This is a genomic window from Citrobacter sp. S46_ASV_140, assembly GCF_018919545.1.
Lineage (GTDB): Bacteria > Pseudomonadota > Gammaproteobacteria > Enterobacterales > Enterobacteriaceae > Citrobacter > Citrobacter braakii.
This window is the reverse complement of the sequence record NZ_JAHLRC010000009.1, coordinates 1-83,493: the sequence shown is the minus strand read 5'-3', so window position 1 is coordinate 83,493 and position 83,493 is coordinate 1. Positions and strand designations below refer to the sequence as shown.

Here is an 83,493-nt window from a genome sequence, read left to right as displayed (position 1 = left end):
AGCGACACGCCGACGGGGCGACATGACGCCCCTTGTATTGCTGCAATGGCCAGCGGATAAGTGGGGTGATCTACCACTACGCGATCGCCGGGGCCGGTGAGTAAACGCAGGATCAACGCCAGACCGCTGACCGCGCCGTTCACGACCATTATTTCGTCGGGCTGCGTCGGGAGTCCGCGTTCGCAATAATGCCGGGCGATGGATTCACGCAAAACCGACAGTCCCTGCGGTAGATACCCGGAGCTCAGCAGATGCTGCGGCATTGCGAACAGTGCCTGCTGGTAAGCCTGATGAATTTCAGGACCGGCACTCAGCGCTGCCGTGGACAAATCAAGCGCTGTGCCAGTGCTGGTCCGCGTAGGCACATGGCGAATGTGTTCCGGCAGGATCACCCGTGAACCGCTACCATGTCGGCTTTCCAGATATCCCTCCTCACGCAGTTGCGCCATGGCGCTGGCGACGGTGGTTCGGCTGACTTGCAGAACGGCAGCGAGCTCTCGTTCACCGGGCAAGCGGCTATCCAGCGCCAGTCGTCCATCGAGGATCAGCAAACGTAACGCTTCTGCCAACTGTCGCCAGATGGGCGTTCGCGAGGGACTTTCCTGCCAGTGTCCGAGCAGGCGTTGCAAAGACTGGCTTCCGTAACGGCGAGATGACATAGCAGTCCACTTTTTGAAAACTGGACATTAATCATAGTGCCAATTGCGGTGAAGATGAAAGTTATCTGAGAGTAAGAGGGGAAGAACATGCTGCGTCGTTTACTTCAGCTGTTTATCGGGCTGACGCTGTACGGTGTGTCGACGGCGATGTTTGTCCGTGCCGATTTAGGGGCCGATCCGTGGAACGTGTTTCACCTGGGGGTGGCAAATTTACTGTCGATGAATATCGGCGTGGTGATTATTGCCGTGGGTGTGTTGGTGCTTCTGGCGTGGATACCGCTACGCCAGCGCCCAGGGTTTGGCACGTTGAGCAACGTGATTATGATTGGGCTGGCGGCAGATGTCGCGCTGCTGGTGATTCCGGGATTTGAATCCCTGCTGGCGCGCAGCGGGCTGCTGGTGTCAGCGGTGATACTGAATGCGTTAGCAACCGCTCTGTACATTGGTGCCGGTTTTGGCGCGGGCCCGCGTGACGGTCTGATGACAGGAATTCACGCGCGTACCGGCTGGCCAGTACGACGAATTCGAACCGCAATCGAAGTGTCCGTGTTGCTTATCGGTTGGCTGCTGGGGGGAACCGTTGGGTTTGGAACGGTGCTGTATGCACTGGCTATCGGGCCGCTGATTCAAATTTGCCTGCCATGGTTTTGCCATCAGCCGCAGGCGCGTATTCGTATCAGGAATGCGCCTGGGGCACGATCGCCTGCTGGCGACTAAACTTAACCTCGACTGACGCGGCCGGAATCGGCTTGCCGCGCAGTACACTTCGGAGGTTTTTCTCATGAAGTATGTTGATGGCTTTGTGGTTGCCGTACCCGCTGAAAACAAGGAGGCGTACATTGCGATGGCGGCAAAAGCAGCTCCGCTTTTCAAGGAGTTCGGTGCATTGCGCGTGGTGGAGTGCTGGGCAGATGATGTCCCCGACGGCAAACTGACCGATTTTCGCATGGCTGTGAAAGCGCAGGATCATGAGGAAGTTGTATTCAGCTGGATTGAATACCCTTCCAAAGAGGTCCGCGATGCGGCGAATCAGAAGATGATGTCCGATCCCCGTATGAAGGAATTCGGTGAATCTATGCCATTTGATGGCAAGCGAATGATCTACGGTGGATTTGCGCCCATTATGGAAGAGTGATGTGACTGGCTGTGCGGCGTGCCGCCAGCCATCTCACCATCAACAGCCATGCTAAAGCCGTTTTTCTGCCCACAGAATAAATTCTGCTTTCGGCAGCGCTTTACTGTAAAGCCAGCCCTGACCGTACTGCACGCCGTGCTGGCGTAGCCAGGCTTCCTGATTCTCGGTTTCAATACCTTCTGCCACCATCTCCAGCTTCAGCGTTTTCGCGATCTCGATGATATGCGGCGTGACGTTGTTGTACTCCAGCGCATCGACGAACGATTTGTCGATCTTCAGGATATCCACATCCAGATCCTGCAAATAGCTAAGACTTGAATAGCCGGTACCAAAGTCATCAATATAGATCGAATGGCCTGCCTGTCGGTATTTAGCAATAAACGGCGCGCTGTTTTTTGGGTCGGCAAATTCGCGTTCGGTCAGTTCCAGTGCGATTTGTGCAGGCTTAAGTTGCCAGTGGTTCACCTTCTGGCTTAACAGAGCAGGAAGTGTTTCGGAGGTCAGATCGGCTGACTCAAGGTTAATGGATATATGCTGGTGGGGATATTGACGCAACCATTTTCCTAAATCGTCAAATACGCTTTCAATAATCAAACGGGTGAGCGGCTCTGAAAGCCCGGTCTCTTGCGCCAGTGCGACGAAAATCTCAGGCGACAGATAGCTCCCGTCGGCCTGTGGCCAGCGAGCCAGCGCCTCTGCCCCGACCACTTTCCCCGTTTTGAGCGAGATAATCGGTTGGTAGTAGACCTTGATATCCCGATGCTGGATAGCGTCCTGCAACTGGTGATGAGGGGACTGTAAACGGCGCAAAATACGCAGAATAAAGGCTGCGGTGAGTAAGCCGAGAAGGATCCCTGCCGGCAGCCAGATTAGCGCTTGTCGGTGCCAGCTTTTTTGCAAAGGTACAGTGGATGCCCAGGTTACAACCGTAATGCCCAGTTCGGGGAAGGGGCGGGCGTTATAAATACTGCCGTCTTTCTGCAGATGGGTAATCGAATGCTCTAGTTGCACATGTTGTAAAACATCCGGTGGCAGATCGGTGCTACTGGCTACCACCGTGTTACGCGCGGTACCAAGGATAGCGACTTCAATCGGCCATGAGCCAAACGGGATGACATCAATAAAAGAACCGGGATCGATCATCACGACGTAATGCTTGCTACCTAATGCCGCCATAAAACGCTTGATGCCCAAATCGTTTTGCATGGTCAACCATGCGTGGTAGCCATCGGGCGTGATTTTCATTGCTGGAGGAAACGCGGCTGCCCGGCTTCTTTTTTCCAGGGATGAGCATTGTGGAACGTTATCTTTGAGGTACAGCACTTCCTGAATATAGCGATAGCTATATGACAAACGACGCATTTCAAGCAGATGCTCTTCACTACAAGGTTCACCCTGAAAAGCTTCAATATGGCGCAACGCTTTTTTGGCCTGTTCACCTACGCGTTCCGTACGTAATGCGACTCGGGTTGAGAACATATCGAGTTCATCGATAAATTTCGTTTCGACCTGACGATGCGCCAGCCACAGGCTTAAACCTACGGGCGCGAGGATGGAAAGAAACAGCACCCCAGTCACCAGGCTTATCAGATGTCGTGTTATCACAGTGATATCCTTATTAACACAGCGTAGGGAAAGTATATCCGAAAGCCGAAAAAGCTATTCGATTGGCATCATATATTTACGGCCACTTATCATCCCGTTTAACTCTTAATCGCGTAAACCAGGTTGTGATTTATACAAGAGTGGTGTATTTTGATTGTTATGTTATAACGTAGCAAATTGAGGTTGCCATGAAGCCGGATATTCATCCTTTTTACCGTACTGTGGTGTTTCACGATACCAGTGCCAATGAATTTTTTAAGGTCGGCTCGACCATTAAAACGGAACGTGAGATTGAGTTTGAGGGGAAAATGTATCCGTACGTGACCCTGGATATCTCTTCCAAATCGCATCCGTACTATACCGGGAAACAAAAAACCTTTGATAACGAAGGCAGTGCAGCACGTTTCCAGAAACGTTTTGGTCATTTTATTGGCACTAAGCGAGGTTAAGATGCAGGTACTCAATTCACTTCGTAGTGCAAAACAGCGTCATCCTGACTGCCAGATAGTGAAACGCAAAGGGCGTTTGTACGTCATCTGCAAAACGAATCCGCGCTTTAAAGCTGTTCAGGGGCGTAAAAAAAGACGTTAGTTTCTTTACCAACATTTCAGGGATTAAAGTGCGTTTCCTTCATCGGGACGCACTTTTTTTATCTGCGTTGAGATGTCGTTACTGACTGGTCTGGGGGCGGGTTAGCGTAAAGACATCGTAGAACGAGAGTTCTCCCTTACGCGATATCATCTTTTGCAGCTGCGCTTTATGTTCGCTATCGACGGAAGGTGAGTGCAGGATGGTATCGATGAGTGAAGGGGGGACAAAGCGCGTGTTATACCATTCCCCGTTATAGCAAACTCTGAAATCCAGTACGTCGATATCTTCAAAGCGGTATCGCGGCGCAACGTCGAAAAAGAAAAACGCGTTGAGTATGACGAACAGAACCACCAGCAGCCATACTGAATCGACTAACGTTTCTGACTGCAGCATCACCGCCAGCGTGGCAAACCACGCAACATACATGCCGATGAACAAGCCGGGATGTTTGCGAATAAAGCTGATGCTAAAGCGCGGTTTGTTGTCGCGCTTTTCGCGAATATTTAAGTCGTCGATGGTTTCGGTAAGCAGGCGCTGTATTTCTGTCATCTCTTGCCTTTGTGGTGTCTGCGATATTCAGATGCGATCGCCCTATTTTAAAAGGGGATACCTTGTGAAGAAAGTAACAGATTAACCACAATTTATCATAACAGTTACATTTAAGATCACAGCGTTTTAATAATCCTGGCGGGATTGCCCCCAACCACGCAGTTTGCCGGAACGCTTTTCGTGACCACCGCGCCTGAGGCCACAACCACGTTATCACCCAACGTTACGCCAGGGTTTATCACTGCGCGTCCACCTATCCAGACGTTGTTGCCAATAGTCACGGGTTTGCCGAGCTCCATGCCACTGTTTCGCTCGGTGGCATCCAGCGGGTGGGTGGCGGTATAAATATGGACTCCTGGGGCTAACATGCAGTTGTCGCCAATATGGATCGGGCAGACGTCGAGCATAACGCAGTCGAAGTTGGCGTAAAATTCTTTACCGAGATAAATGTTATAGCCGTAATCACAACGAAAAGAGGGTTCAATGTAAGCCCCTTCGCTCTGGCCCAACAGCTCATGCAGGATAGCTTGTCGCGCATTTTTTTCATCGGGAGCGGTGAGATTGTAGCGATGGGTCAGCTGACGAGCGCGTAGTCGGTCGTGGCGCAATGTTTCATCCGCCGGGCGATAAAGTTCACCGGCGATCATTTTTTGCTTTTCATTACTCATTACGAATTTCCTGTGTACTGGAGGTCATTTCAACACAGTAAAACGCAATGCAAACAAGGGGAACGTTCCCGCTTCTTCGCTGTGATCGTAGTCACGTGATTTGATTTAAATAACCATTGTAAATACGAAAATGGTCAGCCAGACAAATGTACCGCTATACCTGACTTAACCCGTGAGCAATTAGCGAATGAATTTCCAAACAGAAGTTGGAATCTTGTCGTAGAGCTTATTCATAGTCAATTCAGCAAGGCGGTGATCTGCTGCTGAGTAAAATACAGCCAGTTCGTTGTCGGACAATTCATATTTATTTTTTTCAATAACGCGCTCAAGTGTGTCAATTGTCTGACAACGTCGCAGGCGCATCAAATAATCAGTTTTAGTTAATGGTTTATCGGACATAAATCTTACCTATGATTGTAATAATTTTTAACAAGACAAACTAACAGGATTAGCCCTGGTGGCATTGACAAAACAGCGAAACAGTCGATTACCTGACTTCCGCCATTTCTGCAGATCCTGCGTATTAATACCATAACTGCTGAACAACATAAAAGTGTCATCCAGGTATTCATCTATCTGCGCGACCAGCTTATTGTCCTCATTGTACTTAATTTTATAATTAAGTGCGAAGGTTGCAATATGCTCTATCAGTTCATTGAGCTGCAAGCTGGTGGCAGAGGTAGGGTCATTAACCCAGCCATGGTTACTTTGTTCAAGGTTTGCAAGACAGTCATGATACAGGGTTTCGCAGAGAAATTTAAGCTGCGCGATATCATGTCTTTTGGGTGAGTATTCATCCATAACGCATCCCCTTCTTCGTGGCTTAAACTAACCGAACACCTTCGGGATGGATACAACAGACTACCTGGAACTTGCCCGCGACTCCTGATGATTTAACTATAATCTAGTCTAAAAAAGATTTCATCGTCATATCACGAAAAATTACAATTATGCAAACTTATGATGTCAGGTCATTTTTACATTTTAACAGATAAATGCGGTTATTCGGAATCGGACAATTTCTTTATTCTTCGGGCAATCATCGAGTTATCTTGATTAGGTTTAGCAACGAAAGGTAACAATCGACAATGTGAACCGCTTACCAGGAATAATCTTAATATTTATTAAAGTAAATAAGAACTCTCAATGTTTTTTTAAGAATAGCCTTTAAGGCTACAGGGATTATATCGCTTATTTACCCTGGAGAAAATAAACGAAATAGCAATAAGTGATTTTTATGATTTTTCCAGAAAAAAGGCCGCTTGCGCGGCCTTATCTTTAGAGATCTATCAATGATGGTCTACTGAGTGGCTATGCTCAAGATCTTCACTTTTGCGGCTAAAGCGGCGGCGTACCACCACAAAGAACACCGGAACAAAGAAGATAGCCAACACGGTTGCCGTCACCATCCCGCCCATTACGCCAGTACCAACGGCGTTCTGCGCGCCGGAGCCTGCGCCGGAGCTGATAACCAGCGGCATTACGCCCAGAATAAAGGCCAGCGATGTCATCAGGATCGGACGTAAACGCATGCGGACCGCATCCAGCGTCGCCTCTATCAGACCTTTACCCTCTTTATCCATCAAGTCTTTGGCGAATTCGACGATAAGTATCGCGTTCTTCGCCGACAACCCAATGGTTGTGAGCAGGCCTACCTGGAAGTAAACGTCGTTGGTCAGGCCGCGGAACGTTGCCGCCAGCAATGCACCGATAACACCTAACGGTACCACCAGCATGACGGAGAACGGAATTGACCAGCTCTCGTACAATGCCGCCAGACACAGGAATACGACAATCAGTGAAATTGCATACAGAGCAGGGGCCTGGTTGCCGGACAGTCGTTCCTGGTAGGACATACCGGTCCAGTCATAGCCGATACCGGATGGCAGTTTGCTGGCCAGTTCCTCCATCATTGCCATGGCTTCACCGGTACTTTTACCCGGTGCGGCCTGGCCTAAGATTTCCATGGAAGGCAGACCGTTATAGCGTTCCAGACGCGGTGAACCATATTCCCAACGTGAGGTAGAGAAGGCGGAGAACGGTACCATCTGTCCATCGCTGCCGCGGACATACCAGTTTCCAATATCTTCCGGCAACATACGGTATTTCGCTTCAGACATGATGTAAACTTTCTTCACACGACCACGGTCGATGAAGTCATTTACGTAGCTTCCGCCCCATGCTGCACCCAGCGTTGTATTAATATCACTAATGGATACACCCAGAGCCTGCGCTTTTTCCTGATCGATATCGATCTTGAACTGCGGCGTATCTTCCAGACCGTTAGGACGTACGCCGACTAACAGATCAGGATGTTTCGCAACTTCACCAAACAGCTGGTTACGCGCCTGAGTCAGCTTCTCATGACCTAAACCTGCCTGGTCAATCAGCTGGAAGTCGAAACCGGTCGCGGTCCCTAACTCCACAATCGCTGGCAGGTTAAAAGCAAAGACCATCGCGTCTTTAATCTGCGAGAATGCGCCCATCGCACGTTGAGTAATTGCCTCAACCTTGTTCTCTTCGCCTGGACGTTCACTCCAGTCTTTCAGAGACACGAATGCGATACCGGTGTTCTGACCACGTCCTGCAAAACCGAAGCCGTTAACGGCAAACACCGATTCAACGTTCGCTTTTTCTTTGGTCAGATAGTAATCCGTCATTTCGTCCAGCACCTTCTGGGTACGCTCTTGCGTTGCACCCGCTGGCAGCTGAGCCATTGACAGGAATACCCCCTGGTCTTCATCCGGCAGGAACGAGCTTGGCAGACGAACAAACAGATAGGCCATACCCACGACGATGATCAGATACAGCGCCAGATAACGACCGGTGCTGCGCAGAATTCCGCCCACGCTGTCGGTGTAATGGTGCGTGCTCTTATCGAACATGCGGTTAAACCAGCCAAAGAAACCTTTTTTGCCTTCTCCGTGATCGCCTTTAGCAACCGGTTTGAGCATGGTCGCACACAGGGCAGGGGTCAGAATCAATGCCACCAGGACTGATAACGCCATCGCCGAAACAATGGTGATGGAGAACTGACGGTAAATTGCACCGGTAGATCCCCCGAAGAAGGCCATCGGAATAAATACCGCTGACAGCACCATAGCGATACCAACCAGTGCGCCCTGAATCTGGCCCATCGATTTACGTGTTGCTTCCTTCGGTGGTAGCCCTTCCTCAGCCATTACACGTTCAACGTTCTCGACCACAACGATGGCGTCATCCACCAACAGGCCGATGGCGAGCACCATCCCGAACATCGTCAGCGTGTTTATCGAGAAGCCGAAAATCGCAAGGACGGCAAACGTACCCAATAGCACCACCGGCACGGCGATAGTCGGAATCAGCGTCGCGCGGAAGTTCTGCAGGAACAGATACATTACCAGGAACACGAGGATGATGGCTTCCGCCAGCGTTTTCACTACTTCGTGAATAGAGATTTTCACGAACGGCGTGGTGTCATACGGGTAAACGATCTTCAGACCTGACGGGAAGAACGGTTCCATCTTCTTCAGTTCATCGCGGATAGCGTTTGCGGTGTCCAGGGCGTTAGCGCCTGTCGCCAGCTTGATACCCAGACCGGATGCCGGTTTACCGTTGAACTTCGCAATGATGTCGTAGTTCTCGCCACCCAGTTCGACTTTCGCTACGTCACGCAGGCGCACCTGGGAACCGTCCTGATTCACTTTCAGCAGAATTTTGCTGAACTCATCGGCGGAGGTTAGACGGGTTTGCGCGATGATCGAAGCGTTAAGCTGCTGGCCTTTCACCGGCGGCGTACCGCCTAACTGACCGGCTGCAACCTGGGCGTTCTGCGCTTTGATGGCGCTGATCACATCAACCGGCGTCAGCTGGAAGTTATTCAGTTTGTTCGGATCCATCCAGATGCGCATCGCGTACTGGGAACCGAACAGCTGAACATCACCCACACCTGAAGTACGGCTGATGGCGTCCTTCATGTTGGCGCCCACGTAGTCGGAAATATCCTCCTGCGTCATGGTGCCGTTGGTGTTGATTACGCCGACAACCATCAGGAAGCTACTGGATGATTTCTCAACGCTCACACCCTGTTGTTGTACTTCCTGCGGTAGAAGCGGCATTGCCAGCTGCAGTTTGTTCTGCACCTGTACCTGCGCGATATCCGCATCAGTACCAGACTGAAAGGTAAGCGTGATCTGCACGGTACCCGTGGAGTCACTGTTTGAGGACATGTACATCAGGTTATCGATACCGTTCATATTCTGTTCGATAACCTGCGTAACAGTATCCTGTACTGTTTTGGCATCAGCGCCAGGGTAGGTCGCGGAGATCGTCACTGCTGGCGGTGCAATAGTCGGATATTGCGCTACCGGCAATTTGAGGATCGCGAGCCCCCCTGCCAACATGATGATAATGGCGATCACCCACGCAAATATTGGGCGATCGATAAAGAAATTAGGCATGTCTTAACGGCTCCTGTTTAAGTTAAGACTTGGACTGTTCAGGCTGGCTACCGCTTGCAGCTTGCTGGTTGTTATCAGCGGTGATTTCCTGCGCTTTTACCTGCGCGCCAGGACGTACTTTTTGCAGCCCAGTGACAATCACGCGGTCGCCCGGTTTAAGTCCATCAGTGACTAACCATTTGTCGCCAATCGCTTGTGCGGCAACAATTTGACGGGTTTCAACTTTGTTGTCTGCACCGATAACCAATGCACTGGCATCGCCACGCGGTGTGCGGGTAACGCCTTGCTGTGGAACCAGTAATGCAGTTGGGTTAGTCCCTTCTTCCAGACGAGCACGGACGAACATACCCGGCAGTAAGGTGTGATCCGGGTTAGGGAAGATTGCGCGTAACGTAATCGACCCGGTGGTTTGATCTACCGTGACATCAGAAAATTCCAGCGTACCGGACTGCGGGAATTTAATGCCGTCATTGGTCACCAGTTCGACTTTCGCTTTACCGTTTTCCTGCTTCAGCGTGCCGTTGGCCAACTCTTGTTTCAGGCGCAGGAAATCGTTGCTTGACTGCGTCACGTCGACATAGATGGGATCCAACTGCTGAACGGTTGCCAGTGCGGTTGCCTGACCGTTTTGCACCAGAGCGCCTTCAGTAACGGATGATTTACCAATGCGGCCGCTGATCGGCGACGTTACTTTGGTATAAGCCAGATTGATGCGTGCAGTTTCTACCGCGGCTTTCGCGGCGACAACGGAGGCGTTCGCCTGCTGTGCGTCTGCCAGTGCACTATCGTAATCCTGTTGACTGATGTACTTAGTACCCAACAGTTTCTGATAACGTTTAACCGTCAGTTGAGCGATATTTGCTGCGGCTTGTGCTTTTGCCAGATCGCCTTTTGCGCTTTCATAAGCGGCCTGGTAAGTAGCAGGATCAATCTGATAGAGAGATACACCCGCTTCGATGTCACCACCTTCCGTGAAATTACGCTTCAGGATAATACCGCTAACCTGAGGACGAACTTCTGCAATGCGATACGCACTGGTGCGACCCGGGAGTTCGGTTGTTATCTGTAGAGGTTCAGTTTTGAGCGTAACAACTCCAACCTCTGGCATCTGCTGGCCCCCTTGTTGGGCCTGTTTGTCGTCACATCCTGTTAGCGCTAAGCTGCCTGAGAGCATCAGAACGACTGCCAGAGGCGTTAACCCTCTGTTTTTGTTCATATGTAAACCTCGAGTGTCCGATTTCAAATTGATCAATGGCTGAAAGCCCATAAACCCATTGCTGCGTTTATATTATCGTCGTGCTATGGTACATACATTCACAAATGTATGTAAATCTAACGCCTGTAAATTCACTGACCTATGGCACGAAAAACCAAACAACAAGCACAGGAAACTCGACAGCACATTCTCGATGTCGCTCTGCGTTTGTTTTCGCAACAAGGGGTATCATCCACCTCGCTTGCGGAGATCGCAGCAGCCGCTGGTGTCACGCGCGGCGCGATCTATTGGCATTTCAAAAACAAATCGGATTTATTCAGTGAAATCTGGGAGCTAGCAAAACCTAACATTGATGAGTTAGAGACTGAGTATCAGGCAAAATTCCCCGACGATCCACTATCAGTATTAAGAGAAATTTTAATTTACGTTCTTGAAGCTACCGTGACAGAAGAACGCCGACGTTTATTGTTGGAAATTATATTCCACAAATGCGAATTTGTCGGGGAAATGGCCTCAGTTCAGCTAGCTCAACGTAGTCTGTGTATTGAAAATTACGACCGTATCGAACAAACATTGCGGCACTGCATGAACGCCAACATGCTGCCGGAAAATCTGAACACGCGTCGCGTGGCGGTGCTGCTGCGTAGTTATGTTACCGGAATTATCGAGAACTGGTTATTTGCCCCTGAATCTTTTGATCTGAAAAAAGAGGCACGGGAATACGTCGCCGTGCTGCTTGAGATGTGTCTTCTCTGCCCAACCTTGCGGGTTAACGTAGCGGAAACCTGTTAACTCTCTGGGTCTGTACCAGGAATTCTCCTGGTCATTTTGCCTCCTGCTATTCTGCCGGTCACAGCCGTGATATTCTTGCCGCTTGACTATTTTCGGTCACTTTTCCGGTTCAGAAACCTTCATTCTCATGACTATGTTGCAGCTCTATAAACGTTCACAGCATCTTATTGCTATTACCATTCTTTTCTTCATTCTTTTGCTATCCTGCCAGTCATCTGCATTTGCGCGGGCGCAACAGAGTGGTGAACTGCCGACGAAAGCGGATATTCAGAGCCAGTTAGACACGCTGAATAAACAAAAAGATCTCTCCGCACAGGATAAGCTGGTTCAACAGGATCTCATCGATACCATTGCCACGCTGGATAAAATCGATCGTGTGAAGGATGAAACCGTACAGCTTCGGCAAAAAGTTGCCCAGGCACCGGAGAAAATGCGTCAGGCGACGGATGCGCTAAATTCGCTTAGTGATGTCGATAATGACGATGAAACGCGAAAAACGCTGAGTACGCTCTCCTTACGACAGCTTGAGTCGCGCGTGTCGCAGGTCTTGGATGACCTGCAAAGCTCGCAAAACGATCTGGCCGCTTACAACAGCCAACTGGTATCGCTGCAGACACAGCCAGAACGCGTACAAAATGCGATGTACACCGCATCGCAACAGATGCAGCAAATCCGCAATCGACTCGATGGCACCACTGTGGGAGAGGCGGCTTTACGCCCCAGCCAGCAGGTGCTGCTGCAGGCGCAGCAAGCGTTGCTGAACGCGCAGATCGACCAGCAGCGTAAGAGCCTCGAAGGGAATACCGTTTTGCAGGATACCCTGCAAAAACAACGCGATTATGTGACGGCGCACAGTAACCGCCTTGAACACCAGCTCCAGCTCCTGCAAGAGGCGGTGAACAGCAAACGACTGACGTTAACCGAAAAGACGGCACAGGAAGCGGTAACACCGGACGAAGCCGAGCGTATTCAGTCCAATCCGTTAGTGAAGCAGGAGCTTGATGTTAACCATCAGCTCAGCCAGCGCCTGATTGCCGCGACTGAAAACGGCAACAGCCTGATGCAGCAAAATATCAAGGTCAAAAACTGGCTTGATCGCGCGATGCAATCCGAACGCAACATTAAAGAGCAGATCGCCGTTCTGAAAGGCAGTCTGCTGCTGTCGCGCATTTTATATCAGCAACAACAAACGCTGCCGTCGGCGGATGAGCTTGCCGATATGACCAACCGGATCGCCGATTTGCGTCTGGAGCAGTTCGAAGTCAACCAGCAGCGCGATACGTTGTTCCAGAATGATGCGTTTGTCGCCAAACTGGAAGAAGGACACAGCAACGACGTTAACCCTGAAGTCCATGATGCCCTGCTGCAGGTCGTGGATATGCGTCGTGAACTGTTGGATCAGCTAAATAAGCAGCTGGGCAACCAGTTGATGATGGCGATTAATCTGCAAATCAACCAGCAGCAGTTAATGAGCGTGTCGAAAAACCTGAAAGAGATCCTCACGCAGCAAATCTTCTGGGTTAACAGTAACCGTCCGATGGACTGGGACTGGATCAAAGCCTTCCCGCAAACCCTAAAAGACCAGTTTAAGTCGATGAAAATCACGGTGAACTGGGAAAAAGCCTGGCCCGCCGTGTTTATTGCGTTCCTGGCAGGGCTGCCGCTGCTGCTTATCGCTGGGTTAATCCGTTGGCGTTTGAAGTGGCTGAAGGATTATCAGGCAACATTAGCCGCCGCGGTGGGGAACCTGCGCAATGACAGTCAGCTTAATACGCCAAAAGCGATTCTGATCGATCTCATCAGAGCCTTGCCGGCGTGTCTGATTATCCTCGCGGTGGGTCTGATTCTGCTGACTATGCAGCTGAATATTAGCGACCTGCTGTGGGCGTTCAGTAAGAAGATGACCATCTTCTGGTTGGTGTTTGGTCTGTGCTGGAAGGTGCTGGAAAAAGATGGTGTGGCGATACGTCATTTTGGCATGCCAGCGAAGCAGACCAGCCACTGGCGTCGCCAGATTGTGCGTATTAGCCTTGCGCTGTTGCCGCTTAACTTCTGGTCGGTCATTGCTGAGCTGTCGCCGCTTAATTTGATGGACGATGTGCTTGGCCAGGTGGTCATTTTCCTCAACCTGCTGCTGATCGCCTTCCTGGTATGGCCAATGTGCCGCGAAAGCTGGCGTGACAAAGAGTCGCATGGTCTGCGTCTGGTCACTATTACCGTGCTGTCTATTATTCCGATTGCATTAATGGTGCTGACGGCGACAGGGTATTTCTACACCACGCTGCGCCTGGCGGGCCGCTGGATTGAAACGGTCTATCTGGTTATCCTCTGGAATCTGCTGTACCAGACGGTGCTGCGAGGGTTGAGCGTAGCGGCTCGCCGTATCGCCTGGCGTCGTGCGTTAGCGCGTCGTCAGAACCTGGTGAAAGAAGGGGCCGAAGGCGCAGAGCCGCAGGAAGAACCGACTATTGCGCTGGAACAGGTTAATCAGCAAACGCTGCGTATAACCATGCTGGTGATGGTTGCCCTGTTTGGTGTTCTGTTCTGGGCCATTTGGTCTGATTTGATCACCGTGTTCAGCTATCTCGACAGCATAACGCTCTGGCATTACAACGGCACCGAAGCGGGTGCGGCAGTGGTGAAAGACGTCACCATGGGCAGCCTGTTGTTTGCGATTATTGCGTCAATGGTCGCGTGGGCGCTGATCCGCAACTTACCCGGCCTGCTGGAAGTGCTGGTGCTCTCGCGACTGAAGATGCGCCAGGGGGCTTCTTATGCGATCACCACGATCCTGAATTACGCCATCATCGCCATTGGTGCGATGACGGTCTTCGGATCGCTCGGCGTTTCGTGGGATAAGCTACAGTGGCTGGCCGCTGCTCTCTCGGTTGGTCTTGGTTTCGGCTTGCAGGAAATTTTCGGTAACTTTGTTTCCGGTCTGATTATTCTGTTTGAACGCCCGGTACGCATCGGCGATACCGTGACCATCGGTACGTTCTCCGGAACGGTCAGCAAGATCCGTATCCGTGCCACCACCATTACTGACTTCGATCGCAAAGAGGTGATCATCCCGAACAAAGCATTCGTGACGGAGCGTTTGATCAACTGGTCGCTCTCCGATACCACCACGCGTCTGGTGATCCGCATTGGCGTGGCCTATGGTTCGGATCTGGACAAAGTGAAGAAGGTGCTGTTGCAGGCGGCGACAGAACACCCGAAAGTGATGCACGATCCGGAGCCTGCAGTGTTCTTTACCGCCTTCGGTGCCAGCACGCTGGATCATGAGCTGCGTTTATACGTGCGTGAATTGCGCGATCGTAGCCACACGGTTGATGAACTTAACCGGGCGGTCGATCGTTTGTGCCGTGAAAATGACATTGATATCGCCTTTAACCAGCTCGAAGTTCACCTGCATAACGCGAAAGGTGACACCGTGACCGAGGTTAAGCGTGACATCATTAAAGGTGACGATCCGACGCCTTCGGTAGGTTAACAGAAATAATCATCAGGCCTGCGAGCTTCGATTCATTCGTAGGCCTGATAAGTGCAACGCCATCAGGTTTTCAGTTACCGCTCTTTTTTAGATAAAGAGAGCAGTTTCTTCTCGTAATCCTGCTTCACAATCTCCAGTGCTTTCAGAACTGTTTCAGGCTCCATCTGATTCTCTTCAAGCAGGACAATCAAATCGACGGCCAGTTTGACTTCATCTGGGGCGTTCTCTAATGACATAAATTCTCCGGGGATTAGCGGGTTAAACGCGCCAGCACGTTATCTATTCTTGCCAGTGCATGACGACAGCGTGCCAGTCGTGCTTCGAATGCCTCTACTTCGCGATGCAGTTTTTGCTGTTCTTCAAAGCCCGTAACCTGTGCCAGGCGTTCTTTACGTTCACGCGTCATTTCAACCAGGCGGCGCTCAAACTCCTGATGTTGAACTCGCTTACGCTGCCAGCGCGCCAGGCCAGGAGAGGCGCTGTCCCACTCCCGGAGCGACCAACTGGCGGTTTCACGTGAAATCGCCTCTAACTGTGAGGCAAGGTGTTCCGTAAGCCAGGTAATTTGTGGTAGTTGTTGCTGTTCAACTGCGCGACGTAGAGCAGTGAGATTATCATCAGCTTCATCCAGACAGGCCTGTAGCAACGTGCTGCGGGTGTGAAACAGATGCCTGTCAAAGCGGGCGCTAAGCGTGGCATGGTGTGCCAGTGGGGCACAACGCTGCCGCAAGCGGTTAAGCTGGTTTTCGAGCGTCTGAAGCAGCATGACGGTTTTCACGACAACACTCCGATGAAAATGAGAACTGTTATGATAAAGTAGCGATTCTCTGTGTTAAGTATTCATATTATGCAACGCATTATTCTAATCATCATAGGCTGGATAGCGGTAGTGTTAGGAACGCTGGGCGTTGTATTGCCTCTGTTGCCGACAACGCCGTTTATCTTGCTGGCCGCCTGGTGTTTTGCTCGCTCGTCGCCGCGTTTTCACGACTGGTTGCTGTACCGTTCGTGGTTCGGCGGGTATCTGCGCCACTGGCAAAAACACCGCGCGATGCCTCCGGGAGCAAAGCCGCGCGCTATTTTGTTGATCCTGGTAACGTTTAGTATTTCACTGTGGCTGGTCAATATGATGTGGGTACGCGGCCTGCTGCTGGTTATTCTCGCCTGTTTACTGATTTTTATGTGGCGGATCCCGGTGATTGATGAAAAACAACAAAAGCAGTAAAGCGCAATAAACGCTGTTGCAATTGTCTCTCACAGCCAGTAAATTCGACCGTTTTCGAGCACAGGCGCAGGTGGTCAAAGGTTAAGCAAATATAACCTTGGCTCTTATACAGACACAAAATCATTCAAGATACGTCGAGGATGAAGTGTATAGTGCGCCGTGAAGTAATACTGTATTAATCAGGCACAAACTTATGACCGCGACTGCACAGCAGCTTGAGTTTCTCAAAAATAGCATCAAAAGCATCCACGATTACCCAAAACCGGGCATTCTTTTTCGTGATGTCACCAGTTTACTGGAAGACCCGAAAGCCTACGCCCTCAGTATTGAATTGCTGGTTGAACGCTACAAAAATGCGGGTATCACTAAAGTGGTTGGTACCGAAGCGCGTGGCTTCCTGTTTGGCGCGCCGGTAGCGTTGGGTCTGGGCGTTGGTTTTGTTCCGGTACGTAAACCCCGTAAGCTTCCGCGTGAAGTTATTGCTGAGAGCTATGAGCTGGAATACGGCACCGATCAACTGGAAATCCACGTTGATGCCATCAAACCTGGCGATAAAGTCCTGGTTGTGGACGACCTGCTGGCAACCGGCGGCACGATTGAAGCGACCGTGAAACTGATCCGCCGTCTGGGTGGTGAAGTGACCGATGCTGCATTTATCATTAACCTGTTTGATCTGGGCGGCGAGCAGCGTCTGGAAAAGCAGGGGCTGACCTGTTATAGCCTGGTTCCATTCCCGGGCCACTAATTTCGGGCTATCTTATCTCGGCAGATTAATACCGAGACACACAACCTCGCCGTCGCTGCGAGGTTGTGTTAGCATTATCTCCCTGTGAATCCACCCTCCAGCCTTTCAGAGCCTGCCAATGAGTTATCAGGTCTTAGCCCGAAAATGGCGCCCACAAACCTTTGCTGACGTCGTCGGCCAGGAACATGTGCTGACGGCACTGGCGAACGGCTTGTCGTTAGGGCGTATTCATCATGCTTATTTGTTTTCCGGCACCCGTGGCGTCGGGAAAACGTCAATCGCCCGTTTGCTGGCGAAGGGATTAAACTGTGAAACCGGCATCACCGCTACGCCGTGCGGCGTGTGTGATAACTGCCGTGAAATCGAGCAGGGGCGCTTTGTCGATCTGATTGAAATCGACGCCGCCTCACGCACCAAAGTCGAAGACACCCGTGACCTGCTGGATAACGTCCAGTACGCGCCAGCGCGCGGTCGCTTTAAGGTCTATTTGATCGACGAAGTGCACATGCTGTCGCGCCACAGTTTTAACGCCTTGCTGAAAACGCTCGAAGAGCCGCCCGCGCACGTTAAGTTCCTGCTGGCGACTACCGATCCGCAGAAGCTGCCGGTGACTATCCTGTCGCGCTGTCTGCAATTCCATCTTAAAGCGTTGGATGTCGAACAGATTCGCCATCAACTTGAGCATATCCTCAAAGAAGAGCATATCGCCCATGAGCCACGTGCGTTGCAACTGCTGGCTCGCGCCGCGGACGGCAGCCTGCGCGATGCGCTGAGCCTGACCGATCAAGCGATCGCCAGCGGCGATGGTCAGGTCTCGACCGACGCGGTCAGCACCATGCTTGGTACGCTGGACGACGACCAGGCGCTTTCGCTGGTTGAAGCGGTTGTGGCTGCGGACGGCGAACGCGTTATGACGCTGGTGAACGATGCCGCCGCGCGCGGTATTGAATGGGAAGCGCTACTGGTTGAGATGTCGGCTCTGCTGCATCGTATTGCCATGGTTCAGCTTTCACCTGCCGCGCTCGGCAGCGATATGGCCGCTATTGAACAGCGTATGCGCGAACTGGCGCGAATCGTCCCGCCAACCGATGTGCAGCTTTACTACCAGACCCTGTTAATCGGGCGCAAAGAACTGCCGTATGCGCCGGACAGGCGAATGGGCGTTGAAATGACGCTGCTACGTGCGCTGGCTTTTCATCCGCGCATGCCGCTCCCGGAACCTGAAGCCCCGCGACACTCGTTTGCCCCGGTCGCACCCACTGCGGTGATGAACCCGACGCAGGTGCCGCAGCAGCCTGCGGCAGCGCAACAGCAACAGAATGTGCCGCTCTCCGATGCTACCAGCCAGGTGCTGGCGGCACGCAGCCAGCTGCAACGCGCTCAGGGAGCAACCAAACCAAAAAAGAGTGAACCGGCAGCCGCTTCCCGCGCGCGGCCGGTGAATAATGCTGCGCTGGAAAGACTGGCTTCGGTGTCGGAACGTGTTCAGGCGCGTCCAGCGGTCTCTGCGCTGGAAAAAGCGCCAGCGAAGAAAGAAGCGTATCGCTGGAAAGCGACCAATCCTGTTGCAGAAGTCAAAGAAGTCGTCGCTACGCCGAAAGCGCTGAAAAAAGCACTTGAGCATGAAAAAACGCCAGAACTGGCGGCAAAGCTGGCGGCTGAGGCCATCGAACGCGACCCGTGGGCCGCACAGGTAAGCCAGCTCTCGCTGCCTAAACTGGTGGAGCAGGTGGCGCTTAATGCCTGGAAAGAAGAGAATGGCAACGTGGTTTGCCTGCACCTGCGTTCCACGCAGCGACACCTTAACTCCAGCGGCGCGCAGCAAAAACTGGCCGAAGCATTGAGTTCCTTAACAGGGTCAACGGTTGAATTGACCATCGTTGAAGATGATAATCCAGCGGTGCGCACGCCGCTGGAGTGGCGTCAGGCCATTTATGAAGAGAAACTCGCGCAGGCGCGTGAGTCGATTATTGCGGATAATAACATTCAGACGCTGCGTCGTTTTTTCGATGCGGACCTGGACGAAGAGAGTATTCGCCCCATTTGATCGTCAGCCCTTACGGTTTGACGGTCGTCATCCCTTAACGTGATTGAGAGAGAAGCCTATGTTTGGTAAAGGCGGTCTGGGTAACCTGATGAAACAGGCCCAGCAGATGCAAGAAAAAATGCAGCAGATGCAGGAAGAAGTCGCCAAGCTGGAAGTGACCGGCGAATCTGGCGCGGGTCTGGTAAAAGTAACCATCAACGGCGCGCATAACTGCCGTCGTGTGGAGATCGATCCAAGCCTGCTGGAAGACGACAAAGAGATGCTGGAAGACTTGGTTGCTGCGGCATTCAACGACGCCGCGCGCCGTATTGAAGAGACGCAGAAAGAGAAGATGGCCTCTGTTTCCTCCGGAATGCAGCTGCCGCCTGGCTTTAAGATGCCGTTCTGATGCAAACCAGCCCGCTGTTAACTCAGCTTATGGAAGCTCTGCGCTGTCTGCCGGGCGTTGGCCCGAAGTCTGCGCAGCGCATGGCGTTCACGCTGCTTCAGCGCGATCGCAGCGGCGGGATGCGTCTGGCGCAGGCGTTAACGAAGGCGATGTCGGAAATCGGCCACTGTGCCGATTGCCGCACATTCACAGAACAGGACGTCTGCAACATCTGCTCGAACCCGCGTCGCCAGGAAAACGGTCAGATTTGCGTGGTGGAGAGTCCGGCGGACATCTACGCCATTGAGCAAACCGGGCAATTTTCTGGACGTTACTTCGTGCTGATGGGACACCTGTCGCCGCTGGACGGTATTGGCCCTGATGATATCGGGCTGGATCGTCTTGAGCAGCGGCTGGCATCTGAGCAAATCAGCGAACTGATCCTGGCGACCAATCCCACGGTCGAAGGAGAGGCGACCGCCAACTATATTGCTGAGCTTTGCATGCAATATGACGTTGAAGCCAGCCGTATCGCCCATGGCGTTCCGGTTGGTGGCGAGCTGGAAATGGTCGATGGCACCACGCTGTCGCACTCTCTGGCAGGACGACACAAGATTAAATTCTGAACAAACGGAGGCCGCGACGGCGGCTTCCGCTTGAAATCCTTCCCGCTTGTCCCCATTTCACCCTCAACCTGTTTTTACCATTGAAGATGGCATTGTTGAGGTAGACCTACATGAAAGGACAAGAAACTCGTGGTTTTCAGTCAGAAGTAAAACAGCTTCTGCACCTGATGATCCATTCTCTGTATTCCAATAAAGAAATCTTCCTGCGTGAGCTTATCTCTAACGCCTCGGATGCGGCAGACAAGCTGCGTTTTCGCGCACTGTCTAACCCGGACCTGTATGAAGGTGACGGTGAGCTGCGTGTGCGTGTTTCCTTCGATAAAGATAAGCGTACGTTGACCATTGCCGATAACGGCGTGGGGATGAACCGCGATGACGTTATCGATCATCTGGGGACCATTGCGAAATCCGGTACTAAATCTTTCCTTGAATCCATGGGATCCGATCAGGCGAAAGACAGCCAGTTGATCGGCCAGTTCGGGGTTGGCTTCTACTCTGCGTTCATCGTGGCGGATAAAGTCACCGTGCGTACCCGCGCAGCGGGCGATAAACCGGAAAATGGTGTGTTCTGGGAATCTGCGGGTGAAGGTGAGTACACCGTTGCCGACATCACCAAAGACGATCGCGGCACCGAAATCACGCTGCATCTGCGCGAAGGCGAAGACGAGTTCCTTGATGACTGGCGCGTACGTTCCATCATCAGCAAATATTCCGACCATATCGCGCTGCCGGTAGAGATCGAAAAATCCGAAGAGAAAGACGGCGAGACCGTGGTTTCTTGGGAAAAGATCAACAAGGCGCAGGCGCTGTGGACCCGTAACAAGTCGGAAATCAAAGACGACGAGTACAACGAATTCTACAAACATATCGCGCACGACTTCACTGATCCGCTGACCTGGAGTCATAACCGTGTGGAAGGTAAGCAGGAGTACACCAGCCTGCTGTACATCCCGTCTCAGGCTCCGTGGGATATGTGGAACCGCGATCACAAGCATGGTCTGAAACTGTACGTTCAGCGCGTGTTCATTATGGACGACGCCGAGCAGTTTATGCCGAATTACCTGCGCTTTGTGCGTGGCCTGATAGATTCTAACGATCTGCCGCTGAACGTTTCTCGTGAGATCCTGCAGGACAGCACCGTCACCCGTAACCTGCGTAGCGCGCTGACCAAACGCGTACTGCAGATGCTGGAAAAACTGGCGAAAGACGACGCGGAAAAATACCAGACCTTCTGGAAACAGTTCGGCCTGGTGCTGAAAGAAGGCCCGGCGGAAGACAACGCTAACCAGGAAACGATCGCTAAGCTGATGCGCTTCGCGTCCACGCACACTGACTCCTCCGCACAAACCGTGTCGCTGGAAGACTACGTGTCGCGTATGAAAGAAGGGCAGGAGAAAATCTACTACATCACCGCAGACAGCTATGCGGCGGCGAAGAGCAGCCCGCACCTGGAACTGTTGCGTAAGAAAGGCATCGAAGTGCTGCTGCTTTCTGACCGTATCGATGAGTGGATGATGAACTACCTGACCGAGTTCGACGGTAAGGCATTCCAGTCCGTAGCCAAAGCTGACGAGTCCATCGACAAGCTGGCGGATGACGTTGACGAATCGGCAAAAGAAGCGGAAAAAGCGCTGACGCCGTTCGTTGAGCGCGTGAAAACCCTGCTGGGCGATCGCGTAAAAGAAGTGCGTCTGACTCACCGTCTGACCGACACGCCGGCCATCGTTACCACCGATGCGGACGAAATGAGCACCCAGATGGCGAAACTGTTCGCTGCTGCTGGCCAGGCCGTACCGGAAGTGAAATATATCTTTGAACTCAACCCAGACCACGTGCTGGTCAAACGCACGGCGGATACCCAGGACGAAGCACAGTTCAAAGAGTGGGTTGAACTGCTGCTGGATCAGGCGCTGTTTGCTGAACGCGGCACGCTGGAAGATCCAAACCAGTTCATTCGTCGTATGAACCAGTTGCTGGTGTCCTGATAGCCGTAAGGTAATGCCGGATGATGCTAACGCGTGTCCGGCTTACACCATCTCGTCGATCCCTGGCCGGATACGGTGTTTACACCGCGATCCGGCATTTTCTCTCCTCATTTTTAATTTTCCCACCGTTAACCGTTTCAGCGTCGGGCGTCTTCCTTGAGCCAATTGCGTGATGGTGGTATCGTTTAGCGCTTTTTAAAAAATATCGACAACCTTTAAGGGGATTTTCGTAATGCGTATCATTCTGCTTGGCGCTCCGGGCGCGGGTAAAGGAACTCAGGCTCAGTTCATCATGGAGAAGTATGGTATTCCGCAAATCTCCACCGGTGATATGCTGCGTGCTGCCGTGAAATCTGGCTCCGAGCTGGGCAAACAAGCGAAAGACATCATGGACGCCGGTAAGCTGGTGACTGATGAGCTGGTGATCGCGCTGGTAAAAGAGCGTATTGCTCAGGAAGACTGCCGTAATGGTTTCCTGCTTGATGGCTTCCCGCGTACTATTCCGCAGGCTGATGCCATGAAAGAAGCAGGCATCAACGTGGACTACGTTCTTGAATTCGACGTTCCGGACGAGCTGATCGTTGACCGTATCGTGGGTCGTCGCGTACACGCTGCTTCTGGCCGCGTTTACCACATCAAATTCAACCCGCCTAAGGTTGAAGGCAAAGACGACGTGACCGGCGAAGAGCTGACCACCCGTAAAGACGATCAGGAAGAGACCGTACGTAAGCGCCTGGTGGAATACCATCAGATGACCGCTCCGCTGATCGGCTACTACTCTAAAGAAGCGCAGGCGGGTAACACCAAATACGCGAAAGTTGACGGCACCCAGGCTGTGGCTGACGTTCGCGCAGCGCTGGAAAAAATCCTCGGTTAAGTTTTAGCGCAATCAATGCCGGATGGCGGTGTCAACACCTTATCCGGCCTACGATTTTATGTAGGCCTGATAAGCGCAGCGCCATCAGGCAAATTCTCGTCTTACCTTTCACAGCAATTAGTTCTTCTTTATCGCTTTTCCGCTACAATTATCAACAATTTGAATCGATAAGAGGCGGTAATGCGTCAGACGAAAACCGGTATCCTGCTGGCAAACCTCGGCACTCCCGATGCCCCAACCCCCGAAGCCGTTAAGCGCTACCTGCGCCAGTTTTTAAGCGATCAACGCGTAGTCGATACGTCACCTGCGCTGTGGTGGCCGCTGCTGCGTGGTGTGATTTTGCCGCTGCGTGCGCCACGTGTGGCAAAGCTGTACCAGTCAATCTGGATGGAAGACGGTTCCCCGCTGATGGTCTACAGCAAGGCGCAACAGCAGGCGCTGGCGCAACGTCTGCCAAATACGCCTGTCGCGCTGGGGATGAGCTACGGTTCACCGTCGCTTGAAAGCGCGGTCGATGAACTGCTGGCAAGCGGAGTTGAACACATGGTGGTGTTACCGCTGTACCCGCAATATTCCTGTTCTACCGTGGCGGCCGTCTGGGACGAACTGGCGCGAATCTTAGCGCGTAAACGCAGTATTCCTGGCATCTCATTTATTCGTGATTACGCCGATGACAGCAGCTACATTGATGCGCTGGCCAAGAGCGCCCGTGATTCATTTGCTCAACATGGTGAACCCGATTTGCTGCTGCTTTCCTACCACGGCATTCCGCAGCGCTACGCCGATGAAGGCGATGACTACCCGCAGCGCTGCCGCGATACGACTCGTGAGCTGGTTTCAGCGCTTGGCTTGCCGCCGGAAAAAGTGATGATGACCTTCCAGTCTCGCTTTGGCCGTGAACCGTGGTTAACGCCATATACCGATGAAACGTTAAAAATGCTGGCGGAGAAAGGGACCCGACATATCCAGGTCATGTGTCCAGGCTTCGCGGCTGATTGTCTCGAAACGCTGGAAGAGATAGCGGTGCAAAACCGGGAGATTTTCCTTGAGGCAGGCGGTAAGCAATATGAGTATATTCCGGCGCTGAATGCCACACCGGAACATATCGAAATGATGGTTAAACTGACCGCAGCCTACCGTTAAAGCTGCGCTCTGAAGTAACGCGCGCCCTCCCGCAACGCATCGTCGGCGGTTTTCATCATCCGCGAATAGTGCAGGAAGGCGTGCAACGTGCCGGGGTACATTTTGTACTGGCAGGGCTGCTGATGCGCCTGTAGCGTCTGGAATAATAAGCGGCTATCGTCAATCAGCGGATCAAACTCCGCACCGGCGATAAAACACGGCGGTACGTCGCGCGTCAGGTCGTTATTAAACAGGCAATAGTACGGTGATTCACGATCGTCGGCGCTACGCAGGTACGCGTTTTCGTACATCTGCAGATCCTCGCGAGTTAAACCATCCCAGGCTCCGCCCATTAGCCGTCGGCTCAGTGAATCCTGCAGGCCGTAAAGCCCATACCACAACAGCACGCCAGCCACCTTGCCGCAGGCAATGTGTTTATCCCGCAACCACAACGCGCTGGCAAGCGCCAGCATGGCCCCGGCGGAATCGCCCGCAAAACCAATATGATTCACATTAAGGGAATAATCGCCAGCGTGCTGATAAAAGTACTGACAGACGGCGACAATCTCTTCGATGGCTTGCGGGTAGCGGGCCTCTGGCGCAAGCGAATAGTCGATGCCAATTATTGTGCACTGCGTATAGCGCGCCAGTAAACGCATAATGCGATCGTGGGTATCCAGATTACCGAGAATAAAACCGCCGCCGTGCAGGTAATATAGCGTCGCCTGGCTATGGGGCTGCGGAGCGTAAATTCGTGTGGCAACGGGGCCGCATGCGGTGGAAATAACGCATTCTCGGGTATTCATCTGTGGGGCATCGGCATTCCACAACTGCCGTTCATGAATGTAGTGTTTACGCTGGGCCACAAAGTCATCGGCAGCGGGCCACGGCGGCAAATCTTCGCGATGAAAATTCACCACACTTTTCATTTCATCCGAAATGTTGTCGAGTACGGGGATCTTGTTTTCCGGCTTCATAAAGCGCTCCTTGTGAAGGTGAGTTATTGTAGAAATTCATCCCGGATAAACTGCGATCTCACCGTCCGATATTGAAACTCAGCGCCGCATCGCATGCGCAGCGGGGAATGTGCTACCATGCATCGCTCAGCTAACCACCCGTAAAATCGACCATGAAATTTCCCGGTAAACGTAAATCCAAACACTATTTCCCCGTCAGCGCGCGCGATCCGTTGCTGCAACAAATTCAGCCAGAAAATGAAACCAGCGCAGCCTGGGTGGTGGGTATTGACCAGACGCTGGTGGATATTGAAGCCAAAGTTGATGATAACTTTGTAAAACGTTATGGATTAAGCGCCGGGCACTCTCTGGTGATTGCAGATGATGTCGCTGAAGCGCTCTACCAGGAACTGGTGCGTGAAAATTTGATCACCCATCAGTTTGCGGGCGGTACTATCGGTAATACGATGCACAACTACTCCGTGCTGGCGGATGACCGCTCGGTGCTGCTGGGTGTGATGTGCAGCAATATCGAGATTGGCAGCTATGCGTACCGCTATTTATGCAATACCTCCAGTCGTACCGATCTGAACTACCTGCAGGGCGTAGATGGACCGATTGGTCGCTGCTTTACGCTGATTGGCGAGTCCGGTGAGCGTACCTTTGCAATCAGCCCTGGGCATATGAACAAGCTGCGGGCGGATAGCATCCCTGAATCGGTGATTGCCGGAGCGTCCGCGCTGGTGCTGACGTCCTATCTGGTGCGCTGCGAGCCGGGCGAGCCAATGCCGGAAGCGACCATGAAGGCGATCGAATTTGCTAAAAAACACAATGTACCGGTGGTACTGACGCTGGGCACCAAATTTGTCATTGCCGATAATCCGCAGTGGTGGCAGGCATTCCTGAAAGAGCATGTCTCAATTCTGGCGATGAATGAAGAAGAGGCCGAAGCGCTGACCGGCGAAAACGATCCGCTGCTGGCGTCCGACAAGGCGCTGGATTGGGTGGATCTGGTGCTGTGCACAGCGGGTCCGGCGGGTCTTTATATGGCGGGCTTTACGGAAGAAGAAGTCAAACGTAAAACCCAGCATCCGCTGCTGCCTGGGGCCATTGCCGAATTCAACCAGTACGAGTTTAGCCGCGCCATGCGCCATAAAGATTGTACCAATCCGCTGCGTGTGTATTCGCACATCGCACCGTATATGGGCGGGCCAGAGAAGATCATGAATACCAACGGCGCTGGCGACGGCGCGCTGGCGGCATTGCTGCATGATATTACCGCTAACAGCTATCACCGCAGCAACGTGCCTAACTCCAGCAAGCACAAGTTCACCTGGCTGACCTATTCGTCGTTAGCCCAGGTGTGTAAATATGCGAATCGCGTGAGTTATCAGGTGCTGAACCAGCATTCCCCGCGCCTGACGCGCGGTTTGCCGGAACGCGAAGATAGCCTCGAAGAGTCGTACTGGGATCGTTAAATCATGCACATGCCGGATAAGCGATAGCGTCATCCGGCAACGACATCAGCCTGTAACGACCACCTCACCTGCAGGCGGCGTTTCAATCAGCTCCAGCATGGTACGGGCGATTTCACGCTCACCCATGACGACCTGATTGGCGCCGCGTTCGGTAATGTATTCCACCTCGTCGTCATAATGCGCGCGGGCGATAATTTCAATCGACGGGCACTTCTCGCGTGCTGAAGCGACTATTTCACCCGCTTCATAGCCATTGGGAATGGTCAGCAGCAGCCAGCGTGCGCAATCCAGATGCGCCAGATTCATAATTTCTTCGTTGGCGGCATTTCCCAGCACCGCGCGGATCCCGCGCTCGCGCAGTTCATCCACTCGGGTGCGTGAGGTTTCGATAACTACCAGCGGGATCCCCGCAGCCATCAATTTCTCGCCCAGCAGGCTACCGACGCGCCCAAAGCCAACCAGCAGGGCGTGATTGCAGATATCCACCGGAATTTGCTTCTCTTCTTCAATAGCCTCTTCCAGCGTCTGTTCTTCCAGCGTTTCTGTTTTGGCGAGATATTTTTCTAACACCGCGAACAGCACCGGGTTAAGCATGATGGACAGGATCGCCCCCGCCAGCACCAGATTCTGTCCGGCCTGCGGCAGCAGGTTTAACGCCATGCCCAGACCCGCCAGGATAAAGGCAAATTCACCAATCTGCGCCAGGCTGGTGGCAATGGTGAGCGCTGTGCGTTGGGAGTGACCAAACAGGCGCACCAGGAAATAGGCGGCAAGGGATTTACCAAAGATGATAATCGCCAGCGTGCCCAGCACCGCCAGCGGTTGCTGAATCAGAATCATGGGATCAAAGAGCATCCCGACGGAAACGAAGAACAGTACGGCGAACGCATCGCGCAGCGGCAGGGTGTCATGCGCCGCACGGTGACTCAGTTCAGATTCGTTCAGCACCATGCCAGCGAAGAATGCCCCCAGTGCAAAGGAGACATCGAACAGCTCCACTGCGCCAAATGCGATACCTAATGCGAGGGCGAGGACTGACAGGGTAAACAGTTCGCGTGAGCCGGTTGCGGCGCTACGGGCCATAATCCACGGCACCAGGCGACGACCAACCAGCATCATAATTGCGATAAACGCCACCACCTTACCGATGGTAATGCCCATATCTACGGCCAGCGAGGCAAAGCCGACATCTTCTTTTTCCAGCATTCCAGCGACGGCTGGCAGGAGAACCAGCGTCAGCACCATCATCAGGTCTTCGACAATCAGCCAGCCAATGGCGATTTGCCCGCGCTGACTGTCAATGAGCTGCCTTTCTTCAAGCGCACGCAATAGCACCACGGTACTGGCGGTTGAAAGACACAGACCAAACACGATCCCTACCATCAGCGACCAGCCCATCACCGCTGAAAGCGCCATGCCCAGCAGCGTTGCCACCGCTATCTGGGCAATCGCGCCGGGAATGGCGATAGACTTTACCGCCATCAAATCCTTCAGCGAAAAGTGCAGCCCCACGCCGAACATCAGCAGGATTACGCCAAGCTCGGCCAGTTCAGGCGCTAGCTTGGTATCAGCAACAAAACCAGGTGTAAATGGACCGGCCAGAACGCCCGCTAACAGATATCCCACCAGAGGAGAAATACGTAGTTTATTGGCAATCATGCCTAATATAAAAGCGAGCACAAGGCCGCCGACAATGGTGGTGATAAGCGGGGTGGCGTGATGCATTCCGTCTCCTTTGGTTGCTGTGATAATCCTGAAAACTCAAACGACGAGTAATAGTTTATGACAATTTTGATGTTTTTGTTTGTGAATAATTATTGAATTTTGATGAAAATAGGATTTTAGACGTAAAAAAGCACGGATCGGAAAAGTACAGCGGTATGTGAGAGGCAAAGGCTGATGGCTACTGTAAGTCTGACGGCCAAAATTTACTTTTGGCCGTCAGAAAATCAGGCTTTATGTCGGTTATCAGGTAAGAATATGGTCAGTATCCCCAGTAGTGGCAGGAAAGCACATATTTTGTAGACCAAATCGATGCTGGTATGGTCGGCAATCAGCCCTAACACCGCGGCTCCCAAGCCGCCCATGCCGAAGGCAAAACCGAAAAATAGCCCAGAAACCATGCCGATACGGCCAGGAAGCAGCTCCTGCGCGTAGACCAGAATGGCAGAAAACGCCGATGCGAGGATAAAACCAATGATCACGGTTAAAATCCCGGTCCATTCCAGCGTTGCGTAGGGTAAAAAGAGGGTAAAGGGTGCTACGCCGAGGATAGAGCCCCAAATAACATATTTTCTGCCAATTTTATCGCCCAATGGTCCACCAATCACCGTCCCGGCTGCGACGGCAAACAGGAAGGCAAACAGGTGAAACTGGGCATTTTGTACCGATAATCCGAATTTTTGCATCAGATAAAAGGTGTAATAGCTGCTGATGCTCGCCATATAGAAGTATTTGGAGAAAATCAGCACCAGCAAGATGCTTACCGCCAGTACCACTTTATTCCGTGGTAACGGATTCACGATGGCGACTTTCGGTTTTCCTTTACTCATCCGGTGCTGCGCGGCATACCAACGGCTGATTTGCGCCAGGACGACAATCGCTAATAACGCAGCCAGCACAAACCAGGCCACATTACCCTTACCATATGGCGCGATGATGACAGCCGCCAGTAACGGTCCCAGAGAGCTACCGAAGTTGCCGCCAACCTGGAAAATTGACTGGGCAAGACCGTGACGACCGCCGGAGGCCATTCGCGCCACGCGGGATGATTCCGGGTGAAATACCGAAGAGCCGGTACCAACCAGCGCTGCGGCGAGCAGGACCATATGGAAACTGCCGGCCATGGCCAGCAAAACAAGCCCACTCAGCGTGAAGCACATCCCAATGGGCAGCGACCACGGCATCGGGTATTTATCCGTCCAGTAACCCACAACCGGTTGCAGCAGTGAGGAAGCAAGCTGGAAGGTCAGGGTAATCATCCCTATCTGCATAAACGTCAGCGAGAACTCTGACTGCAATAGCGGATAAATCGCCAGGATCAGCGACTGGATCATATCGTTTAGCAGATGGGAGAGGCTGATTGCCCCTAAAATGCCAAATGAGGTGCGTGCTTTAGCAACCGACGCTGACGCGCCAGCCACTGGCTGGGTTGGTTCACTTATTGCCATAGAAAGTCACTTCTGTTTGGGTTGCGATTATGAGGGTAATCTAATTTGTTATTATTACCTGACTAACATACCTGCGGAAGGTGTTTGAAGGAAGTCTCATTTCTGAAAACATTTTCGGCTATTATTTTCAGTAGCTGTAATTTTATGCCCGACTAATTCGACTTACAGGTAGGCGGCAAACGCGAGAGTCCCAGGAGCTTACTGCATAAGCGACAGGGGGAAGTGAGCGCAGCCAACGCACATGTAATTTGAAGGATAACGGGTATGGCGGTTGATATTGAGTCAGGGAGTGAAATATGAAGTTTTTAAAACGGGGCGTGGCGCTGGCGTTATTAGCCGCATTTGCGCTGGCAGGTCAACCTGCACAGGCGTACGAAAAAGATAAAACCTACAAAATTACCATTCTGCATACCAACGATCATCACGGTCACTTCTGGCGCAGCGAATACGGTGAATACGGGCTGGCGGCACAAAAAACGCTGGTGGACGGTATTCGTAAAGAGGTGGCTGAGGAAGGAGGCAGTGTACTGCTGCTTTCCGGTGGCGACATTAATACCGGCGTACCGGAGTCCGATCTGCAGGATGCGGAACCTGATTTTCGCGGAATGAACCTGATTGGCTATGATGCGATGGCGGTCGGAAACCACGAGTTTGATAATCCGCTTAGCGTATTGCGCCAGCAGGAAAAATGGTCCAAATTCCCGTTTCTCTCGGCCAATATCTATCAGAAAAGCACCGGTGAGCGTTTGTTTAAGCCGTGGGCCATCTTTAAGCGCCAGGATTTAAAAATTGCCGTACTCGGTTTAACCACTGACGATACGGCGAAAATTGGCAACCCTGAGTTCTTTACCGATATTGAGTTCCGTAAACCTGCTGATGAAGCCAAACTGGTTATCCAGGAACTGAATATGGGGGAAAAGCCGGACATCATTATTGCGACCACCCATATGGGACATTATGACAATGGCAATCACGGCTCGAACGCGCCTGGCGACGTAGAAATGGCGCGCAGCCTGCCGGCGGGATCGCTGGCAATGATTGTGGGTGGTCACTCGCAGGATCCGGTATGTATGGCCGCGGAAAACAAGAAGCAGGTTGATTACGTACCGGGTACGCCGTGTGCGCCAGACAAGCAAAACGGGATCTGGATTGTGCAGGCGCATGAGTGGGGGAAATACGTTGGGCGGGCGGACTTTGAGTTCCGCAATGGCGAAATGAAAATGGTTAACTACCAGCTCATCCCCGTCAACCTGAAGAAAAAAGTGACCTGGGACAACGGTAAAAGTGAGCGCGTACTCTACACCCCGGAAATTGCAGAAAATCAGCAAATGCTTTCTCTGCTGACGCCGTTCCAGAATAAAGGTAAAGCGCAGCTCGACGTGAAAATTGGTAGCGTCAATGCGCGCCTCGAAGGCGACCGTAGTAAAGTCCGTTTCGTGCAGACCAACATGGGGCATTTACTGTTGGCTGCGCAAATGGCGCGAACCAGCGCTGATTTTGGCGTGATGAGCGGCGGCGGTATCCGTGACTCCATCGAAGGCGGTGATATCACCTATAAGAGCGTGCTGAAGGTGCAGCCGTTCGGTAACATCGTGGTGTACGCCGACATGAGCGGGAAAGAGGTGATTGACTATCTGACCGCCGTGGCGCAAATGAAGCCGGATTCCGGGGCTTATCCGCAGTTTGCCAACGTCAGCTTCGTGGCGAAAGACGGCAAACTTAACGATTTGAAAATTAAAGGCGAACCCGTTGATCCAGCCAAAACCTATCGCATGGCAACGCTGAGCTTCAATGCCACCGGCGGCGATGGCTATCCGCGAATTGATAACAAGCCTGGCTATGTGAATACCGGGTTTATTGATGCGGAAGTGCTGAAAGAGTACGTACAGAAGAACTCACCGCTCGATGCCGGTGCGTATGAGCCGAAGGGCGAGGTAAGCTGGCAGTAACAGGGCAATTTGGGGCATCATTTTATCCGCTCCTCCGGGCCGCCCTTCATGGCGGCCCAATAATCCTACTTATTACCTCTATGCTCCGGTTCCTGCGCGCTGGCCGAACCCAAACTGTCTTCACCAATCACACCCTGTAATCGCAGTAGGCGCAATCGCCGTATCACCGGGCAAAAGACAATTAATCACGGCGTGCGATATCGGCGAATTTCGCATCCAGAATTTTCGCCAAATCGCCTGCTGCCAGTTCAATATCCAGCCCGCGTTTGCCGCCGGACACATAAATGGTGTCAAACGTCTGGGCGGGAGCGTCGATGAGCGTCGGCAATCTTTTTTTCTGCCCCAGCGGGCTGATGCCGCCTACCAGATACCCGGTGGTTCGCTGCGCGATCATCGGATCGGCCATATCGACCTTTTTGGCTCCCAACGCCCTGGCGACTTTTTTGAGATCCAGTTGACCGGCTACCGGCGTAACGGCAACCGCCAGGTGCTTCATATCGCCATTCACGGCAACCAGTAGCGTTTTGTAGACCTGGTCCGCATTCAGACCTAACTTGCGTACCACTTCGTCACCAAAGTTCGTCTCGGACGGATCGTGATCGTAGGTGTGGATCTGAAAAGAAATTTTGTTTTTTTCGAGTAATTTAACGGCGGGTGTCATAGCAATTTTCCTGGCCCAGACAAAATACGACACAAGCATACGCCTGATGTCTGTCTAAAAAATAGTACCATCTTGCGCAATAGTGTTGGCAGGATGATGACTTTGAGCGACAATCGAACTACACCGATGCTTTAAGCGTCGGGATCATAATAATGATGAAATTCCTCTTTGACGGGCCAATAGCAATATTGGCCATTTTTTTACCGTAACATCTCCGGCAAATTTCCTTCTCCATACAAATGCAGCGCGCCAACGGCTACAACATAGTGACCGGCAGGCATCGCCCTGAGTCGATCGCGCCAGGCCGCATTACGCTGATGCATCAAAACGTCATACAGCGACTGGCTAAAAGTATTGGGTAGAGTGAGTTCGCTATTGCGTGGCGGCGTTTTAAGCCACCAGCCCATCATCTGTTGTAGCAGTCTGGCATTGGTATGCCAGTGCGTCAGGGTATCGTCCAGCAGAGCCAGTCCGTTATCGGGTAACTGACACAACAGCTCGATTTGGCTGGATGCGCCTTCCAGCTCGATTATGGGTTTATGCACCTTTTTTGCCGCATTCAGTAGTTGGTAATCAATGCCGTATTCTGCCCGCAACCCCAACTGCTGCGCCTGCGTTGCCTGCAAGACCATGGCGATTTGCCACAGCGGCTGGGTAGACAGCAGGGAAGGGGAAATACCCAGCTCGTCGGTGACTTTGTGCAGATTATCTAACAGCTCTGGGCTGATGCGCTCTTCCAGTGCGGCAAAGGTCGGAAGGTTGGCAAACGGCGCGTCGTCGCCGGAAACATCGGCTTCGACAATGAGCGCATCGGCACGCTGGAGCTTTTTGAGTAATTTGGCAGGCAGAGGCGCCATATCGCGGCTGCCCATGTGAATACTGCCAATCAGGTGAAAATGGCGGTTACCGGGCAAGGAGATGTCGATGGCAGGCCAGGTATAGTGGTTGCCGCGTAGCGCGGTGAAAAATGATTTTACCCGGTACAACAGATCCATACGGCCTCCCTAAGTAGACTTCCATGCTAGCGCGTGGTCCAGGAAGGTGCAAATACACTTCATCATTCCCTCAGCCTCTTTATTGGCAGCGAGCAAAAAACCCCAGTCACATAGTTGGCTATGCTCCTGGGGTTTTTATACTTGCCGCCTTAATGCAACGCGAATGATTTGGGGCTCCGTTCAGAGCGGCATCCGGTAAAGGCTTACTCTTTAGGTTTGAAGCGCAGCAGTCGGTTAGCGTTGCTCACCACGGTAATGGAGGAGAGCGCCATCGCCGCCCCGGCAACGACCGGGTTGAGCAGTGTTCCGGTGAACGGCCACAAAATCCCGGCGGCAACGGGGATACCGATGCTGTTATAGATAAACGCGCCGAGCAGGTTCTGCTTCATATTGCGCAGCGTTGCCCGGGAGATAGACAGCGCATCGGCAACGCCCATCAGGCTATGGCGCATCAGCGTAATCGCGGCGGTTTCAATCGCCACATCGCTGCCGCCACCCATGGCAATCCCTACATCAGCCTGAGCCAGCGCAGGCGCATCGTTGATACCGTCACCGACCATGGCAACCTGACGCCCCTGGCTCTGCAGACGTTTAATCGCCTCGGCTTTACCGTCAGGCAGAACGCCAGCAATCACCTCATCAATACCCGCCTCTTTGGCAATGGCGTTGGCGGTCGTTGGGTTGTCGCCGGTGAGCATCACCAGACGATACCCGGCGCGGTGCAGACGCTGGAGCGCTGCCACGCTGTCGCTACGCAGAGGATCACGTACCGCTAACAGCGCTGCCGCTTTACCGTCAATCGCTAACAGTACCGGAGTTGAGCCTTGGGAAGCCTGAGCGGTGATTTCAGCCTCCATTTCAGTGGTATCTACCTGCTGTTCATTGAGCAGCGCCTGGTTTCCCAGCAGCAGCGTATGACCTTCCGTTTCGCCACTGACGCCTAAACCGCGCAGCGTACGGAAACCGTTGACCTGCGGCAGCGTGACATCACCTGCTTTGTCCAGAATCGCCCTGGCTAACGGGTGGCTGGAACCCTGTTCAAGGGCCGCTGCCAGACGAATTGCCAGCGCTTCGTCGGTATTGCCAAACGTTTTGATGGCGACAACCTGTGGTTTGCCTTCAGTTAGCGTCCCGGTTTTATCAAACACGATGGTATCGAGCGTGCTGGCGCGCTGCAGCGCATCGGCATCACGTACCAGCACCCCAAATTCAGCGGCGCGCCCGACGCCGGAAATAATCGACATCGGCGTTGCCAGACCCAGCGCACAAGGGCAGGCAATAATCAGGACGGTGGTGGCGATTACCAGCGTATAGACAAGCTGCGGCGCCGGTCCAAAGAAATACCAGATAGCCGCACTGACTAGCGCAATGGCGACCACGACCGGAACGAACACCGAGGAGATGCGGTCGGCCAGTTTGCCAATTTCCGGTTTGCTGCTTTGCGCCTGGCGCACCATACGAATAATGCGCGACAGCGTGGTGTGACTGCCAACAGCGCTGGCGCGGAACAGCACGCTACCGTCCTGTACGACCGTACCGGCGTGGACGCTATCGCCTGCACCTTTTTGCTGTGGAATCGGCTCACCGGTCAGCATGGCCTCATCCAGCCAGGCTTCACCCTGAGTGATTTCGCCATCAACCGGAACGCGGTCACCGGTGGTCAGGCGCAGTAACATTCCAGCCTGCACCTCTGCCAGCGGCACGTTCTTTTCACCTTCGTCAGTGACGACACGTGCGGTCGGCGGTGTCAGATCGAGTAGTTTTTCCAGTGCTTTAGACGAGCGTTGGCGAGCCCGCGCTTCCAGCATGTGTCCGAGGTTAATCAGACCGATAATCATGGCACTGGCTTCATAATAGAGGTGTCGCGCTTCCATCGGGAACCATTGTGGCCAGAGGTTGACGCTCATGGAATAGAGCCATGCCACCCCCGTACCCAGCGCCACCAGCGTATCCATGGTCGCGGTGCCGTTCATCAGGCTTTTCCACGCATTGCGGTAAAAGTGACCGCCCGCGAAAACCATCACGGCAAGCGTTGCCAGACCAATCATCAGCCACAGGCTGCGGTTGTCGTCGCTCACCATCATGTTGTCGCCAATCATGCCCCATACCATCACCGGGATACCCAGGAGCAGCGCGACGGCTGCCTGCCAGCGAAAACGTTTCATGGTTGCCACGGCGGTTTCTTGCTGACGCTCGCGACGCTTAGCATCATCTTCAATCGCTTCTGCGCCGTAGCCCGCTTTTTCAACCGCCTGTACTAAATCTGCGGCGGAGGCACTGCCCATTACCAGCGCAGTGCGTTCCGCCAGGTTTACCCGTGCCTGCGTGACGCCCGGTACACTTTGCAATGCATTTTGTACGCGGGTCACACAACTGGCGCAGCTCATGCCGTTTAACAGCAACTGTTGGCTGTCATCATCAGCCGTAGCTGCCGGAAGCTCGGAAGGGACCGCTGCCAGTGCTTCCGACGGGATTGATGACTCCGTCAGCGGTTTAGCCTTTGGGTGGCTTAACTCCGCGCCGTAACCGGTTTGTTTGATAGTTTCAATCAGCGCTTCTGCGCTGGCGCTCCCGGTAACATGCGCTTCTGTCACGGTGACATCCGCTTGCTCAACGTCCGGACGTTGTTCCAGACTTTCTTTAACGCGTTTTACGCAGTGACCACAGGACAGGCCGTCCAGGGTTAGATCGATTGTTTGAGACATAACCAACTCCTTTTTTGCAGGATTAACTGACTGTGATAAAGGTTAAACCTTCCAGCAAGGGGAAGGTCAAGGGCGTTTTTAGAAAAGGTGAAAAAAGGGAGTAAAGGGAGAAAAAACGGGAACGCCACGTCAGGGGTTCCCGGTCTGTTATTGATTGAGGACGATAATTGGCGTTCGATGCTCCGGTTCATTTATGACCGTGAGATCGGCACCGTACAGCGCGTTCAGCGACCGTTGCTTCAGGACATCCTGCGGATATCCGTTATCAACTATTCTGCCGCGTTCCATCAATACCACACGGTCGGCATAGCGCGCCGCGAGGTTGAGATCGTGCAGGACGCAGCAGACGTTAAACTGCCGTTCACGCACCAGACGACGTAGCAGACGAAAAAGGTGCTGCTGGTGGTGAATATCCAGCGCGGAGGTGGGTTCATCAAGAAACAGCCATTTCGGCCCAGGCTCGGGCTCCCAAAGCTGAACCAGCAGGCGCGCCAGCTGTACCCGCTGTTGTTCTCCTCCCGACAGATGCCGGTAATCGCGTGTGGCCAGCGCCTGGCAATCACACAATGCCATGATGTGCTCCGTTTCATCGCCCGTGTTGCGCGTACGATACGGATGTCTGCCCATGCGAATGACCTCCTGAACGCTAAACGGGAAGGCCATATGACTATTCTGACGCATCACGGCACGGGTTTTTGCCAGCTCGGTGATTGACCACTTGTCCAGCGGCTTGCCAAACATGCTACAACGCCCACTGTGGGGCTGCAGATATCCCGTAAGCTGGCGTAGCAGCGTCGATTTCCCGGCTCCGTTCGGGCCAAGAATCGCGATGATCTCTCCATCAGGTAGCGTCAGGGAAACGTCGTCGGTCAGTCGTCTTCCCTGAATGTGGTAGACCAGATTTTCAGCGACGATCATGACACCCTCCGGCTACGCAGTATTAACCACAGGAAATACGGTCCCCCGATCAGGCTGGTTAACAGGCCAACGGGCATTTCGGCTGGCTGAACAAGTGTGCGGGCCAACGTGTCGGCAATCAGGAGTAAACAGGCACCGGCCAGCGTAGAGCAGGGAATCAACCAGCGATGATCGGCGCCGGTCGTCATTCTGATCAGATGCGGGATCACCAGGCCAATAAAGCCAATTACGCCGCTGACGGAAACCGCAGCGCCAACCAGGAGCGAACTGAGCAACAGTAACTGCTGACGCTTACGTTTGACGTTTACGCCGAGGTAATGCGCCTCTTCATCACCCAACTGCAGTAAATTAAGCGTTCCCGCCATGCAGACGGTTACAACAATGGCTGGAAGAACAAACGTGCTGGCAACCAACAGCGTTGGCCACTGGGCCTGGCCGAGATTTCCCATCATCCACAATGTAAGTTGACGTAGCTGCTGCTCGTCGCCCACATAGCTCAGTACGCCAATAGCCGAACCGCACAGGGCATTGATAGCGATACCGGCTAACAGCAGTTGCATCATTCCACCGTGGTTATGACGCTGGCTTATCAGGAAAATAATCGTGCAGACCACCATGCTGCCTGCGACGGCAAAAATCATCTGCTCATACAGCACCAGCACTACGGGGAACGAAAATGGGATAACTATCGCGATGCCGACCATCAGCGCGGAGCCGCTGCTGACGCCAAGCAGGCCAGGATCGGCCATCGGATTGCGGAAAAGTCCCTGCATGATGACCCCAGCCGTCGCCAGCGCAGCACCGACCAGAACGGCCAGCAGCACGCGAGGCAGGCGGATGTTTAACCAGATATCACGATATTCGTCGTTGAACAGAGCGCTGAAGCTAATGTTCAGCGCCCCCTGGCTGGCACCGAAGAGCATCAGAGCAACCAGCAAAAGAGAAAGACCCGTCAGGATGCTGACGGAAGAAAGCGAGTCCTTAAGCACGTAACGCTCCATAACGTCTTTGCGGCGCGGAGTTCCCGCGCCGTGAGGGGTTTACGCGGGTTTCAGTCCCGGCTCAACCAAACTGTAAATCTGGTTATTAAGTGCTGGCGCAGTGGCCAGTTCGTGAATATGCTTCGCAACATCTGCACGCATCACAAAGCCGTGACACTCCTGAGCCTGTATTCGTTGCGCCTGGCCGGTGGCTGCACCGTTCAGCAAACCGCCGGGGCGGAGAATGGCGTAGTCCAGTCGACTGGTTTGTAGCCAGCTTTCAGCCAGCGATTTTTCCCGTACAGCCTGACCAAATGCGGCCTTTGCGCGTGAAGAAAGAAAAGGCCAACTGTCACCGCAGCCGAGTGAGGTCACCAGAATCATGCGCTTGATCTCCGCTTTTTCTGCTTCATCAATGACGGTTCTGTGCGCCAGATAATCCTGGGCGCCGCCCATGGAGGAGATCACCGTGGCATGTTGACCCGCTGCGCGACAGGCACAGGCGGTGACCTGACTATCGCAGGCGTCGCCGATGAAGACCTGCACACCTTTTTCCTGCAACCCAGCAGCGACCTGTGCGTTGCGAACGACGGCAATCACCGGACGTTGTTCCGCCAGTGCGAGTTCAAGCGTTTTCGCACCGACGCCGCTACCACCCGCACCAAAAATGAGCCATGGAGCCATCAGGCATGTTCCTTTAAAGATGAAGACAACGCGTGAAAGGCGCTGACCTGTTCGGCCAGTAACTGTCGATGCTCATCCCGACCGAGGAAAATTTTGAACATCGCGCTACCCGCCTGGTTAAAGAAGAGAATGGACGCGGTGTCCATTCCCATAAATTTGCGTTCAATCAGGGCAATATGCGTACAGTTTTCTGCCTTGATATGACCGGTCATGCCTTTTTTGCCGCGCAGGTTGAAGTAGCCATGACGGTGGAATCCGGAAGGTAATTCACCGGTGAATTCCAGAATGACATCAGCAGTATGGACCAGGGTGGTGACTTTGCCCCATTCGCTGACGGTTTCCCAGACGGTATCAAATTGATCGCCGGAAACCAGCGTCGGGGAGGGGAGGTTTTTCACCACCTCCAGCAGCGTGGTGTTGTACTGGGCAGCGATAGTTTCCAGCGTACCGTCCGGTTCAGTTTTCAAAAAATCCTGTAAAGAGACATGGCTCATAATTCACTCCTGGTATGGTTGTTCTACCGCAATGCGCGGCGCGTTAAGTGCCTGAATAAGTTCATCAAGAGACTGCAAAATATTGCTTGCCCAAAAACGCCCTTCATTGGTCAGGCGCACGCAGGTGCTGGCATCTCGCGTCAGTCCTGCGTGATGCCATTGGGTCAGTAGCGGGGTCAGTTTTTGTGCATGAGGCGTCAGTTCATCCAGCGGGACACGGGCCGTTTCAATGCCCGCCTGGAGAGTGTGTCGCCACTGGAAACCACGCTCGGCGGTACGCATCATCATCATTAGCGGTTTTTTCCCGGCGGCGATAGATTCATGCCATGTCGTCAGATTGCGCTCGACCATCCAGGAATAGCCATTGACTGATCCCCCGGCGCCTGAGCCGAATGCCAGACAGTCTGCTCCCTGTTTAATCAGCAGGTTGTACAGATTGCGTTCACGCGTGGTACGCGCCCAGTGGCTGTTGCTGATGCAGCGCCAGCCCGCGCTGTCCATGAAATCGCAACCCTGAAGATAGAGATCGCGACGTTCGGCGGGAGAGGGAACGGTTGTGCGCCCGGTTTCAACTGCTTTGCCAAGCGGTGTATTGGGGATCAGGTTCAGCGCATAAAGATCTACGCCGTCGAGGCCGATGTCACGGGCAATCGCCAGATCGTCGCCCCACAGTTTTGCATCTTGTCCTGGCAGACCAAACAACAGATCGCATACCACGGCGGCACGATCCCGTTTTACCAGCCCCTGCATAAAGGCAATTGCGGTCGGGCCGTCCGAGGTGCGCGCCATTTTCTTGCGGATCCGGCTGTTAAAAGATTGAATACCGATCGAAAACCGATTGGCGCCAGCGTCAAGGCAGGCATCAATTCGCGCATCGTCAAAATTGAGTACTCGTCCCTCAATGGTAATTTCGCAGTCCGGCGCCAGCGGTAACTTTTCACGCAGCGCGGTGATGATTCTGCCCAGATCCCGTGCTGACAGCGCTGAAGGCGTACCGCCGCCAAAATAGACGGCGTGAATTGGGGCTGACTGATGTAATGCGCTATCGGCTTCCATCTCGATTTCGCGCAACAGCGCGTTGGTGTAGCGGGCGCAGTGATCTTCTTCGAAACGGTTTTGATAAAAACCGCAGAAAGTACAATGCGTTGCACAAAAAGGGATATGCAAGTACACCAGCCGTTTACGCGGCGGGGTAGGCTGGCTGATAACATCCTGCCAGGTTTGTGACAATAGCTCTTTGGCAATCGGGATCGCCCCGCGCCATGGCATTGTGGCGCGGCGATCCTTAAAGGGCTGACTTCCCTCAAGCGCAAAATGCGCGGTGAGATCCAGCGAGTGTTCAGTTTTCATTCTTTTTTATAAATCCAGTTAGTGAGGCCAGAATTGCTGGTGCAGGGCTTCAACCGCATCGGCGACGCGAGGCCCCATACCCAGAATCAGCGCCTGGTCTACCGCCACAATGCGCTGATTTTTCCAGGCCGCAGTGTGGGTAATACCGGCAATCGCGCTCAGACGAGCCAGATCGCCATCCACCATTTGCGACGTCACCACGATCACCTCCGGGTTGGCGGCGATCAGCGACTCCGCGCTGTAACTTTTATACTGCGCGTGGGTGGCGACATTTTGTGCGCCTGCAAGGGTCATAATGGCATCGGCAACGCTGCCCTTGCCGGCGACCTGCGGCGCGCTGCCGCCAGCGGAGAGAATGAACATGGCTTTGACCGGCGCATTCTTCGCCGCCACGCTGTGCTGAACACGATCCAGACGTTGATGCAGGCGATTGACCAGCGCTTCACCTTGTTCAGGAATGCGCAGCGTTTGAGCCAGCTCCCGAATGTTGGCGTACATCTGCTCGACGGTGGCCGGTACGCGCGGCAATGTAACGACGTTAACTTTCTGCGCCCGGAGCTGATCCAAAACGATTTGAGGGCCTGCATCCTGCCAGGTGATAAAGCTGTCCGGGTGCAGCGATAAAATGCCCTCGCTGCTTAACTGCTTCCAGTAGCCGATATGCGGGAGTGCGGCAGTTTCAGGTGGGTATGAGGTGGTTTCATCGACGCCAACCACCCGGTTGCCGACGCCCATGGCGTAAATCAGTTCGCTAAGCGAACCGCCCGCCACCACCAGGCGGTCAGCGGACTGGGCGCTGAAAACACAGGCGAGGCTCAGTAAGCCAATCATGAGTTTTTTCATCGTCAGAAATTCCACGCAAAGCCAACAGCGGCATTGAAACCAGCGTCTGGGATAGATTCATGCGCGGTTCTGTAACGCTTGTCGGTCAGGTTGTTGAGCGCGAGGTTGACCTGATACTGGTCCTGCGGACCAAACTCAGTGTTGAATGCGAGGTTTAGCGTGGCCCAGCCTGGGTAGTTTATTTCCGTGGTGCCGGTATTATCTTTGGCGCGGGACGCTGCGCGAATAAAGACATCGGACGTCACGTTAGCGACATTCATCAACCAGGTATGTTTCAGGCCAACGCGCCCGGTCAGCGTGGGTTCGCCGGTATCCCAGGTTTTTATGGTGTTGCCTTCGTATTGACGGCGAATGAGATTACCGCTCAGGTAGGGGGAAACCGCCCAGCCGTTGTATTCTGCGGTTAATTCCATGCCCCAGGTTTTGGCACGATCGATGTTGTCGTAGTAGTAATAGCCGCCGCGGGAAGAGGTGGTGTTGCCGTTGCAAACGGGTTGGCCTGAACAGGCCAGACTGGCGATATAGTCTTTGGCTTCGGAGTAATAAATAGCACCGTCAATCAGCCACATATTCCCTTTATACCGCGCGCCCAACTCATAGTTATTTGAGTGTTCCGCCTTCAGGTTTGGGTTGCCGTAGGTAACACTGCCGCCGGCGGATGTCTGCATGAACAACTGAGTAAGCGTGGGGAAGACATAGCCCTGGGCGTATGCAGCCCGGAGTTCAAGATCTTCAAAGCCGGAATAGCGCAGGCTGGTCGAAGTCACCAGTTCATCATCGTGAACGGAATTTCCCCCGGTGGATTGCCAGGTGGTGCCGCTGCTTTGGATAGTTTGCGTATCGTTGCGATTGAGTTTCGAAGACAGCCAGTACTGGCGTGCGCCCACGGTCCACGTCCAGTCATCGGCAAAGCGCCAGTCGTTTTGCGCGAACAGTGAGGTGTTGCTTTGTTCCGCTTCGTTATATGACAGGGTACGGGTTTGCGTATCGAAGAAGCCGGTAGCCGCGGTCTGGCGCGTACTGCCGTCCGTGTCTTGTTTTATTTTGTCATGCTGATACTGAGTGCCAATCACCAGCGTGTTGTTAGCCGGAAGGGAGATATTGCCCTGCAGCGTTACACCCTGGGTATATTGTTTGTCGTTGGTATTGGTTTGATTGCTTACCGTCAGCGCTTTAATCATCGGGCTGGGGATAATCTGGGTCGTTTTGACCCGGTTTTCAAATTTGCGCTCTATTGTCTGGGTGTATGCGTCAAAATGGATGTTCTTCAGGTAATCCCCGTCGGCCGCGTAGTCGTAGAAAAGACCGATTTTCTCGCGTTCCAGCTTAGGAATTTTGACGCTAAAGTCGTCGAACTGACCTTCGGGATCGTCAAACCAGGTTTGAGTGGATAGCTTATAACGGTCGAGTGAGAGTCCAATTTTGTGGCGATCGAGGTTGTAGCCAAGCCACACTCCCTGGCCGTTATTACGGAAGTTGGTGTCGGGCAATCTTCCGTCAGGTGTATCGCGATCCCCCTGGTCGGAATAGCTGCCATTGATGCGGTAGTCAAAGTTACCGATGCTTCCCCAGGCTGCCGCTGACTCTTCCCATCCTGCCGTTGCGGAGTTATAAACAGCCTTAACGCTACCACCCAGAGGCTTATCGCCGCCTTTTTTGGTAATAAAGTTCACGACGCCGCCAATTGCCTGCGAACCGTAGAGGACAGAATAAGGGCCTTTGACCACTTCAATGCGTTCCAGCGCAGATTCGTCAATCAGTAAACCGGCTCCGTAGTTTTGTCCGGCACGTTGGTAGCTGACGACCTGGCCGTCTATCAAAATCAGCACCCGCGAAGAAGCTTCGCCACGGATACGAATTTGTTTCCGACCTGCGAGAGCGTTATCGGTAACTTCGACGCCGGGGATATCTTGTAAATCATCAGCAAGAGAAACGCTGGTGGAGTTTTGTAGCGTCTGGCGATCGATAACCTGAATGGTTGCCGGGCTATCCCAGAGACTACTTTCTGTGCGGTTAGCCGTAACGATTACTGTATCTTCGTCGGACGTTGAACCGTGTGTTGGAGAGGTCGCTGCAAAAGTAGCGCCGGACATGCATAATGTCAGGGCTGAAAGAATAAATGGCCTTTGATTAATCCGTGGCAACATAAGAGAACCTTTGTTGAATGTAAATGATCATCATTATCATTCGCGTTTGTATATAAAATTGTTCCCCTTTGTTCAAGATGAAAGGTGCAGAACCGATACATCTTTTGATTTGAGTCAATTTTGAGTGGTCAATAAATGCTGAAATGTGATCTGAATCGGATATAACAATGTGAATTAAAAGGATTTGTGCATCGCTGTGATGGTGGAAAATGCGCGGGGTTCTTGGGTAAAGGATTACGGCAATGTGGGCTATAATGTGGCTCAGTACCAACAAGATCAGCGGGGGAAACGTGAATATTAGCGATGTTGCGAAAAAAACCGGTTTAACCAGCAAAGCGATACGCTTTTACGAAGAAAAGGGGTTAGTGACGCCGCCGCTGCGTAGCGAAAATGGCTATCGCACATACAACCAACAGCATCTGAATGAGCTTACGCTGTTACGACAGGCACGACAGGTTGGTTTTAACCTGGAAGAGTGCGGCGAGTTGGTGAACCTGTTTAACGATCCGGCGCGTCACAGCGCAGATGTGAAAAAGCGTACGTTAGAAAAGGTGGCGGATATTGAGCGCCATATCAGCGAGCTGCAGGCTATGCGCTTGCATTTGTTGGCGCTGGCGGAGAGTTGCCCTGGCGATGACAGCGCCGAATGCCCGATTATTGATAATCTCTCCGGCTGCTGCCACCATAAAGCGAAGGCTTAACGGAGTGGCGGATTAAGCATAAACACCACCGTGCCGCGGTACCACGGTGATTTCTCAAGCTGCGCTTCAGCCTGCGTGTCCCGGCTACCGTTTTGTACCAGCCCCAGCTTAAATGGAATGCGCAGACGACTGAGGGCGGGCAGATACGCCTGATAATTCGGTACCGTGTGACGTCCCTGATAGCTCTGGACCACCAGTTCATCGACCGCCAGCGCGTTCAGCGTGGCGACGTCGCCCGTTTTTGCCCAATCCAGTAGTCCGGTTACGCCAAGTGCAAACTCGGTCGGTAGCCGTTGGCGTAACTGCTGCAGAAAGTGGGCGTAATCGGCAAGCTGATGGGTCGCCGCGTCAAAATCAACCTGCAGGCCGATGACGTGATTCCCGGCCGCCTGCCAGCGTTGCATCAAGCGTATGATGCGCGCCGGGATCTCCTCCGGTACGTCGAGTGTGGTAAAGCGCACGGTCAACCAGATAGAGGGGAAAGTCAGGCGATTAACCGGCAGTCCTAGACGCTGGAACACCACGTTACCTGAACGTACCAGTACCTCGCCCTGATGCAGATAGACCGTTTGTGCGTTTTTCAGCTCGTCACTGGCCTTCACTCCGGACCATAGCCAGAAGGCCGGATGTTCACGGGCGGCGACGATTTCCGCCGCCTGTGCCTGGCCGAGCAGTAGCGCAGTTACCAGTAGTATTTGAGTTTTTGCGCCCACGGACTTCCCGGATACTGCGTTTTCAGTTGGGTGAACCAGCCTTTACGCTGTAGTTTATCCACTTCCTCACCGCCGCACTCGTTAGAGCCTGACGGCGCATAGCACATGATGGCGCGATACAGCGCAAAGCTCTTATCTTCAACCTCTGCTTTTGGCGATGTGATCACCTGCTGGTAGTAGCTTTGCCTGTCGAACTGGCCGAACGGTTTCTTGCGCGAGATTGCTGATTCAAGCACATCGTTGCCGGAACTGTTTTTCCATAAATCAACGTGGGTTTGCGTAGTGCGGAAAAATTCGCCTAAGCAGTTCAGGGCGTGGGCATCATGCGCTTGTTTGCTCAGAACCGTTACCGTTTCATTGAGGCTGCGACAGGTATAACCGCTCTCGGCAGAGTCGCCTTTCCAGTCGAAAATACTCAGATTAACGTCATCAAACGCTTCGCCAATGACCGGCGGCGTAATGGCGCTGGCCAGTTTTCTGTCATTCAGCCAGTCGTCAAAGCGATGCTCAGTGAGATCCCGCACCAGCAGCGTATGCAGGGCGATGGTACGCTCTTCGTTATTAGGACCATGGACGGCTTGCTGGCGCAGTAGTTCAGGCGTGGCCTGGGTTTTCAGCACCTGCGAGCGAAAGCGCAGGTTAGTTACTGCGCTTTCTGGGGCGAAAATTGCCGCCACGTCGCCGCTATAAACCAGCGTCGCGGCTAGCTTAGCCTGCACATACTGCTGCTGTTCGTTGTCCTGGCTGAGCTTCAGCAATGTCTGCCAGAAATCACGTGCGGTGGTCCATTTCTGCTGGCCCATCAGCGCTTCGCCGTACAGCACCTGTTCGCTGAAGGCCAGCGTATCGTGGGCCGGAAGTTTCTGCGCCGGGGTAACTGCCGAAATAATCGCCGCGTAGTTGCCCGTTGCCAGCCACAGATTCAGCTGCAGATCGCGCCATAGCGGCAGTTTTTGGCTCTGCTCAAACACCGGTTTGCTGGCGTCAAGCTGGGCCTGAGTCAGCGTTGGTTTATTGTTGTTATTCAGGCGCAACGCGCGCAGCAGTTCGATATAGCTGACAAGCGGCGCATCGGGGAAAGCCTCCACCACGGACTGTTCGTAGAACGCCATGCCGTAGACATTATCGTATTCGATGACGATCTCACGCAGTTGCTGTGCGTCAGCCGATTGCTGAAGCGTCTGCTCATACAACCCCGCCAATTGCGGCCACGCCTGTAAATACCAGTTGATACGACGCAGCATACCGTGCGAGGAAGCGGCGTACAGGCCTTGCGGGTAGTGTTGCAGATAGGCTTGCGCCAGCGTCTGAGCCTGAGAAGCGTCCTCGCGGTTAATTTTTGTGATATCAAAATCGCCGTACTCGCCCACGCTGTTCTGGCTGCTTTTGTTCAACGCCGCACGTATCAGCATGTATTGCGCGGTCTCAGCCAGCCACGGACGATCGCTTTTGGCTAGCTGAGCGAAATCCTGTTCGGCGCTGGCATAATCACCGGCATAAAAACTGGCGGCTGCTGCCAGATAGCTTTTGTAGGACTGAGCTGGAGAATCTGCCGGGAGGGTGGCAAGCGATGACTCAATCTGCTCGCGGGTTGCCCCGGATAACAGTCCTGTACGCGCCTGGGCCAGGGCCTGACGCTGATTTGCCGTTAACGCTGAGTCGGCCAGCAGTCCGGCAAAAAACGCGCTGACGCTCGCGGTATTGTTCGAAACATGACGGTTCTCAAGCTCAGCGTCGTTGACGTTTATTTCGTCTGCGCTAATGTTCAGTTCGGCTATCTGTCGGGACAGGGGGCTGTCTTCGGCAGATACCTGCGCTGCGGCTGGCTGCGGGGCAATGTCATCCCACTGCGGATGATACGCAAAATAGAAATCGCGGGAGCGGGTGATGTCCGCCGGCATCGACTGCACCGGCAGAGCAAATGATTTCTCCTGGCTCAGCAGCCGCAGCAGGTTATCACGGCTGTCGTTTTCCGGATTGAAGGTGGGCGTGCCTTTCAGCAGGCAGCTGTCGTCGCTCCATTTGCAGTCTTCCATATCGAAAGAGGCGAATACCTGCGGGGCGGCGACCAATAATGAGCAAAGGGCAAAGGCAAGGGGTGTCTTCCTGACCATAGTCTTATTTCCTGTCTTTTTAGTGTGATACCGCTGTAATAATCAGGGTAATTCCCTCAACGGCAATAACTTCAACCTGCGTTCCGGCGCTCAAATCGTCGCGGGCGCTGACGGGCCATGAGCTGTCGCCGACGCGCATATGTCCGCGGCCATTGACCAGGGCAGTTTCCAGAATAAATCGACGGCCAACCAACTGCTGCCCGCGCTGGTTAAGATGGCTGTCGGCGGGTTTCTGATCTTGTACGCGCCTTGCCAGCCACTTCCACCACAGCCAGGCCGCCAGCAGGGTGAGTACGGCGAACATCGCCCCCTGCCACGCCCAGTCAAGCGGGATGAGCCACACCACCAGGCCGGTAATCACCGCCGCCACGCCGCTCCACAGCAGATAGCCGTTACCGCCCAGCATCTCGGCGGCGAGTAGCAGACCGCCGAGGCTGAGCCAGAAGATGTGCGGGTGCACCAGAATCATCGCTATCATGATTTTTTCCGTTCGCTGGCGCTGTCTTTCACCAGTTCGGCGATCCCGGCAATGGACCCCATCAGGCTGCTGGCATCCAGCGGCATCATCACCACTTTGCTGTTATTCGACGAACCGATGTGCTGCAGCGCTTCGGTGTATTTCTGCGCCACGAAGTAGTTCACGGCCTGAATATCCCCAGCGGCAATGGCCTCCGAAACCATCTGCGTCGCGCGGGCCTCGGCCTCTGCGGAACGTTCACGCGCTTCAGCCTGTAAAAATGCCGACTGGCGTTCACCTTCCGCTTTGAGGATTTTCGACTGTTTCTCACCTTCGGCCTTGACGATTTCTGCCTGACGGATCCCTTCCGCTTCAAGAATATAGGCACGCTTGGTACGTTCGGCTTTCATCTGCGCGTTCATGGCGTCGATAAGTTCTGCTGGGGGACGCACATCGCGGATTTCAATACGGGTGATTTTGATGCCCCAGGGATTCGTGGCCTCATCAACGATATGCAGCAGGCGCGTGTTGATGTTGTCGCGCTGGGAGAGCATTTCATCGAGTTCCATCGAGCCGAGAACGGTACGAATATTGGTCATGGTCAGGTTGATGATCGCCAGTTCCAGGTTGCTGACCTCATAAGCCGCTTTTGGCGCGTCGATCACCTGAATAAAGCAGACGGCATCAATCGCGACGTTGGCGTTGTCTTTGGAGATGACTTCCTGAGAGGGGATATCAAGCACCTGTTCCATCATGTTGATCTTACGACCGATGCGGTCCATGAACGGTACAACAAGGTTTAAACCCGGTTGCAGGGTTTTGGTGTAACGGCCAAAACGCTCGACCGTCCACTGATATCCCTGCGGGACGATTTTGACGCCAGCACCGACGATGACCAGCGCGACAAAAATGAGAATAGGAATAAAAATGAGCATTGATGAAACCTCCTGTTGTGTTGTCCTTTACTGCCTCATTAGTCAAATTATACCCGATTTATCAGGGTGGGCTCCCCTATAATAAATTACAGGGATAGACTGTCTGCACGAAAGAGGTAAAAAAGGGATTGGTAATGGAAGAAAGCAGCATTCTGCTTCAGTTAAAAAATGTCGCATGGCAGGCAGGGGCGACGCAGGTTCTCAATAACATCTGTTTTAATCTCCGGGCCGGAGAATTTAAGCTGATTACCGGCCAGTCTGGTTGCGGTAAAAGTACGTTACTCAAGATTGTGGCGTCATTAATCAGCCCGACTGCCGGTGAAATTCTCTTTGAGGGCAAGGAGATAAACACTCTTAAGCCTGAAACATATCGCCAGCAGGTTTCTTATTGTGCGCAAACGCCCGCGTTGTTTGGTGACACCGTTTACGACAACCTCATTTTCCCCTGGCAAATCCGCGATAAACGTCCGGATCCGGATGTGTTTCTTGCCGATCTGGCCCGTTTTGAGCTACCCGAAACGATCCTCAAAAAAAACATTAATGAGCTGTCCGGCGGTGAAAAGCAACGCGTCTCGTTAATTCGTAATTTACAGTTTCTGCCAAAAATCCTGCTGCTTGATGAAATCACCAGCGCGCTGGATGAAGCCAATAAACGGAATGTGAACGAATTAATTCACCACTATGTTCGCGATAAGAATATTGCTGTGCTGTGGGTGACGCACGACAAAGATGAAATTAATCATGCGGATAATGTCATAACCCTTCAACCGCACGCCGGGGAAATGCAGGAAGTAAGCAATGAACGAGCATAATATTACCAATGAATCACTGGCGTTAGCGATGATGCTGGTGGTGGTCGCGATACTGATCAGCAACAAAGAAAAACTGGCGCTGGAAAAAGATATTCTCTGGAGCGTTTGCCGGGCGGTGGTTCAGCTTATTATCGTTGGTTATGTGCTGAAATATATTTTCGGCGTTAACCACAGCATTCTGACCTTATTGATGGTGCTGTTTATCTGTTTCAACGCGGCCTATAACGCGCAAAAGCGCAGTAAATATATTGATAAAGCTTTTCTCTCGTCATTTATCGCCATCACGGCGGGGGCGGGGTTAACGCTGGCGGTGCTGGTTCTGTCAGGCTCTATCGAGTTTACCCCAATGCAGGTGATCCCAATTTCCGGCATGATTGCAGGCAATGCGATGGTTGCGGTAGGGCTGTGTTACAACAATCTGGGGCAGCGGTTTAACAGCGAACAGCAGCAAATTCAGGAAAAACTCAGCCTCGGTGCGACGCCGAAAGTGGCCTCCGCGCCGCTGATTCGCGACAGTATTCGCGCTTCGCTGATCCCGACGATCGATTCAGCGAAGACCGTGGGACTGGTGAGTTTACCGGGGATGATGTCCGGGTTGATCTTTGCAGGTATTGATCCGGTAAAAGCGATTAAGTATCAGATTATGGTGACGTTTATGCTGCTTTCGACCGCCAGTCTGTCAACCATTATCGCCTGCTACCTGACCTATCGGAAGTTCTATAATTCACGTCACCAACTGGTGGTGACGCATTTGAAAAAAAACTAATGGAGTACCGGATGGCGCGGGCCTACGGGGAGATTGTAGGCCCGATTAGCGCAAGCGCCATCAGGCAAATGCAGCGGATTAGTACAACAGCGCGTACAGCTGGCGGCGGTATTTCGAGGCCAGCGCATCGCCGGTGCCCAGTGCGGCAAGGATCTCCTGGAAGGTTTTACGCGCCTGACCGTCGGCTGCAGTGAGATCTTTCTTCAGGTGACTGAACAGCAATTCCAGTGATTCCTCGTTACGTCCGACCTGGTGTAACTGAATGGCCAGTTGAGTTGCCAGCGCCGCATCCTGTGGATTGCTGGCGACCTGCTGCTGCAACTGTTGGATTTCAGGTGTATCAGCCGCCTGCTTCAGCAGTTCGATCTGTGCCACCAGCCCCTGATAACGGGTGTCCTGATCCTGCAACGGGATAGTTTTCAGTACCGCTTCGGCTTCGTCAGAACGGTTCAGGGCGATTTGCGTTTCCGCCAGCAGCAGGCCAATTTCGCTGCTCTGATTGGAGATCTGCCATGCTTCTTTCAGCAGCGGCAGCGCATCAGCGTGATTGCCGGCTTCGATGAACTCGATCGCCTGGCGCGCTTTCAGCTCTTCCTCGCTCGGTAACACTTTCTCCAGCAGCGCGCGAATAACTTCTTCCGGCTGCGGGCCCTGGAATCCATCTACCGGCTGACCGTTCTGGAACAGATAAACCGTGGGGATCGCGCGCAGACCAAACTGGGAGGCGATCATCTGCTCGGCGTCGCAATCTAACTTGGCGAGAATAAACTGACCGTTGTACTGAGCAACAAGGCTCTCCAGTACCGGCGTTAATTGCAGACAATGCTGGCTGCGCTCAGACCAAAAATAGAACAGGACCGGCGTGGTCATCGACTGTTCAAGGGTCTGCTGGAGGTTCGATTCGTTAATGTTAACAATATTCTGTGTGGACATGGAGTTACTCTCTTTTGTCGATTTCTTGTTACATGGGGGCTGACGCGCGTGCTTCAACTCAACCCTGTAAAATTTTGTCCATTATGCGGCCTGGCAACAGGCGCTTCAGTAGCATAACTGCCCAGGTCACCAGCGTAACCGGATAACGCAGCTTTGGTTTGTCGCTCTCAAACGCATGACGCACTTTGGCGACAACCGCTTGTGGCCCCAGCGTAAAACGCGCGGCAATTCCGGGGTTTTCCACGGGAGCATCGCTCTGGGTCTGGTTGACGTTTTCGGTAAAGCGGGTGCGAATAGGGCCTGGCTCAATCAGGCTGACCTTAATCCCGCTGTGGCGCAGCTCCATACGCAGCGCGTCGGACCAGGCTTCCAGCGCATATTTGCTGGCGGCATAGGCCCCGCGTCCCGGCGTTGAGATCAATCCCATTACCGACGAGGTCATCACAATTCGTCCTTCGCTGTGGGGTAGCATGGCGGGTAACAGGCGCATGGTAAGCTGATGTGCGCCGAAGAAGTTGGCGGAAAACTGCTGTTCCATCTGCTCGCGGCTGATGGTGGGCAGTGGGCCATAGACGCCGTATCCGGCGTTGTTAAAGATCCCATACAAACGATTATCGGTCAGGGCTATCACCTCATCAGCCGCGCGATCTACGCTCTCGGGTGAATCCAGATCCAGCAATATGCCGGTGAATCCCATGCTGTTCATACGCGCCACATCGTCAGGTTTGCGACAGCCTGCCAGAATTTGAAAACCCTGGCGCTTTAGCTCAAGCGCGCTTTCCAGACCGATTCCGCTGGAACATCCTGTTATTAAGACCGATTTTTGCATAACTTTACCTGTCAGGATCTCCGTTGTTTTACGAGTCGTGATTTACTAGAGGAGTGAGATGTTGCGCCATCCAGTCGGCAATAAACGGCTGGGCGTCACGGTTAGGATGAATACCATCATCCTGCATCCACTGGGGTTTCAGATAAACCTCTTCCATAAAAAAGGGCAGCAGAGGTATATCAAACTCTTTGGCGAGTTTTGGATAAATCGCGCTAAAGCTTTCATTATAACGGCGACCGTAGTTTGCCGGCAGACGAATTTGCATCAGCAGCGGTTCGGCATTTGCTGCTTTCACATCCTGCAGAATCGTGCGCAGGGTTTGTTCGGTTTGCGCAGGCGCAAAACCGCGCAGACCGTCGTTGCCGCCAAGTTCGACCAGCACCCAGCGCGGCTGGTGCTGCTTCAGTAATGCAGGCAGACGGGCCAGACCCTGCTGCGAGGTGTCGCCGCTAATACTGGCATTCACCACCGGCGTTTTGGTTTGCCATTTATCATTAAGTAGCGCAGGCCACGCGGCGCTGGCGGACATACGGTATCCGGCGCTCAGGCTGTCACCCAGAATTAATAACGTGTCCGCTGCGGCGGCGCGGAAAGTTAACAGGACCAGGAACAGGAAAGGCCAATGCCAGCGGAAAACATTGTTGAAGTTCATCATCTTAAGAAATCCGTCGGTCAGGGTGATCATGAGCTATCCATCCTTACCGGAGTTGAACTGGTTGTCAAACGCGCCGAGACCATTGCGCTGATTGGCGAGTCGGGTTCAGGAAAATCCACACTGCTGGCGATCCTCGCCGGGCTGGACGATGGCACCAGCGGTGAAGTCAGTCTGGTGGGGCAGGCGCTGCACACCATGGATGAAGAAGCCCGGGCACAGCTGCGGGCGCGACACGTGGGTTTTGTCTTCCAGTCATTCATGTTAATTCCGACCCTTAACGCGCTGGAAAACGTCGAGTTGCCCGCGTTGTTGCGCGGTGAAAACAGTGGAAAAAGTCGCGACGGGGCAAAAACGTTGCTGGAGCAACTGGGGCTGGGAAAACGTCTTGATCATCTTCCGGCCCAGCTTTCCGGTGGGGAGCAGCAGCGCGTGGCGCTGGCGCGGGCGTTTAACGGTCGCCCTGACGTGCTGTTTGCCGATGAACCGACGGGCAATCTGGACCGCCAGACCGGAGACAAAATCGCCGACCTGCTGTTTTCTCTGAACCGGGAACATGGCACCACCCTGATTCTGGTGACCCATGATTCTCAACTGGCGGCGCGTTGCGATCGGCGTTTACGCCTGGTGAACGGACAGTTGCAGGAGGAGGCATGATTGCACGCTGGTTCTGGCGCGAATGGCGCTCGCCTTCATTACTGATTGTCTGGCTGGCGCTGAGCCTGGCCGTGGCCTGCGTGCTGGCTCTGGGCAATATCAGCGATCGTATGGAAAAAGGGCTGAGCCAGCAAAGCCGTGAGTTTATGGCGGGAGATCGGTCGCTGCAAAGTTCGCGTACCGTGCCGAAAGCGTGGATTGACGAGGCGCGACAGCGTGGCCTGAAAGTGGGCGAACAGCTGACCTTTGCCACTATGACCTTTGCCCGGGATACGCCGCAGTTGGCGAACGTCAAAGCGGTGGATGATGTGTATCCGATGTATGGCACGTTGCAAACCAATCCGCCGGGACTGAAACCTCAGCCTGGCTCGGTGCTGCTGGCTCCGCGTCTGATGGCGTTGCTGAACTTAAAAATCGGTGATTCCATCGACGTGGGTGATGCCACGCTGCGCATCGCCGGGGAAGTGGTGCAGGAGCCGGATGCCGGTTTTAATCCGTTCCAGATAGCGCCGCGCCTGATGATGAACGTGGCGGATGTCGAAAAAACGGCGGCGGTCCAGCCGGGGAGCCGGGTGACCTGGCGCTATAAATTTGGCGGGACACCGCAGCAACTGGAAGCCTATGAAAAATGGCTGCTCCCGCAGTTAAAGCCTGAACAGCGCTGGTATGGGCTGGAGCAGGATGAAGGGGCGCTGGGGAAATCACTGGAGCGTTCGCAACAGTTCCTGCTGCTGTCGGCGCTGCTAACCCTGCTGCTGGCGGTCGCTGCGGTTGCCGTGGCGATGAGCCATTACTGCCGCAGTCGTTACGATCTGGTGGCTATTCTGAAAACCCTTGGCGCGGGCAGAGCACAGTTGCGCAGGCTGATTGTTGGTCAATGGCTGATGGTGCTGGTGCTGTCTGGCGTGACCGGAGGGTTATTCGGGCTGTTGTTTGAACGCGTGCTGGTGGTATTACTTAAGCCGGTACTGCCCGGCGAACTGCCGCCTGCCAGTCCCTGGCCGTGGCTATGGGCATTAGGCACCATGACGGTCATTTCTCTGCTGGTGGGGTTACGCCCTTACCGTTTGCTGCTGGCGACTCAGCCACTGCGGGTACTGCGCCGTGACGTGGTGGCAAACGTCTGGCCGCTGAAGTTTTATTTGCCGGTGGTATTGATAGTCGTGATTGCCCTGCTCGCCGGACTGATGGGCGGAAGCCCGCTGCTGTGGGCCGTGCTGGCCGGAGCGGTAGTGCTGGCGCTTTTGTGCGGGGTGCTCGGCTGGATGCTGCTCAACGTGCTGCGTGGCCTGACGCTCACCTCGCTGCCGCTGCGTTTAGCGGTCAGTCGGCTGTTGCGCCAGCCGTGGTCAACGCTCAGTCAGCTGTCGGCATTTTCGCTTTCCTTTATGTTGCTGGCGCTGCTGCTGGTACTGCGTGGCGACCTGCTCGACCGCTGGCAGCAGCAAATGCCGCCGGAAAGCCCGAACTATTTTCTCATCAACATTGCCACCGAACAGGTGGTTCCACTCAAGGCTTTCCTGGCTGAGCATCAGGTGATCCCGGAATCGTTCTATCCGATTGTGCGGGCGCGTCTGACGGCGATCAATGAGAAGCCGACCGAAGGCAATCACGATGAGGCGCTGAACCGCGAGCTTAATCTGACCTGGCAGGATACCCGACCGGATCATAACCCGATCGTTGCCGGAAGCTGGCCGCCAAAAGCGGGCGAAGTCTCGATGGAAGAGGGGCTGGCGAAACGGCTGAACGTCAAGCTTGGCGATCGGGTGACCTTTATGGGCGATACCCAGGATTTCAGCGCCACGGTCAGCAGTCTGCGCAAAGTGGACTGGGAAAGCCTGCGCCCCAACTTCTTCTTTATCTTTCCCTCCGGCGCGCTGGACGCTCAGCCGCAAAGCTGGTTAACCAGCTTTCGCTGGGAGAACGGCAACGGCATGCTGACGCAGCTTAACCGCGAATTCCCGACTATCAGCCTGCTGGATATTGGCGCAATCCTCAAACAGGTGAGCCAGGTGCTGGAGCAGGTGAGCCGGGCACTGGAGGTGATGGTGGTGCTGGTTACCGCTTGCGGTATGTTGCTGCTATTGGCACAGGTCCAGGTCGGAATGCGTCAGCGTCATCAGGAACTGGTGGTCTGGCGCACGCTGGGCGCGGGTAAGAAGCTGCTGCGTACCACGCTATGGTGCGAGTTCGCCATGCTCGGAATGGTCGCTGGACTGGTGGCTGCTATCGGCGCGGAAACCGCACTGGCGGTGCTGCAAACCCGAGTGTTTGATTTTCCGTGGGAGCCAGACTGGCGACTGTGGGTCGTGTTGCCGCTTTGTGGGGCATTGTTGCTCTCGTTATGCGGCGGATGGCTCGGTTCACGTCTGCTAAAAGGCAAAGCGCTGTTCCGTCAGTTCAGTAGTTAATTCATATTCGTGATGATTACGCACCGGTTTTTTAAATCGGTGCGTTTTTTATCTATTTAGCACAAATTGATAACTCATTGATATTTAACAGCACAGAACAATAAAAACCCGACAACACGAGTGTATTAATAAACGTTAATATTTGTATGCTGAATAATTGGCAGGCTATCTATCAAGGTACAAATAATGACTATAAAAAAAACGGCGCTGGCGGTATCGATCGGCGCAGCAGTGGCATTAACGACGTTCGCCTCCCAGGCGGAAATCACGGTCCTGAAACAAGATCCACAGGCGGGCAACCCGCTGAGCCGTCTTAACTTCACCGTTGGCGGGAGTATTCGTCCGCAGTTCCAGAATATGGCCGGTGATGATGGTAAGAATGGCTACAAACGTAATGGTTTCGACGGCGGGACGCGTTTCCGCTTCGCCGCTGATTACTATCTGTTTGATGACATCAGCTGGGTGAGTTATTACGAGCTGGGCGTTAACTTCCCGGCAATGTTCAACTGGGATAATCACTATGCTAACGGCGCCAACGATACCACGCGTCGTATGTTGTACACCGGTCTGAAGAGCGCGACCTGGGGTACGCTGACCTTCGGTCAACAGAACAGCATTTACTATGATGTGGTTGGTGCGAAAACGGATATCTGGGACTACGACATGATCGGTCAGGCACCAGGTAACGGTATCAATGGCGACTATGACGGTTCCTATCGTACGCGTAAATCACTGAAGTATAAGAAAACGGTTGGTGATGTTGATCTCTACGCATCTTATCTGTTCAGCGATGATTACAACCCGAACAATGGTCTGCGCTACAAGCGTAAAGGCGGTGGCTCGCTGGGTGTGGATTATCACATCACCGATGACCTGACCTGGGGTACGGCGTGGAACTACACCCGCGCGGAAATGCGTGGCGACACCAGCAAAACCTACGATCAAAACATCGTCGGTACCGCGCTGAGCTGGAAACCGGACAACTGGACCTTCTCGATGGGCGGCGGTTGGTATCAAAACTTCATGACCACCAAAAAAGTCTCCGTTAACGATTACTTTGCCGGTGATGCCTGGGGTCTGGAATACTTCGCGGGTTACACCTTCCCGGTTGGTCAGTATGCGCTGAAATCCGTTCAACCCTACGTTATGGGCGACCGTATTGAATACGTGAATGGTCGTAACTACCTGCGTACCGACAATGGTGTGGGTATCAGCTTCCAGCTGGACTACGGTTTCCGTGTTGATTACGAACACGTCTTCACCTCCAGCACCGACAATCTGGGTGATATGAACCTGGTTCGTCTGCGTTACGACTTCTAAGTCAATTTCCCTGCCAAAACCGGGTAACCAGAAGGTTATCCGGTTTTTTACTATCCTTTGCTGAAAAACACATTAGTACCTTCAACGTACATTCAACGACATATCCCGCAACATCATGAAATAATTTCAAGGACAGCAGGTTGTGATCTGTGTCATGTTAACAATCAGCCTGTTAACAGGCCAACAAGAACAACGCCGCAAGAACGGCGTGAGACATGACACCACAACGTTAAAATGGAGAAATTATGGGATTGCGTCAGAGTTTACGCGTCGCGACCGGAGCGCTGTTACTGGCCTGTGGATTACAACTTGCTCATGCGAACAGTGACCCGCATACCATCGTGTTTGGCGTCGCACCTGGGCCGTACGGCGATATGGTGAAACAGGCCATTGCCCCTACGCTGAAAGAGAAAGGCTATAAGGTAGTGGTGCGCGAATTCAGCGACTACGTGCAGCCGAACATGGCGCTTTCCAACGGCAGTATTGATGCCAACTTGTTCCAGCACTCGCTCTACTTTGACAAATTCACCGCTGATAAAGGACTGAAGCTGAGCAAGCTGATTGTGGTCCCGACGGCCGGGATGGGTTTTTACTCACATAAAATCAAAAGCCTGGATGAGTTAAAAAAAGGGGATGTGATCACGCTTTCCAATGATCCAACCAATCTGGCTCGCGGTCTGCGTTTCCTGCAGTCTATTGGCCTTATTACCATCAAAGACACTATCGATCCGACTAAAGCCTCTGAGCGCGATATCGCCAGCAACCCGAAAGGGCTGGTGTTTAAACCGCTGGAAGCGGCGCAGCTGCCGCGTACCCTGGACGGTGTGACCGGCGCGCTGGTCAACGGTAACTTTGCCGTGGCGGCAAAACTGGATCTCGCCAGCGCCATTAAGCAAGAGCATCTGGACGAAAATCTGAAAAATATCATAGCGGTACGCAGTGAAGATGCGGATAAACCGTTCGCGAAAGATATTGTGGCGGCGGTGAAATCTCCGGCGTATCGCGCGGTGATCGACGATCCGCAAAATATCTACAGCGCCTTCCAGAAACCGGAATGGATGTCGGCAGCCCAATAATCGCTGCGCACAAGGTTAACAGGGGCAGCGGCGACTGCCCTTTTCGCATTTCTGAGGTGGCTATGATTGAGATAGAAAAGGTTTGCGTGGATTTTAGCGCAGGCCGTGGACCATCAACCCGGGCGGTTGATGACGTCAACTTGCGCATAGGCGCAGGCGAGATATTTGGCATTGTCGGGACCAGCGGCGCGGGGAAAAGTACGCTGCTGCGCACCCTGAACGCCTTAACGCGACCAAGCCTGGGAAGCGTAAAGGTTAACGGCGTAGAAATTTCCGCGCTGGAAGGGGCGCAACTACGTAAAGCCCGTCAGCGTATTGGGATGATTTTTCAGCATTTTAATCTGATGCATACCCGTACCGTGGCGCAAAACGTCGCTTTCAGCCTGAAGGCTGCCGGATGGGAGCGCAGTAAAATTGGCCCACGCGTCAGCGAAATCCTGACGCTGGTGGGGCTGTCTGACAAGGCAAACCGCTTTCCTGTACAGCTCAGCGGCGGGCAAAAGCAGCGCGTTGGTATTGCCCGTGCGATTGCCAATCACCCCGATGTGCTGCTGTGTGATGAACCGACCTCTGCGCTGGATCTGGAAACATCGGCCACTATTCTGGCATTGCTTAAGCAGATCAACCAACAGTTGGGGATCACGATCGTGCTGATCACTCACGAGATGAACGTGATCAAATCGATTTGCGATCGTGTGGCGGTGATGTCCGGCGGCAAGGTGGTGGAGTCCGGTGAGGTGTTTGACGTTTTTGCTCACCCGCAGCACGCTTTCACGCAGCAACTGGTGTCGCATACCCTCAATCTGACGCTACCCGAACGCTTGCGCCAGCATTTGCCTGGCCAGTTGCTGAAAATTCTGTTCATCGGCGATTCGGCGGAACAGCCGGTGTTGTCAGAAGTCGCGGTTAAATTTGGTGTGGCGGTGAACATTCTGCACGGCAAAATTGAATATATCGGCGAGCGTGCGCTGGGGATTCTGGTGGTGCAACTGACCGCGCCGCATAACCCTTCTGCGGTGGATGTCGCCGTGGAGCATATTCGTCAACGCACGGCACAGGTGGAGGTGATTCGTGGATGATTTATTGCCTGATTTGACGCTGGCGTTTAATGAAACCTTTCAGATGCTAAGCATCTCTACGGTGCTGGCGATTATTGGCGGTCTGCCGCTCGGTTTTCTTATTTTCGTCACCGACCGGCATTTATTCTGGCAAAACCGTTTTGTGTATCTGCTCAGCTCCGTGCTGGTGAATATCATCCGTTCGGTGCCGTTTGTGATCCTGCTGGTGCTGCTGCTGCCGCTCACACAGTTTTTACTCGGAAATACCATTGGGCCGATTGCGGCGTCGGTCCCGCTCTCGGTGGCGGCAATCGCTTTTTATGCCCGTCTGGTCGACAGCGCACTGCGTGAAGTCGATAAAGGCATTATTGAAGCGGCGGAAGCCTTTGGTGCCAGCCCGATGCGTATCATCTGCACCGTTCTGTTACCTGAAGCGAGCGCGGGTCTGCTGCGTGGGTTGACGATAACGCTGGTGAGTCTGATCGGTTACTCCGCGATGGCCGGAATCGTTGGTGGCGGTGGGGTAGGCGACCTGGCGATTCGCTTTGGTTATTACCGCTATGAAACCCAGGTCATGATCGTCACCGTGGTGGCGCTGATTATTCTGGTGCAGGTCGTTCAGGTGCTGGGCGACTGGCTGGCGAAACGCGCGGATAAGCGCGACAGACACTGATCACTGTGCGTTAAGCCATCCGGCAACGTCCTGCCATGTGCCGCGAAAGACGACTTTCGCGGCTTTCTTTTCCAGTTGATAACGATACATCGGGTCGTAATACTCGTTGAGCAACGGCACCAGCCAGCCCATATGGGCGTCGGTACTGCCCGTCGCTTGCTGTTCGCGCAGAGCCACGTCGAGCAGGGCGGTCAGCTCGGCAAAACGTTGTAAACCCAGACGGCGGCGAATAGCAAACAGGCCGTGGTGCAGATACTCGCTATACTCCTGCCAGCCCTGACTCTCGCCATAAGCATGGGTAAAATCGTGGTGCATCCGCACGAAATACTCTTCGCGCAGTCGCTCCAGACGACGCTCAAAAGGATCGTCCACCACTGCAATAGATGCCTGGGTCATGCGTTCGCGCAGGCATTCGGGTAGATGATTAGCCCCGATCATGCGGCCTTCATCTTCCAGTACCCACAGACGCAGATCCTGACGGCTGTCGGTTCTGAGCATTTCGACCGCCAGCAGGTTTTCAAAACTCGCCTGACTCAACTGCGGTTCAACGGTGCGACCAAACGAGGAACCGCGATGGTGCGCCAGACCTTCGAGATCCACGCCGTTCGGCTGCTGTTGCACCAGCTGCGTTTTACCGTTCCCGGTACAGCCGCCAATTAAGACGATCGGCTTTTGCACTAATTTTTCAGTCAGTTGAATCGCCGCCTGACGCAGGGCTTTGTAGCCACCGTGTATCAGCGGGTAGTCAATCCCGGACTCGTGCAGCCACTGTTGCACAATGTGCGAACGCTGACCGCCGCGCGCGCAGCATAAATAACCCGCAGGATTTTGACGACAGGCGTCCAGCCAGGCCTTCATACGTTGTTGGCGAGTCTCGCCGCAGACCAATTGATGGCCGAGCGTGAGGGCTGCCTCGGGTCCCTGACGTTTATAACAGGTACCCACGGCGGCACGTTCGTCATCGTTCATCAGGGGAAGGTTGATTGCGCCCGGCATTGCGCCTTGCAGAAATTCGACGGGGGCGCGTACATCGATTATAGGCGTACCAGCGAGCAAAATTGCGCGATAGTCCGTTCCATCGTTCATGTGTGATCCTGAAAATACAAAAACAGCAATGGAGGGGATTTTACGCGCCAGAGGAGGGGCCGGGGAAGGATAAAATCAAATCCCCGGCATTAATGGCTTATTTCAGCGTTGACTGCGCCCAGATAATACCGCTGGCATATTCCGGCGGCAGCAGGGGGATAAGCGCTTCCAGCGTCGCGCTAAGACGCGCGGTATCGCTGTCGCTCAGGTTCAGGTGTCCCACCTTACGCCCTTCACGCACCTCTTTGTCATACCAGTGCAGATGCACCAGCGGCAGCTTCAGCCAGTCGTAGTTCAGGTCGCTACCAATCAGATTTACCATCACCGAATGAGTGTTCACTATCGGCGTGGGTAACGGTAGGTTGGTAATGGCGCGCAGGTGCAGCTCAAACTGGCTGATGCTGGCACCGTTTTGCGTCCAGTGCCCGCTGTTGTGCACGCGTGGAGCCAGTTCGTTAATCAGCAGACCTTCCGGGGTGATGAAACATTCCATCGCCATCACGCCGACATAGCCCAGCTCCTGCATGATGGCAGAGAGCATCGCTTCGGCCTGTTTCTGCTGTTTGCCGTTAGCCTGCGGGAAGACCACGCTGGTGCGCAGAATGCCGTCCTGGTGCAGGTTATGGGTCAGCGGATAGAAGACGGTGCTACCGTCGTGCGCACGAGCGCCAACCAGTGAGACTTCACCAGAGAAGTTGATTCCCTGCTCAACGATGCACTCGCCGTAGCAGTCGTCCGGCAGTTGTTCGGTTTCATTTGCGCGCAAACGCCACTGCCCACGACCGTCGTAACCGCCGACGCGACGTTTCACGATCGCCAGCTCACCGAGTTTGTCGAATACTGCAGGCCATTCGCTTTTATCCGCCAGCAACTGCCACGGCGCAGTTGCCAGGCCGAGCTTGTCAAAAAGCTGCTTTTGCGTCAGACGGTCGGCAATAATTGGGAAAACGTCGCGGTTGACAAATGCCGGATGGCGCGCGAGCTCGCGGGTGAGCGCCGTTTCCGGCCAGCGCTCAATCTCAGCGGTGATCACGCTTTGCTGAAAAGGGACCGCTGCTGGTTCGGCATCCAGCCCGACGGGCCAGACCGCAATGCCCAGCGGCTCACCGGCCTGGCGCAGCATGCGCCCTAACTGACCGTTACCGAGTACGCAGACCTGCTTCATGCCGCACCTCGCGGGTCCGGATTCTCCAGCACCTCGTCGGTTTGTACTTTGCGCCAGTCGTTCAGACGCTGGTGTAATGCTTTGTCGTGTGTTGCCAGAATTTGTGCTGCCAGCAGGGCCGCATTTGCCGCGCCCGCTTTGCCGATAGCCAGCGTTCCGACCGGAATACCGCGCGGCATCTGTACGATGGAGTAAAGGCTATCTACGCCGCTCAGCGCCGCGCTTTGCACCGGGACGCCTAAAACAGGCACCAGCGTTTTAGCCGCAATCATGCCCGGCAGATGCGCAGCGCCACCCGCACCGGCAATGATCACCTGATAGCCGTTCTCTTCTGCGCTTTCGGCGAAGCTAAACAGCTTGTCAGGGGTGCGGTGGGCGGAGACGACTTCAACATGATGCGGCACGTTCAGAATTTCGAAGATTTCGGCGGCGAACTGCATGGTAGCCCAGTCGCTTTTGGACCCCATCACGATGGCGACACGCGCCGGGTTATTGCGGGAAGACATGCGTCTGAAAACTCCTGTGATGCACTACACTCGACTTTTGAGGCAACAGAGAATAGCATAATTCGCCGTCAAGGAAAACGATTGCGCGCTTTACACTTCACCCTTCAGGCAGCCTCTGTAGCTGGCTGCATCTCAACGAGTTTTGTGTAAAGAGGAACTGGATATCTGCGGAATTAAAACGGAAATGCGATCAGTTCAACGTCATCTGGCGTGACTTTGATCATCGACCCTTCGGTGTGCCATGCGCCTAATACCACGCGAAAAGCGGGTTGCTCATTGGCCGTAAGCTCGTGGACTGCCGGGCGGTGGGTGTGGCCGTGAATTAACCACTGGACCAGATGCTTTTCCATCTCGGTGATGACGGCCTGCGGATTCACATCCATGATCGCCAGTGACTTGCTGCTGTTGGCCGCTTTGCTATTGGCGCGCATTTTCGCGGCGATACGTTGGCGAACGAACAGAGGTAAGGAGAGGAACAGCTTCTGTAGCCAGGGTTGATGTACTTTGGCGCGAAACGCCTGATAGCCTGCATCGTCTGTACACAAAGTGTCGCCATGCATGATCAATACCTTGCGGCCATACAGGTTGAGTACTTTTTTCTCAGGCAGCAAGCTCATGCCGCTTTCACGGGCAAAACGTTTGCCGAGCAGAAAATCTCGGTTGCCGTGAATAAAAAAGCAGGGAACGCCGGAATCAACCAGTGATTTTATCGCCGCGGCTATTTCATTATGCAGTGGGGTTGGGTCGTCGTCGCCAATCCAGGCTTCAAACAGGTCGCCGAGAATGTACAGTGCATCAGCTTTTCGCGCATCACCGGCTAAAAAACGCAGAAAACCGGCGGTGATCGCCGGTTCTTCTGTGCAGAGGTGAAGATCTGCAATAAACAGTGTCGTCACGATTACTCGCTGACGGTCACGTTTTCGATGATGACGTCTTCTTTTGGCACATCCTGGTGCATACCGCTGCGACCAGTTGAAACGCCTTTGATTTTATCAACCACGTCCATGCCTTCAACAACTTCAGCAAACACGCAATAACCCCAACCCTGCATGCTTTCGCCGGAGAAGTTCAGGAAGTCGTTGTCTGCAACGTTGATGAAGAACTGTGCGGTTGCGGAGTGCGGAGCCTGAGTACGCGCCATCGCCAGCGTACCACGGGTGTTTTTCAGACCGTTGTTCGCTTCGTTTTTGATCGCTTCTTTCGTGGCTTTTTGCTTCATGCCCGGTTCGAAACCGCCGCCCTGGATCATGAAACCGTTAATAACACGGTGGAAAATGGTGTTGTTGTAAAAACCTTCGCGGCAGTAGTCCAGGAAGTTTTTAACTGTTTCAGGCGCTTTATCATCAAACGTTTTGATTACGATATCGCCGTGATTAGTGTGGAAAGTAACCATTTTTGCATCCTGTTCCGATAGATTGGTGCTTCGACCCCGTGGAGGGTCAGAGTTAGGGGTGTGTTATAGCATAACCGCAAGCTGCGATCACCTCGCAAAGTGTGCTGCTTCCGGTCTAAATTATGGGTATTATACAGACTTTACTATCCACACACGTCTACACGGAATCTTCGATGTTAAAAATCTTTAATACACTGACGCGCCAAAAAGAGGAATTCAAACCTATTCATGCCGGGGAAGTCGGCATGTACGTGTGTGGTATTACAGTTTACGATCTCTGTCATATTGGCCACGGACGTACCTTCGTTTCTTTCGACGTTGTCGCGCGCTATTTGCGCTTCCTCGGCTATAAGCTGAAATATGTGCGCAACATTACCGATATTGATGACAAAATCATCAAGCGCGCGAATGAAAACGGTGAGAGCTTTGTGGCGTTGGTCGACAGAATGATCGCGGAAATGCATAGCGATTTCGACGCGCTGAATATTCTGCGCCCGGATCTGGAGCCGCGCGCTACGCACCATATCGCTGAGATTATTGAAATCACTGAACAGCTGATTGCCAAAGGTCACGCATATGTTGCTGATAACGGCGACGTGATGTTCGACGTGCCGACTGACCCGAATTATGGTCAGCTGTCACGCCAGGATCTGGATCAGCTGCAGGCGGGCGCACGCGTTGATGTGGTTGATGTGAAGCGCAACCCGATGGACTTCGTGCTGTGGAAAATGTCCAAAGAAGGCGAGCCGAGCTGGCCGTCTCCGTGGGGCGCGGGTCGTCCTGGCTGGCACATCGAATGTTCGGCGATGAACTGCAAACAGTTGGGCAACCATTTTGATATTCATGGCGGTGGTTCGGATCTGATGTTCCCGCACCATGAAAACGAAATCGCTCAGTCCACCTGTGCGCATGACGGTGAATACGTTAATTACTGGATGCACTCCGGGATGGTGATGGTTGACCGGGAGAAAATGTCCAAATCGTTGGGCAACTTCTTTACCGTGCGTGACGTGCTGAAATACTACGACGCCGAAACCATTCGCTACTTCCTGATGTCTGGTCATTACCGTAGCCAGTTAAACTACAGCGAAGAGAACCTGAAGCAGGCGCGTTCTGCGCTGGAGCGTCTGTATACCGCGCTGCGCGGCACCGATAAGTCCGTTGCCCCAGCCGGTGGCGAAGCCTTTGAAGCGCGCTTCATTGAAGCGATGGACGATGACTTCAATACGCCGGAAGCCTACTCCGTGCTGTTTGATATGGCGCGTGAGGTTAACCGCCTGAAGGGTGAAGATATGGCGGCGGCTAACGGTATGGCTTCGCATCTGCGTAAGCTTTCCAGCGTGCTGGGCCTGCTGGAACAGGAGCCCGAAGCATTCCTGCAAAGCGGTGCGCAGGCGGATGACGGTGAAGTTGCTGAAATTGAAGCGTTAATCCAGCAGCGTCTGGATGCCCGTAAAGCCAAAGACTGGGCGGCAGCTGACGCCGCGCGTGACCGTCTCAATGAGATGGGTATCGTGCTGGAAGATGGCCCGCAGGGCACTACCTGGCGCCGTAAGTAATGATATTGATTGCCGGATGGCGGCTCGCGCCCTGTCCGGCAATCAATGTACGAATGTCGGTCGGATAAGACGCTTGTCGTATCCGGCAAATTAATATTTCCGATACCACCACAGCACACCCATCATCATAACTCCCGGTAGCCATACCCATATCAACTCCGAAATTATCACCTGGTGCCCGTATGGTGTGGCGTAGCGAGATAGCGCAAACGGGGCGACTTTAATCACCTGCCACGGTGCAAAGAAGCGTTCATCCGACCACGGCCACAGCCAGCCGACGCCTTTGCCGCCAGTGGTGACCGAATCCAACAGGCTGTGCGACAGCAGTGAAACCGTCAGGAATAGCCAGCAGCGAATTAATCCTGCCTTAAACCATCGTCGACCCATCCATACGCAGAGCAGCGGTACCACGAAGGCGAACAGCAGCGAATGGGTAAAACCACGGTGACCAAACACGTTGCCGTAGGCGACGCCAAGCTTAAACGACAGTACGTCGGCATCCGGCAGCATAGCCAGAATGACGCCAGTAAACAGTAATTGCGGGGGGATGACTTTACGCCCGAGACCTAATCCTAAACAGAGAGGAACGGCAGCGTGGGTAACGATTGTTGGCATGATGATCGCTTCATGTGGAAAAACAACATGCTAACAGTTCACTGTGAAGTGGTGATGAAGTCATTATCTGAAAACGAGGGAGGAAGTGGCCGGACAGGGGTTAACCTCATCCGGCACCTGGGATCACGCCACGACGTTAATGCTGTGGCCTTCAAAGCTGACGGTCTGTCCGGCAACGATTTTGCAGCGTTTACGCGTTTCTACCGCACCATCGACCTTCACTAACCCTTCGCCAATAGCAATTTTTGCCTGGGCGCCGCTTTCGCTCCAGCCTTCCAGCTTCAGTAAATCGCAGAGTTCAACGTGTGGGTGTTTACCCAGTGAAAATGTGGCCATCTTAAACGTCCTTTACATCATGATATTCAACACACGCCTGCAGCGTGTTTTCGATAAGTGTGGCGACCGTCATTGGGCCTACGCCGCCGGGTACCGGCGTGATATATGACGCGCGTGCGGCAGCATCTTCAAAGACCACATCGCCAACAACCTTACCATTCTCCAGACGGTTGATGCCGACATCAATCACAATCGCACCTTCTTTGATCCACTCGCCGGGAATAAAGCCAGGTTTGCCGACGGCAACAATCAGCAGGTCTGCATGCTCTACATGGCGACGCAGATCTTTGGTGAACCGGTGGGTGACGGTGGTGGTGCAGCCAGCCAGCAGCAGCTCCATGCTCATCGGGCGGCCAACAATATTCGACGCGCCAATAACGACCGCATTCAGACCGTAGGTGTCGATATTGTAACGCTCAAGCAGAGTCACAATACCGCGCGGAGTACACGGGCGCAGGCGCGGCGCACGCTGGCACAGGCGACCAACGTTATACGGGTGGAAACCGTCAACGTCTTTATCCGGCGCAATACGCTCGAGAACTTTAACGTTGTCGATACCCGCAGGTAACGGTAGCTGGACCAGAATACCGTCGATGGTGGTATCTGCATTGAGCGTATCGATCAGCTCGAGCAGCTCCGCCTCGCTGGTGGTTTCAGGCAGGTCATAGGAGCGGGAGACAAACCCCACCTCGTCACAGGCTTTGCGTTTACTCGCGACATAAATCTGCGAAGCCGGGTTGCTACCTACCAGCACAACAGCCAGGCCTGGGGCGCGTAATCCAGCCGCTAAACGCGCCTGAACTTTTTGAGCAACCTCAGAGCGCACCTGCTGCGCAATCGTTTTACCGTCAATAATCTTTGCTGCCATCAGAGAGAGGATTCCGTCTGTTACGTTAAATCGAAGGGGATGCCGCTATTTTGTCAGAAGCGGGACGTGCTGTCAGTTTTCGTTTGCATTTTTACGTGCGCCAGGGGGCGTCACGATCTGCGAATGGGGTCAGGACAGAGGCTTAAGCCTTACGGATAATTAATGAGCATGCTAATTAAAATTAACGTGAATGAAACAACTCATCACCCTGGTATTTTCAGGGGTAATGTGCCACAAACCAGTCTGTTACGGTTAATTATGAGAGATTTTACCTCATTCCCACCCAGATTTTTCCTAGGTCCCATTAAGAATTAGCTAGGGTCATTAAAAGGATTTGCAGGTATTTTTCATTAATTGAAATGTTTAATTTATCGCTGTGACGAATAGTCATATTCGCGAGGAATAATTAGTGAATCAAATACTCAGGAGAATTGGGGTAAAAGGTTAGCTAATTCTCATGCGATATATATCTTTACAGGATGCAGAGATAATTAGCCTGACATTTAATGTCGATAATGATTCAAACGGATCCCGCAGGATGCTGGAGCCGGATGTGTGTAATTCAAGGGAAATCCATGAAACGTAAATTAATGACCTCTTCTGTTATTGCCAGCCTGATGTTAGTCGCCGGTGCAGCGGTTGCAGCCGATCCGGTAAGCGTTAGCGGCGGTACTGTGCATTTTGAAGGTGAACTGGTCAATGCAGCCTGTGCAGTCAGTACTCAGTCATCCGATCAGGTTGTGACGTTAGGCCAGTATCGTACTGCCAGTTTTGCCGCAGTGGGTGACACTACAGCACAAATTCCGTTCTCTATCGTGCTGAACGACTGTGACCCGAACGTTGCCGCAACCGCAGCCGTTGCTTTCTCTGGCCAGTCCGATAATACCAATAACAACCTGCTGGCCGTCTCTTCTGCAGACAACGGTACCACTGCGGGCGGTGTTGGGATTGAAATTCTGGACAATACGTCCACCGCGCTGAAGCCGGATGGCGCAACCTTCTCTACCGCTCAGGCGCTGGTAGAAGGGACCAACACCCTGCGTTTCTCTGCGCGTTACAAAGCCACTGCCGCAAGCGCAACGCCGGGTCAGGCAAATGCCGACGCGACGTTCATCATGAAGTACGAATAAGCCGTTTTGATTTGCGCAAGGAAGACGTTCGCCTCAATGGATGAGGCAATATCCGGGGATGATGAAGGATGCGGCAGATGATAGGGAAAGGCGTGGCGCTGGCGGGAATGCTGTGCGTAATGCCTGTGCTTTCACATACGGTAATACTGGAAAGTGGCCGCGTCCACTTACGGGGGCAGCTCGTCAACGGCGCCTGTACGGTCGCCACTGACAGTCAGGATATGCGGGTGCAAATGGGGCAGTATCGCACCAATGCTTTCTCTGGGACGGGAAGCTTCGCCTCTACCAGCGTACCGTTTTCACTGCGCTTAACGTCGTGCAGCTCCGATGTTTATGACCATGTTGGGATTGCGTTTGCGGGCGTGACGCCAGCGGAAGATCCGCAGGTTTTTCTTGCCAGCGGCGATGCGTCTGCGGCTTCGGGGATTGGCCTGGCGTTATTTGACGAGCGCCAACGGCAAATTATACCGAATGCCCTGCCGCTTCATTATGTGCCGATTATAACGCAAGAGATGACGTTTCATTTCACTGCCCGCTATCGGGCTGTCTCGGAAAATATAACGCCGGGAACGCTTCGCTCAGACGTGTGGTTTACGTTGGTTTATCCCTGATTTATTTCCCAACGATAATCGCATCAAAGGTATTTTTAGCTATGTTTAATTATCTAAAATCAGGTTTTATCCTTTTATTGGCCTTATTTTCTGCTGCCAGTGTTCAGGCTGCCGGAGGCATTGCATTAGGCGCCACTCGCGTTATTTATCCGGCCGATGCTAAACAAACGTCCCTGTCTATTAGCAATAGCGATACCAAAGAACGTTACCTGGTTAATTCATGGATTGAGAATAGCGCCGGCGCTAAAGAAAAATCGTTTGTGGTTACGCCTCCGCTGTTTGTTAGTGAACCCAAAAGCGAAAACACGCTGCGTATCATCTATGCCGGTGAACCGCTGCCCAAAGACCGTGAGTCGCTGTTCTGGATGAACGTCAAAGCCATTCCGTCAGTCAATAAAAACAGCCTTGAGGGCAAAAACGTTCTGCAACTGGCGATTCTGTCACGCATCAAACTTTTCGTTCGTCCGAATAATCTGCCGCAAATCCCGGAAGATGCACCAGGAATGCTGACCTTTTCCCGCTCCGGCAACCACCTGAAAATCAACAATCCGTCAGCGTACTACGTCACGTTGGTCAATCTCAATGTGGGGAAAACGAAGGTCGATAACGTGATGGTTGCGCCGAAAAGCGATGCGCAGGTCCTGCTACCCACGGGCGTTCAGGGCAACGTCACGTTCCAGACGGTCAATGATTATGGCGCTGTGACCCCGGCCAAAACGGTTAGTGTGCGTTGAGATAACGATGAATAAGACAACGTATTTTCCTGGCCTGTTACCGGGGGTTACGCCACCGCTGGCGGGGGTGGCGTTGTCCACGCTGGCGGCGCTCTTTCCCTCTCTAAGCTATGGGGAAAGCTATTTTAATCCGGCCTTTTTATCTGCGGATACGGCAACCGTGGCGGATTTATCACGTTTTGAAAAAGGCAATCACCAGCCTGAAGGCGTTTATCGCGTGGATATCTGGCGCAACGATGAGTTTGTTGCCACTCAGGATATTCGTTTTACTACCAGTGCGGCAAAAGCCGGGGAGAAGTCCGGTGGGCTGATGCCGTGCTTTGGACTCGACTGGGTGAAGCGCCTTGGCGTCAATATCGCCGCGTTTCCGGCACTCAGTAAGGATCCGAACGATACCTGTATCAATCTACCTGAGGCGATTCCCGGCAGCGAGATTGCGTTTGATTTTTCTACCCTGCGCTTAAACGTCAGCCTGCCACAGGCGTCAATGTTAAACAGTGCGCGCGGCTATATTCCACCGGAAGAGTGGGATGAAGGGATCCCGGCCGCGCTGGTTAACTACAGCTTTACCGGCAGCCGCGGCAGTGATACTGACAGTTATTTCCTCAGTATGCTCAGTGGTCTGAACTATGGCCCCTGGCGGCTGAGAAACAACGGTGCGTGGAGCTACTCCAAGGGCGACGGATACCACTCACAAAGCTGGAAAAACATCGGTACATGGCTTCAGCGCGCAATTATCCCGCTGAAGGGCGAACTGGTGATGGGCGACAGCAACACTGGCAACGACGTTTTTGACAGCGTCGGGTTTCGCGGTGCGCGACTCTATTCCTCAGACAGTATGTATCCCGACAGCTTACAGGGCTACGCGCCTACCGTGCGCGGCATTGCGCGTACCGCAGCGAAACTGACCATTCGTCAGAATGGCTATGTGATTTATCAAAGCTATGTTTCACCCGGCGCTTTCTCGATAACCGATCTCAACCCAACGTCATCCAGCGGTGATCTTGAGGTCACGGTGGATGAGAAGGACGGCAGCCAGCAACGCTATACGGTGCCGTACTCCACCGTTCCCTTATTACAACGAGAAGGGCGTTTTAAATATGACGTTGTCGCCGGGGATTTTCGCAGCGGCAATAGCCAGCAATCTTCACCGTTCTTTTTCCAGGGAACATTAATTGCCGGGTTACCAGAGGGCTATACCGCATACGGTGGTACGCAGTTGGCCTCACGTTACACCGCGGTGGTTTTAGGCACCGGTCGAAACCTGGGGGACTGGGGGGCGGTTTCTGTCGATCTCACCCATGCGCGCAGCCAACTGGCGGATGACAGTACGCACCAGGGGCAGTCGCTACGTTTCTTGTATGCGAAATCGCTGAACAATTTTGGCACTAACTTCCAGCTGTTGGGGTATCGCTACTCAACACGTGGCTTCTATACCCTCGACGATGTGGCGTATCGCAGTATGGAAGGCTATGAGTACGAATACGACAGTGAGGGCAATCGCCACGACGTGCCCAATGTGACGAGTTACCACAACCTGAGCTACAGCAAAAAGGGTCGTTTCCAGATCAACATTTCGCAGAATCTGGGGGATTACGGATCGCTGTATATCTCGGGTAGTCAGCAGACGTACTGGAATACTTCAGACACCAATACCTGGTATCAACTGGGCTATGCCAGCGGCTGGCAGGGGATTAGCTATTCACTCTCCTGGTCGTGGAATGAATCGGTTGGCATCTCCGACACCGACCGTATTCTGGCGTTCAATATGTCTGTACCGTTCAGCCTGCTGAGCGGACGGCGTTACTCGCGTGATAACGCCCTCGATCGCACCTACGCCACCTTTAATGCCAACCGTAATAGCAACGGACAGAACAGCTGGCAGAGCGGGATCGGCGGTACGTTGCTGGATGGGCGCAACCTGAGCTACAGCGTGAATCAGGGGCACAGCAGCACCAATGGCTATAGCGGAAACGCCAGCGCCAACTGGCAGGCGGCCTACGGTACGCTGGGCGTGGGTTACAACTACGACCGTGACCAGCATGACTACAACTGGCAGCTCTCCGGCGGCGTAGTGGGGCATGCGGACGGCATTACGCTCAGTCAGCCTCTGGGCGATACCAACGTGCTGATTAAAGCGCCGGGCGCGCAGGGTGTACGGATAGAGAACCAGACCGGCGTTCAAACCGACTGGCGCGGATACGCGGTGATGCCATATGCCACCGTCTATCGCTATAACCGCGTCGCGTTAGACACCAATTCCATGAACAACAATACCGATGTGGAGAATAACGTCAGTAGCGTAGTGCCAACGAAAGGGGCGCTGGTGCGGGCGGCGTTTGATACACGAATCGGTGTGCGGGCGCTGATTACCGCCAAACATGCCGGTAAACCAGTGCCGTTTGGCTCCGTCGTGCGTGAAAACACCAGCGGCGTGACCAGCATGGTGGGTGAAGACGGGCAAATCTACCTGAGCGGCCTGCCGCTAAAAGGCGAGTTGTTGATCCAATGGGGGGAAGGCGCAAACGCGCGCTGCGTGGCGCGCTATGCCTTGCCAGAGGAGAGCCTGAAACAAGCGGTAACGCTCACGAACGTGACGTGCGAATCTCCGTCAGCACGACAGGAATAATACGATGAAACGACAAACGGGTTTGTTACTGGGAAGCGCTTTACTGCTGATGGCCCATTCGTCCTGGGCGACGGTCTGCCAAAACTCGAATGGCACGTCAACGGATGTTTTTTACGATCTGTCGAATGTCTTCAACAGTAGTAACAACCAGCCGGGACAGGTGGTGACATTACCGGAAAAATCTGGCTGGGTTGGCGTGAAGGCCACCTGTCCGGCCGGGACAACGGTAAATTACACCTATCGAAGCTATGCCACTGAACTTCCGGTGCAAAGTACCGAAGGCGGTTTTCAGTATCTGAAGCTCAATGACTACCTGCTGGGGGCCATGAGCATAACTGATGACTATGCCGGGTTATTTTATCCCCCGCGTAATTACATTCGCATGGGGACTCACCCAAACGTACCTAAGCAGCAGCCTTTTGGCGTGATGGATTCAAAGCTGGTGTTTAAGCTCAAAGTGATCCGCCCGTTTATTAACATGGTGCCGATTCCGCGGCAGACGATGTTTAGCGTCTATGTCACGACCAGTACCGGAGATGCGCTAAGCGTGCCGGTTTATACCATCAGCTACAGCGGCAAGGTGGAGGTTCCACAAAACTGTGAAGTAAACGCCGGGCAGATTGTCGAGTTTGATTTTGGTGATATTGGCGCATCGCTGTTTAGCAAGGCGGGGGCGGGAAACCGGCCTGAAGGCATCAATCCGCAGACCAAAACGGTGGCGATAAAATGCACCAACGTCGCTGCACAGGCCTACTTAACCATGCGTGTAGAGGCCGAGAAAGCCACCGGGCAAATGATGGTATCTGACAATCCCGATTTAGGTTTTATTGTCGCCGACAGCAGCGGTAAACCGCTAACGCCCAATAATCTGTCCAGCACTATCCCGTTTCAACTGGATGATAACGCCGCGGCGAGCGTGGGGATCCGAACATGGCCGGTCAGCGTAACGGGCAATAAGCCTACCGAAGGACCTTTTACAGCCCGTGGCTATCTGCGAGTGGATTATGACTAACAAACAAACGCCAGCTGCAGGGACACTTCTGGCAATGGTGTGCCTGCTGACATTCAGCTCGTTGTGCCATGCCGCTTCGTCGCTGGGGGAAATCAATATTGAACTGCGCGGTAACGTGGTGGACTTTACCTGCGCGGTAATTGCCGGCGACAGCAATAAGTCTGTGGAGCTAGGCACCTGGCCGACAAAGCAGCTTCAGACCAGCGGAGATACCACTCAACCGGTCGCGTTTACGCTGAAGCTAGAAGGCTGCCCGCCGGGTTCCGCTTCGATAACGTTTACCGGAACTCCGGCCCCGGGCACGACGTTGCTGGCGCTTGATGACGCGGTGATGGCGCAAAAGGTGGCGATCGAACTGCACGACAGCGACCGTACGCGATTGCCGCTCGAGCAGGCCAGCCAGACCGTGGGGATTGATGACAACGGCAACGCCACGCTGACCTTTTTCGCAAACTATATCGCGTTAGCTGCTGGGGTTCAGCCTGGCATTGCCAAGGCTGATGCCACGTTCATGATTAACTATAACTAATCAATGTGCTAACAAAACACTCCCGAACGAAATCTCGCCGGGAGTGTTATTACATTAATTCATGCATTTTTGCGTAATCGATCAGCTCAACGATGGTGTGCAACCCGAGCTTGGAGTAGATATTAGCCTTGTGAGCGCTAATCGTTTTATTGCTGAGTAACAACTGCTCAGCAATTTCCTTATTGGATAGCCCGTTTGCCAGATAACGCAAAACGGTAACTTCACGGTTAGAGAGCGGCATGTCATGTAAGACGCCTTTTTGTGCATTTATATTGTTAATGAAATTAAGGGTATCCGAAGGGAAAAAGGAATATCCCGATAAAATCATTTTTACCGCATTGTAGATATCATTGAGATCCTTTCGTTTACTGACAAACCCATTTGCACCGGCCCGGATAGCACGCCCGGCATAAAACGACTCGGATTTTGAGGACAGAAACAGTACCCGAGTTTTCTCCTGCAATGATTTTATTCTTTTGAGTAATGTAAACCCATCAGAACCAGGCAGTTCAATATCCAGGATGACAAGATCGACAGGGTACGTGCGCAGGTGTTCTATTGCCGTACGGCTGTCATCGGTTTTCAACACTACCTGAATATTACTGTTTTTCTCGAGTAGTACTTCTATCGACATTCTGACAATAGGGTGTTCGTCCATAATGATAACGGATGCTGGTTTCATTGTTGTATGCCTCAAACTGTTTGCGTATCTTGCGAATTTGATAAAACATCAGGCGTTATAATATTGTCAAATAGCCAAGAATTGTTCTGAGGGAGAGCCGAATAAATATTATTTCATCCTTGTTTATTCGGTTGTTCTTCTGCAGAACAATGAATTTGTGGAAAATCCATTTCACACCGGGAAAACTAACAATTAATCAGGAAACTGTGGGGATTATACCTGCTCTGCTCATTCGGAAAAGACTTACAACATCCTGGTTGTTAATGTCAGTTAGGATATTCTGAAAGATCCAGATGTGTTAATGACTATTGGTATTATTTATCTGCGGTTCGAATTATGGCAGATTGAAAATTTTTTTTAAACAGTAAAAACGACACAATAAACCAATTGTTTAGGTTTTGTTAAGACTGCAATGGGACTATTTTCTATTGAAATGCACAGGATCAGTAAGGTTAAGTGTGGGAGTGGCTCCAGGCATAATACCAGGAATAGTTGTAAATATTAAATATTTGTAAAAATTAGATCTGTTTTCTTATTTGAAAATAAGTAATTTCCTAAAAAATCTTATAGCACAATGAGTTATGGTGTTAAATTAAATGGGTAGAGGTAACGTTGAGGCGGTGTATCAGATGCAAAAAGCGCTGCCTGCTGGGTAATCCAAGGCGCGTAATCAACTGATTCAGGCGATAAATGATACGGTGATAGGGTTGTGTCTGTAACAATGCAATCTTTTTTAAGGAGTTACCCTGTAATAGTAACGTAATCAGCTCCCAGTCGAGCTGATTTATGCGTCTGGAATGAATATAGCTAAGAACCGGAGATAATAAGGCATGACGCATCTCGGGGAGGCGCAAATTGCGTGGCAAGATATAAAATGGACCGGACAGTGTAATAAATGTAGTGAGGTCTTCATCGCGACTGGAAAGCATTATGAAGATTTGGATGTCATTATGCTTCTTAATTAGCTGGCGCAGGCTTTCAAGTATATCGAAATAAGGGGTTGTTAAGCTTTCAATGTCAATCACTAACTGGCTAATTACCGGCTCTTGCATGCTGAGCAAGGTCGATTCAACGCTCTGGAAGATCGCCGTGCGAGTACCTGAGAATAAATGTCGACTCAGCGCATAGGCCAGATAGTAGTCTGTCGTAATTATCGCCTGAGATATAGTGCCGTCTGGTAAGGTGCATTCGAGTTTTTGCGCCAGATACTCGATCCGGTCAAATACCTGTGAGGTACAGTGGGGAAATTGCCAGCTACAGTTAGCGTTTCGTATACGGCGATAGCGGTCCCGGCGTTTTGCACTGTGCATCCTTTTCCATTCCATTTCTGTTGCGGCAGGTCTGGATAAATTGCTGACTACAGACATCCCTGAACCAAACTTTTGTCAGCGCAAAGGTGAGTTGACTTATGCCGTTGGGTTTCAGTGCTTCAACAATCATCAGACTGGCGATTGCGTACCCCATCAGAATAATTTGCCGGAAGTTTTCTGATGTCTTACTCAATGCCCAAAAGATCGTTTTATCCAGTTCAACCTCTCTCTGAGATTAGATAAAATATTACCGGGTGTGTCTTTCTTTTTCCCCGGAAATAGTATGGCCGGATTATTCTCGCAGCCTGAAGCCAGGTACAGTAGGAGCCGATGCTTAATCGATGATGAGATATTTCTCAATAAAAATTAGGCAGAGATACCCCGTCTAATTTTGCAGAAAGTTCAGATGTGCGCGGATGTATCTTAAGAATTGCTGATCGTTTTTCACATGCAGCTTTTTCATAATGCTGCGGCGGGTCGCTTTGGCCTGGATATCGCTGACTGAGAGCAGGTGAGCCGTTTCGGCTAACGTATACCCGCTGGCGAGAAACATTAAGAACTGGCGTTCTTCGATAGAAAAGTTGCGGGTGGTGCAGTAATGGCAGATAGTCGCGGGCACGCTAGTGCGCAGTGCGCGTTTTTGCAGGATGAGGACCAGTTTTTTGGTTATCTCGTCTACGTCATCTTCCCGATAAATCAGTGGCAACATGTACAGGCAGGGGCGGAACATCAGCTTATCTTTGTCGTTTTTGCTACAGATGACCACCCGGTGTTGGCGCCTGGTGTGGACAGGAACCATGTAACAATCGGCGCTGAGCCAATCTTCATCCAGTGAGATAAACGCGATTTCAGCGCGATCGATATCTTCGACAGGTAAAAAGCTAATCTCCTGATGCCACTGATTTGCCAGATGGGAGATGATGATTTTCAGTCCATGTTCGAAGTGACTGTTTTCTTCCTTGATGGCGATACTTAACATTAAAGAGTTCCTGAACCACTGGAGAGGGGATAAAGGAATGTTAAGCAAAATCATAAATATTCTAAATACATGCATCCCTAAATCTGACGTTTTGCGGGCTGAGTTGTTACCAGGTGATTTCCTGGATACCTTTGAACGAGCAGAAAAAATCAACATTCGTACACTTCGCCAGCAACCGAAACAAAAGGCATTGACTCAGCAAGCGCTGACCGTATAATTCACGCGTTTCATCTGCATGAAGTAATCACTTCGCAATGCGCCCTTAGCTCAGTTGGATAGAGCAACGGCCTTCTAAGCCGTAGGTCGTAGGTTCGAATCCTACAGGGCGTACCATTTCAACGTCACTTCTGATGTTCAGCTTCGGCTAATCGCGACAAATTTTCTTTTGCCAACCACATTTCCACTTCCGTAAGACTTAGTTGTACTTCCTCTCTGAGTGAAAAATCAGCTAGCGGCTGCTGTTCAAGCGCTGCGCACATCCTGCTGGCAGAACGCATCCCCATGCTGGCGCAGCTGCTTTTTAGCTGATGTGCCAGACGTTTTATCTTCTCGTACTCACATGCTGCACGCGCTGCGTCAATCTCATCTAATACAGGAAGGGTGTGTTGCTTAAAGAGCGCTAACCATTCGTGCACCTTTTGCCATCCCATTAGCTGGATATCCCCGGCTAATTGCTGGGTATCTAACCGTTGGTTGCCATTTTCTAATGCAACCGGGAGAGGGGCGTTACCGTGCAGATAATGGGTAATGAGCCGACTGAGTTCATCCTGGGGAACCGGTTTTTGAATAACGCCGAGAAACAGGGTGCTGGTTCTTTGGCTTAGCGTTTCGTCGATGACGTGTGCGCTAAAGCCTATTAGCTTTAACGTCGGAAACTCGCGGGTTAACTGTTGCGCCAGCGTGATGCCGTCGATATCCGGAAGATCAAAATCAACCAGCGCGGCATTATACTGGGCGTCTTGCTGCAGTATGGTGAGCGCCGCAGCCGCACTGTCGGCAGCGGTGACCTGGGCGCCATTGAGGGTGAGCATTTCTGTACTGATGCGCTGCGTGAGGGGGTTATCCTCGATTAGCAGTAAGCGTAAACCCTGTAACGATATGGCACGTGGAACGGATTTAGCTACCGGCATCGCGCCAGCCCGTAATGGCAGACGCAGACGAAAGCAGCTTCCGACTCCCGGCGTACTGGTGACGCTCAGTTCTCCCTGCATCGCCTGCGCAAGGCTGGCACTGATAGTGAGTCCAAGCCCGGTCCCCCCACGTTTACCGCTAACCTGAACAAACGGCTGAAAAATATCGCGCTGATGGACAGGGTCAATCCCGCATCCCGTGTCCTCAACCTCAATATACCAGTCCTGGTCTTTACATCGGCTACGCAGGGTGATGTGTCCGCGATCGGTAAAGCGCAGCGCGTTGTTTAATAGGTTAGTTATGATTTGCCGAATGCGGCGCGGATCGCCGCGTAGGGAGTCGGGGACGTCGTCGGCAAAATCCGTAACCAGCACGACCGGGCGACCCACAACGCGACCGTGCATGAGCTGAAGCGTACTTTCCAGCAAGGGTCTGGGCTCAAAAGGTTCATCGCCGATCGCCACATTTTTTCCGCCCGCTTCGATGGCGGAATAGTCCAGGATATCGTTGAGGATGGTCAGCAGAGACTCGCCAGAGTCAGTGATTGCGCGCAGATTCTCCTGATGCTGCGCCAGAGCGGGATTGTCTGAGAGCAACTGCGCAGTGCCGAGGATCCCATACAGCGGGGTGCGTATTTCATGGCTCATGGCGGCCAGAAACGCCGATTTTGCCTGGTTGGCTTTTTCGGCTTCTGCCCGCGCCTGCCGGTGTTCAGACACCATAGAACGCAGTTCGGCGGTGCGAGCTTTTACCTGAGCGGCCAGATGTTCGCGATGGCTATTAAGGGCGTGAACGCTGCCGCGAAAGGCGTCCATTAACCGCCCGATGGTATCCAGTTCGCGAACGCCCGCGGTTTCCGGAAATGGGGAGTCAATATCACCTTCAAGCAGACGCTGTAACGCCTGGGTTTGCTGCGCCAACGGGCGCGTGACCGAGCGGTAAACTACGCGCCAAAGAATGAGAATTAACAAGCACAATGACACCGCACCTAACAGCAGCAGCAGCGTTTGCCCGCGCTGGCTGGCCTGTTTGAGATGCGCCAGCCCGGTCTGATTGCGTTGGCCAATGATTTCTACCAACTGACTGACTTCGCTACTGAAACGGGTAAATTGCTCGATATTGTTCTGCGATAAGATCTGTAAGCGGGTGGTGATGTCATTATCCTGACGATACAGGGCCAGCAGATCGACATAACGGCTTATCGAATTTACAGCGCCGGCAACCTGAGTGCGTACCATCGGATCTTCAATGCGTATTTGTCGGCGGTGAAGCACTCTGACGGCGGCATTAAGCTGGGTTTCCAGCGCTGCAAGGTTATTCTGCGCCTGGTTATTCCCCAGATTCATCACCATTTGCTGCACGCGTAGCGCGCTCAGGCGCAGTTCATTCATCTGGTTATAATATTCCAGATCGATATCGATAAGCCTGTCGAGAGCGTGTTCCGCCGCCTGCCCCTGATGGCTCTCAATCAAGTCATAAATGCTTGCCTGCGTAGCTCCCGCCGAGGTGGCGGCATTACTGGCCTGACCGCGCGCCATTTCGGCAACGTCGGCGGTAGCCTCAACAATATGTTGGCTGAGCTGTTGCTGCCGATTGCGCAGTTTCAGACGTTCGCCAACCAACTCCCCCTGATGGCTTAACGACTGGGCGATCTCTTTTTCCTGTTGTTCAATGGCCGACGTGTCAAAGCCCTGCTCGCGCAGGGTTTTCAGTAAAGCGGTTATTTTCAGGCTTTGGGCGGTTAACATACGCCCCTGAGCCAGCCACATATTTTCATTATCTGCGGTGGTCAGATTCTGCGCGGAAAACAGTTCCCAGGCGCTGGCTTCGCTGAGCTGGCGCGCCATGTCCATGGTCGGGATCAGCGCCTGGGTATTGGCCTGCTCAACCTGGCTGACAAAACGCAGGTTATACCAGCCAACCAGCGTACTAATGAGGGTCAGTGCCGCCATCAGCCCGAAGCCTATCCACAGTCGTTTGGTCAGAGATAAATTCACTGTCGGGTCGCCACAGATTAAAAAGGTTGAGTCCAAAAGAGGAAAGCAACTAGGATAAAGCCTTATCAATGTTGAGGCTATCATGCGCGTATTGGTTTTCCTGCTTATCACACTTTTTCCCGGCTTAGGTCACACGACCGGGTCCGCACTGCTGCGCTGGCCGGATACCCAGCAGGCAGTGCCGGAGCCGCTAACGGACGTTACTGCAAACAAAGTCTGGAAACTGTGCGCGCTGTATCCCAGCCTGAAGGATTCCTACTGGCTTTCCGTGAATTACGGCATGCTGGAGGCGGCGAAAAAATACGGCGTAAGCCTGAAGGTGCTCGAGGCGGGAGGGTATCGCCAGTTCGACACGCAAAAATCACAAATCGCTCAATGCCAGCAATGGGGCGCGGATGCCATTTTGTTGGGCAGCAGCACGACGACTTTTCCGGATTTGCAGGCACAGGTTGGCACGCTACCGGTTATCGAGGTGGTGAATGCTATCCATGACGCAACGGTAAAAGCCCGGGTTGGGGTTCCGTGGTTCCAGATGGGTTATCAGCCAGGCCGCTATTTGGTTAAGTGGAGCGCGGGCAAACCGCTAAAGGTCTTATTATTGCCAGGACCTGATGACGCCGGGGGCAGTCGTGAGATGGTGGCCGGATTCCGTCAGGCGATTGCCGGCAGTCAGGTGCGCATCGTGGATGTGGCGTTGGGCGATAATGATATTGAAATACAGCGTAATCTGTTGCAGGAGATGCTTGAGCGTCACCCGGATGCCGACGTGGTGGCCGGTACGGCAATTGCTGCGGAAGCGGCAATGGGGGAGAAGCGCAATCAGGGCGCGCCGTTAACTGTCGTCTCTTTTTATCTGTCGCATCAGGTGTATCGCGGGCTTAAACGCGAAAGAATCATTATGGCTGCCAGCGATCAAATGGTCTGGCAAGGTGAACTGGCGATTCAGCAGGCTATCAGAGTATTACAAGGACAACCGGTGCCGGAAAATATCAGTCCCCCGATCCTGGTGCTCACCCCGAAAAATGCCGACAGCCAGCATGTAAAGTGCTCGTTGTCACCCGGCGGATTCCGTCCTGTTTATCTGTATCAGTACACGTCGGCCGCTAAAAAATAGCCTTCCCCGTGCTGTGTCACCAGTAAATCAGCCCGCAGCTTGTGGCGTAAACGGCGGATCAGTACGTCCACGGTGCGTAAGTCCGGATTGTCTACCCGTCGTGCCGAAAGCATGCGCAGTAAACGTTCGCGACTGAGAATTTCCCCCGGATTGGTGACAAACGCGACCAGCATTTCATACTCGGCGCGGGTGAGTTTGATTGCCTCGTCGCCCAGTTCCAGAGTATGACGGGAGACGTTCAAACAATACCCGGCAAACTGATAGCAGTTGTCTTTGGCCTCCGGTCGCGCCTCGCGGGCAAGGTCGATACGCCAGAGTAAATTTTTCACTCTCACCACCAGTTCACGTAGCTCCAGCGGCTTGGTGACATAATCATCAGCCCCCATTTCCAGGCCAACGATACGGTCAATTTGGTCACTACGACCCGTTACCAGGATGATCCCCACCGTTGAGCGTTCACGCAGGGCGCGGGTCAGCATTAAGCCATTTTCATCCGGGAGATTGATATCTAACAGAATAAGATCGACAGAGTGTTGTGACATGATTTCACGCAGGCCGGCTCCGCTGGCTGTGACCGAGACGTGATAACCTTCCTGTTCAAAATAAGCCTGTAATCGTGCCTGGGTAACGGGTTCATCCTCAACAATGACAATGTGATGCGACATCCTGGTTGTTGTCTCTTTCTGTTCATATCTGTTCACATTGTGCCGTAAGCCATTCATCCTGACCAGTGTTGCCGTTCACATTTGCGAAATAAGATCCTCTGTAACTAAACCATATATTTACAGGGGCTATTATGCGGAAACTATGGAGGGCGCTGCTCAGACCGAGCGCACGTTGGTCAGTGTTGGCGCTGGTCGTCATCGGGATGGTGGTCGGTATCGCGCTGATCGTCTTACCGCACGTTGGCATTAAATTAACCAGTTCAACCGAATTTTGCGTGAGCTGCCACAGCATGCAGCCGGTTTATGAAGAATATAAACAGTCTGCGCATTTTCAGAATGCCTCCGGGGTACGCGCAGAGTGTCATGATTGCCACATTCCATCCGATATCCCTGGCATGGTGAAACGTAAGCTGGAGGCCAGCAACGATATTTACCAGACCTTTGTTGCCCACTCTATTGATACTCCTGAGAAATTCGAAGCCAAACGTGCCGAGCTGGCGGAGCGCGAATGGGCGCGAATGAAAGAGAACAACTCCGCGACCTGTCGTTCCTGTCATAACTATGATGCGATGGATCACGCGAAACAGCACCCTGAAGCTGCGCGTCAGATGAAGATTGCGGCCAAGGACAATCAATCCTGTATTGACTGCCATAAAGGTATTGCGCATCAGCTTCCCGATATGAGCAGCGGTTTCCGCAAGCAGTTTGACCAGTTACGCGCCAACGCAAACGACGATGGCGATACGCTCTATTCCCTGGACATCAAACCTATTTATGCCGCCAAAGGGGATAAAGAACCTGCGGGCTCACTGCTGCCTGCTTCTGAAGTAAAAGTGTTAAAGCGTGACGGCGACTGGCTGCAAATTGAGATTGTGGGCTGGACAGAGAGTAACGGGCGTCAGCGCGTGCTGGCGCAATTGCCAGGTAAACGCATTTTTGTGGCCTCCATTCGTGGCGACATTCAGCAGCACGTGAAAACCCTGGAGCAAACGACCGTCGCGGAAACGAACACGCAGTGGAGCAAGCTGCAGGCCACCGCCTGGATGCAGAAGGGCGATATGGTTAACGACATTAAGCCAATCTGGGCTTATGCCGACTCGCTCTATAACGGAACCTGTAACCAGTGCCACGGCGCACCTGAGAAAGAACACTTTGACTCCAACGGCTGGATTGGCACGTTGAACGGCATGATTGGATTTACCAGTCTGGATAAACGTGAAGAACGTACCTTACTGAAATATTTGCAGATGAATGCCTCTGACACCACGGACAAGCCGCATGGCGATAAGGGAGAAAGCAATGAAAAATAACGATCTCTTTCAGGCATCTCGCCGTCGTTTTCTACTGCAGTTGGGCGGCTTGACCGTCGCCGGTATGTTAGGACCTTCGCTGCTCACACCGCGCAGCGCCAACGCCGCAGAGGTGCAGGGAACTGGCGTCAAAGAGGGGATCCTGACCGGATCTCACTGGGGGGCAATCCGCGCCACCGTGGTTGATGGGCGTTTTATTGAAGCCAAACCGTTTGAGCGTGATAAGTACCCGTCAAAAATGATCGCCGGACTGCCGGATCACGTGCATGGTGGGGCGCGTATTCGCTATCCAATGGTCCGCGTCGACTGGTTGCGTAAACGCCATCAGAGCGATACCACGCAGCGTGGAGATAACCGCTTTGTGCGCGTTTCGTGGGATGAAGCGCTGGACTTCTTCTATCAGGAGCTGGAGCGAATTCAGAAGACCTATGGCCCGAGCGCGCTGCTGACGGCCAGCGGTTGGCAATCAACCGGCATGTTCCATAACGCCTCGGGGATGCTGGCGCGCGCCATTGCGCTGCACGGCAACAGCGTAAGTACCGGGGGCGACTATT

General features: G+C 53.2%; 79 protein-coding genes, 1 tRNA gene and 1 other annotated feature. Of the genes, 37 read left to right on the top strand and 43 right to left on the bottom strand.

Annotation, left to right across the window (positions count from 1 at the left end; all coding sequences use genetic code 11):
• Positions 1-659, bottom strand: a 659-nt coding sequence (locus KQJ19_RS04910) for an aminotransferase class I/II-fold pyridoxal phosphate-dependent enzyme (RefSeq protein WP_216403391.1), incomplete at its 3' end; no start/stop codon positions are given.
• A gap of 87 nt (positions 660-746) precedes the next feature.
• Here KQJ19_RS04910 and KQJ19_RS04905 point away from each other — a divergent pair.
• The gene (locus KQJ19_RS04905; protein WP_016155872.1) at positions 747-1,376 is read left to right on the top strand and encodes a membrane protein; all 630 of its coding nucleotides are present in this window, start codon (positions 747-749) and stop codon (positions 1,374-1,376) included.
• 64 nt (positions 1,377-1,440) lie between these two features.
• Entirely contained in the window at positions 1,441-1,794 is a 354-nt protein-coding gene (locus KQJ19_RS04900; protein ID WP_003831033.1) for a DUF1428 family protein, read from the top strand.
• A gap of 51 nt (positions 1,795-1,845) precedes the next feature.
• On the opposite strand, the gene KQJ19_RS04895 is transcribed toward KQJ19_RS04900, so the two are convergent.
• A complete protein-coding gene (locus KQJ19_RS04895; protein ID WP_047501906.1) occupies positions 1,846-3,399 on the bottom strand; it encodes an EAL domain-containing protein in 1,554 nt (517 codons plus the stop codon).
• A 188-nt stretch (positions 3,400-3,587) separates the two neighbouring features.
• On the opposite strand from KQJ19_RS04895, the gene KQJ19_RS04890 reads away from it, so the two are divergent.
• Positions 3,588-3,848, top strand: a complete 261-nt coding sequence (locus tag KQJ19_RS04890; RefSeq protein ID WP_016152070.1) for a type B 50S ribosomal protein L31 — start codon at positions 3,588-3,590, stop codon at positions 3,846-3,848.
• Position 3,849: 1 nt separating this feature from the next.
• Positions 3,850-3,990 carry a type B 50S ribosomal protein L36 gene (gene ykgO / locus KQJ19_RS04885; RefSeq protein ID WP_005125190.1) on the top strand — a complete coding sequence of 47 codons (141 nt, stop codon included), beginning with the start codon at positions 3,850-3,852 and terminating at the stop codon, positions 3,988-3,990.
• A 78-nt stretch (positions 3,991-4,068) separates the two neighbouring features.
• Here the strand turns inward: ykgO and KQJ19_RS04880 are convergent, their stop codons facing one another.
• The 6 genes from KQJ19_RS04880 to acrA all read right to left on the bottom strand — a co-directional run bounded on the left by KQJ19_RS04880 (position 4,069) and on the right by acrA (position 10,862).
• Positions 4,069-4,539 carry a YlaC family protein gene (locus tag KQJ19_RS04880; protein WP_016152071.1) on the bottom strand — a complete coding sequence of 157 codons (471 nt, stop codon included), beginning with the start codon at positions 4,537-4,539 and terminating at the stop codon, positions 4,069-4,071.
• A 116-nt stretch (positions 4,540-4,655) separates the two neighbouring features.
• Positions 4,656-5,207: a maltose O-acetyltransferase gene (maa, locus tag KQJ19_RS04875; protein ID WP_016152072.1), complete on the bottom strand. Its 552-nt coding sequence runs from the start codon at positions 5,205-5,207 to the stop codon at positions 4,656-4,658.
• 180 nt (positions 5,208-5,387) lie between these two features.
• Complete coding sequence (locus KQJ19_RS04870) at positions 5,388-5,606, bottom strand: HHA domain-containing protein (RefSeq protein WP_002892050.1); 219 nt, start codon at positions 5,604-5,606, stop codon at positions 5,388-5,390.
• Positions 5,607-5,633: 27 nt separating this feature from the next.
• Positions 5,634-6,008, bottom strand: a complete 375-nt coding sequence (tomB, locus tag KQJ19_RS04865) for an Hha toxicity modulator TomB (protein ID WP_019076175.1) — start codon at positions 6,006-6,008, stop codon at positions 5,634-5,636.
• Positions 6,009-6,496: 488 nt separating this feature from the next.
• A complete protein-coding gene (gene acrB / locus KQJ19_RS04860) occupies positions 6,497-9,646 on the bottom strand; it encodes an efflux RND transporter permease AcrB (RefSeq protein WP_016152073.1) in 3,150 nt (1,049 codons plus the stop codon).
• A gap of 22 nt (positions 9,647-9,668) precedes the next feature.
• On the bottom strand, positions 9,669-10,862 hold the full coding sequence (acrA, locus tag KQJ19_RS04855) for a multidrug efflux RND transporter periplasmic adaptor subunit AcrA (RefSeq protein WP_016152074.1): 1,194 nt from the start codon (positions 10,860-10,862) through the stop codon (positions 9,669-9,671).
• A 141-nt stretch (positions 10,863-11,003) separates the two neighbouring features.
• Between acrA and acrR the strand changes: the two genes are divergently transcribed.
• Together acrR and mscK are read left to right on the top strand one after the other, a co-directional pair.
• The gene (acrR, locus tag KQJ19_RS04850) at positions 11,004-11,654 is read left to right on the top strand and encodes a multidrug efflux transporter transcriptional repressor AcrR (protein WP_016152075.1); all 651 of its coding nucleotides are present in this window, start codon (positions 11,004-11,006) and stop codon (positions 11,652-11,654) included.
• 127 nt (positions 11,655-11,781) lie between these two features.
• Positions 11,782-15,147 (top strand): mechanosensitive channel MscK, encoded by a 3,366-nt coding sequence (gene mscK / locus KQJ19_RS04845; protein ID WP_200046356.1) that lies wholly within the window; start codon positions 11,782-11,784, stop codon positions 15,145-15,147.
• A gap of 74 nt (positions 15,148-15,221) precedes the next feature.
• Here mscK and rsmS read toward each other — a convergent pair whose 3' ends face one another.
• Positions 15,222-15,383: a pleiotropic regulatory protein RsmS gene (gene rsmS / locus KQJ19_RS04840; protein ID WP_019076177.1), complete on the bottom strand. Its 162-nt coding sequence runs from the start codon at positions 15,381-15,383 to the stop codon at positions 15,222-15,224.
• Positions 15,384-15,397: 14 nt separating this feature from the next.
• Positions 15,398-15,925, bottom strand: a complete 528-nt coding sequence (gene priC, locus KQJ19_RS04835) for a primosomal replication protein N'' (protein ID WP_016152078.1) — start codon at positions 15,923-15,925, stop codon at positions 15,398-15,400.
• A gap of 69 nt (positions 15,926-15,994) precedes the next feature.
• Between priC and KQJ19_RS04830 the strand changes: the two genes are divergently transcribed.
• From KQJ19_RS04830 to hemH, 8 genes are all read left to right on the top strand, one after another.
• Positions 15,995-16,372 (top strand): DUF454 family protein, encoded by a 378-nt coding sequence (locus KQJ19_RS04830; protein WP_029139439.1) that lies wholly within the window; start codon positions 15,995-15,997, stop codon positions 16,370-16,372.
• Positions 16,373-16,565: 193 nt separating this feature from the next.
• Positions 16,566-17,117 carry an adenine phosphoribosyltransferase gene (gene apt / locus KQJ19_RS04825; RefSeq protein ID WP_006685676.1) on the top strand — a complete coding sequence of 184 codons (552 nt, stop codon included), beginning with the start codon at positions 16,566-16,568 and terminating at the stop codon, positions 17,115-17,117.
• A 118-nt stretch (positions 17,118-17,235) separates the two neighbouring features.
• Positions 17,236-19,164: a DNA polymerase III subunit gamma/tau gene (gene dnaX / locus KQJ19_RS04820; protein ID WP_181546131.1), complete on the top strand. Its 1,929-nt coding sequence runs from the start codon at positions 17,236-17,238 to the stop codon at positions 19,162-19,164.
• Positions 18,497-18,561, top strand: a sequence feature (DnaX frameshifting element). (Overlaps the previous gene by 65 nt.)
• A 58-nt stretch (positions 19,165-19,222) precedes the next feature.
• Complete coding sequence (locus KQJ19_RS04815; protein ID WP_003021764.1) at positions 19,223-19,552, top strand: YbaB/EbfC family nucleoid-associated protein; 330 nt, start codon at positions 19,223-19,225, stop codon at positions 19,550-19,552.
• Positions 19,552-20,157: a recombination mediator RecR gene (gene recR / locus KQJ19_RS04810; RefSeq protein ID WP_016152082.1), complete on the top strand. Its 606-nt coding sequence runs from the start codon at positions 19,552-19,554 to the stop codon at positions 20,155-20,157. Before KQJ19_RS04815 ends, recR begins: the two co-directional genes overlap by 1 nt.
• Positions 20,158-20,267: 110 nt before the next feature.
• Positions 20,268-22,142 carry a molecular chaperone HtpG gene (htpG, locus tag KQJ19_RS04805; protein WP_016152083.1) on the top strand — a complete coding sequence of 625 codons (1,875 nt, stop codon included), beginning with the start codon at positions 20,268-20,270 and terminating at the stop codon, positions 22,140-22,142.
• 232 nt (positions 22,143-22,374) lie between these two features.
• Positions 22,375-23,019 (top strand): adenylate kinase, encoded by a 645-nt coding sequence (adk, locus tag KQJ19_RS04800; protein ID WP_003021773.1) that lies wholly within the window; start codon positions 22,375-22,377, stop codon positions 23,017-23,019.
• Between the two features lie 180 nt (positions 23,020-23,199).
• Complete coding sequence (hemH, locus tag KQJ19_RS04795) at positions 23,200-24,162, top strand: ferrochelatase (RefSeq protein WP_016152084.1); 963 nt, start codon at positions 23,200-23,202, stop codon at positions 24,160-24,162.
• On the opposite strand, the gene aes is transcribed toward hemH, so the two are convergent.
• Positions 24,159-25,118, bottom strand: a complete 960-nt coding sequence (gene aes, locus KQJ19_RS04790) for an acetyl esterase (RefSeq protein ID WP_204551528.1) — start codon at positions 25,116-25,118, stop codon at positions 24,159-24,161. The two genes, hemH and aes, sit on opposite strands and share 4 nt — an antisense overlap.
• Before the next feature lie 152 nt (positions 25,119-25,270).
• Between aes and gsk the strand changes: the two genes are divergently transcribed.
• Positions 25,271-26,575, top strand: coding sequence for an inosine/guanosine kinase (gene gsk, locus KQJ19_RS04785; protein ID WP_016152086.1), 1,305 nt, complete (start codon positions 25,271-25,273; stop codon positions 26,573-26,575).
• 45 nt (positions 26,576-26,620) lie between these two features.
• Here the strand turns inward: gsk and ybaL are convergent, their stop codons facing one another.
• Both ybaL and fsr read right to left on the bottom strand, forming a co-directional pair.
• Positions 26,621-28,300, bottom strand: coding sequence for a YbaL family putative K(+) efflux transporter (gene ybaL / locus KQJ19_RS04780; RefSeq protein ID WP_016152087.1), 1,680 nt, complete (start codon positions 28,298-28,300; stop codon positions 26,621-26,623).
• Positions 28,301-28,524: 224 nt separating this feature from the next.
• Positions 28,525-29,745 (bottom strand): fosmidomycin MFS transporter, encoded by a 1,221-nt coding sequence (gene fsr, locus KQJ19_RS04775; RefSeq protein WP_016155879.1) that lies wholly within the window; start codon positions 29,743-29,745, stop codon positions 28,525-28,527.
• A gap of 296 nt (positions 29,746-30,041) precedes the next feature.
• Between fsr and ushA the strand changes: the two genes are divergently transcribed.
• Positions 30,042-31,694, top strand: a complete 1,653-nt coding sequence (gene ushA / locus KQJ19_RS04770) for a bifunctional UDP-sugar hydrolase/5'-nucleotidase UshA (RefSeq protein WP_016155880.1) — start codon at positions 30,042-30,044, stop codon at positions 31,692-31,694.
• Between the two features lie 181 nt (positions 31,695-31,875).
• Here the strand turns inward: ushA and ybaK are convergent, their stop codons facing one another.
• From ybaK to KQJ19_RS04720, 10 genes are all read right to left on the bottom strand, one after another.
• Positions 31,876-32,355: a Cys-tRNA(Pro)/Cys-tRNA(Cys) deacylase YbaK gene (gene ybaK / locus KQJ19_RS04765; protein ID WP_016152092.1), complete on the bottom strand. Its 480-nt coding sequence runs from the start codon at positions 32,353-32,355 to the stop codon at positions 31,876-31,878.
• A gap of 200 nt (positions 32,356-32,555) precedes the next feature.
• A complete protein-coding gene (locus KQJ19_RS04760) occupies positions 32,556-33,350 on the bottom strand; it encodes a TraB/GumN family protein (RefSeq protein ID WP_049282508.1) in 795 nt (264 codons plus the stop codon).
• Between the two features lie 203 nt (positions 33,351-33,553).
• A complete protein-coding gene (gene copA / locus KQJ19_RS04755; protein WP_216403390.1) occupies positions 33,554-36,055 on the bottom strand; it encodes a copper-exporting P-type ATPase CopA in 2,502 nt (833 codons plus the stop codon).
• A 147-nt stretch (positions 36,056-36,202) separates the two neighbouring features.
• Positions 36,203-36,973, bottom strand: coding sequence for a heme ABC transporter ATP-binding protein (locus KQJ19_RS04750; protein WP_216403389.1), 771 nt, complete (start codon positions 36,971-36,973; stop codon positions 36,203-36,205).
• Positions 36,970-37,962 carry an iron ABC transporter permease gene (locus tag KQJ19_RS04745; RefSeq protein ID WP_207388536.1) on the bottom strand — a complete coding sequence of 331 codons (993 nt, stop codon included), beginning with the start codon at positions 37,960-37,962 and terminating at the stop codon, positions 36,970-36,972. Before KQJ19_RS04745 ends, KQJ19_RS04750 begins: the two co-directional genes overlap by 4 nt.
• A gap of 51 nt (positions 37,963-38,013) precedes the next feature.
• Entirely contained in the window at positions 38,014-38,637 is a 624-nt protein-coding gene (gene chuY / locus KQJ19_RS04740; RefSeq protein ID WP_016152097.1) for an anaerobilin reductase, read from the bottom strand.
• Positions 38,637-39,131, bottom strand: coding sequence for a heme utilization cystosolic carrier protein HutX (hutX, locus tag KQJ19_RS04735; RefSeq protein WP_216403388.1), 495 nt, complete (start codon positions 39,129-39,131; stop codon positions 38,637-38,639). Before hutX ends, chuY begins: the two co-directional genes overlap by 1 nt.
• A gap of 3 nt (positions 39,132-39,134) precedes the next feature.
• On the bottom strand, positions 39,135-40,481 hold the full coding sequence (gene hutW, locus KQJ19_RS04730) for a heme anaerobic degradation radical SAM methyltransferase ChuW/HutW (RefSeq protein WP_019076190.1): 1,347 nt from the start codon (positions 40,479-40,481) through the stop codon (positions 39,135-39,137).
• 18 nt (positions 40,482-40,499) lie between these two features.
• Positions 40,500-41,324 carry an ABC transporter substrate-binding protein gene (locus KQJ19_RS04725; RefSeq protein ID WP_016152100.1) on the bottom strand — a complete coding sequence of 275 codons (825 nt, stop codon included), beginning with the start codon at positions 41,322-41,324 and terminating at the stop codon, positions 40,500-40,502.
• Between the two features lie 2 nt (positions 41,325-41,326).
• Positions 41,327-43,471 carry a TonB-dependent receptor gene (locus KQJ19_RS04720; RefSeq protein ID WP_016152101.1) on the bottom strand — a complete coding sequence of 715 codons (2,145 nt, stop codon included), beginning with the start codon at positions 43,469-43,471 and terminating at the stop codon, positions 41,327-41,329.
• Positions 43,472-43,761: 290 nt separating this feature from the next.
• On the opposite strand from KQJ19_RS04720, the gene cueR reads away from it, so the two are divergent.
• Positions 43,762-44,172 (top strand): Cu(I)-responsive transcriptional regulator, encoded by a 411-nt coding sequence (gene cueR / locus KQJ19_RS04715; protein WP_029139441.1) that lies wholly within the window; start codon positions 43,762-43,764, stop codon positions 44,170-44,172.
• Here the strand turns inward: cueR and KQJ19_RS04710 are convergent.
• Genes KQJ19_RS04710 through KQJ19_RS04695 form a run of 4 tightly spaced genes read right to left on the bottom strand, consistent with a single transcriptional unit; the run spans position 44,169 to position 48,391 of the window.
• Positions 44,169-44,885, bottom strand: a complete 717-nt coding sequence (locus tag KQJ19_RS04710) for a DUF3142 domain-containing protein (protein ID WP_049282502.1) — start codon at positions 44,883-44,885, stop codon at positions 44,169-44,171. The two genes, cueR and KQJ19_RS04710, sit on opposite strands and share 4 nt — an antisense overlap.
• Positions 44,855-46,999, bottom strand: coding sequence for a hypothetical protein (locus KQJ19_RS04705; RefSeq protein ID WP_216403387.1), 2,145 nt, complete (start codon positions 46,997-46,999; stop codon positions 44,855-44,857). Before KQJ19_RS04705 ends, KQJ19_RS04710 begins: the two co-directional genes overlap by 31 nt.
• Before the next feature lie 19 nt (positions 47,000-47,018).
• Positions 47,019-47,477, bottom strand: a complete 459-nt coding sequence (locus KQJ19_RS04700) for an NfeD family protein (protein ID WP_016152105.1) — start codon at positions 47,475-47,477, stop codon at positions 47,019-47,021.
• Positions 47,474-48,391 (bottom strand): SPFH domain-containing protein, encoded by a 918-nt coding sequence (locus tag KQJ19_RS04695; RefSeq protein WP_016152106.1) that lies wholly within the window; start codon positions 48,389-48,391, stop codon positions 47,474-47,476. The genes KQJ19_RS04700 and KQJ19_RS04695 overlap by 4 nt, the downstream gene beginning before the upstream one ends.
• A gap of 134 nt (positions 48,392-48,525) precedes the next feature.
• Here KQJ19_RS04695 and fetA point away from each other — a divergent pair, with 134 nt between their 5' ends.
• Both fetA and fetB read left to right on the top strand, forming a co-directional pair.
• Positions 48,526-49,203: an iron ABC transporter ATP-binding protein FetA gene (fetA, locus tag KQJ19_RS04690; RefSeq protein ID WP_019076194.1), complete on the top strand. Its 678-nt coding sequence runs from the start codon at positions 48,526-48,528 to the stop codon at positions 49,201-49,203.
• Positions 49,190-49,969, top strand: coding sequence for an iron export ABC transporter permease subunit FetB (fetB, locus tag KQJ19_RS04685; protein ID WP_016155894.1), 780 nt, complete (start codon positions 49,190-49,192; stop codon positions 49,967-49,969). The genes fetA and fetB overlap by 14 nt, the downstream gene beginning before the upstream one ends.
• A 78-nt stretch (positions 49,970-50,047) precedes the next feature.
• Here fetB and KQJ19_RS04680 read toward each other — a convergent pair whose 3' ends face one another.
• From KQJ19_RS04680 to tesA, 3 genes are read right to left on the bottom strand one after another with little or no spacing between them, the layout of a single operon-like run.
• Positions 50,048-50,902 (bottom strand): co-chaperone YbbN, encoded by an 855-nt coding sequence (locus tag KQJ19_RS04680; protein ID WP_016152110.1) that lies wholly within the window; start codon positions 50,900-50,902, stop codon positions 50,048-50,050.
• 58 nt (positions 50,903-50,960) lie between these two features.
• A complete protein-coding gene (locus KQJ19_RS04675; protein WP_216403386.1) occupies positions 50,961-51,731 on the bottom strand; it encodes an SDR family oxidoreductase in 771 nt (256 codons plus the stop codon).
• A 28-nt stretch (positions 51,732-51,759) separates the two neighbouring features.
• A complete protein-coding gene (gene tesA / locus KQJ19_RS04670) occupies positions 51,760-52,386 on the bottom strand; it encodes a multifunctional acyl-CoA thioesterase I/protease I/lysophospholipase L1 (RefSeq protein ID WP_085951033.1) in 627 nt (208 codons plus the stop codon).
• Between tesA and ybbA the strand changes: the two genes are divergently transcribed.
• The 6 genes from ybbA (at position 52,354) to KQJ19_RS04640 (ending at position 59,578) form a co-directional block, all read left to right on the top strand.
• The gene (ybbA, locus tag KQJ19_RS04665; protein WP_016152113.1) at positions 52,354-53,040 is read left to right on the top strand and encodes a putative ABC transporter ATP-binding protein YbbA; all 687 of its coding nucleotides are present in this window, start codon (positions 52,354-52,356) and stop codon (positions 53,038-53,040) included. The two genes, tesA and ybbA, sit on opposite strands and share 33 nt — an antisense overlap.
• Positions 53,037-55,451, top strand: a complete 2,415-nt coding sequence (ybbP, locus tag KQJ19_RS04660; RefSeq protein WP_103765970.1) for a putative ABC transporter permease subunit YbbP — start codon at positions 53,037-53,039, stop codon at positions 55,449-55,451. Before ybbA ends, ybbP begins: the two co-directional genes overlap by 4 nt.
• A gap of 186 nt (positions 55,452-55,637) precedes the next feature.
• Positions 55,638-56,771: a porin gene (locus KQJ19_RS04655; protein WP_016152115.1), complete on the top strand. Its 1,134-nt coding sequence runs from the start codon at positions 55,638-55,640 to the stop codon at positions 56,769-56,771.
• Between the two features lie 245 nt (positions 56,772-57,016).
• Positions 57,017-57,847 (top strand): MetQ/NlpA family ABC transporter substrate-binding protein, encoded by an 831-nt coding sequence (locus KQJ19_RS04650; RefSeq protein ID WP_016152116.1) that lies wholly within the window; start codon positions 57,017-57,019, stop codon positions 57,845-57,847.
• 62 nt (positions 57,848-57,909) lie between these two features.
• On the top strand, positions 57,910-58,926 hold the full coding sequence (gene sfbB, locus KQJ19_RS04645; protein ID WP_169330305.1) for a virulence-associated ABC transporter ATP-binding protein SfbB: 1,017 nt from the start codon (positions 57,910-57,912) through the stop codon (positions 58,924-58,926).
• Positions 58,919-59,578 carry a methionine ABC transporter permease gene (locus KQJ19_RS04640; protein WP_003831085.1) on the top strand — a complete coding sequence of 220 codons (660 nt, stop codon included), beginning with the start codon at positions 58,919-58,921 and terminating at the stop codon, positions 59,576-59,578. The genes sfbB and KQJ19_RS04640 overlap by 8 nt, the downstream gene beginning before the upstream one ends.
• Here the strand turns inward: KQJ19_RS04640 and mnmH are convergent, their stop codons facing one another.
• The 5 genes from mnmH to ppiB form a co-directional block, all read right to left on the bottom strand.
• Positions 59,579-60,664: a tRNA 2-selenouridine(34) synthase MnmH gene (mnmH, locus tag KQJ19_RS04635; RefSeq protein ID WP_109018112.1), complete on the bottom strand. Its 1,086-nt coding sequence runs from the start codon at positions 60,662-60,664 to the stop codon at positions 59,579-59,581.
• Positions 60,665-60,761: 97 nt separating this feature from the next.
• Positions 60,762-61,829, bottom strand: a complete 1,068-nt coding sequence (purK, locus tag KQJ19_RS04630; protein WP_216403385.1) for a 5-(carboxyamino)imidazole ribonucleotide synthase — start codon at positions 61,827-61,829, stop codon at positions 60,762-60,764.
• Complete coding sequence (gene purE, locus KQJ19_RS04625; protein ID WP_075846830.1) at positions 61,826-62,335, bottom strand: 5-(carboxyamino)imidazole ribonucleotide mutase; 510 nt, start codon at positions 62,333-62,335, stop codon at positions 61,826-61,828. Before purE ends, purK begins: the two co-directional genes overlap by 4 nt.
• 173 nt (positions 62,336-62,508) lie before the next feature.
• On the bottom strand, positions 62,509-63,231 hold the full coding sequence (lpxH, locus tag KQJ19_RS04620) for a UDP-2,3-diacylglucosamine diphosphatase (RefSeq protein ID WP_216403384.1): 723 nt from the start codon (positions 63,229-63,231) through the stop codon (positions 62,509-62,511).
• Between the two features lie 2 nt (positions 63,232-63,233).
• A complete protein-coding gene (gene ppiB, locus KQJ19_RS04615; RefSeq protein ID WP_003021875.1) occupies positions 63,234-63,728 on the bottom strand; it encodes a peptidylprolyl isomerase B in 495 nt (164 codons plus the stop codon).
• Positions 63,729-63,901: 173 nt separating this feature from the next.
• On the opposite strand from ppiB, the gene cysS reads away from it, so the two are divergent.
• On the top strand, positions 63,902-65,287 hold the full coding sequence (gene cysS, locus KQJ19_RS04610; protein WP_006685638.1) for a cysteine--tRNA ligase: 1,386 nt from the start codon (positions 63,902-63,904) through the stop codon (positions 65,285-65,287).
• A gap of 90 nt (positions 65,288-65,377) precedes the next feature.
• Here the strand turns inward: cysS and KQJ19_RS04605 are convergent, their stop codons facing one another.
• From KQJ19_RS04605 to folD, 3 genes are all read right to left on the bottom strand, one after another.
• On the bottom strand, positions 65,378-65,902 hold the full coding sequence (locus KQJ19_RS04605) for a metal-dependent hydrolase (RefSeq protein WP_046276061.1): 525 nt from the start codon (positions 65,900-65,902) through the stop codon (positions 65,378-65,380).
• Between the two features lie 123 nt (positions 65,903-66,025).
• Positions 66,026-66,238 carry a ribosome-associated protein YbcJ gene (gene ybcJ, locus KQJ19_RS04600; RefSeq protein ID WP_016152124.1) on the bottom strand — a complete coding sequence of 71 codons (213 nt, stop codon included), beginning with the start codon at positions 66,236-66,238 and terminating at the stop codon, positions 66,026-66,028.
• A gap of 1 nt (position 66,239) precedes the next feature.
• A complete protein-coding gene (folD, locus tag KQJ19_RS04595) occupies positions 66,240-67,106 on the bottom strand; it encodes a bifunctional methylenetetrahydrofolate dehydrogenase/methenyltetrahydrofolate cyclohydrolase FolD (RefSeq protein WP_003021887.1) in 867 nt (288 codons plus the stop codon).
• 575 nt (positions 67,107-67,681) lie between these two features.
• Here folD and fimA point away from each other — a divergent pair.
• The 6 genes from fimA to sfmF all read left to right on the top strand — a co-directional run bounded on the left by fimA (position 67,682) and on the right by sfmF (position 73,751).
• The gene (fimA, locus tag KQJ19_RS04590; RefSeq protein WP_032931075.1) at positions 67,682-68,236 is read left to right on the top strand and encodes a type 1 fimbrial major subunit FimA; all 555 of its coding nucleotides are present in this window, start codon (positions 67,682-67,684) and stop codon (positions 68,234-68,236) included.
• 77 nt (positions 68,237-68,313) lie between these two features.
• Positions 68,314-68,847: a type 1 fimbrial protein subunit FimI gene (gene fimI, locus KQJ19_RS04585; protein ID WP_019076203.1), complete on the top strand. Its 534-nt coding sequence runs from the start codon at positions 68,314-68,316 to the stop codon at positions 68,845-68,847.
• Positions 68,848-68,888: 41 nt separating this feature from the next.
• Positions 68,889-69,581: a type 1 fimbria chaperone FimC gene (gene fimC / locus KQJ19_RS04580; protein WP_016152127.1), complete on the top strand. Its 693-nt coding sequence runs from the start codon at positions 68,889-68,891 to the stop codon at positions 69,579-69,581.
• A 7-nt stretch (positions 69,582-69,588) separates the two neighbouring features.
• Positions 69,589-72,210: a fimbrial biogenesis usher protein gene (locus KQJ19_RS04575; RefSeq protein ID WP_047501860.1), complete on the top strand. Its 2,622-nt coding sequence runs from the start codon at positions 69,589-69,591 to the stop codon at positions 72,208-72,210.
• 49 nt (positions 72,211-72,259) lie between these two features.
• Positions 72,260-73,222, top strand: a complete 963-nt coding sequence (gene fimH / locus KQJ19_RS04570) for a type 1 fimbria D-mannose specific adhesin FimH (RefSeq protein ID WP_253296309.1) — start codon at positions 72,260-72,262, stop codon at positions 73,220-73,222.
• Positions 73,215-73,751, top strand: coding sequence for a fimbria assembly protein (sfmF, locus tag KQJ19_RS04565; RefSeq protein ID WP_047501855.1), 537 nt, complete (start codon positions 73,215-73,217; stop codon positions 73,749-73,751). Before fimH ends, sfmF begins: the two co-directional genes overlap by 8 nt.
• A gap of 49 nt (positions 73,752-73,800) precedes the next feature.
• On the opposite strand, the gene fimZ is transcribed toward sfmF, so the two are convergent.
• The 3 genes from fimZ to fimW form a co-directional block, all read right to left on the bottom strand.
• The gene (fimZ, locus tag KQJ19_RS04560; RefSeq protein WP_016152131.1) at positions 73,801-74,433 is read right to left on the bottom strand and encodes a fimbria biosynthesis transcriptional regulator FimZ; all 633 of its coding nucleotides are present in this window, start codon (positions 74,431-74,433) and stop codon (positions 73,801-73,803) included.
• A 587-nt stretch (positions 74,434-75,020) separates the two neighbouring features.
• Positions 75,021-75,743 (bottom strand): hypothetical protein, encoded by a 723-nt coding sequence (locus KQJ19_RS04555; RefSeq protein WP_047501853.1) that lies wholly within the window; start codon positions 75,741-75,743, stop codon positions 75,021-75,023.
• A gap of 385 nt (positions 75,744-76,128) precedes the next feature.
• Complete coding sequence (fimW, locus tag KQJ19_RS04550; RefSeq protein ID WP_016155913.1) at positions 76,129-76,722, bottom strand: fimbria biosynthesis transcriptional regulator FimW; 594 nt, start codon at positions 76,720-76,722, stop codon at positions 76,129-76,131.
• 37 nt (positions 76,723-76,759) lie between these two features.
• Here fimW and KQJ19_RS04545 point away from each other — a divergent pair, with 37 nt between their 5' ends.
• Together KQJ19_RS04545 and KQJ19_RS04540 are read left to right on the top strand one after the other, a co-directional pair.
• Complete coding sequence (locus tag KQJ19_RS04545) at positions 76,760-76,939, top strand: hypothetical protein (protein WP_016152134.1); 180 nt, start codon at positions 76,760-76,762, stop codon at positions 76,937-76,939.
• A gap of 39 nt (positions 76,940-76,978) precedes the next feature.
• Positions 76,979-77,055 (top strand) — tRNA-Arg (locus KQJ19_RS04540).
• A gap of 8 nt (positions 77,056-77,063) precedes the next feature.
• Here the strand turns inward: KQJ19_RS04540 and torS are convergent.
• Positions 77,064-79,850, bottom strand: a complete 2,787-nt coding sequence (torS, locus tag KQJ19_RS04535; protein ID WP_216403382.1) for a TMAO reductase system sensor histidine kinase/response regulator TorS — start codon at positions 79,848-79,850, stop codon at positions 77,064-77,066.
• Positions 79,851-79,932: 82 nt separating this feature from the next.
• On the opposite strand from torS, the gene torT reads away from it, so the two are divergent.
• Complete coding sequence (gene torT / locus KQJ19_RS04530) at positions 79,933-80,964, top strand: TMAO reductase system periplasmic protein TorT (protein ID WP_216403381.1); 1,032 nt, start codon at positions 79,933-79,935, stop codon at positions 80,962-80,964.
• On the opposite strand, the gene torR is transcribed toward torT, so the two are convergent.
• A complete protein-coding gene (gene torR / locus KQJ19_RS04525) occupies positions 80,937-81,629 on the bottom strand; it encodes a two-component system response regulator TorR (protein WP_016152137.1) in 693 nt (230 codons plus the stop codon). The two genes, torT and torR, sit on opposite strands and share 28 nt — an antisense overlap.
• Before the next feature lie 131 nt (positions 81,630-81,760).
• Here torR and torC point away from each other — a divergent pair, with 131 nt between their 5' ends.
• The gene (gene torC, locus KQJ19_RS04520; RefSeq protein ID WP_216403380.1) at positions 81,761-82,939 is read left to right on the top strand and encodes a pentaheme c-type cytochrome TorC; all 1,179 of its coding nucleotides are present in this window, start codon (positions 81,761-81,763) and stop codon (positions 82,937-82,939) included.
• Positions 82,929-83,493, top strand: a 565-nt coding sequence (locus KQJ19_RS04515; protein WP_216403379.1) for a molybdopterin-dependent oxidoreductase, incomplete at its 3' end; no start/stop codon positions are given. The genes torC and KQJ19_RS04515, both read left to right, overlap by 11 nt.

Excerpts from the sequence above, each read along its gene's own strand:
- KQJ19_RS04905 (WP_016155872.1), top strand. The coding sequence starts at position 747 with ATGCTGCGTCGTTTACTTCAGCTGTTTATCGGGCTGACGCTGTACGGT.
- KQJ19_RS04900 (WP_003831033.1), top strand. The coding sequence starts at position 1,441 with ATGAAGTATGTTGATGGCTTTGTGGTTGCCGTACCCGCTGAAAACAAG.
- KQJ19_RS04890 (WP_016152070.1), top strand. The coding sequence starts at position 3,588 with ATGAAGCCGGATATTCATCCTTTTTACCGTACTGTGGTGTTTCACGAT.
- ykgO (WP_005125190.1), top strand. The coding sequence starts at position 3,850 with ATGCAGGTACTCAATTCACTTCGTAGTGCAAAACAGCGTCATCCTGAC.
- KQJ19_RS04880 (WP_016152071.1), bottom strand. The coding sequence starts at position 4,539 with ATGACAGAAATACAGCGCCTGCTTACCGAAACCATCGACGACTTAAAT.
- maa (WP_016152072.1), bottom strand. The coding sequence starts at position 5,207 with ATGAGTAATGAAAAGCAAAAAATGATCGCCGGTGAACTTTATCGCCCG.
- KQJ19_RS04870 (WP_002892050.1), bottom strand. The coding sequence starts at position 5,606 with ATGTCCGATAAACCATTAACTAAAACTGATTATTTGATGCGCCTGCGA.
- tomB (WP_019076175.1), bottom strand. The coding sequence starts at position 6,008 with ATGGATGAATACTCACCCAAAAGACATGATATCGCGCAGCTTAAATTT.
- acrB (WP_016152073.1), bottom strand. The coding sequence starts at position 9,646 with ATGCCTAATTTCTTTATCGATCGCCCAATATTTGCGTGGGTGATCGCC.
- acrA (WP_016152074.1), bottom strand. The coding sequence starts at position 10,862 with ATGAACAAAAACAGAGGGTTAACGCCTCTGGCAGTCGTTCTGATGCTC.
- acrR (WP_016152075.1), top strand. The coding sequence starts at position 11,004 with ATGGCACGAAAAACCAAACAACAAGCACAGGAAACTCGACAGCACATT.
- mscK (WP_200046356.1), top strand. The coding sequence starts at position 11,782 with ATGACTATGTTGCAGCTCTATAAACGTTCACAGCATCTTATTGCTATT.
- rsmS (WP_019076177.1), bottom strand. The coding sequence starts at position 15,383 with ATGTCATTAGAGAACGCCCCAGATGAAGTCAAACTGGCCGTCGATTTG.
- KQJ19_RS04830 (WP_029139439.1), top strand. The coding sequence starts at position 15,995 with ATGCAACGCATTATTCTAATCATCATAGGCTGGATAGCGGTAGTGTTA.
- apt (WP_006685676.1), top strand. The coding sequence starts at position 16,566 with ATGACCGCGACTGCACAGCAGCTTGAGTTTCTCAAAAATAGCATCAAA.
- dnaX (WP_181546131.1), top strand. The coding sequence starts at position 17,236 with ATGAGTTATCAGGTCTTAGCCCGAAAATGGCGCCCACAAACCTTTGCT.
- KQJ19_RS04815 (WP_003021764.1), top strand. The coding sequence starts at position 19,223 with ATGTTTGGTAAAGGCGGTCTGGGTAACCTGATGAAACAGGCCCAGCAG.
- recR (WP_016152082.1), top strand. The coding sequence starts at position 19,552 with ATGCAAACCAGCCCGCTGTTAACTCAGCTTATGGAAGCTCTGCGCTGT.
- htpG (WP_016152083.1), top strand. The coding sequence starts at position 20,268 with ATGAAAGGACAAGAAACTCGTGGTTTTCAGTCAGAAGTAAAACAGCTT.
- adk (WP_003021773.1), top strand. The coding sequence starts at position 22,375 with ATGCGTATCATTCTGCTTGGCGCTCCGGGCGCGGGTAAAGGAACTCAG.
- hemH (WP_016152084.1), top strand. The coding sequence starts at position 23,200 with ATGCGTCAGACGAAAACCGGTATCCTGCTGGCAAACCTCGGCACTCCC.
- aes (WP_204551528.1), bottom strand. The coding sequence starts at position 25,118 with ATGAAGCCGGAAAACAAGATCCCCGTACTCGACAACATTTCGGATGAA.
- gsk (WP_016152086.1), top strand. The coding sequence starts at position 25,271 with ATGAAATTTCCCGGTAAACGTAAATCCAAACACTATTTCCCCGTCAGC.
- ybaL (WP_016152087.1), bottom strand. The coding sequence starts at position 28,300 with ATGCATCACGCCACCCCGCTTATCACCACCATTGTCGGCGGCCTTGTG.
- fsr (WP_016155879.1), bottom strand. The coding sequence starts at position 29,745 with ATGGCAATAAGTGAACCAACCCAGCCAGTGGCTGGCGCGTCAGCGTCG.
- ushA (WP_016155880.1), top strand. The coding sequence starts at position 30,042 with ATGAAGTTTTTAAAACGGGGCGTGGCGCTGGCGTTATTAGCCGCATTT.
- ybaK (WP_016152092.1), bottom strand. The coding sequence starts at position 32,355 with ATGACACCCGCCGTTAAATTACTCGAAAAAAACAAAATTTCTTTTCAG.
- KQJ19_RS04760 (WP_049282508.1), bottom strand. The coding sequence starts at position 33,350 with ATGGATCTGTTGTACCGGGTAAAATCATTTTTCACCGCGCTACGCGGC.
- copA (WP_216403390.1), bottom strand. The coding sequence starts at position 36,055 with ATGTCTCAAACAATCGATCTAACCCTGGACGGCCTGTCCTGTGGTCAC.
- KQJ19_RS04750 (WP_216403389.1), bottom strand. The coding sequence starts at position 36,973 with ATGATCGTCGCTGAAAATCTGGTCTACCACATTCAGGGAAGACGACTG.
- chuY (WP_016152097.1), bottom strand. The coding sequence starts at position 38,637 with ATGGCTCCATGGCTCATTTTTGGTGCGGGTGGTAGCGGCGTCGGTGCG.
- hutX (WP_216403388.1), bottom strand. The coding sequence starts at position 39,131 with ATGAGCCATGTCTCTTTACAGGATTTTTTGAAAACTGAACCGGACGGT.
- hutW (WP_019076190.1), bottom strand. The coding sequence starts at position 40,481 with ATGAAAACTGAACACTCGCTGGATCTCACCGCGCATTTTGCGCTTGAG.
- KQJ19_RS04725 (WP_016152100.1), bottom strand. The coding sequence starts at position 41,324 with ATGAAAAAACTCATGATTGGCTTACTGAGCCTCGCCTGTGTTTTCAGC.
- KQJ19_RS04720 (WP_016152101.1), bottom strand. The coding sequence starts at position 43,471 with ATGTTGCCACGGATTAATCAAAGGCCATTTATTCTTTCAGCCCTGACA.
- KQJ19_RS04705 (WP_216403387.1), bottom strand. The coding sequence starts at position 46,999 with ATGGTCAGGAAGACACCCCTTGCCTTTGCCCTTTGCTCATTATTGGTC.
- KQJ19_RS04700 (WP_016152105.1), bottom strand. The coding sequence starts at position 47,477 with ATGATAGCGATGATTCTGGTGCACCCGCACATCTTCTGGCTCAGCCTC.
- KQJ19_RS04695 (WP_016152106.1), bottom strand. The coding sequence starts at position 48,391 with ATGCTCATTTTTATTCCTATTCTCATTTTTGTCGCGCTGGTCATCGTC.
- fetA (WP_019076194.1), top strand. The coding sequence starts at position 48,526 with ATGGAAGAAAGCAGCATTCTGCTTCAGTTAAAAAATGTCGCATGGCAG.
- fetB (WP_016155894.1), top strand. The coding sequence starts at position 49,190 with ATGAACGAGCATAATATTACCAATGAATCACTGGCGTTAGCGATGATG.
- KQJ19_RS04680 (WP_016152110.1), bottom strand. The coding sequence starts at position 50,902 with ATGTCCACACAGAATATTGTTAACATTAACGAATCGAACCTCCAGCAG.
- KQJ19_RS04675 (WP_216403386.1), bottom strand. The coding sequence starts at position 51,731 with ATGCAAAAATCGGTCTTAATAACAGGATGTTCCAGCGGAATCGGTCTG.
- ybbA (WP_016152113.1), top strand. The coding sequence starts at position 52,354 with ATGCCAGCGGAAAACATTGTTGAAGTTCATCATCTTAAGAAATCCGTC.
- tesA (WP_085951033.1), bottom strand. The coding sequence starts at position 52,386 with ATGATGAACTTCAACAATGTTTTCCGCTGGCATTGGCCTTTCCTGTTC.
- ybbP (WP_103765970.1), top strand. The coding sequence starts at position 53,037 with ATGATTGCACGCTGGTTCTGGCGCGAATGGCGCTCGCCTTCATTACTG.
- KQJ19_RS04655 (WP_016152115.1), top strand. The coding sequence starts at position 55,638 with ATGACTATAAAAAAAACGGCGCTGGCGGTATCGATCGGCGCAGCAGTG.
- KQJ19_RS04650 (WP_016152116.1), top strand. The coding sequence starts at position 57,017 with ATGGGATTGCGTCAGAGTTTACGCGTCGCGACCGGAGCGCTGTTACTG.
- sfbB (WP_169330305.1), top strand. The coding sequence starts at position 57,910 with ATGATTGAGATAGAAAAGGTTTGCGTGGATTTTAGCGCAGGCCGTGGA.
- mnmH (WP_109018112.1), bottom strand. The coding sequence starts at position 60,664 with ATGAACGATGGAACGGACTATCGCGCAATTTTGCTCGCTGGTACGCCT.
- purK (WP_216403385.1), bottom strand. The coding sequence starts at position 61,829 with ATGAAGCAGGTCTGCGTACTCGGTAACGGTCAGTTAGGGCGCATGCTG.
- purE (WP_075846830.1), bottom strand. The coding sequence starts at position 62,335 with ATGTCTTCCCGCAATAACCCGGCGCGTGTCGCCATCGTGATGGGGTCC.
- ppiB (WP_003021875.1), bottom strand. The coding sequence starts at position 63,728 with ATGGTTACTTTCCACACTAATCACGGCGATATCGTAATCAAAACGTTT.
- cysS (WP_006685638.1), top strand. The coding sequence starts at position 63,902 with ATGTTAAAAATCTTTAATACACTGACGCGCCAAAAAGAGGAATTCAAA.
- KQJ19_RS04605 (WP_046276061.1), bottom strand. The coding sequence starts at position 65,902 with ATGCCAACAATCGTTACCCACGCTGCCGTTCCTCTCTGTTTAGGATTA.
- ybcJ (WP_016152124.1), bottom strand. The coding sequence starts at position 66,238 with ATGGCCACATTTTCACTGGGTAAACACCCACACGTTGAACTCTGCGAT.
- folD (WP_003021887.1), bottom strand. The coding sequence starts at position 67,106 with ATGGCAGCAAAGATTATTGACGGTAAAACGATTGCGCAGCAGGTGCGC.
- fimA (WP_032931075.1), top strand. The coding sequence starts at position 67,682 with ATGAAACGTAAATTAATGACCTCTTCTGTTATTGCCAGCCTGATGTTA.
- fimI (WP_019076203.1), top strand. The coding sequence starts at position 68,314 with ATGATAGGGAAAGGCGTGGCGCTGGCGGGAATGCTGTGCGTAATGCCT.
- fimC (WP_016152127.1), top strand. The coding sequence starts at position 68,889 with ATGTTTAATTATCTAAAATCAGGTTTTATCCTTTTATTGGCCTTATTT.
- KQJ19_RS04575 (WP_047501860.1), top strand. The coding sequence starts at position 69,589 with ATGAATAAGACAACGTATTTTCCTGGCCTGTTACCGGGGGTTACGCCA.
- fimH (WP_253296309.1), top strand. The coding sequence starts at position 72,260 with ATGGCCCATTCGTCCTGGGCGACGGTCTGCCAAAACTCGAATGGCACG.
- sfmF (WP_047501855.1), top strand. The coding sequence starts at position 73,215 with ATGACTAACAAACAAACGCCAGCTGCAGGGACACTTCTGGCAATGGTG.
- fimZ (WP_016152131.1), bottom strand. The coding sequence starts at position 74,433 with ATGAAACCAGCATCCGTTATCATTATGGACGAACACCCTATTGTCAGA.
- KQJ19_RS04555 (WP_047501853.1), bottom strand. The coding sequence starts at position 75,743 with ATGCACAGTGCAAAACGCCGGGACCGCTATCGCCGTATACGAAACGCT.
- fimW (WP_016155913.1), bottom strand. The coding sequence starts at position 76,722 with ATGTTAAGTATCGCCATCAAGGAAGAAAACAGTCACTTCGAACATGGA.
- KQJ19_RS04545 (WP_016152134.1), top strand. The coding sequence starts at position 76,760 with ATGTTAAGCAAAATCATAAATATTCTAAATACATGCATCCCTAAATCT.
- torT (WP_216403381.1), top strand. The coding sequence starts at position 79,933 with ATGCGCGTATTGGTTTTCCTGCTTATCACACTTTTTCCCGGCTTAGGT.
- torR (WP_016152137.1), bottom strand. The coding sequence starts at position 81,629 with ATGTCGCATCACATTGTCATTGTTGAGGATGAACCCGTTACCCAGGCA.
- torC (WP_216403380.1), top strand. The coding sequence starts at position 81,761 with ATGCGGAAACTATGGAGGGCGCTGCTCAGACCGAGCGCACGTTGGTCA.